General features: G+C 52.2%; 107 protein-coding genes, 1 rRNA gene and 1 pseudogene (1 of these 109 running past the window's edge). 70 read left to right on the plus strand and 39 right to left on the minus strand.

The window, feature by feature from the left end; all coding sequences use genetic code 11:
• Positions 1 to 79, minus strand: a 16S ribosomal RNA gene (locus ACQE32_RS10635); the annotation flags it as partial.
• Positions 80 to 602: 523 nt separating this feature from the next.
• Here ACQE32_RS10635 and mdtD point away from each other — a divergent pair.
• A complete protein-coding gene (gene mdtD / locus ACQE32_RS10640) occupies positions 603 to 2,006 on the plus strand; it encodes a multidrug transporter subunit MdtD (protein ID WP_426973752.1) in 1,404 nt (467 codons plus the stop codon).
• Here mdtD and rbsR read toward each other — a convergent pair.
• The 9 genes from rbsR to budA all read right to left on the minus strand — a co-directional run bounded on the left by rbsR (position 2,003) and on the right by budA (position 11,265).
• The gene (gene rbsR / locus ACQE32_RS10645) at positions 2,003 to 3,004 is read right to left on the minus strand and encodes a ribose operon transcriptional repressor RbsR (protein WP_237172462.1); all 1,002 of its coding nucleotides are present in this window, start codon (positions 3,002 to 3,004) and stop codon (positions 2,003 to 2,005) included. The two genes, mdtD and rbsR, sit on opposite strands and share 4 nt — an antisense overlap.
• A 5-nt stretch (positions 3,005 to 3,009) precedes the next feature.
• Positions 3,010 to 3,939, minus strand: coding sequence for a ribokinase (gene rbsK, locus ACQE32_RS10650; RefSeq protein ID WP_427021767.1), 930 nt, complete (start codon positions 3,937 to 3,939; stop codon positions 3,010 to 3,012).
• Positions 3,940 to 4,000: 61 nt separating this feature from the next.
• Positions 4,001 to 4,882, minus strand: a complete 882-nt coding sequence (gene rbsB / locus ACQE32_RS10655; protein WP_426973754.1) for a ribose ABC transporter substrate-binding protein RbsB — start codon at positions 4,880 to 4,882, stop codon at positions 4,001 to 4,003.
• 23 nt (positions 4,883 to 4,905) lie between these two features.
• Positions 4,906 to 5,877: a ribose ABC transporter permease gene (gene rbsC / locus ACQE32_RS10660; protein WP_085069212.1), complete on the minus strand. Its 972-nt coding sequence runs from the start codon at positions 5,875 to 5,877 to the stop codon at positions 4,906 to 4,908.
• Positions 5,874 to 7,385 (minus strand): ribose ABC transporter ATP-binding protein RbsA, encoded by a 1,512-nt coding sequence (rbsA, locus tag ACQE32_RS10665; RefSeq protein WP_426973755.1) that lies wholly within the window; start codon positions 7,383 to 7,385, stop codon positions 5,874 to 5,876. The genes rbsC and rbsA overlap by 4 nt, the downstream gene beginning before the upstream one ends.
• A gap of 7 nt (positions 7,386 to 7,392) precedes the next feature.
• The gene (rbsD, locus tag ACQE32_RS10670; RefSeq protein ID WP_426973756.1) at positions 7,393 to 7,812 is read right to left on the minus strand and encodes a D-ribose pyranase; all 420 of its coding nucleotides are present in this window, start codon (positions 7,810 to 7,812) and stop codon (positions 7,393 to 7,395) included.
• A 168-nt stretch (positions 7,813 to 7,980) separates the two neighbouring features.
• On the minus strand, positions 7,981 to 8,754 hold the full coding sequence (locus ACQE32_RS10675) for a (S)-acetoin forming diacetyl reductase (RefSeq protein WP_427021768.1): 774 nt from the start codon (positions 8,752 to 8,754) through the stop codon (positions 7,981 to 7,983).
• Positions 8,755 to 8,785: 31 nt separating this feature from the next.
• Entirely contained in the window at positions 8,786 to 10,462 is a 1,677-nt protein-coding gene (gene alsS, locus ACQE32_RS10680) for an acetolactate synthase AlsS (protein ID WP_426973757.1), read from the minus strand.
• 20 nt (positions 10,463 to 10,482) lie between these two features.
• Positions 10,483 to 11,265: an acetolactate decarboxylase gene (gene budA / locus ACQE32_RS10685; protein WP_427021769.1), complete on the minus strand. Its 783-nt coding sequence runs from the start codon at positions 11,263 to 11,265 to the stop codon at positions 10,483 to 10,485.
• Between the two features lie 105 nt (positions 11,266 to 11,370).
• On the opposite strand from budA, the gene ACQE32_RS10690 reads away from it, so the two are divergent.
• Positions 11,371 to 12,267, plus strand: a complete 897-nt coding sequence (locus ACQE32_RS10690; RefSeq protein ID WP_426973759.1) for a LysR family transcriptional regulator — start codon at positions 11,371 to 11,373, stop codon at positions 12,265 to 12,267.
• Here the strand turns inward: ACQE32_RS10690 and ACQE32_RS10695 are convergent.
• Entirely contained in the window at positions 12,264 to 12,665 is a 402-nt protein-coding gene (locus ACQE32_RS10695) for a YgiW/YdeI family stress tolerance OB fold protein (protein ID WP_426981462.1), read from the minus strand. The two genes, ACQE32_RS10690 and ACQE32_RS10695, sit on opposite strands and share 4 nt — an antisense overlap.
• Positions 12,666 to 12,855: 190 nt before the next feature.
• Here ACQE32_RS10695 and qseB point away from each other — a divergent pair, with 190 nt between their 5' ends.
• Together qseB and qseC are read left to right on the plus strand one after the other, a co-directional pair.
• Positions 12,856 to 13,518, plus strand: a complete 663-nt coding sequence (gene qseB / locus ACQE32_RS10700) for a quorum sensing response regulator transcription factor QseB (protein WP_426973761.1) — start codon at positions 12,856 to 12,858, stop codon at positions 13,516 to 13,518.
• Positions 13,515 to 14,864 (plus strand): quorum sensing histidine kinase QseC, encoded by a 1,350-nt coding sequence (qseC, locus tag ACQE32_RS10705; RefSeq protein ID WP_427021770.1) that lies wholly within the window; start codon positions 13,515 to 13,517, stop codon positions 14,862 to 14,864. Before qseB ends, qseC begins: the two co-directional genes overlap by 4 nt.
• A 260-nt stretch (positions 14,865 to 15,124) precedes the next feature.
• Here the strand turns inward: qseC and kup are convergent, their stop codons facing one another.
• On the minus strand, positions 15,125 to 16,993 hold the full coding sequence (kup, locus tag ACQE32_RS10710; RefSeq protein ID WP_250651258.1) for a low affinity potassium transporter Kup: 1,869 nt from the start codon (positions 16,991 to 16,993) through the stop codon (positions 15,125 to 15,127).
• Positions 16,994 to 17,258: 265 nt separating this feature from the next.
• On the opposite strand from kup, the gene ravA reads away from it, so the two are divergent.
• The 19 genes from ravA (at position 17,259) to ACQE32_RS10805 (ending at position 37,297) form a co-directional block, all read left to right on the plus strand.
• Positions 17,259 to 18,755: an ATPase RavA gene (gene ravA, locus ACQE32_RS10715; RefSeq protein ID WP_426973763.1), complete on the plus strand. Its 1,497-nt coding sequence runs from the start codon at positions 17,259 to 17,261 to the stop codon at positions 18,753 to 18,755.
• Positions 18,752 to 20,212 (plus strand): ATPase RavA stimulator ViaA, encoded by a 1,461-nt coding sequence (viaA, locus tag ACQE32_RS10720; RefSeq protein ID WP_426973764.1) that lies wholly within the window; start codon positions 18,752 to 18,754, stop codon positions 20,210 to 20,212. The genes ravA and viaA overlap by 4 nt, the downstream gene beginning before the upstream one ends.
• Before the next feature lie 130 nt (positions 20,213 to 20,342).
• Positions 20,343 to 20,804, plus strand: coding sequence for a transcriptional regulator AsnC (asnC, locus tag ACQE32_RS10725; protein WP_085069191.1), 462 nt, complete (start codon positions 20,343 to 20,345; stop codon positions 20,802 to 20,804).
• Between the two features lie 155 nt (positions 20,805 to 20,959).
• Positions 20,960 to 21,400 carry an FMN-binding protein MioC gene (gene mioC, locus ACQE32_RS10730; protein ID WP_426973765.1) on the plus strand — a complete coding sequence of 147 codons (441 nt, stop codon included), beginning with the start codon at positions 20,960 to 20,962 and terminating at the stop codon, positions 21,398 to 21,400.
• Between the two features lie 443 nt (positions 21,401 to 21,843).
• Complete coding sequence (mnmG, locus tag ACQE32_RS10735) at positions 21,844 to 23,733, plus strand: tRNA uridine-5-carboxymethylaminomethyl(34) synthesis enzyme MnmG (RefSeq protein ID WP_250651262.1); 1,890 nt, start codon at positions 21,844 to 21,846, stop codon at positions 23,731 to 23,733.
• Positions 23,734 to 23,842: 109 nt separating this feature from the next.
• Positions 23,843 to 24,460, plus strand: coding sequence for a 16S rRNA (guanine(527)-N(7))-methyltransferase RsmG (gene rsmG / locus ACQE32_RS10740; RefSeq protein ID WP_426973766.1), 618 nt, complete (start codon positions 23,843 to 23,845; stop codon positions 24,458 to 24,460).
• A 710-nt stretch (positions 24,461 to 25,170) separates the two neighbouring features.
• Positions 25,171 to 25,554, plus strand: coding sequence for a F0F1 ATP synthase subunit I (gene atpI, locus ACQE32_RS10745; protein WP_085069186.1), 384 nt, complete (start codon positions 25,171 to 25,173; stop codon positions 25,552 to 25,554).
• A gap of 8 nt (positions 25,555 to 25,562) precedes the next feature.
• Positions 25,563 to 26,381 (plus strand): F0F1 ATP synthase subunit A, encoded by an 819-nt coding sequence (gene atpB, locus ACQE32_RS10750; RefSeq protein WP_085069185.1) that lies wholly within the window; start codon positions 25,563 to 25,565, stop codon positions 26,379 to 26,381.
• A gap of 49 nt (positions 26,382 to 26,430) precedes the next feature.
• Complete coding sequence (gene atpE / locus ACQE32_RS10755; RefSeq protein WP_038629267.1) at positions 26,431 to 26,673, plus strand: F0F1 ATP synthase subunit C; 243 nt, start codon at positions 26,431 to 26,433, stop codon at positions 26,671 to 26,673.
• Positions 26,674 to 26,792: 119 nt separating this feature from the next.
• A complete protein-coding gene (gene atpF / locus ACQE32_RS10760; RefSeq protein WP_085069183.1) occupies positions 26,793 to 27,263 on the plus strand; it encodes a F0F1 ATP synthase subunit B in 471 nt (156 codons plus the stop codon).
• Positions 27,264 to 27,277: 14 nt separating this feature from the next.
• Complete coding sequence (atpH, locus tag ACQE32_RS10765; protein WP_085069181.1) at positions 27,278 to 27,811, plus strand: F0F1 ATP synthase subunit delta; 534 nt, start codon at positions 27,278 to 27,280, stop codon at positions 27,809 to 27,811.
• 14 nt (positions 27,812 to 27,825) lie between these two features.
• Positions 27,826 to 29,367: a F0F1 ATP synthase subunit alpha gene (atpA, locus tag ACQE32_RS10770; protein WP_085069180.1), complete on the plus strand. Its 1,542-nt coding sequence runs from the start codon at positions 27,826 to 27,828 to the stop codon at positions 29,365 to 29,367.
• Between the two features lie 52 nt (positions 29,368 to 29,419).
• Entirely contained in the window at positions 29,420 to 30,286 is an 867-nt protein-coding gene (gene atpG / locus ACQE32_RS10775; protein WP_085069179.1) for a F0F1 ATP synthase subunit gamma, read from the plus strand.
• Between the two features lie 122 nt (positions 30,287 to 30,408).
• Positions 30,409 to 31,806 (plus strand): F0F1 ATP synthase subunit beta, encoded by a 1,398-nt coding sequence (gene atpD, locus ACQE32_RS10780; RefSeq protein ID WP_426973767.1) that lies wholly within the window; start codon positions 30,409 to 30,411, stop codon positions 31,804 to 31,806.
• Between the two features lie 132 nt (positions 31,807 to 31,938).
• Positions 31,939 to 32,358, plus strand: coding sequence for a F0F1 ATP synthase subunit epsilon (locus ACQE32_RS10785; protein WP_085069175.1), 420 nt, complete (start codon positions 31,939 to 31,941; stop codon positions 32,356 to 32,358).
• Between the two features lie 261 nt (positions 32,359 to 32,619).
• Complete coding sequence (glmU, locus tag ACQE32_RS10790) at positions 32,620 to 33,993, plus strand: bifunctional UDP-N-acetylglucosamine diphosphorylase/glucosamine-1-phosphate N-acetyltransferase GlmU (protein WP_427021771.1); 1,374 nt, start codon at positions 32,620 to 32,622, stop codon at positions 33,991 to 33,993.
• A 106-nt stretch (positions 33,994 to 34,099) separates the two neighbouring features.
• Positions 34,100 to 35,929, plus strand: a complete 1,830-nt coding sequence (gene glmS, locus ACQE32_RS10795) for a glutamine--fructose-6-phosphate transaminase (isomerizing) (protein ID WP_426973769.1) — start codon at positions 34,100 to 34,102, stop codon at positions 35,927 to 35,929.
• Between the two features lie 298 nt (positions 35,930 to 36,227).
• Positions 36,228 to 36,473 (plus strand): DUF1471 domain-containing protein, encoded by a 246-nt coding sequence (locus tag ACQE32_RS10800; RefSeq protein WP_427021772.1) that lies wholly within the window; start codon positions 36,228 to 36,230, stop codon positions 36,471 to 36,473.
• A 203-nt stretch (positions 36,474 to 36,676) separates the two neighbouring features.
• The gene (locus ACQE32_RS10805) at positions 36,677 to 37,297 is read left to right on the plus strand and encodes a nitroreductase family protein (RefSeq protein ID WP_427021891.1); all 621 of its coding nucleotides are present in this window, start codon (positions 36,677 to 36,679) and stop codon (positions 37,295 to 37,297) included.
• 94 nt (positions 37,298 to 37,391) lie between these two features.
• On the opposite strand, the gene ACQE32_RS10810 is transcribed toward ACQE32_RS10805, so the two are convergent.
• On the minus strand, positions 37,392 to 37,901 hold the full coding sequence (locus ACQE32_RS10810; protein ID WP_426973771.1) for a YgjV family protein: 510 nt from the start codon (positions 37,899 to 37,901) through the stop codon (positions 37,392 to 37,394).
• Between the two features lie 57 nt (positions 37,902 to 37,958).
• Positions 37,959 to 38,468, minus strand: a complete 510-nt coding sequence (locus ACQE32_RS10815; protein WP_426973772.1) for a Crp/Fnr family transcriptional regulator — start codon at positions 38,466 to 38,468, stop codon at positions 37,959 to 37,961.
• Between the two features lie 229 nt (positions 38,469 to 38,697).
• On the opposite strand from ACQE32_RS10815, the gene ACQE32_RS10820 reads away from it, so the two are divergent.
• Positions 38,698 to 39,621 carry an NADP-dependent oxidoreductase gene (locus tag ACQE32_RS10820; RefSeq protein ID WP_426981457.1) on the plus strand — a complete coding sequence of 308 codons (924 nt, stop codon included), beginning with the start codon at positions 38,698 to 38,700 and terminating at the stop codon, positions 39,619 to 39,621.
• Between the two features lie 9 nt (positions 39,622 to 39,630).
• On the opposite strand, the gene ACQE32_RS10825 is transcribed toward ACQE32_RS10820, so the two are convergent.
• Positions 39,631 to 40,533 carry a LysR family transcriptional regulator gene (locus tag ACQE32_RS10825; RefSeq protein ID WP_426973774.1) on the minus strand — a complete coding sequence of 301 codons (903 nt, stop codon included), beginning with the start codon at positions 40,531 to 40,533 and terminating at the stop codon, positions 39,631 to 39,633.
• Positions 40,534 to 41,001: 468 nt separating this feature from the next.
• Here ACQE32_RS10825 and cspG point away from each other — a divergent pair, with 468 nt between their 5' ends.
• The 6 genes from cspG to phoU all read left to right on the plus strand — a co-directional run bounded on the left by cspG (position 41,002) and on the right by phoU (position 46,189).
• Positions 41,002 to 41,214: a cold shock protein CspG gene (cspG, locus tag ACQE32_RS10830; protein WP_085069158.1), complete on the plus strand. Its 213-nt coding sequence runs from the start codon at positions 41,002 to 41,004 to the stop codon at positions 41,212 to 41,214.
• A gap of 416 nt (positions 41,215 to 41,630) precedes the next feature.
• The gene (gene pstS / locus ACQE32_RS10835) at positions 41,631 to 42,674 is read left to right on the plus strand and encodes a phosphate ABC transporter substrate-binding protein PstS (protein WP_426973775.1); all 1,044 of its coding nucleotides are present in this window, start codon (positions 41,631 to 41,633) and stop codon (positions 42,672 to 42,674) included.
• Positions 42,675 to 42,781: 107 nt separating this feature from the next.
• On the plus strand, positions 42,782 to 43,744 hold the full coding sequence (gene pstC, locus ACQE32_RS10840) for a phosphate ABC transporter permease PstC (RefSeq protein WP_085069155.1): 963 nt from the start codon (positions 42,782 to 42,784) through the stop codon (positions 43,742 to 43,744).
• Positions 43,741 to 44,628, plus strand: coding sequence for a phosphate ABC transporter permease PstA (gene pstA, locus ACQE32_RS10845; protein WP_426973776.1), 888 nt, complete (start codon positions 43,741 to 43,743; stop codon positions 44,626 to 44,628). Before pstC ends, pstA begins: the two co-directional genes overlap by 4 nt.
• Positions 44,629 to 44,674: 46 nt before the next feature.
• Positions 44,675 to 45,442, plus strand: coding sequence for a phosphate ABC transporter ATP-binding protein PstB (gene pstB, locus ACQE32_RS10850; RefSeq protein ID WP_250651272.1), 768 nt, complete (start codon positions 44,675 to 44,677; stop codon positions 45,440 to 45,442).
• Between the two features lie 12 nt (positions 45,443 to 45,454).
• Entirely contained in the window at positions 45,455 to 46,189 is a 735-nt protein-coding gene (gene phoU, locus ACQE32_RS10855; RefSeq protein WP_085069149.1) for a phosphate signaling complex protein PhoU, read from the plus strand.
• Between the two features lie 346 nt (positions 46,190 to 46,535).
• On the opposite strand, the gene yieH is transcribed toward phoU, so the two are convergent.
• Entirely contained in the window at positions 46,536 to 47,198 is a 663-nt protein-coding gene (gene yieH, locus ACQE32_RS10860) for a 6-phosphogluconate phosphatase (protein ID WP_426973777.1), read from the minus strand.
• 164 nt (positions 47,199 to 47,362) lie between these two features.
• Between yieH and ACQE32_RS10865 the strand changes: the two genes are divergently transcribed.
• Entirely contained in the window at positions 47,363 to 48,676 is a 1,314-nt protein-coding gene (locus ACQE32_RS10865) for an NCS2 family permease (protein ID WP_426973778.1), read from the plus strand.
• A gap of 17 nt (positions 48,677 to 48,693) precedes the next feature.
• On the opposite strand, the gene ACQE32_RS10870 is transcribed toward ACQE32_RS10865, so the two are convergent.
• Positions 48,694 to 49,434: a 4'-phosphopantetheinyl transferase family protein gene (locus ACQE32_RS10870; protein WP_426973779.1), complete on the minus strand. Its 741-nt coding sequence runs from the start codon at positions 49,432 to 49,434 to the stop codon at positions 48,694 to 48,696.
• Between the two features lie 162 nt (positions 49,435 to 49,596).
• Entirely contained in the window at positions 49,597 to 50,187 is a 591-nt protein-coding gene (locus ACQE32_RS10875; protein WP_426973780.1) for a malonic semialdehyde reductase, read from the minus strand.
• Between the two features lie 568 nt (positions 50,188 to 50,755).
• Between ACQE32_RS10875 and ACQE32_RS10880 the strand changes: the two genes are divergently transcribed.
• The 10 genes from ACQE32_RS10880 (at position 50,756) to ACQE32_RS10925 (ending at position 65,426) form a co-directional block, all read left to right on the plus strand.
• Positions 50,756 to 51,397: a LuxR C-terminal-related transcriptional regulator gene (locus ACQE32_RS10880; RefSeq protein WP_426973781.1), complete on the plus strand. Its 642-nt coding sequence runs from the start codon at positions 50,756 to 50,758 to the stop codon at positions 51,395 to 51,397.
• An 86-nt stretch (positions 51,398 to 51,483) separates the two neighbouring features.
• Positions 51,484 to 52,800: a TolC family outer membrane protein gene (locus tag ACQE32_RS10885; protein WP_426974070.1), complete on the plus strand. Its 1,317-nt coding sequence runs from the start codon at positions 51,484 to 51,486 to the stop codon at positions 52,798 to 52,800.
• Between the two features lie 17 nt (positions 52,801 to 52,817).
• A complete protein-coding gene (locus ACQE32_RS10890; protein WP_426973782.1) occupies positions 52,818 to 54,077 on the plus strand; it encodes an HlyD family secretion protein in 1,260 nt (419 codons plus the stop codon).
• A gap of 41 nt (positions 54,078 to 54,118) precedes the next feature.
• Positions 54,119 to 56,272 carry a peptidase domain-containing ABC transporter gene (locus ACQE32_RS10895; protein WP_427021773.1) on the plus strand — a complete coding sequence of 718 codons (2,154 nt, stop codon included), beginning with the start codon at positions 54,119 to 54,121 and terminating at the stop codon, positions 56,270 to 56,272.
• Positions 56,273 to 56,477: 205 nt separating this feature from the next.
• Positions 56,478 to 56,792, plus strand: a complete 315-nt coding sequence (locus ACQE32_RS10900) for a hypothetical protein (RefSeq protein ID WP_426973784.1) — start codon at positions 56,478 to 56,480, stop codon at positions 56,790 to 56,792.
• A gap of 373 nt (positions 56,793 to 57,165) precedes the next feature.
• Complete coding sequence (locus tag ACQE32_RS10905) at positions 57,166 to 57,705, plus strand: fimbrial protein (RefSeq protein ID WP_426973785.1); 540 nt, start codon at positions 57,166 to 57,168, stop codon at positions 57,703 to 57,705.
• A gap of 89 nt (positions 57,706 to 57,794) precedes the next feature.
• The gene (locus ACQE32_RS10910) at positions 57,795 to 58,520 is read left to right on the plus strand and encodes a fimbria/pilus periplasmic chaperone (RefSeq protein ID WP_427021774.1); all 726 of its coding nucleotides are present in this window, start codon (positions 57,795 to 57,797) and stop codon (positions 58,518 to 58,520) included.
• Positions 58,521 to 58,552: 32 nt separating this feature from the next.
• Entirely contained in the window at positions 58,553 to 61,120 is a 2,568-nt protein-coding gene (locus ACQE32_RS10915; protein WP_426981452.1) for a fimbria/pilus outer membrane usher protein, read from the plus strand.
• A gap of 27 nt (positions 61,121 to 61,147) precedes the next feature.
• A complete protein-coding gene (locus tag ACQE32_RS10920; protein WP_427021775.1) occupies positions 61,148 to 62,200 on the plus strand; it encodes a fimbrial protein in 1,053 nt (350 codons plus the stop codon).
• Between the two features lie 115 nt (positions 62,201 to 62,315).
• Positions 62,316 to 65,426, plus strand: coding sequence for an autotransporter outer membrane beta-barrel domain-containing protein (locus ACQE32_RS10925; RefSeq protein WP_426973789.1), 3,111 nt, complete (start codon positions 62,316 to 62,318; stop codon positions 65,424 to 65,426).
• Positions 65,427 to 65,511: 85 nt separating this feature from the next.
• On the opposite strand, the gene mnmE is transcribed toward ACQE32_RS10925, so the two are convergent.
• From mnmE to rpmH, 5 genes are all read right to left on the minus strand, one after another.
• Entirely contained in the window at positions 65,512 to 66,876 is a 1,365-nt protein-coding gene (gene mnmE, locus ACQE32_RS10930) for a tRNA uridine-5-carboxymethylaminomethyl(34) synthesis GTPase MnmE (RefSeq protein ID WP_426973790.1), read from the minus strand.
• Positions 66,877 to 66,994: 118 nt separating this feature from the next.
• Positions 66,995 to 68,638, minus strand: coding sequence for a membrane protein insertase YidC (gene yidC, locus ACQE32_RS10935; protein ID WP_426973791.1), 1,644 nt, complete (start codon positions 68,636 to 68,638; stop codon positions 66,995 to 66,997).
• Positions 68,639 to 68,640: 2 nt separating this feature from the next.
• Positions 68,641 to 68,898 (minus strand): membrane protein insertion efficiency factor YidD, encoded by a 258-nt coding sequence (yidD, locus tag ACQE32_RS10940; RefSeq protein WP_085069137.1) that lies wholly within the window; start codon positions 68,896 to 68,898, stop codon positions 68,641 to 68,643.
• Complete coding sequence (gene rnpA / locus ACQE32_RS10945) at positions 68,862 to 69,221, minus strand: ribonuclease P protein component (RefSeq protein WP_038629327.1); 360 nt, start codon at positions 69,219 to 69,221, stop codon at positions 68,862 to 68,864. The genes yidD and rnpA overlap by 37 nt, the downstream gene beginning before the upstream one ends.
• Before the next feature lie 16 nt (positions 69,222 to 69,237).
• Positions 69,238 to 69,378, minus strand: a complete 141-nt coding sequence (gene rpmH / locus ACQE32_RS10950) for a 50S ribosomal protein L34 (RefSeq protein ID WP_003849659.1) — start codon at positions 69,376 to 69,378, stop codon at positions 69,238 to 69,240.
• Positions 69,379 to 69,974: 596 nt separating this feature from the next.
• On the opposite strand from rpmH, the gene dnaA reads away from it, so the two are divergent.
• The 6 genes from dnaA (at position 69,975) to ACQE32_RS10980 (ending at position 78,464) form a co-directional block, all read left to right on the plus strand.
• Positions 69,975 to 71,375, plus strand: coding sequence for a chromosomal replication initiator protein DnaA (gene dnaA / locus ACQE32_RS10955; RefSeq protein WP_249892761.1), 1,401 nt, complete (start codon positions 69,975 to 69,977; stop codon positions 71,373 to 71,375).
• Positions 71,376 to 71,379: 4 nt separating this feature from the next.
• Positions 71,380 to 72,480, plus strand: coding sequence for a DNA polymerase III subunit beta (gene dnaN / locus ACQE32_RS10960; protein WP_085069133.1), 1,101 nt, complete (start codon positions 71,380 to 71,382; stop codon positions 72,478 to 72,480).
• Positions 72,481 to 72,728: 248 nt separating this feature from the next.
• Positions 72,729 to 73,814: a DNA replication/repair protein RecF gene (recF, locus tag ACQE32_RS10965; protein ID WP_085069131.1), complete on the plus strand. Its 1,086-nt coding sequence runs from the start codon at positions 72,729 to 72,731 to the stop codon at positions 73,812 to 73,814.
• A 17-nt stretch (positions 73,815 to 73,831) separates the two neighbouring features.
• On the plus strand, positions 73,832 to 76,240 hold the full coding sequence (gyrB, locus tag ACQE32_RS10970) for a DNA topoisomerase (ATP-hydrolyzing) subunit B (protein ID WP_426973793.1): 2,409 nt from the start codon (positions 73,832 to 73,834) through the stop codon (positions 76,238 to 76,240).
• A 145-nt stretch (positions 76,241 to 76,385) separates the two neighbouring features.
• Entirely contained in the window at positions 76,386 to 77,195 is an 810-nt protein-coding gene (yidA, locus tag ACQE32_RS10975; RefSeq protein ID WP_426973794.1) for a sugar-phosphatase, read from the plus strand.
• A gap of 3 nt (positions 77,196 to 77,198) precedes the next feature.
• Positions 77,199 to 78,464 carry a DUF3748 domain-containing protein gene (locus tag ACQE32_RS10980; RefSeq protein ID WP_427021776.1) on the plus strand — a complete coding sequence of 422 codons (1,266 nt, stop codon included), beginning with the start codon at positions 77,199 to 77,201 and terminating at the stop codon, positions 78,462 to 78,464.
• Here ACQE32_RS10980 and ACQE32_RS10985 read toward each other — a convergent pair.
• Entirely contained in the window at positions 78,445 to 78,813 is a 369-nt protein-coding gene (locus ACQE32_RS10985) for a YceK/YidQ family lipoprotein (protein ID WP_427021777.1), read from the minus strand. The genes ACQE32_RS10980 and ACQE32_RS10985 overlap by 20 nt on opposite strands.
• Before the next feature lie 308 nt (positions 78,814 to 79,121).
• Here ACQE32_RS10985 and ibpA point away from each other — a divergent pair, with 308 nt between their 5' ends.
• Entirely contained in the window at positions 79,122 to 79,538 is a 417-nt protein-coding gene (gene ibpA / locus ACQE32_RS10990) for a small heat shock chaperone IbpA (RefSeq protein ID WP_085069121.1), read from the plus strand.
• Positions 79,539 to 79,595: 57 nt separating this feature from the next.
• Here ibpA and ACQE32_RS10995 read toward each other — a convergent pair whose 3' ends face one another.
• Positions 79,596 to 80,510 carry an EamA family transporter gene (locus tag ACQE32_RS10995; RefSeq protein ID WP_426973797.1) on the minus strand — a complete coding sequence of 305 codons (915 nt, stop codon included), beginning with the start codon at positions 80,508 to 80,510 and terminating at the stop codon, positions 79,596 to 79,598.
• Between the two features lie 128 nt (positions 80,511 to 80,638).
• On the minus strand, positions 80,639 to 81,895 hold the full coding sequence (locus ACQE32_RS11000) for a valine--pyruvate transaminase (RefSeq protein WP_426973798.1): 1,257 nt from the start codon (positions 81,893 to 81,895) through the stop codon (positions 80,639 to 80,641).
• Between the two features lie 314 nt (positions 81,896 to 82,209).
• Between ACQE32_RS11000 and ACQE32_RS11005 the strand changes: the two genes are divergently transcribed.
• Positions 82,210 to 83,418: an aldose 1-epimerase family protein gene (locus ACQE32_RS11005; protein WP_426981447.1), complete on the plus strand. Its 1,209-nt coding sequence runs from the start codon at positions 82,210 to 82,212 to the stop codon at positions 83,416 to 83,418.
• Between the two features lie 51 nt (positions 83,419 to 83,469).
• Here the strand turns inward: ACQE32_RS11005 and ghrB are convergent, their stop codons facing one another.
• The 7 genes from ghrB to ACQE32_RS11040 all read right to left on the minus strand — a co-directional run bounded on the left by ghrB (position 83,470) and on the right by ACQE32_RS11040 (position 90,287).
• Positions 83,470 to 84,444, minus strand: coding sequence for a glyoxylate/hydroxypyruvate reductase GhrB (gene ghrB, locus ACQE32_RS11010; RefSeq protein WP_426981446.1), 975 nt, complete (start codon positions 84,442 to 84,444; stop codon positions 83,470 to 83,472).
• A 91-nt stretch (positions 84,445 to 84,535) separates the two neighbouring features.
• Positions 84,536 to 85,822 carry an MFS transporter gene (locus tag ACQE32_RS11015; RefSeq protein WP_427021778.1) on the minus strand — a complete coding sequence of 429 codons (1,287 nt, stop codon included), beginning with the start codon at positions 85,820 to 85,822 and terminating at the stop codon, positions 84,536 to 84,538.
• 82 nt (positions 85,823 to 85,904) lie between these two features.
• The gene (locus tag ACQE32_RS11020; RefSeq protein ID WP_426981445.1) at positions 85,905 to 86,864 is read right to left on the minus strand and encodes a sugar kinase; all 960 of its coding nucleotides are present in this window, start codon (positions 86,862 to 86,864) and stop codon (positions 85,905 to 85,907) included.
• A gap of 3 nt (positions 86,865 to 86,867) precedes the next feature.
• Positions 86,868 to 87,593, minus strand: a complete 726-nt coding sequence (locus ACQE32_RS11025; RefSeq protein WP_426973803.1) for a sugar phosphate isomerase/epimerase family protein — start codon at positions 87,591 to 87,593, stop codon at positions 86,868 to 86,870.
• Positions 87,594 to 87,787: 194 nt separating this feature from the next.
• Positions 87,788 to 88,813 carry a LacI family DNA-binding transcriptional regulator gene (locus tag ACQE32_RS11030; protein WP_426981444.1) on the minus strand — a complete coding sequence of 342 codons (1,026 nt, stop codon included), beginning with the start codon at positions 88,811 to 88,813 and terminating at the stop codon, positions 87,788 to 87,790.
• 138 nt (positions 88,814 to 88,951) lie between these two features.
• Positions 88,952 to 89,614, minus strand: coding sequence for an OmpA family lipoprotein (locus ACQE32_RS11035; protein WP_427021779.1), 663 nt, complete (start codon positions 89,612 to 89,614; stop codon positions 88,952 to 88,954).
• Positions 89,615 to 89,720: 106 nt separating this feature from the next.
• On the minus strand, positions 89,721 to 90,287 hold the full coding sequence (locus ACQE32_RS11040) for a DNA-3-methyladenine glycosylase I (RefSeq protein WP_426973806.1): 567 nt from the start codon (positions 90,285 to 90,287) through the stop codon (positions 89,721 to 89,723).
• A gap of 140 nt (positions 90,288 to 90,427) precedes the next feature.
• On the opposite strand from ACQE32_RS11040, the gene ACQE32_RS11045 reads away from it, so the two are divergent.
• The 5 genes and pseudogenes from ACQE32_RS11045 to ACQE32_RS11065 all read left to right on the plus strand — a co-directional run bounded on the left by ACQE32_RS11045 (position 90,428) and on the right by ACQE32_RS11065 (position 95,032).
• A complete protein-coding gene (locus tag ACQE32_RS11045) occupies positions 90,428 to 91,075 on the plus strand; it encodes a hypothetical protein (RefSeq protein ID WP_427021780.1) in 648 nt (215 codons plus the stop codon).
• A gap of 101 nt (positions 91,076 to 91,176) precedes the next feature.
• Positions 91,177 to 91,719 (plus strand): primosomal protein DnaT, encoded by a 543-nt coding sequence (gene dnaT / locus ACQE32_RS11050; protein WP_426973808.1) that lies wholly within the window; start codon positions 91,177 to 91,179, stop codon positions 91,717 to 91,719.
• The gene (gene dnaC / locus ACQE32_RS11055) at positions 91,719 to 92,459 is read left to right on the plus strand and encodes a DNA replication protein DnaC (RefSeq protein ID WP_085069096.1); all 741 of its coding nucleotides are present in this window, start codon (positions 91,719 to 91,721) and stop codon (positions 92,457 to 92,459) included. The genes dnaT and dnaC overlap by 1 nt, the downstream gene beginning before the upstream one ends.
• A gap of 113 nt (positions 92,460 to 92,572) precedes the next feature.
• Positions 92,573 to 92,787 (plus strand): annotated as a pseudogene (locus ACQE32_RS11060) (bestrophin family ion channel); the annotation flags it as partial.
• Between the two features lie 301 nt (positions 92,788 to 93,088).
• Positions 93,089 to 95,032 (plus strand): methyl-accepting chemotaxis protein, encoded by a 1,944-nt coding sequence (locus tag ACQE32_RS11065; protein ID WP_427021781.1) that lies wholly within the window; start codon positions 93,089 to 93,091, stop codon positions 95,030 to 95,032.
• A 63-nt stretch (positions 95,033 to 95,095) separates the two neighbouring features.
• Here the strand turns inward: ACQE32_RS11065 and lldD are convergent, their stop codons facing one another.
• The 6 genes from lldD to flgA form a co-directional block, all read right to left on the minus strand.
• A complete protein-coding gene (gene lldD, locus ACQE32_RS11070) occupies positions 95,096 to 96,280 on the minus strand; it encodes an FMN-dependent L-lactate dehydrogenase LldD (protein WP_250651304.1) in 1,185 nt (394 codons plus the stop codon).
• The gene (lldR, locus tag ACQE32_RS11075) at positions 96,277 to 97,047 is read right to left on the minus strand and encodes a transcriptional regulator LldR (RefSeq protein WP_426973810.1); all 771 of its coding nucleotides are present in this window, start codon (positions 97,045 to 97,047) and stop codon (positions 96,277 to 96,279) included. Before lldR ends, lldD begins: the two co-directional genes overlap by 4 nt.
• Complete coding sequence (lldP, locus tag ACQE32_RS11080) at positions 97,037 to 98,698, minus strand: L-lactate permease (RefSeq protein WP_427021782.1); 1,662 nt, start codon at positions 98,696 to 98,698, stop codon at positions 97,037 to 97,039. The genes lldR and lldP overlap by 11 nt, the downstream gene beginning before the upstream one ends.
• A 342-nt stretch (positions 98,699 to 99,040) precedes the next feature.
• Positions 99,041 to 99,484 (minus strand): flagella synthesis protein FlgN, encoded by a 444-nt coding sequence (locus ACQE32_RS11085; protein WP_426973812.1) that lies wholly within the window; start codon positions 99,482 to 99,484, stop codon positions 99,041 to 99,043.
• An 11-nt stretch (positions 99,485 to 99,495) separates the two neighbouring features.
• Complete coding sequence (flgM, locus tag ACQE32_RS11090) at positions 99,496 to 99,792, minus strand: flagellar biosynthesis anti-sigma factor FlgM (RefSeq protein ID WP_426981441.1); 297 nt, start codon at positions 99,790 to 99,792, stop codon at positions 99,496 to 99,498.
• 79 nt (positions 99,793 to 99,871) lie between these two features.
• Entirely contained in the window at positions 99,872 to 100,561 is a 690-nt protein-coding gene (gene flgA, locus ACQE32_RS11095; protein ID WP_427021783.1) for a flagellar basal body P-ring formation chaperone FlgA, read from the minus strand.
• Between the two features lie 254 nt (positions 100,562 to 100,815).
• Here flgA and flgB point away from each other — a divergent pair, with 254 nt between their 5' ends.
• From flgB to motA, 16 genes are all read left to right on the plus strand, one after another.
• Complete coding sequence (gene flgB, locus ACQE32_RS11100) at positions 100,816 to 101,229, plus strand: flagellar basal body rod protein FlgB (RefSeq protein WP_426973815.1); 414 nt, start codon at positions 100,816 to 100,818, stop codon at positions 101,227 to 101,229.
• A gap of 5 nt (positions 101,230 to 101,234) precedes the next feature.
• Positions 101,235 to 101,639, plus strand: a complete 405-nt coding sequence (gene flgC, locus ACQE32_RS11105; protein ID WP_250651311.1) for a flagellar basal body rod protein FlgC — start codon at positions 101,235 to 101,237, stop codon at positions 101,637 to 101,639.
• Positions 101,640 to 101,650: 11 nt separating this feature from the next.
• Positions 101,651 to 102,310 carry a flagellar hook assembly protein FlgD gene (locus tag ACQE32_RS11110; RefSeq protein ID WP_427021784.1) on the plus strand — a complete coding sequence of 220 codons (660 nt, stop codon included), beginning with the start codon at positions 101,651 to 101,653 and terminating at the stop codon, positions 102,308 to 102,310.
• Positions 102,311 to 102,353: 43 nt separating this feature from the next.
• Positions 102,354 to 103,577 carry a flagellar hook protein FlgE gene (gene flgE, locus ACQE32_RS11115; protein WP_426973817.1) on the plus strand — a complete coding sequence of 408 codons (1,224 nt, stop codon included), beginning with the start codon at positions 102,354 to 102,356 and terminating at the stop codon, positions 103,575 to 103,577.
• Between the two features lie 12 nt (positions 103,578 to 103,589).
• The gene (locus ACQE32_RS11120; protein ID WP_426981439.1) at positions 103,590 to 104,339 is read left to right on the plus strand and encodes a flagellar basal body rod protein FlgF; all 750 of its coding nucleotides are present in this window, start codon (positions 103,590 to 103,592) and stop codon (positions 104,337 to 104,339) included.
• 22 nt (positions 104,340 to 104,361) lie between these two features.
• Positions 104,362 to 105,144 carry a flagellar basal-body rod protein FlgG gene (gene flgG / locus ACQE32_RS11125; RefSeq protein WP_426973819.1) on the plus strand — a complete coding sequence of 261 codons (783 nt, stop codon included), beginning with the start codon at positions 104,362 to 104,364 and terminating at the stop codon, positions 105,142 to 105,144.
• A gap of 69 nt (positions 105,145 to 105,213) precedes the next feature.
• Positions 105,214 to 105,969, plus strand: coding sequence for a flagellar basal body L-ring protein FlgH (locus ACQE32_RS11130; RefSeq protein WP_426973820.1), 756 nt, complete (start codon positions 105,214 to 105,216; stop codon positions 105,967 to 105,969).
• A 10-nt stretch (positions 105,970 to 105,979) separates the two neighbouring features.
• Positions 105,980 to 107,101, plus strand: a complete 1,122-nt coding sequence (locus tag ACQE32_RS11135) for a flagellar basal body P-ring protein FlgI (protein WP_426973821.1) — start codon at positions 105,980 to 105,982, stop codon at positions 107,099 to 107,101.
• Positions 107,101 to 108,027, plus strand: coding sequence for a flagellar assembly peptidoglycan hydrolase FlgJ (flgJ, locus tag ACQE32_RS11140; RefSeq protein WP_427021785.1), 927 nt, complete (start codon positions 107,101 to 107,103; stop codon positions 108,025 to 108,027). Before ACQE32_RS11135 ends, flgJ begins: the two co-directional genes overlap by 1 nt.
• A 102-nt stretch (positions 108,028 to 108,129) precedes the next feature.
• Positions 108,130 to 109,773 (plus strand): flagellar hook-associated protein FlgK, encoded by a 1,644-nt coding sequence (gene flgK / locus ACQE32_RS11145; protein ID WP_426973823.1) that lies wholly within the window; start codon positions 108,130 to 108,132, stop codon positions 109,771 to 109,773.
• A gap of 45 nt (positions 109,774 to 109,818) precedes the next feature.
• Positions 109,819 to 110,742, plus strand: coding sequence for a flagellar hook-associated protein FlgL (flgL, locus tag ACQE32_RS11150; protein WP_426973824.1), 924 nt, complete (start codon positions 109,819 to 109,821; stop codon positions 110,740 to 110,742).
• An 80-nt stretch (positions 110,743 to 110,822) separates the two neighbouring features.
• Positions 110,823 to 112,484, plus strand: a complete 1,662-nt coding sequence (locus tag ACQE32_RS11155; RefSeq protein WP_426981437.1) for a methyl-accepting chemotaxis protein — start codon at positions 110,823 to 110,825, stop codon at positions 112,482 to 112,484.
• A gap of 166 nt (positions 112,485 to 112,650) precedes the next feature.
• Positions 112,651 to 113,364, plus strand: coding sequence for an RNA polymerase sigma factor FliA (locus ACQE32_RS11160; protein WP_426974071.1), 714 nt, complete (start codon positions 112,651 to 112,653; stop codon positions 113,362 to 113,364).
• Between the two features lie 487 nt (positions 113,365 to 113,851).
• The gene (gene flhD, locus ACQE32_RS11165) at positions 113,852 to 114,199 is read left to right on the plus strand and encodes a flagellar transcriptional regulator FlhD (protein WP_426973826.1); all 348 of its coding nucleotides are present in this window, start codon (positions 113,852 to 113,854) and stop codon (positions 114,197 to 114,199) included.
• Positions 114,200 to 114,213: 14 nt separating this feature from the next.
• Positions 114,214 to 114,750 (plus strand): flagellar transcriptional regulator FlhC, encoded by a 537-nt coding sequence (flhC, locus tag ACQE32_RS11170; RefSeq protein ID WP_426973827.1) that lies wholly within the window; start codon positions 114,214 to 114,216, stop codon positions 114,748 to 114,750.
• Positions 114,751 to 114,892: 142 nt separating this feature from the next.
• A protein-coding gene (motA, locus tag ACQE32_RS11175; RefSeq protein WP_427021786.1) for a flagellar motor stator protein MotA crosses the window boundary here: on the plus strand, positions 114,893 to 115,343 show its 5' portion. 437 nt of this gene lie beyond the right edge of the window; the window shows 451 of its 888 coding nt (coding positions 1–451); its start codon is at positions 114,893 to 114,895; the stop codon falls past the right edge of the window.

Consider the following 115,343-nt stretch of genomic DNA (forward strand, 5'->3'; position numbering starts at 1 on the left):
CTCCCTGTTACCGTTCGACTTGCATGTGTTAGGCCTGCCGCCAGCGTTCAATCTGAGCCATGATCAAACTCTTCAATTTAAAAGTCTGATGCTCAAAGAAAAACGTCGTAATGAATTACGTGTTCACTCTGAGACTTGATACTGCAATAGTTTTTGCGATATCCCGTCCGTGAGTGCCCACACAGATTGTCTGATAAATTGTTAAAGAGCGGTGCGACCGGTACCTGATACCGTTGTCGCGAGGTGGCGTATATTACGCTTTCCTCTTTCAGAGTCAACTTCTTTTTCAGAAGTTTTTCTCCGGCGATTCATCTTGCTGAATCGCCTGACTCGACGCTGCGTAAGCCGCTGTGCCGTGTCAGTGGAGGCGCATTATAGGGAGTTCTCTGAAGCTCGCAAGTGCTAATTTAAAAAAAAATAGCCAAGCGTTTCTTTTTTCGCCAATAGCCTGAATAAACACCGCTAATTGTATATCTCGCAACCAGAACCCCGCGTTGTTTTGCCCGTTTTTGGCGAAGTGCCCGGCTTCGGCTGATGCTATTCTCTATTTCTCTGCCGATTTTGTTGTTGGCCACGTAAACAATAAAGAAGAAGGATGCTTAATGATCAAATCTGCGCGCAGTATGGCCGGGCTTCCCTGGATTGCTGCGATGGCTTTTTTCATGCAGTCACTGGACGCAACAATATTGAATACCGCTCTCCCGGCTATCGCCAACAGTCTCCAGCGTTCTCCACTTGCTATGCAGTCTGCGGTTATCAGCTATACCCTGACGGTGGCGATGTTGATTCCAGTCAGCGGCTGGCTGGCCGATCGCTACGGTACCCGTAAGGTTTTTATCGTTGCTGTCTCTCTTTTTACCTTTGGCTCTTTGATCTGCGCGCTTTCCGGCTCGCTCATGGTGCTGGTCATCTCGCGTATTATCCAGGGCGTTGGCGGAGCAATGATGATGCCAGTGGCACGCCTTGCTTTATTACGGGCCTATCCGCGCAGCGAGCTATTGCCGGTGCTGAACTTTGTTACCTTGCCCGGTCTGGTCGGTCCCGTGGTCGGCCCTATGCTTGGCGGCATTTTAGTTACCTATGCCTCCTGGCACTGGATCTTCCTGATAAACATCCCTATCGGCATTCTTGGTATTGTCTACGCACGCAAATATATGCCGGACTTTACAACGCCGCGTCGTCGCTTCGATTCGCTGGGCTTTATCCTGTTCGGTTTCGGCCTGGTGCTGCTTTCATGCGGCATTGAGTTATTCGGAGAGAAAATTGTCGCCAGTACCATTGCTGTTGCCGTTCTGCTGAGTGGTATCCTTTTACTGCTGCTTTATATAGCGCACGCGCGACGTCATCCCACCCCGCTAATTAGTCTGCCAATGTTTAAGACCCGCACGTTTTCAATCGGCATCCTGGGAAATGTCGCTTCCCGACTGGGCACCGGATGCGTTCCTTTTCTTATGCCGCTAATGCTGCAGGTGGGCTTTGGTTACTCAGCGATTATCGCAGGCTGTATGATGGCACCGACGGCGATTGGCTCTATGCTGGCGAAATCGACGGTAACCAGCGTGTTACGCAGGCTGGGCTATCGCACTACGCTGGTTGCCATTACCGCAATTATCGGCCTGTTTATTGCCAGCTTTGCATTGCAGTCACCGGGCGAACAGATTTACGTGTTGCTGTTGCCGCTGTTTCTGTTGGGGATGGCGATGTCAACGCAGTTTACCGCCATGAACACCATTACGCTGGCCGATCTTACCGATGAGAATGCCAGCAGCGGCAACAGTATGTTAGCGGTAACGCAGCAGCTGGCGATCGGTTTCGGCGTCGCGGTGAGCGCTGCGGTACTGCGCTTCTATGAGAACTTTGGCGGCACTACGGTTGAACAGTTTCACTCGACGTTTCTGACCATGGGCGTGGTCACCGTTCTGTCGGCGCTGGTATTTATGCTGTTAAAACCAGGTGATGGCCGTCACCTGATTAGCGATCGTGAAAAGCGCCGTAAAAAGGCTTAACGTTGCGCGACTGACTGACGTTCAATCAACTCCGGCGTCAGCACCAGCCTTTGCTGGCTGCCGCCGGGCGATTTGAGCCGATGAATTAACGTATCGATGGCCAGCTCGCCCAGTTCATCTTTTGGCTGATGAATTGTCGTTAACGGCGGCGTCATATAACGCGCCAGTTCAATATCGTCATATCCCATCACCGCCATATCTTCAGGGACGCGTAACCCCGCCTGATAGAGCGCATGATACGCGCCAACGGCCATCGCATCATTGCTGGTGAATACCGCCTGCGGGCGTGATTTACAGGCCAGCAATGCGTTCATGCCGTTGAAACCGCCCTGGAATTCAAAATCACCATTAATGACATACTCTGGCGGTAAAGGCAGGCCGGCTGCTGTCATCGCCTGTTTAAACCCTTCCAGCCGCAGCCGCGCCGGGGTTTTATCCAGCGGCCCGGCAATACAGGCGATACGCGTATAGCCGCGCGCAATAAGATAGTTGGCCGCCAGCTCACCGCCGAGCAGTGAATTATCCTGAATAATATCGCTGCCGCCGTCGAAGGGCGCCCAGTCCATCATTACCGAAGGAATGCCAGGGTAACGCGTCAGGATATCGGCAGAAGGCAGATGACTTTCGGTACACATGATGAGCAAACCATCAACACGCTTTTGCAGCAACGTTTCAAGGCTGCGATTCATGCGTTCTTCATCACCTTCGGTATTACATAACACCAAACTGTAGCCGCGTTCATAGCAGCTGTTTTCCACGCCACGCACCACTTCAGCATAAAAAGGGTTACTGCTGGCGGTAAGCAGCATACCAATGGTGTGGGTTTGGTTGATCTTCAGGCTGCGCGCCAGGGCCGAGGGCGCATAGTTTAGCTCGAGAATGGCCGCTTCAATTTTTTCTTTGATCGCTTCACTTACAAAGCGGCTGTTATTAATAACGTGCGAGACCGTTGAGGTCGAGACGCCCGCTAAACGGGCGACATCTTTCATGGTAGCCAATCCGCTTACCCCTGCTGCTGTAAAAAGCGGTCAATCTCTTCGCGCCAGGGCACGGATGGCTGCGCGCCGGAACGCGTTACGGCAATCGCTGCCGCCGCATGGGCAAAGCGCACCGCTTGCGGCATCGGCTGCTGTTCCAGCAGTGCGGTAATCAACGCGCCGTTAAAGGTATCTCCGGCGGCAATGGTATCCACAGCCTGAACGCGAAAGCCAGGAATGCGCTGCCCTGCACCTTCTTCGCTAAGCCAGACGCCACGACTACCGAGCGTGATCAGCACTTGTGCGATGCCTTTTTCATGCAGCACGGCGGCGGCGCGGGCCGCATCCTCATCGCTTTTTATCGCAATGCCGGTCAGCATTTCCGCTTCGGTTTCATTTGGGGTGATCATATTCACCAGCCCCAACAGCTCATCCGGCAAAACAGTCGCCGGCGCGGGATTAAGGATCACGCGCGTCCCATGCTGCCGGGCAATTTTCGCCGCCGCCAGCACGCTTTCCAGCGGTGACTCCAGCTGCATCAGTAATGCGGCAGCATCGGCAATTACCTGTTGATGTTGCGCCACAACCTCTGGCGTCAACGCAGCGTTCGCCCCGGCATGAATAGCAATGCTGTTTTCGCCCTCGCTGTTAACAAAGATAAGCGCTACGCCAGTCGTAGCGGCGTCAATCACAGAAACAGGAGAGGTATCGATGCGGTCAGCAGCTAACTGTTGACGAATACGTTCGCCAATATCATCAGCACCCACGCAGGCGATAAAAACGATATCTGCGCCGCTGCGGCCAGCGGCCACCGCCTGATTTGCGCCTTTACCGCCAAAAGCAACCTGGTACTGTTTCCCGATCACCGTTTCACCGGGCCGCGGAAACTGTGACAAATTAAGAATATGATCGGCATTAATACTGCCAAGTACAGCGAGTTTAGCGGATTGCGTCATTCGGGGTTCATCCAGAAAAGTGCGCCACCTGAACGGTGGCGCGTTGCCATGCTTTTCTTTGTTATTTGGTGACCAGCTTCAGATCGACCGGATTGATAGCCTGTACTTTCTCGCCTTTTAACGCTTTATCAGCGATCTGTACGCCTACCTGACCAATTTTCTCCGGCATCTGCGCCACGGTCGCGGCCAGTTTGCCGCCTTCTACGGCTTTAACCCCATCATCGGTACCGTCGAAGCCCACGACCACCACATCAGATTTACCGGCAGTTTGCAATGCTCGTAACGCACCCAGCGCCATTTCATCGTTTTGCGCGAACACTGCCTGCACTTGCGGATGCGCCGTCAGCAGGTTCTGCATAACGTTCAGGCCCTTGGTACGATCGAAGTCGGCAGGCTGGCTGGCCAGGATCTGGAATTTATGCGCATCGGCAGCCTGTTTGAAACCTTCACCACGTTCACGCGCGGCGGAAGTCCCGGCAATACCCTGCAGCTCTATAATTTTTGCGCCCTCACCCAGTTTCTTCGCGATAAAGTCACCGGCCATTTTCCCACCGAAGCGGTTATCTGACGCCACGTGACTAATCACTTTGCCCTGCGCCGCTACGCGGTCCAGGGTAATCACCGGAATATTGGCCTGGTTTGCCATTTTAACTGCATTTCCCACCGCATCTGAGTCGGTTGGGTTGATCAGCAGCAACCTGGTGCCGCGAACGGTCAGATCCTGAACGTTTGCCAGCTCTTTCGCCGGATTATTTTGCGAATCCAGAACCACCAGATTGTAACCCAGCTTATCGGCTTCTTTCTGCGCGCCATCTTTCAGCGAGACAAAGAAGGGGTTATTCAGGGTTGAAACCACCAGCGCGATGGTATCTTTAGCCAGTGCATTGGCGCTAAGCGTAGCGCCAAGCAGTACTGCAATTGCCGTGAGTTTTTTCATTTTCATCTTTATATCCTTAGAGGTAAGCGCTATTTACTGCTTTTGTTATCCACCAGCACCGCCAGCAAAATCACCGCCGCTTTGACGATCATCTGATAGTAGGAAGAGACGCCCAACAGGTTAAGACCATTATTCAGGAAGCCAAGGATCAGCGCACCGATCAGCGTGCCCATAATGCGTCCTTTGCCGCCAGCCAGACTGGTTCCACCCAGCACAACCGCTGCGATGGCGTCCAGCTCATAGCCGGTGCCTGCGGTTGGCTGCGCCGAGGAGAGGCGAGCCACTTCAATGGTGCCCGCCAGCGCTGCCAGCATGCCGCTTAGCGCATAGACGATCACTTTTACGCGATTAACATTGATCCCGGAGAGACGGGTTGCCGCTTCATTGCCGCCCAATGCATAGATGTAACGCCCCAGACGCGTATGGTGCAGCATGTACCAGGCTGCCAAAAACACCACCGCCATCAGCCATACCGGCGTAGGGATCCCCAGCGGACGACCAATACCGAACCAGCCAAACAGATCGGCATTCTCATTAAAGCCGGTATTCACCGGGCTGCCGTCGGTATAAACCATGGTCACGCCGCGCAGCAGCAACATCATTACCAGCGTGGCGATAAAGGCCTGCACTTTGCCCTTCGCCACTATGGTGCCGGTAACCGCGCCAATCGCTGCCCCCAGCCCCAGTGCAGCGGCCACGGCCAGCAGCGCATTAACTTCCAGCCCGACAAGTGATGCCGCTACCGCGCCGGTTAGCGCCAGCAGCGAGCCAACGGAAAGGTCGATGCCGGAGGTCAGAATAACCAGCGTCATACCCACCGCCATAATGGCGTTTACCGAGGTCTGCTGCAGAATATTGAACAGGTTATTAACGGTAAAAAAGTTCGGGCTCTGGCTGGCAACGACGGCAATCAGCACAATCAGAGCAATTAGCGACTTTTGTTCCAGCAGCCAGGCCTTGCTGAACCAGCGGCGGCGGGCTGGTAAGGTTTGGGTACTCATAAATGTGCTAACTCCTCGCTGTGTTGCTTGCCTACGGCGGCAGCCATCAGGACTTCCTGCGTGGCCTGTTCAGTGGAAAACTCGCCGCTCAGGCGGCCTTCATGCATAACCAGAATGCGATCGCTCATTCCCAGCACTTCCGGCATTTCAGAAGAGATGAGAATGATGCTCAGCCCTTCCTCTTTAAACTGGTTGATCAGCTGATAAATCTCTTTCTTGGCGCCGACATCCACGCCGCGCGTGGGCTCATCAAGGATCAGTACGTTGGGTCGCGTCATCAAACCGCGGGCAATGGCGACTTTCTGCTGATTACCGCCGGAAAGCAGGCCGATGGTCTGCTCCATACCCGGCGTTTTGATATTAAACAGACGAATAAAATCGCTGACTGCCAGCTGTTCGGCGCTGTGCTTTAGCGCGCCGGCGCCGTTACTGAAATAGCTCAGCGCGGTTAGTGACATGTTCTCTTTCACCGACATACCCAGCACCAGGCCGTCGCGTTTACGATCTTCCGAAATATAAACGATGCCGTTAGCCAGGCCGTCCTGCGGCGTACGAACGTTAATTTCGCGCCCGTTTAACACCACTTTGCCGGCGCTACGCGGCAGCGCGCCGTACAGCATTTTCATCAGCTCGGTACGGCCAGCGCCCATGAGTCCGGACACCCCTAAGATTTCGCCTTTGCGCAGCGTAAAGCTGACATTATCAATACCCGGCCCGCTGAGGTTTTCTACCTGCAGGCGAATTTCACCTGGCGCTTTATCCAGCCGTGGATATTGATCTTCCAGCTTGCGTCCCACCATCATTTCAATCAGCGAGGCTTCTGTTAGCGTATCGACGCTGCGCTCGGCAATAAACTGACCGTCGCGGAAAACCGTGACGTCATCGCAAATTTCAAAAATTTCTTTCATGCGATGAGAGATATAAACAATGCCACAGCCCTGCGCTTTGAGTTCATTGATCACCCGAAACAGCGATACTGTTTCGGTATCGGTTAGCGCATCGGTGGGTTCATCCATCACGATCACTTTTGACTCGAAGCTGAGAACTTTAGCAATCTCAACCATTTGCTGGTCGCCGATAGAGAGGTCGCCCACCAGACGATGACTGTTAAAGCGCAGATTAAGGCGTTTAAGCAACGCATCCGCTTCGGCGTGCATCTTTTTCCAGTCGATACGGCCAAAACCATTAACAAACTCGCGGCCCAGGAAAATGTTCTCGGCGATAGAGAGCTGTGGGATCAGGTTCAGCTCCTGATGGATAATGCCGATGCCTGCTTCCTGTGACGCTTTCGGCCCGCTGAAGTGCGTCTCTTCACCCAGCCACTGCAACGATCCGGCATCACGTTTATAGATACCGGTCAGCACTTTCATCATGGTGGATTTGCCCGCGCCGTTTTCGCCTACCAGCGCCATCACCCGGCCTGGATAAACGGAAAGCGCAGCGCCATTTAACGCCTTTACGCCCGGGAATGATTTTTCGATGCCTTTTAGTTGCAGTAGCGGTTGCATAGCAGCCTCAGAAGGTCACGCCGGCGGTCAGGATAATATTCGCGTAGGGCGTACATTCCCCACTGCGAATGACCGCCTGGCTCCGTTGCGTTAAAGTTTTGAATTGTTCATGAGGAACATAGGCGATAGTGATGTCATTGCCCTGCTGACGTTGCAGCACTTCCAGCAGCGCGATCAGTTCGTCGTGCAGCCTGGCGTTATGCGTACGGATCTCTTCAGCAATAATGGCGCTTTCCACCTGCATTTCGTGCGTAACAGCCTGCGCGACCTGTAAAAAGCTGGGAATGCCATGCGTTACCGCGAGATCGATCCGTTGCGGGCCAGCGGGAATGGGCAGTCCGGCATCGCCAATTGTCAGGCTGTCGGTGTGCCCAAGACGAGCGATAACCGTAGAAATTTCCGCGTTAAGTAAGGTGCCTTTTTTCATGATGCGCTCCTGAGCGAAACGTTTCGCCAAACCGGAGTTTCAGAAAAATCGGGGGTGTTGACAACAGAAAGGTAACAGAATTGTGATCGCTATCGAAACGTTTCGCTGGCGGGTGAGGAAATTTGATTTAGGTAAAGAAACGGGCCGGTTAAGGCCCGTATCAGCGGATTAACTGAAGACCATACCGCCATCAATAAGCAACGCCTGGCCGGTCATATAATCGGAATCCGGGCCTGCCAGGAACGCGACGCAGGCAGCAACATCTTCCGGTTCGGAAAGACGGCCCAGCGTGATGCGTTTAGCAAACTCAGCGGTGCCGTATCCCGGAGCCTGGCCTGCAGCAGCTGAAACCTGACGGTCGATTTCATCCCACATCGGCGTTTTTACAATGCCGGGACAATAGGCGTTTACGGTAATGCCCAGCGGCGCAAGATCGCGTGCGGCTGTCTGGGTCAGACCGCGTACGGCAAACTTGCTGGAGCTGTAAACGGCCAGCTCCGGGTTCCCTACGTGGCCCGCCTGCGAAGAAGCATTGATAATTTTGCCGCCGTGCCCCAGCGCTTTAAAGGCTTTGACCGCCGCCTGAATGCCCCAAATAACCCCTTTCACGTTGATGTTGTAAACCTTATCGACAATTTCCGGCGTAATATCTTCAATCAGCGTGGTAGGCGCAACGCCCGCGTTATTGACGATTACATCAAATCCACCCAGCTGCTGCCGGGCCTGCTCAACTGCCGCAAATACCTGATCGCGATCGGAGACATCCGCCTGCAGCGCAATGGCTTTACCGCCCTGCCGCGTAATCTCCTCGGTAGCCTGACGTGCGGTTTCCGCATTGTAATCCACTACCGCGACGGCAAATCCATCTTTCGCCAGCCGCAGGGCAATGGCTTTACCGATGCCCTGACCGGAACCGGTCACTAATGCAACTTTGCTTTCCATAACTGCTCCTTGCTGAGTTGATAAAGGGGTATTACAGGATCTGGCTCAGATGCAGCTGCCCCATCAGTTTGGGGTTGTCGGCATAATCTACCGGCACCGCAACCACAGCAGGTCCCTGTACATCCATCGCCTGGCGCAATATTGGCTCCAGCTGATCGGCGCTTTCCACCGCGAATCCTGCTGCGCCAAAGGCTTCTGCGTAGGTTTTGAAATCGATCGGGCCGAACGTCACGCCGGAAAGACGCTGGTATTTTTGCTCTTCCTGAATCGCCACCATGTTGTAACCGTTATCGACCCAGATGATGTGCAACACGTTGGCGCCAAGGCGCACCGCCGTTTCCAGTTCCATGCTCGACTGCATAAAACCGCCATCGCCGGAGACCGATACCACTTTACGGCTCGGATCCACCAGCCACGCGCCAATCGCCCACGGCAGCGCAACGCCCATGGTCTGCTGACCGTTGGAGATCATGATCTGGCGGGCACGGAAGCTGTAAAGGTAACGGGCAATCCAGATATGGAAGCTGCCCATATCCACAGTCAACGTCACGTCGCTGTTAATGATGTCCTGCATCGCGCGCACTATACGCAGCGGATGCAGGGCAAACTGGTTCAGCTGGTGACCGCGCATCGCCAGCAGCTCACGCTGCTGCTGACGATCTTTCAGGATATCTGCGGATTCAGGGCTAAGATGCAGCGGCGCCTCAATACGTGCGGCCAGCTTATCCAGCGTGGCGGCGATATCACCAATCAGTTCGGCATCTGGCTGATAACAGTTGTCGGTTTCCGCAGGCAGTACATCTATATGCACCAGCTCGGCGTTACCGCTGTTCCATTTCGCAGGTTCATACTCCACCGGGCTGTAGCCGATAGTGATAATCAGATCTGCCTGCAGCAGCAGGCGATCCCCCGCCTGGTTATTAAACAGTCCCACACGACCGGCAAAGCGTGAGAAATGCGATTGCGATACGGCACCGGCTGCCTGATAGGTGCTGGTGACCGGAATATGGCTGCGTTCCAGCAGACGATGCAGCGCTTTGGCATTTTTCGGCTGGCTGGCCATCAGGCCGAGCAGGATAATTGGGTTTTTCGCTTTCGCGATTTTATCAGCGACGTGGTTAATGGCGCAGTCTGGCGCAGAGCCAAGCAGCAGCTCGCCTGCTGGCGTCAGCACGTTACCGCGTACCGGTCCATCCACGATATCCTGCGGCAGGCTGATAAACGCGCCGCCAGGGCGACCCAGCTCTGCATAGCGAAAGGCGTTGGCAAGGATTTCACCCAGCGCATCCGGCGCGCCCACTTCTACCGCATATTTGGTGATCGGACGGAACATACCAACGGTATCCATGCTTTGATGCACCAGCTTGGCGCTATCCGCACGTTTTACCGCGCCGCCCAGCGCCACCACCGGATCGCCTTCAGAGGTTGCCGTCGCCATGCCGGTGATCAGGTTAGAGCAACCGGGGCCGGAAGTAACCAGCGCCACGCCCGCTTTACCAGTTAAACGCCCTACCGCTGCGGCCATAAAAGCGGCGTTGGCTTCATGGCGAACCGGAATGGTTTGAATAGAGGAGTCCACCAGCGAGTCGAAAACTTTATCAACCTTAGCGCCGGGAATACCAAACACCTGTTTAACACTCTGCGCCTCCAGCTGGGCGACAACCAAATCGGCGCCGTGCGCCCATTCTTTCTGCATATCGCTTTTCATTTTTTCTCCTGTGGCGGGATTTAGCTTTCTACGGCGCGAATGGCGCTGTCGAGATCGTCCGGGTTGAGATTGGCCTGTAAGAAATCACGATCGTCCGGCAGATCGACTACCAGCTTGCTAATGGCACCGAAGGTCAGTACGCCAGACTCCAGGCTATAATCGAGTACGTGACCGCCGCCCTGACGGTCATCAGTAATGAAGTGTTCGTGATAGCCTGCTACGTTAATGCCTTGCATATACTGCGGCGTGCGAAAGCCGATCAATACGCCATCGCGCTGGTTAAAATGGAAGGTTGGCTGTTGTTCAATAGCTTCCATCATCGGTTTATAAGGACGATGTTGACAGGGCACGGTACGCGTCTGAACCTGGTGAAAACAACCATCAATGCGCAACGCACAGAACTGGTTATCGGATGCGATCTGCTGATTAATGATTTCATGCACCGCATCGCGATCGGCAACGCCACTAAAACGATGCTGATACTGCGGACGGAAAAAGGTCATTACGGCAAACGGCGTACGCTGATCAGGGTGGGCCGCATTGGCGCTGCCGTCGGCGCGGAGTTGATATACGTTGCTGTTAAAAGCGATCATCTCACCATCAAGGTGATTAAAGGTTCCCAGGCCGAAATCTCCTTTCTTCAGCAGATCGGCAATGGTTTTCGAACCTTCATAAACGCCGCTCAGCAGAGCGCTCATCAGCGAGGTCTGATAGATTACGCTTTCTGGTTGTTCTTCGCGCAGCGCACTGATGGTTTCAGCAAGCTGTTTCTCGCACGAACAATCAGTTACAGAATGTGACATGATTCTCCCCTCCGCACAAAAGGTTAACACTGTTTAACTATATGTTCGCGCGATTCAGTGGGAGAATCCAATACAGAAAGCCCTTCACTTTGAGACGTTTTAGATATGGAACTACGGTATCTTCGTTATTTCGTCGCCGTTGCGCAGACGCGTAACTTCACTCGCGCGGCTGAGATGCTGGGGATTTCTCAGCCGCCGTTAAGCCAGCAAATATTGCGTCTGGAGCGAGAGATAGGGACGCCGCTGCTAAAGCGGCTGACGCGAGGCGTGGAACTCACCGAGGCCGGGGAGGCGTTTTATCAGGATGCCTGTCAGATCCTTGATTTAACCGGACATGCGCTGGAAAAAGCGAAAGGCATTGCGCGGGGCGTTACGGGTAAGCTGTCGCTGGGTTTTGCCAGCTCGGTGGCCTTTCATCAGGATATTTTCCGCCTGCTACAGACTTTTCAACAACAGTTTCCCTCGGTAACGCTGTTGCCACGTGAGGCCAGTATGTCTTCACTGATGCAGGATCTTCAGGAGGGATTACTGGATGCCGCTTTTGTTCGCCTGCCCTGTGAAACCAGCAAGGCCTTTAACCTCAAGCTGATCGCCAGCGAAAAGATGCAAATTGTCCTGCATAACGCTCATCCGCTCAGCACAAAGCAGGAAATTTCGCTAAGTCAGCTCAGCGATACGCCAATAGTAATGTTTCCACGGGAGATAGCGCCCAGTCTGTATGAGTCGATTATCAGCGCCTGTGTACGGGCGGGCTTTCAGCCGCAAACCGGGCCGTATGCGCCGCAGCTCTCCTCGATTATCGGCATGGTTTCAGCCGGGTTTGGCTTTGCGCTGGTGCCGCAATCGCTCAGCTGCGTCGCAATGCCTGATATCAGCTTCCATCCCTGTCAGGAAGCGTCGCTGACCACCGATATTGCGCTGGCCTGGCGACGCTGGGATCGTTCGCCAACGTTGCAGCATTTGTTGGATACGCTAACGCAGCAGCTGAACGCTAATGCTTAACCCTGGATTTTACGTACCTGTTTAACTTCCAGCTGCGCATCGTTAAAGGCTTTATCCAGTTCGCCCTGTAGCTCAACTTTATCTCCAGGACTTACGCTCTGGCCTTTCCAGTCTGCTTCATCGATCTCCACTGAAAGTGTGCCGGTTGCATCCTGGAACAGATAGTCATCGTCGCTGAGGCGCTTAACAATATTGCCGCGTACGGTAATCCAGCTGTCATCCTTCATCTCTTTGGCTTCTTTTACCGTGACCACATTTTGTGGACCTTTAAAGCCGCCTTTCTGAGTCTGAGTCTGAGTTTTCGGTGCGTTCGGATCGACAAAACCACCGGTCTGCGCCGCCAGTGCCGGCATTGTGAACAGAGCGACAATCGCAACCATTGCAACATGCTGCTTCATTGAATTTCCCTCGTTTGTTAATGGCTCGGATAGATGCTTCTAAGTACAGCACAGGGTTCTTAACAGGATCTTAAGTGGCACCATTTTTTTATGCGTTTGTTGTCTGGTCGCAACATTTGCCCCCTTCTTCTGTACAAGCGAAGCGTTTTTTCCGTATAACGGCGACAGTGAGAGAGATCGGGGAAACCCCATGCGTATTCTGTTAATTGAAGACGATCGTTTAATTGGTGATGGCATCAAAGCCGGGCTGGGCAAGCTGGGTTTTAGCGTTGACTGGATAATAGATGGCGAGCAGGGAATGGCGGCGCTGAAGTCAGCCACCTATGATGCCGTTGTGCTGGATCTCAGCCTGCCACAGCGCGACGGTATGGATATTTTGCGCAGCTGGCGTAGCCGCGGCGAAGATATTCCGGTACTGATTTTAACCGCGCGCGATGCGGTGGCGCAGCGAGTAGAAGGATTGCAGCAGGGCGCGGATGATTATCTCTGCAAACCTTTTGCGCTGAGTGAGGTGGCGGCACGCCTGCAGGCGCTGATCCGTCGACGCCACGGCCAGCTACAGCCTACCTTAACCCACGGCGCGCTGACGCTGGATCCCGCTGCGCGTACCGTCACGCTGGATAATGTGCTGATCGAACTGAAACCGCGCGAGCTGGCGCTGCTGGAGCTGTTTATGCTCAATGCGGGACGGGTGCTGACGCGGGCGCAGCTGGAGGAGAAGCTTTACAGTTGGGATCAGGATGTTTCCAGTAACGCGGTAGAAGTACATATTCACCATCTGCGTAAAAAGCTGGGCAGCGCTGCTATTCGTACGGTGCATGGCGTGGGCTATACGCTGGGGGCAACGCCATGAAACAGATGAGCCTGCGTGCCCGGCTGATGAGCGGCTTTTTGCTGCTAACAGCGATCTGCTGGGGAGCGGCGAGCGTCAGCGCCTGGTTCCAGGCACGTCATACCATTAACGAGCTGTTTGATACGCAACAGATGCTGTTTGCTAAGCGGCTAATTACGCTTCATCCCACAGATCTGAGCCGTTCCGCCCTGCCGGATACAAAAAAGGTCTTGTCCGATCATCGTGGCCAACAGGAGGACGATGCATTGGCTTTCGCCATTTTTAATCGTGTGGGAAAGCGGGTGTTTGACGACGGCGACAAGGGTAAATATTTTCTTTTTGAGCCCAATTATCGCGGTTTTCGCGACGGTAAGCTGCGCGACGATAACGACCTCTGGCGCATGGTGTGGCTGAATACGCCCGATGGGCAGTATGTGGTGGTGGTGGGTCAGGAGTGGGAATATCGTGATGAAATGGCCGGCGCGGTGGTACGCAGCACGCTGCTGCCATGGCTGTTTGCGTTGCCGCTGATGCTTATCCTGCTGCTATGGCTGCTGCAACGCGAGCTGGCACCGTTAAAACAGATTGCCCACCAGCTTCAGCGCCGCTCACCGGATGATGCCGCCGCCCTTAGCGCAACCAGGCTGCCGTCTGAAGTGAAGCCCATGGTCGATGCGCTGAACGATCTGTTTTCACGGATTCATCAGATGCTGCAACGCGAACGGCGTTTTACCTCTGATGCTGCCCATGAGCTACGCAGCCCGCTGGCGGCGCTGAAGGTACAAAGCGAAGTGGTACAGCTGGCGCATGACGATGCTGAAATGCGTCAACATGCGCTGATTAATCTGGATGCCGGGATCGATCGCGCAACGCGGCTGGTGGATCAGCTGCTAACGCTCTCTCGCCTGGATGCGCAGCGGTCGCTGGTGGAAAGTGAAACCGTTGATCTGGCGCAGCTAATGCAGCGAGCGATTGTAGAGCAGGATGCCGTCGCGCAGCGAGCCGGCATTACCCTGCGGCTGGAAAACCAGGCGGGCGACGCGATCCATTGTCAGGGTCATGCGCTGCTGCTCTCGCTGCTGCTGCGTAATCTACTGGATAATGCCATCCGTTACGGACGTCGCGGCGGCACGGTGACGCTGACGCTGCGTCAACAACAGCTGGAGATTAGCGACGACGGGCCTGGCGTCAGTGAAGAGGCGCTACAGCGCATCGGCGAACGTTTTTACCGTCCGCCAGGGCAGGAGAAATCAGGCAGCGGGCTGGGGTTATCGATCGTGCAGCATATCGCCGCGATACATGGCATGCAGATGCGGCTGGCGAGTCGACCACAAGGCGGCTTCAGCGTGACGTTCGATCTGCCGTAAGAAAAATATGGATGTCTTTATGGATGATATTAAATAGCCATAAAAAATCGATGTACCACATTTTCAGACCACGCGGAAATGCAAAGCGCGGGGAGTTCAGGCAGAAGAGTAAAGCGTCCCGCGCCATGGACGGCGCGGGCCGAGCTGTCAGGGATGACGCTTTTTACGTCTTTACGATCGGCCTGAACTCCTTCGCGCAGGCACGTTTTTCACCTATTTATTTACCCAAAAGCCGTCGTAACCGCCCTCAGATTATCGCGCTAGATTTCTACCTGCGTGCCCAGCTCAATCACCCGATTCGGCGGGATCTCAAACTGATCGGGCGCGCGCAGCGCGTTACGCTGCAGCGCCAGGAACAGCTTGCCGCGCAGATGCAGATACCAGGGACGTTTGCCGATGATCAGCGATTCGTGTGACATAAAGAAGGAGGTTTCTGTCATACGACAGTTAAGTCCTTCCAGACCACAGCGATGGAAAATCTCTTCCATATTGGGCGTTTCCCGCCAGCCATAGCTGCCTACGACGCGCCAGAAGGTCGGCGAAAGCTGCTCAATGGTCACACGGCGAATATTATGTACGTAAGGCGCATCTTCGGTACGCAGCGTCAGCAGCACCACGCGTTCATGCAGCACCTTGTTATGTTTCAGGTTATGCAGCAGTGCAAAGGGAATAACATTCAGCGCGCGCGACATATAAACCGCAGTGCCCGGCACACGCACTGGCGGCGATTTCTCCAGCGAGGCAATCATCGCTTCAAGGGAGTTGCCGTGCTCATGCATGCGGCGCAGCAACCGGAAACGTTCGCTTTTCCAGGTGGTCATGATGACAAACATCGCCAGCCCCAGACAGAGCGGCAGCCAGCCGCCGGAAAAAACTTTAATCAGGTTGGCCGAGAAAAGCGGAATATCAATACACAACAGCCCTAACAGGATTGCTCCCACCAACAGACGGTTCCAGTGCCAGTTTTTAACCGCCACCGTACAGACCAGAATCGACGTCAGGATCATGGTTCCGGTCACGGCGATACCGTAAGCCGCCGCCAGATTGCTGGAGTGTTCGAAGCTGATAATCACAATCAGCACCGCATAGTAGAGCAGCCAGTTAATCACCGGGATATAGATCTGGCCGGACTCCTCTTCTGAAGTATGAATAATGCGCATCGGCGGCAGATAACCCAGACGTACCGCCTGACGCGTCAGAGAAAACACGCCAGAGATCACCGCCTGTGAGGCGATAACCGTGGCTAATGTAGCGAGAATCAACATGGGAATCAGCGCCCAGTCCGGCGCCAGCAGGAAAAAGGGGTTTTTAATCGCTTCCGGATGCTCCAGCAGCAGCGCGCCCTGACCAAAATAGTTCAGCACCAGTGAAGGAAGAACAACGCTAAACCAGGCCAGACGAATCGGTATTTTACCGAAGTGTCCCATATCCGCATACAGAGCTTCCACGCCGGTTATCGACAGCACCACCGCGCCCAGCGCAAAGAAAGAGACCTGTTTATATTCAAGAAAGAAATGCACCGCCCAGCTGGGGTTCAGCGCCTGCAGCACTTCCGGGTTATGAAAAATGCTGCGCGCGCCCAGCACCGCCAGTACGCCAAACCACAGCAGCATTACCGGAGCAAACAGCTTGCCGACCATGCCGGTGCCATGCTTCTGAATAATAAACAGCAGCGTCAGCACGGTAATCGACAGCGGCACAATATAGGCATCCAGCGAAGGCGCTGCGATTTCAAGACCCTCAATGGCCGACATCACTGAAATAGCAGGCGTAATTACGACTTCGCCATAAAAAAAACTGCCGCCAATCAGCCCCATAATGACCAGCACGGCGGTCGCGCGTCCGCCGGTATTGCGGCCTGCCAGCGACATCAGCGTGAGTATTCCCCCCTCTCCGGCATTGTCGGCACGCATGACATAGCTAATATATTTCAGCGACACCACCAGAATCAGCAACCAGAAAATCAGCGATAAAAAGCCAAATACGGCTCCTCGCTCTACGCCAAAGCCAAACTGCCCGGACAGGCACTCGCGTAGGGTGTAAAGCGGACTGGTGCCAATATCCCCGTAAACCACACCTATTGCCGCCAGCGTTACTGCGGCGAGAGGCTGCTTCTTATCAGAGCTCATAATGTCATCTTTTGTTGGAGCGAAGTAACGCATCTCTGCGCACGGCTCAAGCCATCAAAAAGCGCACAGTATGCCTAATTTTCTGCAAAAACCCACCCCTGAGTCTGGGCAGCTTTTGACATCTTTAAGCACTAAAAGCGCCGCTTCACCGTTTCACGATAAAAAAGCTGACGACTATCAACGCATTCAAGCATGATAGTCAGTAGTGTTTGCGCTCGCTAATCGGGTATTGCGTGTGCAGTAGTAACAGGATAATTGACTGATTATGGCTCAACCACATTTACTGGCCGAAAGAATTTCTCGTCTCAGCAATGCGTTAGAAAAAGGCTTATATGAACGTCATCATGCTATTCGCCTTTGTTTGCTGGCGGCACTTAGCGGAGAAAGCGTTTTTTTACTTGGTCCGCCTGGCATTGCCAAAAGTTTGATTGCCCGCCGCCTGAAATTCGCTTTCCAACATGCGCGCGCGTTTGAATATTTGATGACGCGTTTCTCCACGCCGGAAGAGGTGTTCGGCCCGCTTTCCATTCAGGCGCTGAAAGATGAAGGCCGTTATCAACGGCTTACCAAAGGTTACCTTCCCGATGCGGAAATCGTTTTTCTGGATGAGATTTGGAAAGCGGGCCCTGCAATCCTCAACACGCTGCTGACCGCTATCAATGAACGACGCTTCCGTAACGGCGATGGCGAAGAAACGATACCCATGCGGCTGTTGGTCACCGCCTCCAACGAACTGCCTGAAGCAAACAGCGGGCTGGAAGCGCTCTATGACCGAATGCTGATACGTCTGTGGCTGGATAACGTCCATGAAAAGCAAAATTTCCGGAATATGTTAATCCACCAGCAGGATGAAAACGCGAATCCTGTAGACAGCACGCTGTGCATTAGTGATGAAGAGTATCAGCAGTGGCAGGCCAGTATCATGCAGATGGCACTGCCGGAGCCGGTATTCGAACTGATTTATCAACTGCGTCAGCGGCTGGAAGCGTTACCGGATGCGCCTTATATCTCTGACAGACGCTGGAAAAAAGCGATCCATTTGCTGCAGGCCAGCGCCTTTTTCAGCGGCCGCCAGGCTATCGCGCCGGTGGATCTGATCCTGTTAAAAGATTGCCTGTGGCACGATCTCTCCTCAATGACGCTATTGGATCGCGAAATCGACACGTTAATGACGCAGCAGGCCTGGCAGCAGCAGTCGATGCTTATTCAGCTACAGCGCATTAAAGCGCGTCATCTGACGCTGGCGCAGCAGCAAAGCCTTGATCGGGCAATTCAACTCAAGAAGCATGGCGGGAGATTTAGCCGCAAAGCGCACTATGAACTCCCTGCTTCGCTTACCGCAGAGATACTGACGTTAATGCTGCAGCAGCCGCTGGTCCTGCATGAGATGCAGGTTACTCATGTGACCATTGCCCACGATGCCCTGCAACAGTGGCTGCAAAAAGGGGGCGAGGTGCGCGGTAAACTGAACGGCATCGGTTTCGCCCAGACGCTGGATTTGCAGGTAGACAGCAGCGATTGCCTGGTGCTGCGCGACGTCAGCCTGCAATCGTCCCGGCTGGCGTTGCCCGGCGACCTCGATCATGCGGCGCTACCGGCGGAAATCAGCGAGGCGCTGGACGCGCTGGAAGAGCAGCTGCGTAACCAACGCGCTCTCTTTACTCAGCATCAGCGCTGTCTGTTTATCAGCGACGACTGGCTGGCCCGTATTGAAAATAGCCTGCAGGATGTGGCTGAACAGCTAAAACAAGCCAGACGATGATCTCTCTGGATACGCTCAACGCGCTGCTGTCGATTAGCGAAGGAGACCTGATCGAAGATCTGGTGATTGTGCTAATGGCTTCGCCGCAGCTGGTACTGTTTTTTGAAAGCTTTCCCGGCATGAAGCAGGCGCTGATGCGTGAAATGCCAGGCCGCAGAGCGGAAATCATCGCGCATTTAAAGGCAGCGCCGGTGCCTGCTACACTGAATCAGGAGTTTAAACTGTTTCAGCACTATCAAACACTTGACCCACCGCATTTTACTGCCGCATTGCCTACTTTGCTCAACGACCTCGAAAAACTGGCTTCGCCTTTTGCGGAACAGGCCCGAATGCTGGCGGACAACAGCGATCGCCAGCGGTTAAGCCCGGCGCAGCACATGCTGTTTCTTCAGCGCTGGCGACTCAGTCTGACGCTGCAAACCATGACGCTGAATGAGCAGCTGTTAGAGGAACAGCGGGAAGCGCTGCTGGCTGAACTGCAGCAACGTATGGCCCTTAGCGGGCAGCTGGCGCCGTTACTGTCAGAAAACCAGGAGTCCTGCGCAGGCCGTCTGTGGGATATGAGCGCCGCGCCGTTACAGCACCACGATTATCAGCGGCTGGTGGAATATGGCGAGTTCCTGGCCGGGCAGCCAGAGCTGATGAAGCTGGCGCAGCAACTGGGCCGCAGTCGCGCCGCAAAAGCGGTTCCGGCACAAGAGGCACCGCCGGAAGCGCTGCGTCAGCAGATGCGCGAGCCTGCCAGCGTGCCGGAGGAGGTTAACGGGCTGCATCAGAGCGAAGATGTGCTGCGGCTGCTGCCTGCCGAACTGGCAACGCTGGGGATCAGCGAGCTGGAGCTGGAATTTTACCGGCGCCTGGTTGAGAAACGTCTGCTGACCTATCGCCTGCAGGGTGAAAGCTGGCATGAAAAAGTAACCCAGCGCCCGGTTAAACATCAGCAACAGGAAATATGTCCGCGCGGTCCCTTTATTGTCTGCGTAGATACCTCCGGCTCAATGGGCGGCTTTAATGAACGCTGCGCAAAAGCGTTCTGTCTGGCCCTGCTCAAAGTGGCGCTGGCTGACAAACGTCGCTGCTATATCATGCTGTTTGCGCATGAGGTGGTGGGCTATGAACTAACGGCGGAAGATGGTATCGCTCAGGCGATTCGCTTCCTTAACCAGCGCTTTCGCGGCGGTACCGATCTCGCCGCCTGTCTGGAGGCGGTGCTGCAACGTTTGCAGGGAGAAGCGTGGCGGGAAGCGGATGCGGTGATCCTGTCTGATTTTATTGCCCAGCGGCTGCCGGATGGGCTGATCAAAACGATCAAACATCACCAACAGCAGCATCAGCAGCGCTTTCATGCCGTCGCCCTGTCGGCACATGGTAAGCCAGGCATTCTGCGTATTTTCGATTATATCTGGCGCTTCGATACCGGTCTGAAGCAGCGCCTGCTGCGTCGCTGGAAGCGTTAGCGTCACCGGTAGATTGCCTTTGCTTTCCTCGTCGGCAACGGTAGGATGCCTCATGTCAGTCGGGCAACTTTTTGTTCGGCTCAGCGAATTATTCTTCTCTTTAATACTTAACCAACCGTGGAGCCTAACCGTGGCAGAAACGCTACAACTCGACAATTTAGATCGCGGTATCCTTAATGCGCTGCTGGACAATGCCCGTACCGCTTATGCCGAACTGGCCAAACAGTTCAATGTCAGTCCCGGCACGATTCATGTACGGGTGGAGAAAATGCGTCAGGCCGGCATTATCAAAGGCACACGGGTAGAGATCGACCCCAAACGGCTGGGCTATGACGTCTGCTGCTTTATCGGCATCATTTTAAAAAGCGCCCGCGATTATCCGGCGGCGCTGGCCAAACTGGAAGCGCTGGATGAAGTGGTGGAGGCCTGGTATACCACGGGTCACTACAGCATCTTTATTAAAGTGATGTGCCGATCTATCGATGCCCTGCAGTTAGTGCTTATCAACAAGATCCAGACCATTGACGAAATCCAGTCTACCGAGACGCTGATCTCCTTACAGAACCCGATCATGCGCACCATCAAGCCCTGATCTGTGCATAAACTTATCCCGATCGTGGAACCGCGCCGGACAGGCGGATCCACGCATTAACCCACATTAATCTTCCTGTTTTCCACAGGTAGATCCCAACCTGATCACAGCGTACAATGCTCGCTCTCGATGACAGCGCGTTGCAGGATCGCACCATGGCAGATATCACTCTTATTAGCGGCAGCACTCTTGGCAGTGCGGAATATGTTGCTGAACATCTGGCTGACAAGCTGGAAGAAGCGGGCTTTTCAACCGAGACGCTGCACGGCCCGGCGCTGGACGAACTTTCATTGCAGGGGCTGTGGCTGATTGTCAGTTCCACTCATGGCGCAGGCGAATTACCCGATAATTTGCAGCCTTTATATGAAGCGCTGGAACAGCAGCGCCCGGATCTCTCCGGCTTGCGCTTTGGCGCAGTGGGCATTGGCAACCGCGAATACGATCTTTTTTGCGGTGCGATCAAGCAGTTTGAGCAGTTGATCGTTAGCCTGGGGGCAAAACGCATCGGCGAACGACTGGAAATTAATGTCCTGGAACATGAGATCCCGGAAGATCCGGCAGAGGTTTGGTTAGAGAACTGGCGCTCACTCCTGTAAAAGGTACGATCAAAGCTGGGATCTCCGCCCTTTTTTCGGTCGATCCCCAGTTTTTTCCACTCTTTTTATCCCAGGATCCTTCAGTAAACTGTGGATAACTAGGCTTGAAAGGGTCTGATAACCGGTAGTTATCCAAGGTATAACCAGTGTTGCTTTTTTGCTCTGTGCATAACTCGCCATTTAGATCCCAGCTTATACGGATCAGGATCACCGATCATTCACAGCAAACGATCCTTATCAACTGATTGATCTGACTCTCAAAGCAGACCTTATCCACAGAAAACGGCGATCCTAATAAGAGATCTAACAAAGAGATCCTTTAAAGAATAAAGATCTTCTATTAAATACCCTGCGATCCCGACGCTTTCGTCACGCTATGAATTTGAGTAGAATCCACGGCCCAGGGCAATGATCCCTGATCGAACACTAACGAGGTATTTCCCATGTTTTATCCCGATCCTTTTGACGTCATCGTCATTGGCGGTGGTCATGCAGGCACTGAAGCCGCTATGGCTGCGGCCCGGATGGGTCAACAAACGCTGCTGTTAACCCATAACATCGATACGCTGGGGCAAATGTCCTGTAATCCGGCGATCGGCGGCATCGGAAAGGGACATCTGGTGAAAGAAGTGGATGCGATGGGCGGCCTGATGGCCAGCGCGATCGATCGTGCCGGCATCCAGTTTAGGATACTAAACGCCAGCAAAGGACCCGCTGTCCGCGCCACTCGCGCTCAGGCTGACCGGGTACTTTATCGTCAGGCAGTACGCACTGCGCTGGAGAATCAGCCCAATCTGATGATCTTCCAGCAGGCGGTAGAGGATCTGATCGTAGAAAACGATCGGGTGGTTGGCGCCGTTACCCAGATGGGACTTAAATTCCGCGCTCGTGCCGTTGTATTGACGGTCGGAACTTTTCTCGACGGAAAAATCCATATCGGCCTTGATAACTACAGCGGCGGTCGTGCAGGCGATCCACCGTCTATTCCGCTGGCGCGACGCCTGCGTGAATTGCCGCTACGCGTCAGCCGTCTGAAAACCGGTACGCCGCCGCGCATTGACGCCCGCACTATCGATTTCAGCGTACTGGCTCCGCAGTATGGCGACGATCCAATGCCGGTTTTCTCGTTTATGGGCGATGCTTCGCAGCATCCGCAGCAGGTTCCCTGCTACATCACCCATACCAATGAGCAAACGCATGAGGTGATCCGCAATAACCTCGATCGTAGCCCAATGTATGCTGGCGTAATCGAAGGGATCGGTCCGCGATACTGCCCGTCGATCGAAGATAAAGTGATGCGCTTTGCCGATCGCAACGCTCATCAGATCTTCCTTGAGCCGGAAGGATTGACCAGCAACGAAATTTATCCGAACGGAATTTCCACCAGCCTGCCGTTTGACGTACAGATGCAAATCGTGCGCTCAATGAAGGGCATGGAAAATGCGAAGATTGTGCGTCCGGGCTATGCGATTGAGTACGACTTCTTCGATCCGCGCGACTTAAAACCGACGCTGGAAAGCAAATTCATTCAGGGCCTGTTTTTTGCCGGTCAGATCAACGGCACCACCGGTTACGAAGAAGCTGCTGCACAGGGCATGCTGGCAGGTTTGAACGCCGGTCGCCTTTCTGCCGAGAAAGAGACCTGGGCTCCGCGTCGCGATCAGGCCTACCTTGGCGTACTGGTTGACGATCTGTGCACCCTGGGCACCAAAGAGCCGTACCGTATGTTTACGTCACGTGCCGAGTATCGTTTGATGCTGCGCGAAGACAACGCCGATCTGCGTCTCACGGAAACCGCTCGTGAATTGGGACTGGTTGATGACGCCCGCTGGGCACGCTTCAATCAAAAGCTGGAAAGCATTGAACTGGAACGCCAGCGTCTGCGTGATATTCATGTTCATCCTAAATCTGCTGATGTTGAGCAGGTAAATGCAGCACTGAATACGCCGCTGACCAAAGAGGCGAGCGGAGAAGATCTGCTGCGTCGCCCTGAGATGACCTATCAGCGCCTGATGGAGCTGGAAGGCTTTGGCCCGGCGCTGGCCGATCCGCAGGCGGCCGAACAGGTTGAGATCCAGGTTAAGTATGAAGGTTATATTGCCCGCCAGCAGGAAGAGATAGATCGCCAGCAGCGCAATGAAAACACGCTGTTGCCGGTGGATCTGGATTATCGCAACGTCAACGGACTGTCGAATGAAGTGATCGCCAAACTAAACGATCATAAACCCGGCTCGATTGGACAGGCGTCACGTATCTCCGGTATCACCCCGGCAGCCATCTCTATTTTGCTTATTTATCTGAAAAAACAGGGCTTGCTGCGTAAAAGCGCCTGATAATAAGGCGGGAAACCGCCTTATTTTTTCATCGGCGACCGCTCGCGGCTGGCAGAGCAAGATCGCGGTGACTTCTCCGCCTGCCCGCTTTTAGCAACTGGAATATCTTGTGATTAATAAACTGACTCAGCTGCTCAGCGCAGCCAACATTTCTCTGTCCGATCAGCAAAAACAGCAGCTGATTGGCTATGTTGAACTGCTGCATAAGTGGAATAAGGCCTATAACCTCACTTCGGTTCGCGATCCGCAAGAGATGCTGGTGCGCCATATTCTCGACAGCATTGTGGTTAACCCTTCTCTTATCGGGAACCGCTTTATCGATGTTGGCACCGGTCCGGGATTACCCGGCGTTCCCCTGGCGATTGTACGTCCCGATGCTCATTTCACGCTGCTGGATAGCCTTGGCAAGCGCATAAGGTTTTTGCGCCAGGTTCAATTCTCGCTCGGCTTACAGAACATCGAGCCAGTACAGAGTCGTGTGGAAGACTTCAGCGGCGAGCCCGCTTTTGACGGCGTCATCAGCCGGGCATTTGCTTCACTGAGCGACATGGTGAACTGGTGTCACCACCTCCCTGGCAGGGAAGGGCGCTTCTATGCGCTAAAAGGGCAGCATCCAGCGGAAGAAATCGCAGCTTTGCCGCCTCAGTTTAAGGTTATGGATGTGGTGGCGCTGAAGGTTCCACAGCTGGAAGGTGAGCGTCATCTGGTCATTATTGAGACGCTTTAGCTCTTCGTGCCATCCGGTGGTCACCTGATGGCGCTTTTATCGCGGTTGTCCTGATTAAAAAATGGCCGTTTGATTCTGTTTATTTTTACGATTCCCCGGCCACTTTTGTTGCATTCACGTTAAATGACCCAGTAGTCATTATCTGAAACTTTTTGTAATATTTAACGTTAAATTTACAAATGTTTATCAAGGTGATCACCTTATCTTTGAGCAAAACCGCGATAAATAGTCACTGTTGAAAATATATCGACTTTATCACTCAACCAAAGTAACGATATATTGTTGTCGAAATTTTTAATCGCGATGTCAAATTAGGCGTTTTATTGTTCTTCAGGGCATAATATCATTTTGCTTTTATTATGTTGTTGAATGATAACGTTTTTAGTATTTAGTTATGCAGGTTTTCTAAGATTAATCCTGCATATTTCGTCAGCAATATATTAATGAATTGTGATCTAACGCACGCTTTGTGAGCGGAAATTTGACGGAATTGTTGTAATACACAGTTGGTTTTCGCAGAAAGCGACTTTTCAAAAATAGGGCTGTGGAAAGAAATTTAAATAATTGTTCACCTTTTCGCTACTTATCGATTGAAATCGCAGGTGCGGCCCGTATAATTTGCTCGTTTTTTGCTGCTTGACTCAAAAGAGCAAAGGCAGTTTTATACGACACGCGACATACCCCGATCGGGGCAGGAGAATTTCAGCGTCATGTCAGTGTCTCTTTACAGTGTGAAATTAGCCCGGACCGTGCTGCTATGGCAGCTGGCGACTTTGCTCGTTATCGGCGCGCTCTGTTTTGCCCTTAAAGATTTCACGTGGGGCGCATCTGCCATCGCAGGTGGACTGGCAGCCTGGCTGCCAAACGTGTTGTTTGTGATTTTGGCCTGGCGCCTGGGCGCGCAAGCCCCTGCAAAAGGGCGTATAGCCTGGAGCTTCGCGCTCGGTGAAGCGGTGAAAGTGTTTGTCACCATTTTATTGCTCATTCTGGCGCTGGGCGTGCTTGACGCGGTATTTGTGCCGGTTGGGTTAACCTGGTTATCGGTGCTGGTGGTTCAGATTGTGGCACCGGCTGTAATTAACAACAAAGGGTAAGAGGCATCATGGCTGCAGGAGAAATCTCTACTCCGCAAGAATACATAGGTCACCATCTGAATAACCTTCAGTTGGACCTGCGTACTTTCGAGCTGGTGAATCCGCACGACGCTCCGGCGACGTTTTGGGTATTAAATATTGATTCCATGTTTTTCTCCGTGGTGCTGGGTCTGATTTTCCTGGTACTGTTCCGCAAAGTGGCCAATAGTGTCACCAGCGGCGTTCCGGGGAAATTACAGGCGGCTATTGAGCTGGTGGTGGGTTTCGTTGACGGTAACGTCCGCGATATGTACCACGGTAAAAGCAAACTTATCGCCCCGCTGGCGCTGACCATTTTCGTCTGGGTTTTCCTGATGAACTTTATGGATCTGCTACCCATCGATTTCCTGCCATATATTGGTGAGCATGTATTTGGTCTGCCTGCGCTACGCGTGGTGCCGTCCGCTGACGTAAACGTCACGCTCTCTATGGCACTGGGCGTCTTTATTTTGATCCTGTTCTACAGCGTCAAAATGAAAGGTGTTGGTGGTTTTGCTAAAGAGCTGACCTTGCAACCCTTTAATCATCCGCTTTTCATTCCCATCAACCTGATTCTGGAAGGGGTAAGCCTGCTGTCTAAACCGGTCTCTCTCGGTCTGCGACTGTTCGGCAACATGTATGCGGGTGAACTGATCTTTATCCTGATTGCGGGTCTGTTGCCGTGGTGGTCACAGTGGGTTCTGAGTGTGCCTTGGGCCATTTTCCACATCCTGATCATTTCGCTGCAGGCTTTCATTTTCATGGTCTTGACGATTGTCTATCTGTCGATGGCATCCGAAGAACATTGATTTTTTATTAACACTACTGCGTTTTAACTGAAACAAACTGGAGACTGTCATGGAAAACCTGAATATGGATCTGCTGTACATGGCTGCCGCTGTGATGATGGGCCTGGCGGCAATCGGTGCTGCGATCGGTATCGGCATCCTCGGAGGTAAATTCCTGGAAGGCGCTGCGCGTCAACCGGATCTGATCCCTCTGCTGCGTACGCAGTTCTTTGTTGTTATGGGTCTGGTGGATGCAATCCCGATGATCGCTGTAGGTCTGGGTCTGTACGTGATGTTTGCTGTCGCGGGTTAAGCGACAGGGCCAAACGAGAGTTCATCGGCCTGGAGCGATAAGCCTCAGACGATGAGCAGATTCTGCAGGTTGTCTTTGATAACGGCAGAGTAAGTTAACTTAACAAGAGGCATTGTGCTGTGAACCTTAACGCAACAATCCTCGGCCAGGCCATCGCGTTCGTCCTGTTTGTCCTGTTCTGCATGAAGTACGTATGGCCGCCGATTATGGCTGCCATCGAAAAGCGCCAGAAAGAAGTCGCTGAAGGCCTTGCTTCTGCAGAACGCGCCAAAAAAGATTTGGATCTCGCACAGGCAACTGCGACCGACCAGCTGAAAAAAGCCAAAGAAGAAGCTCAGGTTATCATCGAGCAGGCGAACAAACGCCGCGCTCAGATCCTGGACGAAGTGAAAGCTGAAGCTGAGCAGGAACGTAACAGGATCGTGGCACAGGCGCAGGCGGAAATTGACGCCGAGCGTAAACGTGCTCGTGAAGAGTTGCGTAAGCAAGTCGCGATGCTGGCTGTGGCCGGCGCCGAGAAAATCATCGAACGTTCCGTGGATGAAGCTGCTAACAGCGACATCGTAGATAAACTGGTCGCTGAACTGTAAGGAGGGAGGGGCTGATGTCTGAACTAATTACTGTAGCTCGCCCCTACGCCAAAGCAGCTTTTGACTTTGCCGTTGAGCATCAAAGCATTGAACGTTGGCAGCAAATGCTGACGTTCACTGCAGAAGTCGCTCGCAACGAACAGATGGCCGAATTGCTTTCCGGTGCTTTGGCACCGGAAACCTTATCTGCCTCGTTCATCGCAGTCTGTGGTGACCAACTCGACGAAGCAGGTCAGAACCTTATCAAGGTTATGGCAGAGAACGGACGTTTGTCCGCGCTGCCAGCAGTACTGGAGCAGTACATCCACCTGCGTGACGCCTGGGAGGCGACCGCGGAAGTGGATGTCATCTCTGCCAGTGCGCTGAGCGACGAGCAGCTGACTAAAATCAGCGCCGCAATGGAAAAGCGTCTGTCACGCAAAGTTAAGCTGAATTGCAAAATCGATAAGTCTGTAATGGCAGGCGTTATCATCCAGGCGGGTGATATGGTCATTGACGGTAGCGTACGCGGCCGTCTTGAGCGTCTGGCAGACGTCTTGCAGTCTTAAGGGGACTGGAGCATATGCAACTGAATTCCACCGAAATCAGCGAACTGATCAAGCAGCGCATTGCTCAGTTCAATGTCGTGAGTGAAGCTCACAACGAAGGTACTATTGTTTCCGTCAGCGACGGCATCATCCGCGTACACGGCCTGGCCGATGTGATGCAGGGTGAAATGATCGCGCTGCCGGGCAACCGCTACGCTATCGCCCTGAACCTGGAGCGCGACTCCGTAGGTGCAGTGGTTATGGGTCCGTATGCTGACCTCGCCGAAGGCATGAAAGTTAAATGCACCGGCCGTATCCTGGAAGTTCCGGTTGGCCGTGGCCTGCTGGGCCGCGTGGTTAACACCCTGGGCGAACCTATCGACGGCAAAGGCCCGATTGAAAACGATGGTTTCTCTCCGGTTGAAGTTATCGCGCCGGGCGTTATCGATCGTCAATCCGTTGATCAGCCGGTTCAGACTGGCTACAAATCTGTGGATGCGATGATTCCAATCGGCCGTGGCCAGCGTGAGCTGATCATCGGCGACCGTCAGACCGGTAAAACCGCTCTGGCTATCGACGCCATCATCAACCAGCGCGACTCCGGCATCAAATGCGTGTACGTGGCTATCGGCCAGAAAGCGTCCACCATTGCTAACGTGGTGCGTAAACTGGAACAGCACGGTGCGCTGGCTAACACTATCGTAGTGGTTGCCTCCGCTTCTGAATCCGCTGCGCTGCAATACCTGTCTCCGTATGCAGGCTGCGCAATGGGTGAATACTTCCGTGACCGTGGCGAAGATGCACTGATCGTTTACGATGACCTGTCTAAACAGGCCGTTGCTTACCGTCAGATTTCTCTGCTGCTGCGTCGTCCGCCGGGTCGTGAAGCGTTCCCTGGTGACGTGTTCTATCTCCACTCTCGCCTGCTGGAGCGTGCCTCCCGCGTAAACGCCGAATATGTTGAAGCGTTTACCAAAGGTGAAGTTAAAGGTAAAACCGGTTCACTGACCGCTCTGCCGATTATCGAAACGCAGGCGGGTGACGTTTCCGCGTTCGTTCCGACCAACGTAATCTCTATTACCGATGGTCAGATCTTCCTGGAATCTAACCTGTTCAACTCCGGTATTCGTCCGGCTGTTAACCCGGGTATCTCCGTATCCCGTGTTGGTGGTGCTGCACAGACCAAGATCGTGAAGAAACTGTCCGGTGGTATTCGTACCGCGCTGGCACAGTATCGTGAACTGGCAGCCTTCTCCCAGTTCGCTTCCGATCTGGACGATGCGACGCGTAAACAGCTGAGCCACGGTCAGAAAGTGACCGAGCTGCTGAAGCAGAAACAGTATGCGCCGATGTCCGTTGCCCAACAGGGTCTGGTGCTGTTCGCCGCTGAGCGTGGTTACCTGAATGACGTCGAACTGGCGAAAATCGGTAGCTTTGAAGCTGCGCTGCTGGCGTATGCCGATCGCGAACACGCCGAGCTGATGCAGGAAATCAACCAAACTGGTAACTACAACAACGAAATCGAAGAGAAGCTGAAAGGCCTCCTCGAAACGTTTAAAGCAACCCAGTCCTGGTAATGTCTGGCGGCTTGTCTGAAAAGGCAGGCCGCAAGGCTTTGAGGAGAAGCTAATGGCCGGCGCAAAAGAGATACGTACCAAGATCGGAAGCGTGAAAAACACGCAGAAGATCACCAAAGCGATGGAAATGGTCGCCGCCTCCAAAATGCGTAAAACGCAGGAACGCATGGCGGCCAGCCGTCCGTATGCAGAAACCATGCGCAAAGTGATTGGTCACATTGCGTTAGGTAATCTGGAATACAAGCACCCTTACCTGGAAGAGCGCGACGTTAAGCGCGTCGGCTATTTGGTCGTTTCTACCGACCGCGGGCTTTGTGGTGGTTTGAACATTAACCTGTTCAAAAAATTGCTGGCAGAGATGAAAGCCTGGTCTGATAAAGGCGTTCAGAGCGATCTGGCGATTATCGGTTCTAAGGGGCTGGCTTTCTTTGGTTCCGTAGGTGGCAATGTCGTGGCGCAGGTGACCGGCATGGGTGACAACCCTTCCCTGTCAGAACTGATTGGCCCGGTAAAAGTCATGCTGCAGGCCTATGACGAAGGTCGTCTCGACAAGCTGTATGTGGTCAGCAACAAATTTAACAACACCATGTCCCAGACTCCAACCGTTACCCAGCTGCTGCCGTTACCGCCAGCGGAAGGGGAAGAAGAGTTAGAGAAAAAAACCTGGGATTACCTGTACGAACCGGATCCGAAATCGCTGCTGGACACCCTGCTGCGTCGTTATGTCGAATCTCAGGTTTATCAGGGCGTTGTGGAAAACCTGGCCAGCGAACAGGCCGCACGTATGGTGGCGATGAAAGCGGCGACCGACAACGGCGGCAACCTGATCAAAGAGCTGCAGTTGGTATACAACAAGGCTCGTCAGGCCAGCATCACCCAGGAACTTACCGAGATCGTCTCGGGGGCCTCCGCGGTTTAACCAGGTATACCCCGTCACTGGCGCGGCTGTCGACAGGTTGACCGATCAGCTGAGCGTAACGCGCGATCGACGCTGCGACGACCATGACGATGGGTAGAAACGAATTAGGTAGAGGATTCAAGATGGCAACTGGAAAGATTGTCCAGATCATCGGCGCCGTAGTTGACGTCGAGTTCCCTCAGGACGCTGTACCGCAGGTGTACAACGCCCTTGAGGTTAAAAATGGTGATGCGCGTCTGGTGCTGGAAGTTCAACAGCAGCTGGGCGGCGGCGTGGTTCGTACCATCGCTATGGGTACTTCTGACGGCCTGAAACGTGGCCTGGAAGTCACTGATCTTAAAAAGCCGATTCAGGTACCGGTGGGTAAAGCTACCCTGGGCCGTATCATGAACGTGCTTGGCGAGCCGATCGATATGAAAGGCGAGCTGAAAGATGAAGACGGTGGTGCCGTAGAGATCGCCTCTATTCACCGCGCAGCGCCTTCATACGAAGATCAGTCAAACTCGCAGGAACTGCTGGAAACCGGCATCAAGGTTATCGACCTGATGTGTCCGTTCGCTAAGGGCGGTAAAGTGGGTCTGTTCGGTGGTGCGGGCGTAGGTAAAACCGTAAACATGATGGAGCTGATCCGTAACATCGCGGCTGAGCACTCAGGTTACTCGGTATTTGCCGGTGTGGGTGAGCGTACTCGTGAGGGTAACGACTTCTACCACGAAATGACCGACTCTAACGTTATCGATAAAGTTGCGCTGGTTTATGGCCAGATGAACGAGCCGCCGGGCAACCGTCTGCGCGTTGCGCTGACCGGTCTGACCATGGCGGAGAAATTCCGTGATGAAGGCCGTGACGTTCTGCTGTTTATCGATAACATCTACCGTTACACCCTGGCCGGTACTGAAGTATCCGCGCTGCTGGGTCGTATGCCGTCTGCAGTAGGTTATCAGCCGACGCTGGCGGAAGAGATGGGTGTATTGCAGGAGCGTATTACCTCCACCAAGACGGGTTCAATCACCTCTGTACAGGCCGTTTACGTACCTGCGGATGACTTGACTGACCCGTCTCCGGCGACCACCTTCGCCCACCTTGACTCTACCGTTACTCTGAGCCGTCAGATCGCGTCTCTGGGTATCTACCCGGCCGTTGACCCGCTGGATTCCACCAGCCGTCAGCTGGATCCGCTGGTTGTAGGTCAGGAGCACTACGATACGGCGCGTGGCGTGCAGTCTATTCTGCAGCGTTACCAGGAACTGAAAGACATCATCGCCATCCTTGGTATGGACGAACTGTCTGAAGAAGACAAACTGCTGGTGGCTCGCGCACGTAAAATTCAGCGCTTCCTGTCTCAGCCGTTCTTCGTGGCAGAAGTATTCACCGGTTCTCCGGGCAAATACGTTTCGCTGAAAGACACTATCCGTGGCTTTAAAGGCATTATGGACGGTGAGTTCGATCACCTGCCAGAGCAGGCCTTCTACATGGTTGGTGCCATCGAAGAAGCCGTGGAAAAAGCGAAGAAACTGTAATAACTTCCCCAGCCTGATTAAGGCGCAGGGTGGCAAGCAGATATCCCGGATCGCTGGCTTAAGACGGCGATCCGGATCAAGCAAAGCCGCTCAGCCTGAAACGGCGCGGGGTCGTTTTCCGGGAGGTTGAAAATGGCTATGACTTATCACCTGGATGTTGTCAGCGCAGAACAGCAGATGTTCAGCGGACTGGTACAGAAAATTCAGGTGTCAGGTAGCGAAGGTGAGTTGGGTATTTTCCCTGGCCATACGCCGCTGCTGACCGCCATTAAGCCTGGCATGGTGCGCATCGTTAAACAGCACGGTGAAGAAGAGTATATCTATCTCTCCGGCGGCGTGCTGGAAGTACAGGCAGGTACGGTTACCGTGCTGGCTGATACGGCGATTCGCGGCACCGATCTTGATGAAGCGCGTGCGTTGGAAGCAAAACGCAAAGCGGAAGAGCATATTCACAAAGCACATGGCGACGTGGATTATGCTCAGGCTTCGGCAGAGCTGGCGAAAGCCATTGCCAAGCTGCGCGTCATCGAACTCACTAAAAAAGCGATGTAATCAGGCTTAACAGCAGCTAATCATGCCAGCCCAAACGGGCTGGCATTTTTTTATCATCCCCCTGCCCCTTTCCTCTCTTGCTACACAGCTAAAATTAAGCGGCTAAAAATCGCCTTTTTTCGTTGTATTTATCATCAACGGCGGTGCATTCTTTGCCGTGGTAATAATCGGAAAGCCGGTTAATTTCGCCAGGAGAAAAATGTAGTAATCTCAGGGCGAAACCGTTTAACTTTCCTCTGTAAAAATTCTATCAGGATGGCTATGTCTAACAGCGCAATGAGTGTGGTGATCCTTGCTGCCGGCAAGGGAACACGCATGTATTCCGATCTTCCTAAAGTCCTGCATACTCTGGCAGGAAAACCCATGGTTCAACACGTTATCGATGCGGCAAAAGGTGTCGGTGCGCGCGCAATTAATCTGGTTTACGGTCATGGCGGCGATCGGCTGAAAGCCACGCTGGGTGATGATGCGCTGAATTGGGTGCTGCAGGCTGAGCAATTAGGAACCGGGCATGCGATGCAGCAGGCCGCCCCTTTCTTTGCCGATGACGAAGATATCCTGATGCTGTACGGCGACGTACCGTTAATCACCGTGGATACGCTGGCGCGCCTGTGTGCAGCAAAGCCTGCGGGCGGAATCGGCCTGTTAACCGTGACGCTGGATAACCCCACCGGCTATGGACGCATTGTGCGTGAAAACGGTGAGGTAACCGGCATCGTTGAGCAGAAAGATGCCTCGCCGGAGCAGCTGACGATTTCTGAGATCAACACCGGCATTCTGGTTGCTAACGGCGGCGATCTGAAACGTTGGCTAAGCCAGCTCACCAATAACAACGCTCAGGGCGAATACTACATTACCGATATTATTGCGCTGGCTTCGGCGGAAGGACGTCATATCGCTACCGTTCAGCCGTCTCGCATTAGCGAAACCGAAGGCGTTAATAATCGTCTGCAGCTGGCGACGCTGGAGCGGATTTATCAGGCTGAGCAGGCGGAAAAACTGCTGCTGGCAGGCGTGATGCTGCGTGATCCGGCGCGCTTTGATCTGCGCGGCGAGCTGCAGCATGGCCGCGATGTGGAAATCGACACGAACGTTATCCTTGAAGGTAAAGTCACGCTGGGCAACAACGTGAAAATCGGTGCTGGCTGCGTGATCAAAAACAGCGTGATCGGCGACGGTTGTGAAATCAGCCCGTACAGCGTTATTGAAGATGCTGTACTGGATGTCTCCTGTACCGTTGGGCCGTTTGCGCGCCTGCGGCCGGGCAGCCAACTGGGTGAAGCCGCACACGTCGGCAACTTTGTTGAAATGAAAAAAGCGAGGCTGGGTAAAGGCTCGAAGGCTGGCCATCTTAGCTACCTGGGCGATGCTGAAATCGGATCTGGCGTGAACATTGGCGCCGGCACCATTACCTGCAACTACGACGGCGCTAATAAATCAAAAACCCTTATCGGCGACGATGTGTTTGTAGGGTCAGATACGCAGCTGGTGGCACCGGTAACGGTCGCCAGCGGCGCTACCATCGCAGCGGGCACGACCATTATGCAGGATGTAACCGCCGGTGGGCTGGTTTACAACCGCAAAGAACAGATTCAGAAATCGGGCTGGCAACGCCCGGTTAAAAAGAAAATATAAAACAATAACCCCCACTCTCTACAAGGCTCGGGGAACCAGCAAAGCTGGTATATCAGGTCAGATGACAACGCTGGGCGCATGAGCGCCATGAGTCAGGAATACAACTATGTGTGGAATTGTTGGCGCGGTTGCGCAACGTGATATCGCAGAGATACTGCTGGAAGGCTTGCGCCGCCTGGAGTATCGCGGCTATGACTCCGCAGGTTTAGCGGTGGTGGATCGACAAGGGCACGTTACGCGCCTGCGTCGCGTTGGTAAGGTACAGAAACTGGCTGAGGCGGCTGAGCAGCATCCGCTGATTGGCGGCACTGGGATCGCGCATACCCGTTGGGCAACCCACGGCGAGCCGTCTGAGGTAAATGCGCACCCGCACGTTTCTGAACATATCGTGATTGTGCATAACGGCATCATCGAAAACCATGAGCCGCTGCGTGAGCTGATGATCGAACGCGGCTATCACTTCGCTTCGGAAACTGATACGGAAGTGGTGGCGCATTTAGTGCACTGGGAGCAGAAACAGGGCGGCAGCCTGCGCGAAGTAGTACAGCGCGTTATTCCTCAACTGCGCGGTGCGTATGGCATGGTGATTATGGACAGCCGCGATCCTTCACTGCTGGTAGCGGCTCGTTCAGGTAGCCCGCTGGTCATCGGCTGCGGCGTTGGCGAAAACTTTATTGCCTCCGATCAGCTGGCGCTACTGCCGGTAACCCGTCGCTTTATCTACCTTGAAGAGGGCGATATTGCCGAAGTTACGCGTCGTGAAATCACCGTCATCGACCGTGCAGGCGCGCCGGTCAAGCGTAGCGAGATTGAATCCACCGTGCAGTATGACGCTGGCGACAAAGGCGGCTACCGTCATTACATGCAGAAAGAAATTTACGAACAGCCTAACGCGATCAAAAACACCCTGAGTGGGCGCTTTAGTCATGGCGAGGTTGATCTTTCTGAGCTGGGTGCCAACGCCAACGATCTATTGAGTCAGGTAGAGCATATCCAGATTATCGCCTGCGGTACCTCCTATAACTCGGGCATGGTGGCGCGTTACTGGTTCGAGTCACTGGCTAGCCTGCCCTGCGATGTGGAGATCGCCTCTGAGTTTCGCTATCGCAAATCCGCCGTTCGTAAAAACAGCCTGTTGATTACGCTGTCGCAATCGGGCGAAACGGCGGATACGCTGGCGGCGCTGCGTTTGTCGAAAGAGCTGGGTTATCTGGGCTCGCTGGCTATCTGCAACGTTGCCGGCTCTTCACTGGTACGTGAATCTGACCTGGCGCTGATGACCAAAGCCGGAACGGAGATCGGCGTGGCCTCTACCAAGGCATTTACCACTCAGTTGACGGTATTGCTGATGCTGGTGGCGAAAATTGGTCGCCTGAAAGGCGTCGATGCACAGGTAGAGCATGATATTGTCCATGCTTTGCAGGCGCTGCCGAGCCGTATCGAGCAGATGCTGGCGCAGGATAAGCTGATTGAAGCGCTGGCGGAAGATTTCTCTGATAAACATCATGCGCTGTTCCTTGGCCGTGGCGATCAGTATCCCATCGCCATGGAAGGGGCACTGAAGCTAAAAGAGATCTCTTATATTCATGCGGAAGCCTACGCCGCTGGCGAGCTGAAACATGGCCCGCTGGCGCTGATTGATGCCGATATGCCGGTGATTGTCGTTGCGCCGAACAACGAACTGCTGGAGAAGCTGAAGTCCAACATTGAAGAAGTACGCGCACGCGGCGGCCTGCTGTATGTGTTTGCCGATCGGGATGCGGGCTTTAACGACAGTGAAGGCATGAAAATTATCTCCCTGCCGCATGTAGAAGAGGTTATCGCACCGATCTTCTATACCGTGCCACTACAGCTGCTCTCCTATCACGTTGCGCTGATCAAAGGCACCGACGTTGACCAGCCGCGTAACCTGGCGAAATCGGTTACCGTGGAATAAGGCGTATCTTATATAAAGCGGCCACGGACGAGGCCGCTTTAACGTTACGTTGACCTGAAACGGTAAAATGAAAAATCCGGTAATGCTGTTAACAGCATGCCGGATTTTTTTATGCGTTACGTAAACGCAGCGCCAGCTGCGACCGCGTTCGGGAGATAAAATACCCTGCGATCTCTTTCATAATTTTTGATTGATTTGAGCAAATAGCTCAGCTTTTAATCGCCTCTGTACATGAGTATCCTTTCTCTTATCGAGGCTGATTGCCTCATAGCGTATAAAACATGTTGAGGAAATTATCATGAAAGCCATCAAAAATTTCGTTGCAGATTCAACAGTATCACTGGTTAAAAACGCCGTTGCTGTTTCAGTTTTGTCTCTTATCTCCTTTGGCGGTTTTGCTCAAAGCATTAGCGCCACCGCCGCTACCCTGGATAGTGCTGAAGCAAAGATCGCCGCTCAGGCAGTTCAGGCTGGTGCCTCCTATAAAATTACCGGCGCGCGCGTTAACAATGGCGCTTACGTAACGGCAGTACTCCGCAAATAAAAATGAGCTGGAGAGAGTGCCTTGTAAGGGCACCCTTTTCAGCGCCGGACGGTCTTTCTCTCTTCTGCCGCCATTTACTGAATTGTCAGCACGGCCGAAAAGATCATAAAAAAGCAGGTGTAAACATGAACATCATCAAGAGTGCTTTTTCATCTTTTTTTACCGAAACGAAACATTCAGCTCCGCAGGCGCGTTCTAATCCGATGACCGGGAGTGTGCAAGAGCATGCTGAGGGCTTTTTAGCGCTGGCTAAAAACCGCCGGACAGTTTACGCCCTCGGTAACAGATTGACGCTGGCAGAAGATGAGATTATCGAGACGATTAAAGAAGCAGTAAGGCAGGCGCCTTCGGCATTTAATTCCCAAAGCTCCCGGATATTGATCCTGCTGGGGCAGGAACACCATCGGTTCTGGGAATTAACCCGCGAACAATTAAGAAAAATTGTTCCGCCAGAAAATTTTCAGGGCACTTCAGATAAAATAGATGGCTTTGCGGCGGCGGCTGGCTCGGTGCTGTTCTTTGAGGATCAGCAAGTTATAAAAGGCCTGCAGGAACAGTTTGCTTCCTATGCGGATAACTTTCCAGTCTGGTCTGAACACAGCACCGGTATCACCCAGTATGCGGTCTGGCTGGCGCTGACGGAAAAAGGAATTGGCGCTAATCTACAGCACTATAACCCCCTGGTTGATGCTGATGTGCAGCGCACCTGGAATATCCCGGAGAGCTGGCTGCTGCGAGGGCATATGAACTTTGGTTCCATCAACGCGCCAGCTGGTGAGAAAACTTATATGGATGATAACGCACGTTTTATTATTGCCAGATAATCCTGTCAGGCCGCCGCTGGCGGCCTTTTCCGCATTGACTCTTATTCCACGCCCCTGACGCCAGTCAAAACCGCCCTTCCCGGTGATATCAATCTTACCGCTGCTGAATGCTGAGCCGCGTACGATAAATGCGGTAAAGCGAAACCAGCGTACTGCTGATAAAAGTGAGTTCCATCATTGCGGCTACCGGAGAATGGCATAGCAGATTATTGGTCAGCCAGAACAGACTGCCCGCCAGAGTATAAAGCCTGAGCTTTACCCGATCCTGTTTAAAGGCGGCCAGCGTCATTAACAGGCTGCCCGCTAGCGGAAGCAGATCGATGGCATCACGCCATGTCAGAATCGTGCAGATTATCGCGGTCAGGCAGAAGGACCCGGCGATGGCTGGGTTTGTCGTCCTGCTCGCAATAACATATCTGAAACTGGCTAACAGCATCATCGCGGCTGCGCTTTTCTGCTCCAGCAAAGCAAAATGCGCCGCAAGCAGTGCGGTAGAAAGCGCCAACAGGCGCAGCACCGCCACGCGTCCGGGCAGAAAAAAAGCCACCAAATCGCAAACAAATGAGCCGCCAGCGATAAGCTGCGAAAGCATAAAGACAGACACGGTTTTTCCTCTTCTTCATTCAAAAGAAGAGGATGAAAGAAGCGCCAGGAAGGCGCATTAACCTTTGTTAATGCGTTGTCGTATGCGCGAAAGGCTGACAGGCGTAATACCAATATAGTTGGCCAGTTCACGCTGAGTCAGGCGCTTACTCCATTCAGGGAAATGCTCAAGCACATAGGCGTAGCGTTTTTCCGGCGCATGCAAAAGCATCATTTCTTCTTTACGCTCTTTATAAATAAGCTGCTGGCGTAACAGAGCATCAGCCAGCTCTGCGCCTTCCGAGGTATCAAGGTAAGCCAGCGGCAGTCGCTGGTACGAGCAGGGCGCGATCGCCTGTAAGCTGTAGCGGGACGGCACTCTGGCCAGCCAGCTAAGGTAGAGAAAACAGTATTCTCCGGCAAAATAAAACTCTTTTACCCGTTCGGTGCCATCTGGCAAGACATGCACCGCGCGAACGATCCCTTGCAGCAGGAAAAAAATATTTCCCTGCTGCTCTCCCTGGCGCAGAAGAACGTCGCCTTGCCGGGCATGCATCACTGTTTGTTTAAGGTAGCGCTCAGGAAACATAATGCTTCTCCGTAAAAGAACCTGTGTTCTTCTCTGACCAGCAAGTAACGGCTCACTATACCCGGATAACCTACTGCATTTCGCTACGCTCTGATCTTTCATTGTTCTATTTTGTAGAACCTAAACATCGAAATTAGGTGGGTTTTTAGTTAAGCAGATTGCGCGCATGATGATCTTACCGCGGCTTACCAAAGGGGTAAGTCTATGACTAACGACAAGGCAGAACATCATGAAAGCGATACGCGCAATGCATTACGGTAAAACCGATGAGCTTTTTTTACAGGAGCTTCCGGCGCTGGTTCCTGGCCAGAACGAGGTTCTGATTGAGGTAGCGGGCAGCGGCGTTAATCCCATTGACGGGAAGCTTCTCTCTGGCGCCATGAAAGCCTTTGTTCCGCTTGAGCCGCCCTACACGCCTGGCGTAGAAGTTGCCGGACGCGTTATTGCAACCGGTGAAGCGGTGCAGCAATTTAAGGCAGGCGATGAGGTCTTTGGGTTTATCGGTATCACAGGCGGCTATGCCACTCAGGCTCTCGCGATGGCCGATCGATTAGCGCATCGCCCGGTACGTTTGTCTGCGCTACAGGCCAGCGGTGTACCGGCCGCAGCCCTGACGGCCTGGCAGGCGCTGCATGAGCACGCAAAGATTAAGCCTGGTCAGACATTACTTATCCATGGTGCCGCTGGTGGCGTCGGAAGCATGGCAGTGCAGATGGCACGCATTGCTGGTGTCAGGGTGATCGCTACCGCATCGGCACATAATGAAAACTACCTTAAAACGCTTGGGGTTGAACAAGTGATTGACTATACCCAGGCCTCTTTCGAAAAAGTGAGTGAGAAGGTCGATGTTGTACTGGATCTGGTGGGGGACGAGACGCAGACTCGCTCATGGTCATTAATTAAAGCGGGCGGCGTGCTGGTCTCAACCGTCACACCACCGGATCAGGCGATAGCGGAAGCGGCGGGCGTAGTGGGCAAACACTTCGCCACGCGTTCGGACGGAAGCCAACTGGCGCAGATTGCTGCCCTGTTTGCTAACGGCGCATTGACCATTGATGTTGAGGTTGTGCCTTTAAGCCAGGCTAAGGTTGCATTGAGTCGGGTTATGGATGGTCATACTCGCGGCAAACGGGTGCTTGATGCCAGCCTGTGAATAGCATGGTCATTCTGCGACCTGTTCGCAGAAGCGGGAGACCAGCCAGGTTGCCGCCGGGCCTGGCGGCGAGTCGTTACGGTAAATGACATCAAATCCGTAATCGCCGCCCGGGCAGTCAGGAAGCGTTAGAGGAACCAGGCGGCCATTGGCCAGATCGTCACGCACCATAGGTTCAGGCATATTGCCCCAGCCGATACCTTCACGCAGAAGAATATGTTTGGCACCTAAATCCGCCAGCCGCCAGGTATGTGTACCTACTACTGCGAACTCCTGGCCCTGCGTGAGCGTGGATCGATCCGTCAGGACCAGTTGCACATGCTCCCGACCTGCGCCAGGCCTCTGCGGATGTTTTGCTGCCAACGGATGAGTAGGCGCCGCCACCGGGATCAACGTCACCTTTCCGGCGCTAATACGCTCAAGACCATCGACGCGCTTAGCGAGCTGGCCGCTAACCCCCAGCGTTGCGCTGCGTTCAAGAACCCGCTGCATTACCCCGCCCAGCGCTTCAATTTGCAAATGCAAAGAGACGGTTGGGAAGCGCTCGCGGAAAGCCTTAAGCGCATCCACCACTCGTTCGCCAGGCAACATTACATCTAATACCAGATGAACCTCAGCTTCCAAACCTTGCAACAGGCCGCGAACTTTGGCGCGTAGCCCGTCGACACCGTTATAAATCGTTCTGGCTTCAGCCAGTACCGCATGACCCGCCTCAGTTAGCTGTGGTTTACGGGTACTTTTGCGATCGAACAGAGTAACCCCCAGCTGCATTTCCAGATTAGCGATTGAATAACTCACTACGGATGTGGCGCGATACAGCTTGCGGGCCGCGCCAGCAAAACTGCCCGTTTCGACTACCGTAAGAAAAACCCGCAGCTGATCCAGCGTGGGGGTACCTGGTTCTGAGATCATTTCTAATTTCCTGGATGTACCGACGCGCAACGATCGGCGTTTATGAAAGGAACCATGCCTTTAAAGAATCAGGTTGCCTGGCGGATGAGCCAGCCAGTGCCGCCGCGTTCAGCGCGCATGGTTTTACAGGCGCAACATCAATCACGGCTGCGGTTAAACGTTGTTACTTTTGTTAAGCCACTCTTTTACTTTTGAGCGATGGCAGGCTGATAAGGCCGTTACTCTGTGCCTGTTTAATATTAGTGAAGTTAAAGCTTGCAATGTGGATCGGACCCAGGATAGTATAGCGTCATCGGTTTGAAACACAGACCTTATGTAAGCAGTTTTAGTAAAGCAGTCCTCAGTTCAAGCGTTATCTATTGATATCCTTCCTCGTGAGCTCCTCCTAAGTGCCCCATAAGTAAAAATCTGCAAAGCAGACCATATTCGTCACCAAGAGTGGCTCAAAAAACAAGTAAGGAAATATCAATGTCTAATAAAATGACTGGTTTAGTAAAATGGTTCAACGCTGAGAAAGGTTTTGGCTTTATCACTCCTCAGGACGGCAGCAAAGATGTATTCGTACACTTCTCTGCTATCCAGAGCAATGATTTCAAAACCTTAGATGAAGGCCAGAAAGTAGAGTTCTCTATCGAGAACGGCGCTAAAGGCCCTTCAGCGACCAACGTTGTCGCGCTGTAAGCGTTGATGACCTCGCTAACCCTTACGATAGCGATGACGGCAACAGCCTGAGCAGTTAAGCGTTAGTGATAAAAACCCGCCCTGAGCGGGTTTTTTTGTTTCCAGTGATTGATAAATGAATAGCAACTATTTCCTGCCGTACATTTTTCAGTGATTGTTAAAGCTCGCTTTTTTATCTGAGCGACTTTCATCCATCCGATCGGCATCCGCTTCGTTATTTTGCTTGCCTGCCTGTTTTCTTTCGCAGCCCTGAGCAAAGTTGTGAACAAATCCACGCTGTACGTTTTGCCTTCGTCACAAAACTGTCATATTACGTACATCTCGCTGTCACTAAACTGTCCTATTTTCCCTCCTGCAGCAATACTAATCCTTACTACAACGGCATACACCCTGACCTTTACTCCCCTGGAGGGAATATGACACTGATGCGTAGCACCGTAGCCAAACTTGTTGCCGCCACCCTCTCGCTGAGCGCGGTTTCTGCTTTTGCAGCGACCGATCTTACTGGCGCAGGCGGTACCTTCCCGGCTCCGGTTTATGCCAAGTGGGCAGCGGATTATCAACAAGCGACCGGCAGTAAAATTAACTACCAGGGCATTGGCTCCTCTGGCGGCGTTAAACAGATAATCGCGAAAACAGTTGATTTTGGTGCGTCCGATGCGCCAATGAAAGATGAAGATCTGCAAAAACATGGCCTGTTCCAGTTTCCTACCGTGATTGGCGGCGTGGTACTGGCGGTAAACCTGCCGGGTATCCAGTCTGGTCAGCTGACGCTGGATGGTCAGACCGTGGGTGATATTTACCTCGGCAAAATCAAAAAATGGAACGACCCGGCTATCGCTAAGCTGAACCCGGGCGTGAAATTGCCTGAAACCAATATCGCCGTGGTACGTCGCGCTGACGGCTCCGGTACAACCTTCGTATTCACCAGCTACCTCGCTAAAGTAAATCAGGAGTGGAGTGAGAAGGTAGGTAAAGGCAACACCGTTAACTGGCCAACAGGTCTTGGCGGTAAGGGCAACGATGGCATCGCGGCATTTGTTCAGCGTCTGCCTGGCTCTATTGGCTACGTTGAGTACGCCTATGCCAAACAGAACAAGCTGGCCTACACTAAGCTGGTAGATGCCGATGGTCAGCCCGTTAGCCCGACCGAAGAGAGTTTCAGTAATGCCGCTAAAGGGGCAGACTGGAGTAAAACCTTCGCTCAGGATCTGACTTTCCAGAAAGGTAAAGACGCCTGGCCTATTACTTCCACAACATTCATTCTGATGTATAAAAATCAGGCTAATGCAGAAAAAGGCGCTGAAGTGCTGAAATTCTTCGACTGGGCTTATAAAGACGGCGATAAAACAGCAAACAGCCTGGATTACGCAACGCTGCCTGACTCGGTGGTCGAGCAGATCCGCGCCGCCTGGAAAGCAGAAATCAAAGATAGTTCTGGCAAAGCGCTGTACCAGTAACATGTTCCAACAGTGCTCTGCACTGTCGCAGGGGTCGGCTGAAAGCCGACCTGCAGTATCCGGGCGGCTGAATGCCGCCCCTGTGAATTTTATCTGTCGAGAAATCTATGGCTGAATCCAGGCCGTCATTCAAGGCCCCAGGAAAACAAGGCGACATTCTGTTCGGCGCGCTGGTAAAGCTGGCAGCGCTGGTTGTGCTTTTGTTATTGGGCGGCATCATTATCTCCCTGATTATCTCTTCCTGGCCCAGCATTGAGAAATTTGGTTTCTCTTTCCTGTGGAATAAAGAGTGGGATGCCCCTGCAGAGAATTTTGGCGCACTGGTGCCGATTTATGGCACGGTTGTCACCTCGCTGATTGCGCTGCTGATCGCGGTGCCGGTGAGTTTCGGTATTGCGCTGTTTTTGACCGAGCTGGCGCCCGGCTGGCTGCGTCGTCCGCTGGGCGTGGCCATTGAACTGCTGGCTGCAATCCCCAGTATCGTTTACGGCATGTGGGGATTGTTTGTATTCGCGCCGCTGTTTGCTGAATACTTCCAGACGCCAGTTGGTAATGTCCTCTCCACCATTCCGTTTGTTGGCGCGCTGTTCGAAGGGCCAGCCTTTGGCATCGGTATTCTGGCCGCTGGCGTGATCCTTGCCATCATGATCATTCCTTATATCGCTTCAGTAATGCGTGATGTCTTTGAGCAGACGCCGGTTTTGATGAAAGAGTCAGCTTACGGCATTGGGTGTACAACCTGGGAAGTGATCTGGCGTATCGTGCTGCCGTTTACCAAAAACGGGGTGATTGGCGGGATTATGCTGGGGCTGGGACGTGCACTGGGGGAAACCATGGCGGTAACCTTTATCATCGGTAATACCTACCAGCTCGACAGCGTATCCCTTTATATGCCGGGCAACAGTATCACGTCAGCGCTGGCTAATGAGTTCGCAGAAGCGGAGTCAGGTGTGCACGTCGCGGCTCTGATGGAACTGGGCCTGATCCTGTTTGTGATTACCTTTATCGTACTGGCTATTTCAAAATTGATGATTTTACGGCTGACGAAAAATGAAGGGGCGCGTTCATGACGACAATGGATATGCACGCCCGAACAGAGCTGGCGGCTTCACGCCGTAAAATGCAGGCGCGCCGTAGCCTGCGGAATAAAGTTGCTCTGACGCTGTCATTATTAACCATGGCGTTTGGCTTGTTCTGGCTGGTGTGGATCCTCTTCACCACCATTACGCGCGGCTTCGATGGCTTTTCGCTGGCGCTGTTTACTGAAATGACGCCGCCGCCCAATACGGCTGGCGGCGGGCTGGCTAACGCCATCGCCGGTAGTGGCCTGCTGATCCTGTGGGCGACCCTGTTTGGCACGCCTTTGGGCATTCTGGCGGGGATTTATCTGGCGGAATATGGTCGTAAATCCTGGCTGGCGGAAGTGATCCGCTTTATTAATGATATTTTGCTGTCCGCCCCATCTATCGTAGTTGGCCTGTTTGTTTACACCATCGTGGTGGCGCAGATGCAGCATTTCTCCGGCTGGGCTGGGGTGATAGCGCTGGCGCTGCTGCAAATTCCGATTGTTATCCGCACCACGGAAAACATGATGAAACTGGTGCCCGATAGCCTGCGTGAAGCGGCATATGCGCTGGGTACGCCAAAATGGAAGATGATCTCCTCCATTACGCTGAAGGCTTCAGTTTCCGGCATCATTACCGGTGTGCTGCTGGCCATTGCACGTATTGCCGGGGAGACCGCTCCGTTGCTGTTTACTTCATTGTCGAACCAGTTCTGGAGCACCGACATGATGCAGCCGCTGGCCAACTTGCCGGTTACCATCTTTAAGTTCGCCATGAGTCCGTTTGCCGAGTGGCAAAGCCTGGCCTGGGCTGGCGTTCTGCTGATCACGCTGTGCGTTCTGCTGCTGAATATCCTGGCGCGCGTGATTTTTGCCAAATCAAAACATTAATTACCGCGTTGTGACAACGGCGCGGCGTTAAGAGAAAGAGAAGACTATGGTTAATCAGACATCCGGCAAAATTCAGGTTCGCGATCTGAACTTCTATTATGGAAAATTCCATGCATTGAAAAACATCAATCTGGATATTGCCCGTAATCAGGTCACCGCGTTTATCGGTCCTTCCGGCTGCGGCAAATCGACTCTGTTGCGCACCTTTAATAAAATGTTTGCGCTTTATCCCGAGCAGCGCGCCGAAGGCGAAATTCTGCTGGACGGTGAAAACATTCTGGCCGACGCGCAGGATATCGCGCTGTTGCGCGCACGGGTTGGTATGGTGTTTCAAAAGCCAACGCCCTTCCCGATGTCGATTTATGACAACATCGCCTTTGGCGTCCGCCTGTTTGAAAAGCTGCCGCGTGCCGATATGGATGAACGTGTTCAGTGGGCGCTGAGTAAAGCGGCGCTGTGGAATGAAACCAAAGACAAGCTGCATCAGAGTGGCTATAGCCTCTCCGGTGGTCAACAGCAGCGTCTGTGCATTGCGCGCGGTATCGCTATTCGTCCGGAAGTGCTATTGCTGGATGAGCCTTGCTCGGCGTTGGATCCTATCTCAACGGGTCGTATCGAAGAGCTGATTACTGAGCTGAAGCAGGATTACACCGTGGTGATCGTTACGCATAATATGCAGCAGGCAGCACGCTGTTCCGACCACACCGCATTTATGTATCTGGGCGAATTGATTGAGTTCAGCGATACCGACACGCTGTTTACCAAACCGCATCAGAAACAAACTGAAGACTACATTACTGGCCGTTATGGTTAACTGGAGATCGATGTGGACAATTTAAACCTGAACAAGCATATCTCCGGCCAGTTTAACGCTGAGCTTGAGCATATCCGCACCCAAGTCATGATAATGGGCGGCATGGTTGAGCAGCAGCTCACCGATGCAATCACCGCGATGCATAACCAGGACGCAGAGCTGGCGAAGCAGGTTATTGATGGTGACCAGAAGGTCAACATGATGGAAGTGGATATTGATGAGGCCTGCGTGCGGATTATTGCCAAGCGGCAGCCTACGGCCAGCGATTTGCGTCTGGTAATGGCGATAATCAAAACCATTTCTGAGCTGGAGCGTATTGGTGACGTAGCGGAAAAAATCAGCCGCACGGCGCTGGAAAAGTTTAGCCAGCAGCATCAGCCGTTACTGGTCAGCCTGGAGTCACTGGGACGGCATACTATTCAGATGCTGCACGATGTGCTGGATGCTTTCGCGCGTATGGATCTGAGTGCGGCTGTGGAAATCTATCGTGAAGATAAAAAAGTCGACCAGGAATATGAAGGCATTGTGCGTCAGCTGATGACCTACATGATGGAAGACCCACGTACGATCCCCAGCGTACTGACCGCTCTGTTCTGCGCCCGCGCGATCGAGCGCATTGGCGATCGCTGTCAGAATATTTGCGAAATTATTTTCTATTTTGTGAAGGGACAGGATTTCCGCCACGTCGGCGGCGACCGTCTCGACAAGCTGTTAGCTGGAGATGATAACGGCAGCAGCCCCGCCTGATTGAGATTACCCGCAGTGCGCGTCTGGCATGCGGGTAAACTTTTCTTCATACCAGCGTGTAAAACCGTTCGGCGATATTTAAGATATAAAGCGCAGACTTAAGAGTGTAAATAAAAAAATCACGCCTCAAACGCTGCCATCTCTTCTTCTGGTAATTACTTCCCAGCCTTGTATTGAAAATCTATTAACGATGCTTTTGCCACCACGCTGACCATTACTGACGAGCTTACCGATAAAAACCGCTGGTCAAAGGCGTTAGCAACGGCAATTAATACAAAGGCCACGGCTGATAAATAAAGCCTCAGCCCTGGGTATAGGGTTGAGGCTTTTTTTATGGACGGAGAAATCAACGCGTAAGATGCCAGCCCCGCGCGTTCCACAGCGCTGGCAGCCGCGTCAGATCGTCAAACGGGGTAACCAGTGGGTGATCGAGCGGTGCGTTATGCGCATCGGCGCAATAATAGAAAACCGGGATGCCCGCCGCGATACCGGCACGCGTCCCTGCCTCTGAATCATCAATCAGCAGGCAGCGTTCAATCGGCACCTGCATTTGCTCAGCAGCATGAAACATCAGCTGTGGATCCGGCTTCCAGTGGCCGATATCGTAGCCGCTGTACAGGCGATCGCCAAAAAAAGGAAGCAGGCCGGTCAGCCCAAGAGAGTGCTGCATCTTTTTTACCGTGCCGTTAGAGACCACGCACGCCGGTACGTTAATCTGCTCCATTAAAGCTCTGGCGCCAGGGATCGGCTGCAGCTGTGCGTCGAAAAGGCGAGCCACCTCCGCACGATATTCTTGTTCAAAGGTTTCTACTGCAACATCAAGCGGATGCTGCTGGTTAACGTCAGCGATAATATCGTAGAGTTTGACGCCCTTATATTTTTCAAACATCTGCTGTAATGGCAGATGCACGCCGTAGCGGGAAAAGGTGGAAACATACGCCTGGGTACAGAGCAATTCGCTGTCCACCAGCGTTCCGTCACAGTCGAAAAACAGACATTCAATCGTCATTCTGCCTCATCCTTACCAGGGGAAAAGACCACTTTACCCGACTGAGCGTAAAATGCGACCCAGCCGCCCGCCGGAAACCGCAACCGTTTGCGAAAAATCAGTGTACTGTTGCGTCAAAATCGCTAGCATACGCGGCGACCTCTTTTCCCGTTCGGATGTAACAAATGACTAAACAAGGCTTACTACAGCGTCTGTTCCGGCTGCAGGAACATGGCACTACGGTGCGTACCGAGTTGATTGCCGGTTTTACAACTTTTCTGACGATGGTCTATATCGTCTTTGTAAACCCGCAAATTCTCGGCACGGCAGGCATGGATACCCAGGCGGTATTCGTCACTACCTGTTTGATCGCCGCGCTGGGCAGCATACTCATGGGGATTATTGCTAACCTGCCCGTCGCGCTGGCGCCAGCGATGGGTCTGAACGCCTTTTTTGCTTTTGTGGTAGTGGGCGCAATGGGTTATTCGTGGCAGGTAGGCATGGGCGCGATCTTCTGGGGCGCGACGGGGCTGCTGCTGCTGACGCTCTTCCGCGTGCGGTACTGGATGATTGCCAATATTCCCCTTGCTTTGCGCACCGGCATTACCGCAGGTATCGGTCTGTTTATTGCCATGATGGGGCTGAAAAACGCCGGTATTATCGTGGGGAATGAAGCCACGCTGGTAACGGTAGGCGACTTATCCTCGCACAGTGTTCTGCTGGGCGCGCTGGGCTTCTTTATTATCGCCGTGCTGGCATCACGTAATATCCACGCAGCGGTGCTTATTTCCATTGTTATTACCACGCTGGCTGGCCTGCTGCTGGGCGACGTTAAATACAACGGGATTTTTTCTGCACCCCCAGCGATTAGCTCAGTTATCGGACAGGTGGATCTGAGCGGTGCCTTTACGCTCAATATGGCCGGCGTGATTTTTTCTTTTATGCTGGTTAACCTATTTGATTCATCCGGCACTCTGATTGGCGTAACGGATAAAGCGGGGCTGGCCGATAAAGATGGTAAATTCCCGCGCATGAAGCAGGCGCTGCTGGTGGATAGCGTTAGCTCAGTTGCCGGTGCGGCAATCGGCACCTCTTCCGTAACGGCCTATATTGAAAGCTCGTCAGGCGTCTCCGTTGGTGGGCGTACCGGGCTGATGGCGGTGGTTACCGGCATTTTATTTCTACTGGTAATGTTCTTGTCGCCGCTGGCATCAATGGTGCCGGGCTACGCTGCCGCAGGTGCGTTGATTTACGTTGGGGTATTAATGACCTCAAGCCTGGCGCGCGTAAAGTGGGACGACCTGACCGAGGCGGTCCCGGCTTTTGTAACTGCAGCCATGATGCCGTTCAGCTTTTCAATCACCGAAGGCATCGCGCTGGGTTTCATTTCCTGGTGTGTGATGAAAGCAGGAACCGGACGCTGGCGTGAAATCAATCCCTGTGTTGTGGTAGTCGCGCTGTTGTTCGTGCTGAAAATCGCTTTTATTGATTCACATTAATCAGATGGCGCTGCGGCTTAAGGCTGCAGCTGCCTTTCTGTTGGCATACTGGTCAGTCTTAAAGTCTGCGGTCCCATATTCGCTTTATTCATCTCAATATCCCTTAACGCGTTCCAGTTCTGCTGTTCATCAATTTCCCACAATCGTAAACGGCTGGTTGCAGGAGACAGGGCGCAGGACCAAATAAGCAGCGGCTCGACATCACATACCGCCTGTATGTCGGGAAATGTATGCGAGCGCAAACGGCCTGAAGCGGGATGCAGACGCAAAGTACTATCACAGGCGTTGTTCTCCCCGGTTAGCTTGAGCACGCTTTGTCGCAGCGTCCAGATTTGCGTAATGGCTTCCAGCGGATCCTGCTGGGCATTAATCCAGGCTTTTTCACCGGAAGAGAGATACTGCAGATGATGTTCCAGCGTCTGACGGCTATGTGCCCGCACAATTTCCATATCCAGTCCGGCACGACTCTGTTCTTCCGCCAGCAGCACACCAACCATATTACCAGCGTAGGCAATGCTAAAATCGGGCAGGTCGGGATCGGTAAAACAAGGACGGCCGCTGCTGGTGGTGGTAAGGGCGGGAAGCTGGGACATACCATAAATACGCAACATAAGTTCGGCCAGCAGCATACGCGCTGCAAGATAACGGCTGCGGCGTTTATCGTTCAGAAATCGCGCTTGTTCCACTATATCTGCCGGGATACGCTGTACGTCTGCCCGATTTTGGGCAAGCGTCCAGCGTACAAAATGACTTGCCATCTGTCGCTCCGTGAAAATGGTCGGATAATCATCAATTGCATTGTAAGAATTTTCCGATGCTTTTGCACCCGGCTTTACTTTGTACAGGGTGCTTTTCGGAATAGGTTTAAATAAGTGCGGTAAAAAAGCACGGAGACGCGTTAAAACGTGCCGGATAAGGCTTCAGGCGAAACGGCAGGCTTCAGTAAACGGCAGACGAGGCAGACGCGGGTGCAGCTTACTCGCTTCGCCATAACCCAGATTGATTAGCATATTGGCTTTCCAGTGGGTCTGTGCAAAAAACAATGCGTTAACCTTCTCCGCATCGAATCCCGACATGGGACCGGCATCCAGGCCCAGCGCGCGAGCCGCCAAAATCAAATAGCCTGCCTGTAGACTGCTGTTGCGAAAAGCGGTCTCAGTAGCCAGCTCCGGGCTGCTGGTAAACCAGCTGCGGGCATCAGCCCAGGGAAAGAGTTCTGGCAACCGATCATAAAATTTACCGTCGGAAGCCACAATTACTGTGACTGGCGCTGACAGCGTTTTCTCCACATTGCCGCTCGAGAGCGTAGGCTTCAGTTTCTCCTTACCCGATGCGCTGGTAATAAAAACAAAGCGTCCCGGAGAAGCATTAGCTGAGGTAGGGGCCAGACTAACCAGTTCATAAAGCCGATGCAATAATGCTGAATCGACCGCTTTATCCTGCCAGTGGCTATGGGTTCTGGCCTCCGTAAACAGGGTGCTTAACGCCTGAAGATCAAGAGAAACGGCCATGCTGGCTTCCTTACTGTGAGTTAACGGTACAGAAAACGTTAGCGACTGGCTCACTCATTGACCAAGATGATTTTTGTATGGCAGAAATGCACCCTCATGTTACGGCGTTAGCCCCGAGCGCAACCAGGAAGATGGAACCGCCTTCGGGAGTTACGCCTGTAAATAAGTAAGCGTCGCAAAAAGCGAATTAAAATGCATTGATTGAGAATGGTCTTTAAAGATAATTGAGAATTGTCTTGTAATCGCATTTAATCTGTTTTCATTATTAAAGATTAAACAAGACTGCAACAGTAATAAGCCGGATTATATTTGTCCGAATATTGATTTTTCTAAATATTTTATAATATCAATCATCATCAATCGATTCTGAATATGCCATTTACTTATTTTCACTTTTATCTTTACCTTAAGTGCGCCTTGTGAATAACCAGGAAAGTTATTAGAATCCCTCAAATAATTAAGCAAAAAGACATTAATAAATCCATATGGTGCCAGTGCTTACACTATGTATTAGAGTAAACGCATGGAGCCCGCTGTTGCCGGGTAAACAGATACGGGATATATCACTATGTTGAAAATTAACTTGGCTATATCAGATAAGTACCCTGCTGTTCAGTATTTTCTTTGTAATTACCTTAAGCAAGAATTAGGTTGTAATATATTGCCGGGCATCTCTTTAAACGAAGATCATGCGATTAAACATACAGAACAGCATAGAGTAGATGCTATTATCACCGACCTCTCTTACGATAGCGATGGCCGCCAGTTCTATGGTGTTTCAAAAATCAGAGCGATAAAAAAACGTTTTCCAGCGGCTAAAATTATTCTCTATACGGAGTTTAATAACCTATCAATTCTGAAAAAAACGCTTAACTATGGTGTTGATGCAATTGTCAGTAAATATGATGCGGTTAGCGAAATAAAAAAAGCGCTATGCGAGGTGTTTACCAAAAAACACAGCACAGCCTGGGTTTCGAAAAATATAAAATCGATTATTGAAAGCGATATTGAAAAATCGAGCCGGTTAACGGCAAAAGAATGGGAGATCATTCAGCTTTATTCTATGGGGCTGTCATTATCCAATATCGCTAAAAAACAAAACCGTGCGGTAAGCACCGTTGCTACGCAAAAGTATAACGCCATGAAAAAACTTAATGTGCATACTAATAGCGAGCTTATTCAATACGCCTGCATAAATAATATTATTTAGCCTTTTGTTTTTTCTGTTTATTGAAAAGGATTTTGATAATGCACATCAGAAGAGTTAACGTCTTAATAGCTTTGTTTTTTTCGGCGTTGATTATCCTGCCTGGGAGCGGGCATAGCCTGACACTGCAGGAAGCCGTGTTGTCAGCCAGCATTTATGACAGTGAAATCAGTGCGGCGCGCAACGCACAGCGGGCGGATAGCCAAAAAAGGCTGCAGGGTTTTGCCAGTCTGTTGCCGGTCATCAGTTTGAATGGCTCTTATGCCAAACAGGATCAGCCTAAAGCCACCTATGCTGCAGGCGTCACACGTCATAGTTACAGCTTTAGCCTTACGCAGCCGCTGTTTGATATCGCAAAATATGCGGCATGGAAACGCGGCGACGCCATAGCTAACTATGCCGATGTTGTGCTGATGCTGGCAGAGCAAAAACTTATTACCGGCGTTGCAGAGGCTTACTTTCGGGTTATTTATCAGAGGGATGTACTAAAGAGCGCCATCAATGCAAAAGCTGCCTATGGTAAACAGCTGAGTCAAACTGAGGTTGCGTTAAAGGTGGGTGAAGGCACACGTCTTGAACGAGACGAGGCGCAGGCCAACTATGACCGGGCGATAGCGGATGAGATCGCTGCTAAAAACGATCTGCAGGAGGCCGGAATAATTTTTTCCCGCCTGACCGGGCGTAATCCTGATGAAATTCAGCCGGTTGTTCTGTCATGCGTGATGCGCTTTCCGGTTTCTGATGATTTTAAAGCCCTGGAGCAGCAGGCCGGACAAAATAATCTTCAGGTCCGCGCCGCGCTTTTTCAACTGGAACAAACCAAAGCCGATCTGATCGCCGCGCATGGCGCGCATCTGCCGGTAGTGACATTACAGGCGGGCTATGGCACCAACTGGAGTAAGAGTAAGGCGGAGGATTTTAATTTTTTTGATTATGTTTTCGGCACCACGTCAAAAACACATTCCAGTAACATCGGCATCAATGTTTCTATTCCTTTATTTGCTGGCGGGTCACAAATTTCTCAGTCTGTAGAAGCGGTCAGACGTCGCGAACAGGGAAAGGATCTCCTGGAGAATGCGCGTCGTAAGGCGCGTCAGGAAACGCAATCCGCCTGGCTTAAATTAAAAAATGGACAAAATCAGTATCTGGCGGAAAAGAAAGCGTTAGCTTCGGCAAAAAACAAAGTGAACTCTACGGCATATGGCAGAAAAGTAGGTTTGCGAACTATCATCGACGAGTTAAACGCAGAGCAGGAATATTATAAATCACTACAGGCACTGGCAAAACTGCGATATGAATATTTAAACGCCAGACTGAAACTATCTGTGGAGTTAGGCGAGCTGGATTATTCAACGTTGGATCAATACCGTTGCGCTGCGGATAATAAAAAAACCTCCGTTAATTAAACAAGGACGTTAATTGAATGAGTGAATCGTTATTTCGTCAGGAAGCATTAGAGGCGAATAAAACCACCATGATCGGCACCGTGGCTTTATATTGTCCGCCATATCGCTGGCTAATTGTTTCTTTAGTAGGAGCGATAACTCTGGCGATAGCCGTGCTGTTTGTTTTTGGCAGTTATACCAAGCGGGAAACCGCATCGGGGCAGCTACTGCCCGCCAAAGGCATTATGAATATTGCGGCAATTACCACCGGCACCGTGGTCGATATTACCGTAGAAGAAGGTCAGCGGGTAAAAAAGGGCGACGCCATCGCCACCATTTCTTCAGAAGTCTACACCGCGCTGGGTCTTACACGTGAAAAAGTCGCGCAGCAGCTGAATATTCAGCGGACCCGTTTGAAAGCAGATTTAGACAATCAGGAAAAGCTGGCCGCTGAAGAGATGAAAGGGCTTAAAGAGCGCGAGCGGCTGTTAAGCGCCCAGATGGAGCAGCTTAGCGTTCAGCAACGTCAACGTTCCCGTCAGGTCAGGCTGGCGCGCAGGCAACAGGAAAAAATCAATCTGATGCGCAAACAGGGTTACGCCTCAAACAGCCAGGTTGAACAGCAGGAAGCTGTGGTGATCGATGCCGAAACGCGCTTACAGGATATTGCTCGTCAGCAGCTTGATATTCAGCAGCAGCTTGCCCAAACGCGCCAGCAGCTGCGCGAGCTGCCGATGAATGTGCGTAATAAACAAAACGAGATTGAACGACGCCTGTCAGAAATCGATCAGTCGTTAGCGGAAAATGAATCCCGGCGATCGGTGGTGCTACGTGCGCCAGCGCAGGGCATTGTGGGATCGGTCATGGTTAAAACCGGCCAAATGGTGAATGCCGGTCAAACACTGTTTGCACTGCTGCCGGACGAGGGTGAGCTTCAGGCGCGCATTATGGTCAGCAGCCGGGCGATCGGTTTCATTCAACCCGGTCAGAAAGTGGTGCTGCGTTATCAGGCGTTTCCTTTCCAGAAATTTGGTCAGCAGTACGGCAAAGTGATTGATGTTTCCCGCGTTGCGCTGTCGCCTCAGGAGGTTGCCACGCTTACCGGCCATAACAATGTGCAGGAACAACATTATCGTGTGGTGGTACAGCTGGATAAGCAAGACATCAATGTTTATGGACGCAAGGAAAAGCTTCGCCCTGGCAGTGCGCTTGAGGCGGATTTCCTGATTGATAAACGACGCCTCTATGAATGGGTGCTGGAGCCGCTTTTTGCGCTTGGTCGTCGTTCAGGAAATTAATTTAACCCGCCGTGGGACTACAACAGGGAGTTGTATTATTCATGAAGTTTTTAGAAGCACTTAACTTTGGCTGGCGCCGTAAATTACCGGTTATGCAGCAAACACAGGCAACGGAATGCGGCCTGACCTGTGTTGGGATGATTGCCAACTATTTTGGTCACGGCATTGATATGGTCACGTTACGTAAGCGGTTTCCCACTTCGCTTAAGGGCGCAACGCTGGCCGATGTCATGTTGATTGCGCATCAGCTGGGAATGGCTGGCCGGGCATTAAGGCTTGAGCTGGATGAGCTGGTGAAGCTGCGGCGTCCCTGCATCCTGCACTGGGAAATGAACCATTTCGTGGTGTTGAAAAGCGTCTCGAAAGATAAAATAACCATTCACGATCCCGCCATCGGCCGACGGGATGTCCCAATGGAAGACGTTTCCCGCTGCTTCACCGGCATTGCGCTGGAGCTGTTGCCGGGTGCCACCTTTACCCGCGTACAGGAAAAACAATCCATCTCCATGCTAAAGCTGATCGGTGATGTAACCGGTATTCGCTCGGCTTTTGCGCAGATTTTGATTCTGTCGGTAGCGCTGGAACTCTTTGGCATTCTGATGCCTTTTTATATGCAATGGGTCATGGATCAGGTTTTAGTCTCGGCGGACTATGATCTGCTTACCCTGTTGGGCTGCGGCTTTATTGCCGTTACGCTGTTAAGCGTCTCTGTTTCTGCGCTGCGATCCTGGGTCACTACCTGGTTTTCAAGCCTGCTTAGCGTGCAATGGACCGCGAACGTTTGTGCGCATTTGCTCGGCCTGCCGATGACCTATTTTGAATCACGGCATGTGGGCGATGTGCTGTCACGATTCGGCTCTATTGGCACCATACAAAGCACGCTAACCGGACGTTTTATCAGTTCGATCCTTGATGGCGTAATGGCGATTGTCACGTTAGGCATGCTGTTTATTTACAATATCAAGCTGGCGTGGCTGGTTATCGCGCTGTTAGTGGCGTATACGCTTATTCGCTGGGTTTCATTTCGTCCTTTCCGTCAGGCCAATGAAGATCAAATTACCGCTTCGGCGCGGGCACAATCCCAGCTGCTTGAATCTATTCGCGGCGTAAAGGCGGTTAAGCTTAATAACAAACAGGAAATTCGCGTCGCGGCGTATGCTAATGCGCTGGTTGAAAGCACGAATAAAGGCGTGGCGATACAGCGCTTGTCGATCGGTTTTAGTACCTTGCAAAGCTTGATTTCAGGCGTCGGGCGGATTGTCCTGATATGGATGGCGGCTTTACAGGTACTGGAAGGCAATTTTACCAGCGGGATGCTGGTCGCTTTTATCAGCTTTTCCGACCAGTTTATTGGGCGTGCTTCAGGGCTGGTTGATGCTGTTATCGATTTCACTATGTTGCGTCTGCATGGCGAACGTCTGGCAGATATCGTGTTAACCGAGCCGGAGGCTGATATGGAAACACGGTTACCAGCCATCACTAAAGCGGATGGTGCGCCACCTTCGTTAACCATTAACGATCTCTGTTTTCGTTATGCGATAACAGAGCCATACGTTATCCATCATTGCTCTATTTCCGTAGCGGCTGGCGAATCAGTAGCGATTATCGGCCCATCCGGACAGGGCAAAACCACTCTGGCCAAGCTGATTATGGGACTGTTGAAACCGGAGTCAGGCAGCATAGAAATAGATGGCATCGACATTAAAAAACTGGGTATGCGTAACTACCGCGATCGTCTTGGCTGCGTCATGCAGGACGATATCCTGTTCGCCGGTTCCATTGCCGACAATATCAGCTTTTTTGATGCTTCTCCCGCACAGGAAAACATAGAGGCTGCCGCAAAACTGGCACAAATACATGAAGATATCGCGGCCATGCCGATGGGCTATCATAGTCTGGTAGGGGATATGGGCTCCTCCCTGTCCGGTGGTCAGATTCAACGCGTGTTATTGGCAAGGGCGCTTTATCGTCAACCTTCTCTGCTTATTCTTGATGAAGCCTCCAGTCATCTTGATGTTGATCGTGAACGCAGCATTAATGAGGCAATAAAAAATATGCCTGTTACCCGAATTATCATCGCCCACCGGCCTGAAACTATCTGTAGCGCGGATAGAATTATTCTTTTAAATCAGGGTAGCGTAGTCGAAGTTGATAAAAGCCAGTATGCGCTGTTACATAAAAACAATAGTCAGTAGATAAGTGGTGGAAATGATTTAATTATTTATCGTTCATGGAAATAATAGGTTTTCCCGCGTAAAAATCATCAATATAGGGCGCTGTCAATAATAGATTGTTTACTATTGTTGCATGCCCTTACAGTAAATAGCATATAAATGCTATTAATGCGTTGTCATTGAGATTTTATAATTCAGTAATTGAAACAGCTAATAAGGAGCGATTGTGCGATATTTAGAATTAAATGAAATTAGCCAGGTGTCAGGCGGTGAATTCTTCGAAACGATAGGCTCTATGGTGATTGGCAGTTTTACCGGCGCGTCTTCCGGCCTGTTAAAAGCGGCTACGGTGGGCGGTAATAGTGGAGGCATTTTGGGCATAGGAATCATAGGCAATCTTGGCGGCGTGATTGTCGGCAGCGTCGCTGGCAGTATGCTCGGTACCATGTACGGTATGGTAAATGGCTGGGATAAAACGTGCGAATGGTTTAACGCCACCGCAGAGCAATGGTTTAATCTTATTTTGCCGCTTCCAAAATAACATGAAACTATCCTCTCGGGGTGTTAATTGTTTATTTATACTCTTTCTGAAAGTGAAATAATAAATGCGTTAATGGTTCGGATGCTGGTTTACCTCACACGTTAGCATGGAAAAAAGTTAGTGAAATAAATTTTAATGTGAAAATGAACGTTTTCATTTAATGTTTAGTCGTCGTTGCTGTACTGGGCATTCTTAATGCGATTATTCATTAGTTGTTAATGCCCTCTGCAGTAAAGATATAAATATTTATAAGTCATTAAATAAAATTTCATGGGATGGCTTTTATTTTTTCGGCTTAATTGATCACGCGAGTAACTTGTACGGTTTTTTACTCGGCATTCATTTTTCATTAAAAAATAAAATGGAGTTTAAGATGCAAAAAACAATATTAGGTACAGCGATTGCGTTAACAGTTTCTGTCATGGTGCTTCCGGCCGGTGCGGCGGATGGAACAATCACTATCAATGGCAAACTGACACAGCAGACCTGTACTGTAAAAGTTAATGGCGGCGCTGCTGACGCCGTTATTAACCTGCCTTCACTCTCCACTTCTGCTCTGAATGAAGCTGGCAAGATGGCAGGTCGCACGGCTTTTACCATGAACCTGACCGGTTGTACGCCCGCCACCGGCAGCGTACGTGCCTATTTTGAACACGGCCCAACGGTTGATGCTGCAACAGGACGTCTGAATAACACCATCAGTTCTGGTGCTCAGCAGGTTCAGGTTCAGCTGCGAGACAACGATGAAAATGATGTGTATGTCGGTAACACCAGCCAGCGTAATAATCCCGCGACTGCGTTGTCGGCAGCCGGTACAGCCAATCTGCTTTACAGCGCTTACTACTATGCGACCGGCAAGGCGACCGCTGGTGAACTGGCAACGTCAGTGACCTATTCTATCGACTACCAGTAACGCCTATTCCTGCCCTTTGATAAAAATGCAGGAGTTATGCTCTTGCATTTATTCATTTTGGATATTTACCCTCAGGAATGGCATCAGGAATGAATATAAAATCTCTCTTACTGCTTTTTTGCGGTCTGTTGTTAAATATAACCTCTGCTTTAGCCGGTATTGTAATTAATAGTACGCGCGTCATTTACCCTGAAGAAAAAAGTGAGGTTACCGTACGTCTGGAGAGTCAGAACGATTATTCTTCTTTGATTCAGTCATGGATTGATAGCGGGGATAAGAATCAAGCGATAAAAAACATTAAGGTGCCCTTTATTCTTCTTCCTCCTGTAACTCGCATCGAGCCACACCAGGGGCAAACGCTGCGAATTAATTATCTTGGCGAAGGTTTTGATGTGCCTGCAGACAGAGAATCTGTTTTTTGGTTAAACGTGCTGGATATTCCACCTAAACCGTCGGGTAAGATGGAAAATTTATTGCAAATGGCAATCCGTACTCGTATTAAACTGTTTTTCAGGCCGAAATCGCTTCAGGATATCTCTCCGGCTGAGGCTGCAGAAAAGGTTATCTGGCGAGTAGTGAAGGATAATAAAAAAGCCGTACTTGAGGCAGAAAATCGTTCCCCTTTCCATGTTTCAATTACTTCAGTTGAGGCTAAGTCAGGGAATAAAACGTTTAATGCTGAGGGGAAGATGATCGCCCCTTTCTCCAGGGTGACTTATGCCTTCAAAGGTAATAAGTTTGCTTTGAGTAAGTTTAAATACATTTATATTAACGATTACGGGGCCAGCGTTACGATAGAAAGAGAGATTTATTAACTTAAATAACTCACATAATGAAGGGTATGTTTATGTCATTTTTTTCTTTCTTTCACCATTATTGCCATCACCAAAGAAATTACGTCATTTCATGGCATTTTACCGCGCTTATTTTCTGTATGCTTTCGACATCAACCCGCGCGGAGGTTTCTTTTGATCCTATCTTTCTTGATCAGACTGCCGGGGACTATATCGATATTTCCCGGTTTAACGGCAAGTTCAGGATCCCGCCAGGCATCTATGCCAGCGATATCTATTTAAATGATCAACTGTTGGGACGCGAAAACGTGACCGTCCGTGAGAAAAGGGGTGAGTCTGTGATTTGCTTTAGCCCGGCGCTGGCTAACCTGACCGGTTTTCGCACAGGCCAGCTCTCATCAGAGCTGCAGAATGCCCTGCGTCAGGAAAGTAACTGTACGGCGCTGGAATCGCTCCAGCCTTCCTCTAAAGCGCAGATGGTGCTTGCCGATATGCGCCTTAATCTTCAAATCCCACAGGCATGGCTTAACCGAACCGCACGCGGCTATGTTGATCCTGAGCTATGGGAAGAGGGCAGCAATGCGCTCTATGCCAGTTATGATAACAGCTACTTTAAACAGGATTCGGGCAGGTTTGGCTCGGAATCTTTTTACAGCAAGCTGGGTGGTAGCCTTAATATTCATGGCTGGATGTTTCGGCATTCTGGCGCGTGGAGGTGGAGTAAAAATAACGGCAACAGCTACTCTGTTCTGAGCAATAACCTGCAGCGGGATATTACATCACTACGTGCGCGGATTTTAATCGGCGATGCAAACAGCTCGGGCGCCCTGTTTAACTCTTTTATGTTCCGGGGAGTCAGGCTTGCAACCTCTGAACAGATGTTGCCTGACTCACAACGTGGCTATGCTCCCGTGGTACGCGGTATTGCTCAAACCAACGCACGCGTACAGATTCGGCAAAATAATGCCCTGATTTATGAAACTACGGTGCCGCCGGGCGAGTTTGCTATCAATGATATCTATCCCTCTGGCTATGGCGGCGATCTTCGCGTGACGGTAACGGAATCTGATGGCCGGGAAGCGGAGTTTGTCGTGCCTTATGCGGCCGTTTCGGAAATGATCCGCCCTGGCAGCTATCGTTACAGCCTGCTGATGGGAACCCTGCGCAATCAAAATCTCAGCTATACGCCTAAAGTATTTCAGGCAACCTTTCAGTACGGGATAAACAACTGGCTTACTGGTTACAGCGGCCTGTTGGGCTCCGGTGACTACCTTGCCGGTTTGGTCGGCGGAGCCATCAGCACGCCTGCGGGCGCTTTTGCTCTGGATGCTACCGGGGCCAGCTTTGATGATGGCACCAGCGCGCAAAACGGCATTAGCGTTCGTGCCAGCTATAGCAAGTTCATTTCGACCACTAACAGCACGATTTCCGTGGCTGCCTACCGGTTTTCTTCTTCAGGTTATCTGGACTTGAATAACGCTACGCAGCTTGTGGATTTCCACCAGAAAGAGAATCAGGCGCAAGGGCTGCAATTAAACCGTCCTCAGAATCGTTTATCTCTTACGTTAAATCAGCAATTGGGCGAGAACGGCGGCAATATTTACACCAGCGGTTATGTAGAAAATTACTGGGGCAGGCAGGGCAGCGATGTGCAGTACCAGCTGGGTTATACCAATCGTTTTAAGTTAGTTAATTATGGCATCAGCCTTAATCGCGCCAGAAACGCTTCCTACAGCGAAACGCAATATCTTCTCTCTTTCTCGCTGCCGCTGGGGCGGGGATCCCATATACCATATGTTAACAGCTATACCACGCGTAGTGATGACGGTATCACTACGCAGCTGGCGTTAAGCGGCGTCCTGGGTGAAAAAGATCAGTTAGATTATAATGTTGGCGTAGCGCGTGAAAATAATGGCGACAGCTCAGGAAATATATCGGGTTCTTATCGTTTCAGAAATACACAGCTGAAAGCCAGCTACGCGAAAGGCAAAAGCTATCGCTCTTATACGGCCGGAATGAATGGCAGTTTCGTGCTGTTACCGGATGCGCTGGTCGCCAGCCCTTACACCGGTGATACGCAGGCTGTGGTTCAGGCCAAAGGCGCGGCGGGCGCATCAATTGAAGGTTATCCGGGCGTCATCGTTAACGATGCCGGCTATGCGCTGGTTCCCTGGCTCACCCCTTATCGCATCAATAAAATCGCTATTAATCCCACTGGCATGCCGCTGGATGTTGAACTGGAATCCACTGTTAAGCAGGTGGTGCCGCGCGCCGGGGCGATAGTAAAAGTTAATTATCCAACCAAACAGGGCAATGCAGTATTGATCCAGGCGCAGTTGCCAAACGGCGAAGCCCTGCCTTTTGGTGCCAGCGTAAAAACCGAAGATGGACGCGATGTGGGTGTCGTGGCCCAGGGGGGCCAAATGTATATCCGCCTTGAGGAGACCATGAATCGTTTACAGGTTAGCTGGGGGCCGCACAGCCGCTATACCTGTTTATTCGATGTTAACCTGCCGGAAAAAACAGATAAAAGACAACGTCAATTCCAGCGGTTCAATACAACATGTCGTTACCCTACACCGGTTGCCAGACAAGAAGCGTTAGCCAAAGCGGTACGATAAATCTGGCGCTGAAATTGGGAGAAAATCATGAATGACCTGATAAAAAAAGGCTCGCGCAATACTGGATATGTAATTTTACTGGCGGCCTCCGGTTTTATTTGCCATACAAGCTATGCCACAACCGTGCGCTGCGCGCCTGACTCTAATACCTCTAATAATGTTTTCGCCTTTGATTTTAATAAGCTCCCCAACCAGATACCTAACAAGGTGCCCATAGGGACAACGATTTATGATGTCACTATGAACCTGGATTTGTGGTGTGCCAAAGAGCTTAATACGGGCACCATAATCGCAGGGCCAGAAAAAGCAAAAATATATATCAATCGGGGAAATACCACAAATGCGTTAGGAAACAAAAGCGGATTAACATTCTTTGTCACGATTAATGGCGAAAGGGATGCCGTCAGTAAAAGTTATGACAGTGGCTACTCTACCGATAAAGTTTTTGTGCCGGGCATTTCCACCTCAAACTATACAAAAATCAGCGTTCCGGTGCGTGTTGAGCTGGTAAAAACAGGTGAGAGCATGGCTATCTCTCCGTTTCGCAATGATGTAAGCCTGTTTTCTATTGGCGATGCGGGTTATGGTTATATACATTATTGGGCCACCAATGTCAGAAAGCTCTCTTTCTCTGAATATACCTGCAATACAACCACACCAAATATCTATCAAACGTTGCCGGGTCTGAATGTTGCTGAGCTACCGCAAAGTGGCCGGGCAGATAATCATGTCACCGATTTTTCAGTTTCACTGCAATGTAACGGAAATATATGGAGTACGCTTTCCATTAATATGGCTTTCAGCGGTACGCCGGTGGCAGGGTTAGAAAGAAATGGCGTTTATCCCTTTTTTAATCGTGCCGGAAGCATGGCGGAAGGTATTGGATTTCAGATCCTGCATCAGGATAGTACAGGCGCTTTTGTTGAAAGTGAAAATAATGCGTGGTTTAAAATAGGCAGCTTTTCATCAAGCTCTCATGTATTAACAGTTCCTTTAAGAGCTGCCTATTACCGAACAAAGGAAAAAGTGACGCCGGGAGAATTAACAGGAACGGTAACTTACACTATCAATTATATGTAATGGTAAGAAATAGTGGCTTGACTTTTATTATTGCCAGGCGCGAAGATCGCTATCGTTTGAAAAAGACGCATTTTTAATTGCTTTTTAATATATGGAAAAACACAAAGGAATGACTATGAGCAGAAATTATTTGCGTTGCTTTCCTTTTATCGGTGATGGCACTGGCAATGTTTGCCTGCTGCTCACACTACTGCCTTTTTCAGCCAGTAGCGTTTCACCCTGGCATGAAAACAGCGGGCACCGCACAGATGTCACCTCAGGTTACGCCACGTATGAGCCGGGAACATATCCGCTGCATGTCTCTGGTGCCGGCAGCGAACTGGTCGTTAACCCTGCTTTGCGCTTTTATAGCGAAGCCACCTCAGCGGCTCTGGTGGAAAACAAGGGCACGCTGACCATCAACGGGGCCAGCTTTGAAAATAACGCCGCAGCTTATCCCGCGCTTAATGTCTCATCAGGTTATCTTGATATGGCTAACAGCAGTATTCGCACCTGGCAAAGCGGCTCCCATGGTGTGGTTGCCAATGGTCGCTCGGTAGTGAATATCAGGAATACCGATATTACGCTGTCCGGAACCAACGGTTACGGCGTCGAGGTACGTGATAACTCCTCTCTGATCGCCGATGGATTAAATGTCAATGTGAAGGGCAAATCCGTTTCGGCAGGCGTGACGTTAAACGGCGCGGACGCGACGGCCAGAATTACCAATAGTCAGTTTAATCTTGACGGTGGTTCGGTGAGCTATGGCATCCAACAAAATCTTGGCGAATTGATTGCCGACGGGGTAACCATCATCGCCAAAGGCCAAAGCGGCGGCGTACGTATTGGCGACTGGGGGCCTTTGACCCGCACAACACTGGCAAACAGTTATATCCAGGTTGAAAATGAGTACGCTCTGCTGATTCGTAATTCTCTGTCGACGCTGAATAACGTTGATGTGATTGCCACCGGCGATAATGTTCGGGCATTAGATATTAATCAGAACGCCAGCGTGATTGCTGACGGCGGCAGCTATACCACTTTTGGTAAATACGCTGATGCCGTCTGGCTACCGAATCAGGACACGCAGTTAACGATCAGTAATGCTTCGCTGAAAACTTCTGGCGATGCCTCTATTGCGTTGAATGCGCTGGCGGGAACAGCGAAGGCGAAGAACGTGACGTTAACCACCTCCGGCGTCGGAAGCTACGCTATCTATACAACAAACCAGGTGGCCGGTAAAAATCTCTCTATTAAAACCAGCGGCGAACGTGGCTGGGGCGCTATCAGCGCCAGGGGCGGTCAGCTTGATATCGCCAACAGTACAATTACTACTCAGGGCGCTTCCGCTTCCGGTATTGGGGCTTTTAGCCAGGCGAGGGTACAGGGCAGCAGAATAAAGGTGATGACGCACGGCAAGGATGCCAGCGCTTTGTTCACGCAGGCAGCCAGCCTTAACATTGATAATAGTACCCTAATCAGCGCAGGAAATGCGCCAGTGCTGACAGTGAAAAGCGAGGCTACCGCCAGCAGTGGTTCTTCAACGCAGCTTAGTCAGGTTCGGCTGGATAACGTCAGGCTGATCGGCGTGAAGCAGGAAGCGATCAACGTCAAGGCGGCCCGTCTTCACATGCAGGCCAGCAATGGCGCTTATTTGCAGGGCGGCAACCAACAGTTGTTAAAGGTGGTTACGGTTAACGACGCCAAAAAAGGCACCGTTACCGCTTCCCATGTTGAACTGGAAGCAAGCAACAGAACCCTGCTGAATGGTGATGTAAAGGTCGATCCCGGCAGCACCGCCTCGCTGATATTACGGGATCAATCACAGCTTACCGGCGCGGTTAATAATGCGGATATCGCCGTTTATTCTCAGAGCCTCTGGCGCATACCGCGCGCCTCTTCAGTACAGAATATTATCAATCAGGGCACCGTGGCCTTTAAACAGGGCGTTGTTAACCATGATCTGGTTGTCGCCGGTAACTATGCTGGTAATAACGGCGCGCTGATTTTTAATACGCGTCTGGGGAACGATAGCTCAGCGACCAACAGGCTGATCGTCCAGGGTAATACCTCGGGATCAACCCAGGTCAGGGTGCTTAACGCGGGCGGCGTCGGCGCTAAAACACTTCATGGAATTAAGCTGATTGAGGTTAACGGTTTGTCTGCCGGTGAGTTTGTACAACAGGGAAGAGTTGTTGCCGGTGCTTACGAGTATCAGCTGGGGCGGGGCACAGGTGCCAGTGCCGGTAACTGGTATCTCATGAACCATGCTGCTGATAAAGCGCCGGTGTTTCGCCCTGAAGTAGGCGGTTATATCGCTAACAGCGCAGCCGCCGCCACCTTATTTAATCTTAGTCTTTACGATCGTCTGGGTAACCGCAGCCTGAGCGAGAGCGACCAGCAACGCGGCAGCAGCCTGTGGCTACGTCAGACCGCAGGCCACAATCGTGCTTACAGCGCGGATACGCTGGAAGCGCAGGGCAATCGCTATAGCGTACAGTTAGGCGGCGATCTCTGGCAGATGACGGCAGATACGGGACGACTGCATATTGGGCCGATGCTGGGCTATGGCCGTCAGGCGACCAATATCCGTTCAACCCTGAGCGGCTACACCGCGAATAGCGCTATTTCCGGCTACAGTCTGGGCGCATATGCCACCTGGTTTGCTGACCAGAACAGCGATAGCGGACTGTGGCTGGATAGCTGGCTGCAATATAACTGGTTTACCGGCAATGTGGCGGGAGAAGGGCTGCGAACTGAAAACTACCATATGCAGGGTATTAGCGCTTCGCTGGAAGGTGGGTATGCATGGAAGGCGCTGGAGCGGCAGGGCGATAACCAACGTCGCTACGCTTTTTACTTGCAACCGCATGCGCAGCTTATTTTCAACGGCCTGAAATCCGTACGTTTAACGGAGCAGAACGGTACCCGCATCACCAATAAAAATAATAATTTTATCAGCCGCATTGGGATGCGTGGCTGGATAACGGAATCAAAACAGCCCGGCGAAAGCGATCTGAGGCCCTATGTTGAGCTTAACTGGCTGCGTAACAGCGATCCTTATCAGGTGAGGCTGAATCAGCTCAAGGTACAGCAAAACAGCGGGCGCAATGTGGCGGAGCTTAAAACCGGCGTAGAAGGGAAAGTGAGTGATAACTTACAGCTTAACGGCAGCATTGCCTTGCAGCAGGGGCGTTATCACTATCAGGACGCCAGCCTGATGCTGGGCGCAAAGTATAGCTTCTGATGATGTTGCCATAACAAGAGGCCGGGCAGGTTACTGCGTCGGCCTCTTTTTGGTTACTGAGTTCTGGCTACCTTCAGCGGCGCGCTTATTTACCTATACAGAAGCTGGAGAAGATGCGGCCCAGCAGATCGTCAGAGGTAAACTCGCCGGTGATTTCACTCAGCGCCTGTTGTGCCAGACGCAGCTCCTCCGCCAGCAGCTCGCCCGCCCAGGCACCCAGCAGCTGTGCTTTGCCCTGCTGTAAGTGAGTATCCGCTATCTCCAGAGCCTGGAGATGACGGCGGCGTGCCAGGAAACCACCTTCCATATTATCGTTAAAGCCCATGCTCTGTTTCAGGTGATCGCGCAGCACATCAACCCCTTCACCAGTACGGGCGGAAAGGCGAATAAGTGAGTGACCATTTACTTCTGTCAGGCCCAGGATTTCGCCGGTTACATCAGCCTTATTGCGTACTATGGTAATCGGTAGCGACGATGGCAGACGGGCAATAAAATCGGGCCAGATCGCCGCAGGCTCGGTAGCCTCGGTGGTTGTGCCATCTACCATAAACAAAACGCGATCCGCCTGTTCAATCTCCTGCCATGCCCGCTCAATACCGATACGTTCCACTTCATCGCTGGCATCGCGTAAACCGGCGGTATCAATGATGTGCAGCGGCATCCCATCGATATGGATATGTTCGCGCAGCACGTCACGCGTGGTGCCGGCAATATCGGTCACGATAGCGGCTTCGCGTCCGGCCAGCGCATTTAACAGGCTCGATTTACCGGCATTAGGACGCCCGGCAATCACCACCTTCATCCCTTCACGCAGCAGGCTGCCCTGGCGCGCTTCCGCACGTACCGCGTTCAGGTCCTGCATCACGGCGTTTAGCTGCGCTTCAATTTTTCCATCGGAAAGGAAATCAATCTCTTCGTCCGGGAAGTCGATAGCCGCTTCTACATAGATTCGCAGGTGAGTAAGTGCTTCCACAAGATGATTAACACGCGTGGAAAAAGCGCCCTGTAAGGAATTCAACGCCGAGCGGGCAGCCTGTTCTGAACTGGCATCAATCAGGTCGGCTATTGCCTCGGCCTGCGCCAGGTCCAGCTTGTCGTTCAGAAACGCGCGTTCAGAGAATTCGCCAGGATTGGCGATGCGCACGCCGGGCAACGCAGCAATGCGTTTTAACAGCAGATCGAGGATAACCGGGCCGCCATGCCCCTGTAGCTCCAGTACATCTTCACCGGTAAAGGAGTGGGGGCCGGGGAACCAGAGCGCAATGCCCTGATCGAGCGTGCTGCCATCTGCGGCCTTAAACGGCAGATAATCAGCGTAGCGCGGTTTCGGCAGTTTACCCAACAGCTGTTGGGCAACCTCTGCCGCTTTGCTGCCGGAAATACGCAGAATACCCACGCCGCCACGTCCTGGCGGTGTGGCCTGGGCGACAATGGTATCGCTGTGGCTCATGGAAACTCTCTCAATACGGTAATAACATTCATTATGATGACCGGACGGCAACAAATAAACAGGGGCGGTAAAATCCGCCCCTGTTAGGTACTGCCTGAAACTGAATTAATTCAGGCCGTTACGCTTTCGTCTTGTCGCGGCTGTGCAGACCACGTTTTTCCAGTCCGCGGTAAATCACCTGCTGCTGGATAATGGTTACCAGGTTGCTGACGATGTAGTACAGCACCAGACCTGACGGGAACCACAGGAAGAACACCGTAAAGATGACCGGCATAAAGGTCATGATCTTCTGCTGCATCGGATCGGTGACGGTGGTCGGCGACATCTTCTGAATGAAGAACATCGTTACGCCCATCAGGATCGGCAGAATATAGTACGGGTCCTGTGCAGAGAGGTCATGGATCCACAATGCGAACGGCGCATGACGCAGCTCTACCGAGCCCATCAGCATGTAATAAAGCGCAAGGAAGATCGGCATCTGGATAACCAGAGGCAGACAGCCGCCCAGCGGGTTAACCTTCTCTGACTTATACAGCGCCATCATTTCCTGACTCATACGCTGCTTGTCGTCACCTAAACGCTCACGCATCGCCTGAATTTTCGGCTGCAGCATGCGCATCTTCGCCATCGAGGTGTACTGCGCTTTGGTCAGCGGGTACATGATGCCGCGTACGATAAAGGTGATAACGATAATCGAGAAGCCCCAGTTACCGATAAAGCTGTGCAGGAACTTCAGCAGCTTAAACAGCGGCTGAGAGATAAACCACAGCCAGCCGTAGTCAACGGTCAGGTCAAGATGGGGAGCAATCGCCGCCATTTTGTCCTGAATTTCCGGGCCAACCCACAGCGTAGCGGCCAGCGTCTGCTGGCTGCCTGGCGCAACCGCTACTGGCGCGGATTTATAGCCTACTGCCGCCAGGCCATTGCCCAGGTTGCTGGTATAGAGCGTATTCGCACCGGCGGTACGCGGTACCCATGCGGTCGCAAAATATTGCTGCAGCATGGCAACCCAGCCGTTGGTGGTAGTAGCGCTCAGGTTTTCGTTGTCCGCGATAGTGTCGAAATTGTACTTCTCATATTTACTGTCGCTGGTGGAGTACGCCGCGCCACGGAAAGTATGCAAAGCAAAGTTATTGCTGCCGGTATCACGATGCTTCGGCAGTTCAATCGTCTGCTTCAGCTGACCAAACATCGCCACTTCCAGCGGCTGCTGTGAGGTGTTGTTGATCTGATACTCAACGTTGATGGCATACTCGCCGCGCTTCAGCACAAACGTCTTGGTATAAACAACGCCGTTCTCTGCGGTGAAGGTCATCGGGATACGCAGTTCGCTCTGACCGTCAGTGAGCTGGAAGCTATCCTGAGTGGTGTTATACAGCGGACGCGCGCCGTTATTTGGATTATCCGGCCCGTTTCTGCCGGTCAGGCCACTCTGCGCCTGGTACAGGAAGGCAGGAGTGGTTTCCAGCAGTTGGAAAGGCTGAGAAGAGCCCAGTTTATCCGGGTAAGTCAGCAGCTGCGCCTGTTCCACATCGCCACCACGGGTGTTGATGTGCAAAGACAGGACATCAGTCTTAACGGTGATCGTTTTGCCCTGACCGCTGGCAGGCACACCCTGGTTAGCGGCATCACCGGCTACTGTCGTGTTTTGCGTGGTCTGAGTCTGCTGCGGCTGCGGAGCGTGGTCCGTTTGCCAGGCTTGCCAGATCATGAAAGACACGAACAGAAAAGCGATGAGAAAAAGATTGCGTTGCGAATCCATCGTTAATGTTCTCTGTTATCGTCGGTTTTTGGCGGCACCGGATCGTCACCACCCGGGTTTAAAGGGTGGCATTTTAATACGCGTTTAACCGTCAACCAACTGCCTTTTATCATTCCGAACCTGCGCAATGCTTCAACTCCATATTGCGAGCAGGTCGGGTTAAAACGGCAGTGTGGTCCCAAAAGAGGGCTAATGACGCGTTGATAAACGCGGATCAGCCCAATCAGGAGCCGCGCGCCAGGCGACAGTGACGACGCCATAATTTCTCCAACGCTTCCATTAGCGCACGGTTATCGAGGTCAGCGACCCCTTTCTTGGCCACGACCACAAAATCCATTGCAGGGAGTTCGTGTTGGCGTAGGCGAAAGCTTTCGCGGGTCAATCGCTTGATCCGGTTACGCTCATGCGCACGCTTAACATTTTTTTTCGCGACGGTAAGACCGATACGGGGATGCCCCAGCGAATTAAGGCGGCCGAGTATGGTAATTTGCGGCGTGCCAGCCCGTTGTGGCTGCTGGAAGACGAAAGTGAAATGAGTGGGAGTTAGCAAACGTAACTCCCTGGGAAATGCGAGCTTAACCACTTATGGGTTAGCTTTATTACTTGGAAACGGTCAGACGAGAACGGCCTTTAGCACGACGACGTGCCAGAACCTGACGACCATTTTTAGTTGCCATACGAGCACGGAAGCCGTGAGAACGGTTGCGCTTCAGTACGGACGGTTGAAAAGTGCGTTTCATGGCGATTTCTACCTAAACTTGAAAAATTTCACGTGGTGACGCGTACCCGTTTCAGTAAAACGACCGACGCCTCAGTGTATCTTTAATAAAGAGGCGGGATTGTAATAATTGTACAGTCCCGAGTCAATTTACTTCGCTTATTGCGCGCGCCTGCTGCCCGAATCGACCTGCAAATCCTGTCGAAATCGACAAGGCGCATCACGCCGGGACGAGAATTATACGGAGTCCATAATAAAGCGCAAGGATCGCACGGGATCTTCTGCCGATCGTTTGCAGTAACGTTGCGATAATAACGTGACGGTTGCCAGAAATTTGCATCAAGGAGCGCGATCCCGGCATGTGTTTCACTCAGCCTGGAGTAAACTTAGCCTCGTTTAATGCCTGTGGATAAAATGGATCAAAACTGTGTAGAAAGTGAAGATCTCTGTCTCGCTTTGCGCTATGATCCGCCCTTCCGCTAACGATCCTCTCTGCGATCGGGATCGGAGCAACCGCGGACAGCGGTTCGTATGTCTGTCACTGGCATACGTCAACAATGATGATTGATCTGTTTCAGCGCCTATTTTCTTATCGATTTTGTTCGAGTGGAGTCCGCCGTGTCACTTTCGCTTTGGCAACAGTGTCTTGCCCGTTTGCAGGATGAGCTACCTGCCACTGAATTCAGCATGTGGATCCGTCCGCTACAGGCTGAACTGAACGACAATACGCTGGCCTTATATGCCCCGAATCGGTTCGTACTCGACTGGGTAAGAGATAAATATCTCCATAATATCAATGCCCTGCTTAATGACTTCTGCGGCACCGAAGCGCCGCAGCTGCGTTTTGAGGTGGGCAGCAAGCCGGTGGTACAGACGATGCCGCAGGCGAGCATGACCAGCGCCAGCGTGGCGGCGCCAGTGATGGCAAGCATACCGCCAACGGCGCCAGCGGCACGTCCCAGTTGGGACAGCGTGCCTGCGCCCGCTGAGCGCTCCTGGCGCTCAAACGTTAACGCCAAACATAACTTTGATAACTTCGTCGAAGGTAAGTCGAACCAGTTGGCGCGCGCGGCGGCGCGTCAGGTTGCCGATAACCCCGGCGGCGCCTATAACCCGCTCTTTCTGTATGGCGGCACCGGCCTTGGTAAAACCCACCTGTTACATGCGGTCGGCAACGGCATCATTGCCCGTAAACCCAATGCAAAAGTGGTTTACATGCATTCAGAGCGTTTTGTGCAGGACATGGTAAAAGCGTTGCAGAATAACGCGATCGAAGAGTTCAAACGCTATTACCGTTCGGTGGATGCGCTGCTTATCGATGATATTCAGTTCTTTGCCAATAAAGAGCGTTCGCAGGAAGAGTTTTTTCATACCTTCAATGCGCTGCTGGAAGGCAATCAGCAAATTATTTTAACCTCAGACCGCTATCCCAAAGAGATCAATGGTGTGGAAGATCGCCTGAAATCACGCTTTGGCTGGGGCCTGACGGTTGCCATCGAACCGCCGGAACTGGAAACGCGCGTCGCGATCCTGATGAAAAAGGCGGATGAAAACGATATTCGTCTGCCGGGCGAGGTCGCCTTCTTTATTGCCAAGCGCCTGCGCTCTAACGTGCGTGAGCTGGAAGGGGCGCTGAACCGTGTGATTGCCAACGCCAACTTTACCGGCCGCGCCATTACCATTGATTTTGTGCGCGAAGCGCTGCGCGATCTGCTGGCGCTGCAGGAAAAGCTGGTCACCATCGACAATATCCAAAAAACGGTGGCGGAATATTACAAAATCAAAGTGGCCGATCTGCTCTCTAAACGTCGTTCGCGCTCGGTTGCGCGTCCGCGTCAGATGGCGATGGCGATGGCAAAAGAGCTTACCAACCACAGCCTGCCGGAAATCGGTGATGCTTTCGGGGGTCGCGACCATACTACCGTGCTGCATGCCTGCCGTAAAATCGAGCAGCTACGTGAAGAAAGTCACGACATTAAAGAAGATTTTTCAAATTTAATCAGAACATTATCTTCCTGACGCTATGAAATTTATTGTAGAACGCGAGCAATTACTTAAACCGCTACAGCAGGTGAGCGGTCCGTTAGGTGGCCGTCCGACGCTGCCCATCCTTGGCAACCTGCTGCTGCAGGTGAATGATGGCAGTCTGTTGCTGACCGGTACTGATTTAGAAATGGAAATGGTGGCGCGCGTAGCATTAACGCAGCCGCACGAACCGGGCGCTACTACCGTACCGGCGCGTAAATTTTTAGATATTTGCCGTGGCCTGCCGGAAGGCGCGGAGATCAGCGTAGTGCTGGAAGGCGACAGAATGCTGGTGCGCTCCGGGCGCAGCCGCTTTTCGCTCTCTACGCTGCCTGCCAGCGACTTCCCGAATCTTGATGACTGGCAGAGCGATGTTGAATTTACCCTGCCGCAGGCGACGCTGAAACGTCTGATTGAGGCGACGCAGTTCTCCATGGCGCATCAGGATGTGCGTTATTACCTTAACGGCATGCTGTTTGAAACCGAAGGGGAAGAGCTGCGCACCGTGGCGACTGATGGCCATCGCCTGGCGGTCTGCTCTATGCCGGTCGGCCAGTCGCTGCCGAATCATTCGGTGATTGTGCCGCGTAAAGGGGTTTCCGAGCTGGTACGCCTGCTGGACGGTGGCGATACGCCGCTGCAAATCCAGATCGGCAGTAGCAATATTCGCGCGCACGTCGGCGATTTTATCTTTACCTCCAAGCTGGTTGATGGCCGTTTCCCGGACTATCGTCGCGTGTTGCCGAAAAACCCGGATAAAACGCTGGAAGCGGGCTGCGATCTGCTGAAGCAGGCGTTTGCGCGCGCCGCTATCTTATCCAATGAAAAATTCCGCGGTGTGCGACTCTATATCAGCCAGAACCAGCTGAAAATTACGGCGAACAATCCGGAGCAGGAAGAAGCGGAAGAGATTCTGGACGTTACCTACGGCGGCAGCGATCTGGAAATCGGTTTTAACGTTAGCTATGTGCTGGACGTGCTTAACGCGTTGAAATGCGAAAATGTGCGTCTGCTGCTGACAGACTCCGTCTCCAGCGTACAGATTGAGGATGAGGCCAGCCAGAGCGCTGCGTATGTTGTGATGCCGATGCGTCTCTAGTTAACCCGGCGCGCTGGAGCAGGTTATCCAGCGGCCAGATTAACCGTTCAGGCACAAGGAAACAGAGGCTGGAATAATTCGCTCAGAGCGTGTTTTTCCCGCTGCCAAAGCGGCTCCAGCCCTTGTAAAATGCCGGATCATCCCCATATTCTGTAGATAAGTAAGCCTTTGCTTATTGCCTGTGCGCTAAGCAAAGTCAGCCTTGAGATAAGGCTGCCTGCTGTCACTCCATCTCTTTGGATTATTTCATGGCTTTAACCCGCCTGCTGATTAAAGACTTCCGTAATATCGAGCAAGCCGACCTGGCGCTGGCGCCGGGCTTCAATTTTTTGATTGGCGCAAACGGCAGCGGTAAAACCAGCGTGCTGGAGGCCATCTACACGCTGGGGCACGGGCGCGCGTTTCGCAGCCTGCAGGCGGGCCGCATTATTCGCCATGAGCAGGACGCGTTTGTCCTGCATGGTCGGATTGACGGCACCGAGCGGGAAACGGCGGTGGGCCTGACAAAAAACCGTGCCGGCGACAGCAAGGTGCGTATTGACGGCAGCGATGGTCATAAAGTTGCCGAGCTGGCGCAGCTGCTGCCGATGCAGTTGATTACGCCGGAGGGCTTTACGCTGCTGAACGGCGGGCCGAAATACCGTCGCGCCTACGTTGACTGGGGCTGTTTTCACAACACGCCCGGCTTTTTTCTGGCGTGGAGCAATCTGAAGCGCTTGCTCAAGCAGCGTAATGCCGCGCTGCGTCAGGTGTCGCGCTACCAGCAAATTGAACCCTGGGATCGTGAACTGGCGCCGCTGGCGGAACAGATTAGCCGCTGGCGCGCGGAGTACAGCACGGCGATAGCGGCGGATATTACCGCCACCTGCAGCCAGTTTTTACCGGAGTTTGCGCTGGATTTCTCTTTTCAGCGCGGCTGGGACAAAGAGAGCGACTACGCCGAACTGCTGGAGCGGCAGTTTGAGCGCGACCGGGCGCTGACCTATACCGCCAGCGGTCCCCATAAGGCCGATTTTCGTATTCGCGCCGAGGGGACGCCGGTTGAAGATTTACTGTCTCGCGGACAGCTGAAATTACTGATGTGCGCGCTGCGTCTGGCCCAGGGTGAGTTTCTTACCCGGCAAAACGGACGCCGCTGCCTCTACCTGATCGATGATTTTGCCTCCGAGCTGGATGAGAGCCGTCGCCGCCTGCTGGCGGACCGGCTTAAAGCCACGCATGCCCAGGTTTTTGTTAGTGCTATTGGTGCCGATCATGTCATCGATATGACTGACGAAAAGGGCAAGATGTTCCGCGTAGAACAGGGTAAAATAGCGGTTCAACCTGAAGATTAAATGAGCGAGAAACGTTGATGTCGAATTCTTATGACTCCTCAAGTATCAAAGTCCTGAAAGGACTTGATGCGGTACGCAAACGCCCGGGAATGTATATCGGCGATACGGATGACGGCACCGGTCTGCATCACATGGTATTCGAGGTCGTGGATAACGCCATCGACGAAGCGCTCGCAGGCCACTGTAAAGAGATCACCGTTACCATCCATGCTGATAATTCCGTTTCGGTGCAGGATGATGGCCGTGGCATTCCTACCGGGATCCACCCGGAGGAAGGCGTTTCGGCAGCGGAAGTGATCATGACCGTCCTGCACGCGGGCGGTAAGTTTGATGACAACTCCTACAAAGTCTCCGGCGGCCTGCATGGCGTGGGCGTTTCGGTAGTTAACGCGCTTTCTGAAAAGCTGGAACTGACCATTCGTCGCGAAGGTAAAGTGCATCAGCAGACCTATGTGCACGGCGTGCCGCAGGCACCGCTGGCGGTCACAGGCGAAACCGATTTGACCGGTACGCGCGTGCGTTTCTGGCCAAGCCATCAGACCTTTACCAACGTTGTGGAATTCGAATATGAAATCCTGGCCAAGCGTCTGCGCGAGCTGTCGTTCCTGAACTCCGGCGTGTCTATCCGTCTGGAAGACAAACGCACGGATAAAAGCGATCACTATCATTACGAAGGCGGTATCAAGGCCTTTGTTGAATACCTGAACAAAAACAAAACGCCTATCCATCCCAACGTGTTCTACTTCTCTACCGAGAAGGATGGCATCGGCGTGGAAGTGGCGCTGCAGTGGAACGACGGTTTCCAGGAAAACATCTACTGCTTCACCAACAACATTCCGCAGCGCGACGGCGGTACGCACCTGGCGGGCTTTCGTGCGGCGATGACGCGTACGCTGAATGCCTATATGGATAAAGAAGGCTACAGCAAGAAAGCGAAAGTTAGCGCCACCGGCGACGATGCGCGTGAAGGCCTGATTGCGGTAGTCTCCGTGAAGGTGCCGGATCCGAAATTCTCCTCTCAGACCAAAGATAAACTGGTCTCTTCCGAGGTGAAATCGGCAGTTGAATCGCAGATGAACGAGCTGCTGGCGGAATACCTGCTGGAAAACCCCTCCGATGCGAAAATCGTCGTTGGCAAAATTATCGATGCGGCGCGCGCGCGCGAAGCGGCACGTCGTGCACGTGAAATGACCCGTCGTAAAGGCGCACTGGATCTGGCCGGTCTGCCGGGCAAACTGGCCGACTGTCAGGAGCGCGATCCGGCGCACTCAGAAATTTACCTGGTGGAGGGTGACTCCGCAGGCGGTTCAGCCAAGCAGGGTCGTAACCGTAAGAACCAGGCGATTCTGCCGCTGAAGGGTAAAATCCTGAACGTAGAGAAAGCGCGCTTCGATAAGATGCTCGCTTCGCAGGAAGTGGCAACGCTGATCACTGCGCTGGGCTGCGGCATTGGCCGTGACGAATATAACCCGGACAAGCTGCGTTATCACAGCATCATTATCATGACCGATGCGGACGTCGACGGCTCGCACATTCGTACGCTGCTGTTGACCTTCTTCTATCGTCAGATGCCGGAAATCATTGAGCGCGGCCACGTTTATATTGCGCAGCCGCCGCTGTACAAGGTGAAAAAAGGCAAGCAGGAGCAGTACATCAAAGATGATGAGGCGATGGATCAGTATCAGATCGCCATTGCGCTGGATGGCGCAACGCTTCATACCAATGCCAGCGCCCCTGCGCTGGGTGGCGAGCCGCTGGAAAGTCTGGTTTCCGAGTACAACAGCACGCAGCGCATGATCAAGCGTATGGAGCGTCGTTTCCCGATGGCGCTGCTTAAATCGCTGGTTTACCATCCGACGCTGGAAAGCCTGGATAACCAACAGACGGTCACCGAGTGGATCGATACGCTGGTTGCCCGGCTGAATGAAACAGAGACGCACGGCAGCACCTATGTTGCCAGCGTACGCGAAAACCGCGAACTGAATATTTTTGAGCCGGTACTGCGTGTGCGTACGCATGGCGTGGATACTGACTATCCGCTGGATAGCGAATTTATTCAGGGCCCGGAATATCGCAAAATCTGTACGCTGGGCATGAAACTGCGCGGTCTGTTGGAAGAAGATGCCTATATCGAACGCGGCGAACGTCGTCAGCCGGTAGAGAGCTTCGAACAGGCGCTGGAGTGGCTGGTAAAAGAGTCGCGTCGCGGCCTGTCAGTACAGCGTTATAAAGGTCTGGGCGAGATGAACCCGGAGCAGCTGTGGGAAACCACTATGGATCCGGATAGCCGTCGCATGCTGCGCGTAACCATTAAAGACGCGATTGCCGCCGATCAGCTGTTTACCACGCTGATGGGCGATGCGGTTGAGCCGCGCCGCGCCTTTATTGAAGAAAACGCCTTGAAAGCGGCCAATATCGATATTTAACCGGCTTAGCGTTTTCAGCAGCCTGACGCCAGTCCTTGTGACTGGCGTTTTTTTTATCTGGCGCGTCCTAAGTTTGCGTCATACTGGTCATTGTGAACTGGATCGCGCTAGCATTAAACCAAACCGAAAAACGAACGAGGACGTTATGGCGATAAAACTGATTGCAATTGATATGGACGGCACGCTGCTTAATCCCCAACACCAGATTACGCCGCGCGTTAAGCAGGCTATCGGGCAGGCGCGTGATAAAGGCGTGCATATCGTGCTGACCACCGGACGTCCTTATATCGGCGTGGAACGCTACCTGATGGAGCTGGATTTGCAGCAGGAAGGCCAGTATTGCATCACCAATAACGGCGCGCTGGTCCAGCGGGCGGTAAATGGCGATTGCGTCGCAGAAACCACCCTCTCGTTTGACGATTATCTGAAGTTTGAACAGCTGGCGCGTGAGCTGGGCGTGCATTTTCAGGCGCTGGATAAATCCTCGCTGTATACCCCGAACAAAGACATCAGCGAATACACCATTCATGAAGCGTATTTAACCGGAATTCCGGTGCGCTATCGCGCGGTAGAGGAGATGGCGCGTTCGCTCACCTTCCCGAAACTGATGATGATCGATCATCCCGAACTGTTGGATGCGGCGATTGCCCGCCTGCCGCAAGAAGCGCAGCAGAATTACACCATCATGAAAAGCGCGCCTTATTATCTTGAAATCCTCCATCCGAAGGTCAATAAAGGCACCGGCGTGCATGCGCTGGCGCAGCAGCTACATCTGGCGCAGCATGAAGTAATGGCTATCGGCGATCAGGAAAACGACCTGGCAATGATTGAATATGCAGGTACCGGCGTGGCGATGGGCAATGCGATCGACTCGGTGATCGCTATTAGCCAGTTTGTCACTAAAACCAATGCGGAAGATGGCGTGGCGCACGCTATCGAAAAATTTGTGCTGTAAGCCATGGAAAAACAGATAACTCATGCGGCGCGCAATCATCAGTTGACCAATACCAACGTCTGGACCGCCGACAGTCAATGGCTGGCTTATGATGTGCGCCCTTCCGGTGCCTCTTTTACCGGCTTAACCATTGAGCGCGTGAATGTAGCCAGCGGGGCGACGGAAATCCTCTATCAGGCTCGGGACGGCGCTCACGTTGGCGTGGTTACCGTTAGCCCCGATATGCCGCCGCGCTATGCCTGCATTCATGGGCCGGAGCATCCGGACGCAGGCTGGCGCTATGATTTTCATCACCGCCGTGGCGTGATTATTCAAAACGGCAAGGCGGAAAATCTGGACGCCTGTGATATTACGCCGCCCTTCACGCCCGGCGCGCTGCGCGGCGGCTCGCATGTTCACGTTTTTAGCCCGGACGGCAGCCGGATCAGCTTTACCTATAACGATCATGTGATGCACGAATGGGACAGCAAAGAGGATTTGCGTAACGTCGGGATTGCCGTACCGCTGCATGCGGTTTGTCCTGTGAAACAGCATCCGCGTGAGTATGATGGCAGCCACTTTTGCGTGCTGGTCAGCAAAACCACCTCCACGCCAAAGCCCGGCAGCGATGAGATCAATCGCGCTTATGAAGAAGGCTGGATCGGCCAGCAGGGCTATCTGCGGGCGGATGGCTGTCGTCAGCGCTGGGCGCTTGCTTTTATTGGCGATACGCGGGCCATCGATGGCAGCACGGTGCCGGAAGTATTTATTGTCGATCTGCCGGAGAAGCTGAATGATTACGCTCAGCCGGGCGATGCACCGCTGGAAGGCACCGAAACCAGCTTGCCTGCGCCGCCACGCGGTGTCGTTCAACGCCGCTTAACCTTTACGCATCAGCGCCGTTTCCCTGGGCTGGCGATAACCCCGCGTCACTGGCTACGTAGCGCGCCGGATGGCAGTGAAATTGCCTGTTTAATGCGTGATGACCAGGGCGTGGTACAGCTATGGGGCATCCCGACCAGCCACGGCGAACCGCGCCAGATCACGCACGGCGAGTATGATATTCAGTCAGCGTTTAGCTGGCATCCCGATGGCGATCGGCTGGCTTTTATCTGCGATAACAGCGTAATGGTGTGCGAGCGCAACAGCGGAAAGATGCGGCGTCTGACGCCACGAAGTGAAACGCCGCCTTCAGGCGATGCGGTGGTGTTTTCGCCCGATGGCCGCCAGGTCGCCTTTATGCGTGACCTGGACGGCTACCGGCAAATTTTTACGGTTGCGTTGAGTTAATTGCCAACGGCGCGGCTGCTGCCAGATGTTCCTGGGTATGCGCCAGCTTCTCTGCTTCTATAACGCGCGCGCGCGGTGAATCGATGGATGGACTATCGTCAGCGTGCATATAGTCCCAGGGCAGCAGGAGGGTATCCAGCACGGCTGAGAAAGGGAGATCCACCAGTGCCAGCGGCTTCAGCGCCCAGCTGCTTTGATCGTCGGTCAACATTTCCGCGCTGGCGCGGGTGCCGGGATAATAGCCCTGACTGGCGCCGGTGTGTGACATCATGCTGGAGCAGCCGGAGGTGCCGACCGATAGGCTACAGGCCAGAAGCCCTGCTAAACGGTATTTCATTATCGCTTTCATCTTTTTATCCCTTCAGCCATAGCAGATTGCCTGACTGAGTTTCATTATCTGCGACGAGGAAAATCCCGGTCACTCTGTGGTGACTCTCGTCTGGATGTATGACGACATTTTCCCCTGAGTGTATGACATTCTCTGGTGTTTGCTTAAAAAAATCGCAAAACCCCCCTTGAAAGATAGTTAGCTATCCCCATTTTTTTATTACGGTCAGCGCGGCATTCGCCGAATGGGTTTGCCAGCGTGACCAGATAGCCTGTCCATCGTGGAAGGCTACGTTTAACCTACTCGCTGAAAATCAGGAGCTTTGTATTATGCGTAACTTTGACCTTTCTCCGCTCTATCGTTCATCTATTGGTTTTGATCGCCTGTTCAATCTGCTGGAGTCTAACCAGAACCAAAGCAACGGCGGTTACCCTCCGTACAACGTAGAGCTGGTGGCGGAAAACCATTACCGCATCACGATTGCCGTAGCGGGTTTCGCACAGAACGAACTGGATATTACCGCACATGACAATATGTTGATTGTGCGTGGCGCACATCCTGAAGATCAAAACGAGCGTAAATATCTCTATCAGGGGATTGCTGAACGTAATTTCGAACGTAAATTCCAGCTGGCTGATCACATTGTGGTACGCGACGCCCGCCTGGAAAACGGCTTGTTGTACATCGATCTGGAACGCATCGTGCCGGAAGAGATGAAACCACGCCGTATCGAAATCCTGAGCTAATAAGCAAACCTGACGCCGCGGAAACGCGGCGTTGTTGTATTTGCACACTGCAAAACATTAATCACGCTGCGCATGCACCGTACGCAGCGGCGTTAAGCGCCCGCCGAAAATATTAACCACCAGACCGACCACAATGATCATGGCTCCAGCAATCTGACGCATAGAGAGCGTCTCTCCCAGCAGCAGCGCCGCGCTAAGAATGCCTACCACCGGCACCAGTAGCGAGAGCGGCGCTACGCGCCAGGTTTCATAACGGCTCAGCAGCGTGCCCCAAATGCCGTAGCCTATAATAGTGGCGATAAATGCCAGATAAACCAACGCCAGCACCGTTTGTAGCTGGATATGCACCAGGCTGTGCATAATCGCAGCCTGACCTTCGAACAGCCATGAGCAAAGCAGAAAAGGCCCCACGGGGATCAGGGCGCTCCAGACCACCAGTGACATAATGGGTACGTTACCGTTACGCATAATGACCTTATTGGTGATATTGCCCATGCCCCAACAGAGCGCGGCGGCCAGCGTCAGTAACATCGTGGTTACCGTCACGCCGGTGGCGGCCTGAACGCCATGCGCGGTCGTGGCTAACAAAAATATGCCGCCTGAAGCGATAACCATGCCGGCAATATGATGCCAGCGCAGTTTATCCGCCAGCAGCAGCGCGCCAAGCAGTAGAGTGAAAAAGGCCTGAGCCTGAAGCACCAGTGAAGCCAGTCCGGCAGGCATGCCAAGCTTGATAGCTAAAAACAGAAAGGCGAACTGTCCGAAGCTGATGGTAATTCCGTAGAGTGCCAGCCAGCGCAGCGGAACTTTAGGGGGACGCACAAAAAAGATAGCGGGCAGCGCGACCAGCGCGAAGCGCAGGGCTGCCAGCAGAAACGGCGGCATATCATGCAGCCCGACTTTGATGACTACAAAGTTAACGCCCCAGGCGACAACAACACAAAGTGCCAGCAACAGATCTTTTACGGACATTGCCTCTCCCACTATCCATAGTTAATGAATTGTTAATTAACTTACTCGTATAGCTGACTGTTTGCTATACAGAGTTTGTAGCCATAAGGGAGAGGTATGGCTGATAAGGTAGAGCGCGGTGGCCGCTATTACAGCGCCCGCTCACTCCAGGCGCGATCCATCTCTTCAGCAAGAATTTTTACGGCCCGCTCAATTTTCTCACCATCCGGAACATAGTTCATGCGCATACACTGGTGCATATGCGGCCAGTCATGCGCCAGGCCAGGGAAAAAGAAGTGGCCGGGCACCATTAGCACGCCCCGCTGTTTCAGGCGCTGATAGAGCAGCTCGGTGGTGATGGGCAGGTCCTTAAACCACAGCCAGAGGAAGATAGCGCCTTCCGGCTTATGGATCAGGCAGCGATCTTCCGGCAGATAGCGACGAATGATGCTGATGGTTTCCCGCACCCGTTGCTGGTAGAAGGGTTTGATAACCGTTTCCGACAGCCGCAGCAGATCGCCGCGCTGGATCATTTCTGTGGCGATGGCGGGGCCAACGCTGCCCGGTGCCAGGCTGATAATGCCGTTCATATTACTGATGGCGTCAATTACCTTTTCATCCGCCACGATAATCCCGCAGCGTGCGCCCGGCAGGCCCAGTTTCGACAGGCTCATGCAGAGAATAATATTGGGGTTCCACAGCGGACGCGCCTCGCTGAAAATAATGCCGGGAAAAGGCAGACCGTAGGCGTTATCAATCAACAGGGGAATATCATGCTGCTGCGCCAGCATATCCAGATGCAGCAACTCCTCATCGGTAATGACATTGCCGGTAGGGTTGGTAGGGCGCGAAACGCAAATCAGACCCACTTCATCGGTAATTGACAAATGGTCGAAATCGACGTGATATTTAAACTGGCCTTCCGGAAGCAGTTCAATATTAGGCCGGGCGGCCATAAACAGATCTTCATCCAGTCCCGCGTCGGCATAACCCAGGTATTCTGGCGTCAGCGGAAACAGAACGCGCTTTTTGATGCCGTCAGCACGGCGTCCGGCGTACAGATTAAACAGATAGAAGAAGGCGCTCTGGCTGCCGTTAGTCAGGGCGATATTTTTGGGTGAAATTTGCCAGCCCAGCTCTTCGCGCAGCAACGCTGCCAGCGCCTCCAGCAGCAGCGTTTTGCCGCGCGGGCCATCATAATTGCATAGCGCCTCGGTGAGTTTTCCCTCCTGGTGCATCTGCAGCAGCAGCTGATGAAAATAATCATCCATTGCCGGGATCTGCGCCGGATTACCGCCGCCAAGCATTACCGCGCCAGGCGTGCGCAACCCTTCATCCATGTCTTCCATTAAACGTGCAATGCCGGTATGGCGGGTAAATTTGTCACCGAAGAGAGAGAAGCTCATAGCTGTAAATCAATTGTGATAGGCAGTGTGGGTCTACCTTACCGTCAGGTGAATGCCGATGCAAACGGCTTACCTGACCGATACAGCAACGAAGCCGATGGTGTTAGCTGAAACGTATCAGGTTGCTTCATGCACAGATCACATTTTTTATTCTCTTAACTGCAACAAAATCACTAAACATGCGTTAACAATCTCATTTTTTGACTGATACAGCGGATAAAACGCTGTCGGTGACTGTCATCACTGTTTTTCATATCTTCCGTTTGTAACCTGCTGGCTGTTTGGCTAAATCAATTCAGCTAAAGGATGAAGAAATGAAAAAAACTCTGGCGGCAATGACGGTATCAATGCTGTTTTCCACACCTGTTCTGGCCCAGTCATGGTTGCTGACGGATGCTGAAAGCGGCATGGATAAAGGCAACTGGTCTATCAGCAGTCAACAGCTGAAGCTGGAAGGGCAACCCTTCAGCATTGAGCAAAAAGTTCTGCATGGCGGCAAGCAGGAGGGTACAAAAGTGATTACCCTGCGCAGCGATAATGGGCTGACTATCGCCCTTAGCCCCAGCCGCGGGATGGATCTGCTACATGTTAATGGACACGGCGTGCGTATGGGCTGGGATTCGCCGGTAGATGAGGTGGTCAATCCCGCTTATATTAACCTGGAAAGCCGCAATGGCCTGGGCTGGCTTGATGGCTTTAACGAAATGATGGTGCGCTGCGGCTTTGAATGGACCGGTCATCCGGTAAGCAAGGACGGCATGCTCTATACGCTGCACGGCAAAGCGGGAAATACGCCTGCATCACGAGTTGAGATCGTTGTTGATGATCATGCGCCACATGAAATCCGTATTCGCGGCCTGCTAAAAGAGCACACCTTTAAAAAAGCGAACTTCAGCACCTGGACAGAGCTGCGCTATATCCCTGGCAGCGACAGCTTTACCATTCATGATGAGCTGACCAATCAAAGCGACTATCCGCAGGATTACCAAATCATCTATCACAGCAACTTCGGCACGCCAATTCTGGAAAAAGATGCCCGCTTTATTGCGCCAGTGAAAAGTGTCTCTCCCTTTAATGATTATGCGAAGCAGGGGCTGAAAAACTGGAACACCTACGACGCGCCGACCAGGGGATTTGATGAGATGGTATTCAACCTGATGCCGCTGGCAGATGCGCAAGGCAAAACGGTGGCGGCGGTTATCAACAGTAAAGGCGATAAGGGCGCGGCCATTGAGTTTGATACCCATCAACTGCCGTTGCTGACGTTGTGGAAAAACACCGATACCCTGAAACAGGGTTACGTTACCGGTATTGAACCCGGCACCAACTATGCCTATCCGGTCACCATTGAGAAAGAGCAGGGACGGGTAAAACAGCTTCAGCCGGGGCAAACTCAGGCCTTCACCCTGACCTATACGCTGCTGAAAGATGCGCAGGCGGTGCAAAAAGTAGAGCAGCGGGTTAAAACGTTACAGGGCGATAACGCACCGCAGCTGGAAGAGAAACCGCTGGCAGTGGAATAAATATGTTGCAAGCGATCGCATGGGGCGATCGCTTTTACTGGAGCGGCTCGCTTAGCGCAGCACCTGCGGATTAACGCAGTTCTTTTCCACCTTGCCCGCCAGCGCGGCGATCAGGTTTTCTACCGCATCACGTGCCATGCCGTAGCGGGTTTCATGCGTTGCAGAGCCAATATGTGGTAGCGCCACGACGTTGGGCAGTTTCAGCAGTTCTGAATCGGCTGGCAGCGGTTCCTGTTCAAACACATCCAGTCCGGCAGCATGAATGGTTTTATCTTTCAGGGCCGCAATCAACGCCTGCTCATCCACTACCGGTCCACGGCCCGCATTAATTAAAATGGCGCTCGGCTTCATTTTTGCCAACTGTTCCCGGCCAATCATATGGTGCGTTTGTTCGGTCAACGGCAGGCTAATACACAGAAAATCGCACTCCTGCAGCAGTGTATCAAGATCGCAATATTGCGCGTTAAAGCGTGTTTCAGCGTCTTCATGATGTCTGCGGGCGTTATACAGAATCGGCATGCCGAAGCCATGATGCGCGCGCTGCGCCAGCGCCAGGCCAATGCGGCCCATGCCCAGAATACCCATCTTTTTGTGGTGCACATCGATGCCAAACCAGTCCGGCCCGATGCTGCGTTGCCACTCACCGGCCTTAACCCGCCCGGCGACTTCCACCACACGACGGGCGCTGCTTAACACTAATGCCATTATGGTGTCGGCGACGGTCTCCGTCAGCACGGTTGGCGTATGCATCAGCACAATGCCGCGCTGGTTCAACGCATCAACGTCGAAATTGTCATAGCCTACGGAAATCGTCGAGGCGGCGCGCAGCTTCGGCATTTTCTGCAGCAGCGCGTCATCCACTTTACAACTGGAACCGATAATGCCCTCCGCACGGGCAAACAGATCCGCATGTTCATCTACGATTTCCGGCGTCAGGCCTTTAATGGTGGTTACGGTAAAGTGCGCATCAAGACGGGCACGTAAATCATCAGGCAACGTTTTGTACAACACCACTTCAGGCTTCATATCAGACTCCATCCGCCGGTCAGGCGGTAAAACGAAAAGGATTGATTGGTGGTTTGAGGCCGGGCGAGCCCGGCCTTTACGCACGGGCTAATCAGGCGTGCCTGGCCGTGCGCCCGGACGAGGGGGAGCGTTTGTTCTCCGCCGGTTTAACGATCAACGTCAGGAATACCGCCACCAGCAGCGCCACGCCCATGAAGATATAGGATGCCGCCGGGCTACCGGTTGCACCGTTAAGGTAGCCGACGATCCATGAACCCAAAAACGAACCGAGCGCGCCCATGCTGTTGATTAGCGCCATCGCGCCGCCCGCCACGTTACGCGGCAGCATTTCAGGAATAATGGCGAAGAAGGGGCCGTAAGGCGCATACATTGCCGCACCGGCAATCACCAGCAGGCTGTAAGAGAGCCAGAAGTTACTGGAGCCGACCAGCCATGAGCCAAGGAATGCCAGCGCGCCGATCAGCAGCAAAGGCCAAACGAACAGTTTACGGTTTTGCATCCGGTCAGAAGCCCACGACACCACAATCATCGCAATCGTCGCCGCCAGGTATGGCACGGCAGAGAGCCAGCCCGCTTCAACCATGCCCATTTCGGTACCGTTGCGTAAAATTGACGGCAGCCACAGCACAAAGCCATACACGCCGATGCTCCAGGCGAAATATTGCATACAAAGGATAATCACATTGCGCGATTTAAACGCTTCACGATAGTTGCGTACCGCTTTGATCCCTTCCTGCTCTTTACGCAGTTGCTCCTGTAGCGCAGCTTTTTCCTCTTCGCTCAGCCAGCTTGCCTGAGAGGGTTTATCCTGCACCAAAAACCACCAGCACACCGCCCACAGCACCGCCGGCAGCCCTTCAATAATAAACATCTCGCGCCAGCCGAAGGCGTTGATCAGATAGCCAGAGACCACCGACATCCACAGCACGGTCACCGGATTACCCAGGATCAAAAAGGTGTTAGCACGCGAGCGCTCCGACTTGGTAAACCAGTTGCTGATATAAATCAGCATTGCTGGCATTACTGCTGCTTCCACCACGCCCAGCGTAAAGCGGATTGCCGCCAGCATCGGGATATTGCTCACCACACCGGTCAGCGAGGCACAAAGCCCCCACAGAATCAGGCACCAGAACACCAGCTTTTTCACGCTGCGACGTTCAGCGTACACGGCGCCGGGGATCTGGAAGAAAAAGTAGCCCAGGAAGAACAGCGCGCCCAACAGGGAGGACATCCCCTTGGTAATGCCTAAATCTTCATTAATACCGGCTGCCGAGGCGAAGCTAAAGTTTGCACGATCGAGGTACGCCAGGCTGTAGGTGATAAAAATGATGGGGATGATATACCACCAGCGTTTCGGCGCGATTGTATGCTTGGTCATGAGCTTATCCTCTGTTGAGGCGCATATTCTGATGACGGCGTCATCGACATGCATCGTTATAACGAGTCGTAGGGTTTGTCGCTCAGTAGTCGCCCAGCTCGGCACGCGTCGGTAAACCTTCGCTATCGCCGATCGCCTGGATAGCCAGCGAGCCAATCTTGTTGCCGCGACGGATAGCCTGCGGCAGCGGCTTGCCTTCCAGCAGCGCGCTGATCACGCCAACGGCAAACCCGTCGCCTGCGCCCACCGTATCCACTACTTTCTCGACGCGAATGGCTGCAACCTGTGCTTTATCACCCGAGGCGGTTTTATACCAGGCGCCGTCGCCGCCGGTTTTAATAATCACCGCTTTGACGCCTTTATCGAGATAAAAGTCAGCGATCGCCTCTGGCTGGCGGTAACCAGTGAGGATCAGGCCCTCTTTTTCGCCCGGCAATACCCAGTCGGCATAGCTGGCCAGCTGATTAAGCTGTTTCACCATCTCCTGTTCGCTCGGCCACAGCACCGGACGCAGGTTAGGATCGAAAGAAAGGGTTTTACCCATGGCGCGCATCTCCTGCGCCGTATGGTTTAACAGCGCCAGCGAGCTGGCGGAAAGGGCTGCCGCCACGCCGCTTAAATGCAGATGACGAGCTGCGCCAAAATAGTCGCGGTCGAAATCGTCTACAGAGAGATGGCTGGCGGCGGAGCCTTTACGGAAATATTCCACCATTGGGTCGGAGCCATCCTCAACTTTCGATTTCAGTTGAAAGCCGGTGGGATAGCGCTTATCCGTGGTAACGCGCTGATGGTCAATGCCCTCTTTTTCCAGCTGCTGATGAACAAAGCGGCCAAAGGCATCATCGCCAACCCGGCTTACCCAGCCCACTTTCAGACCGAGACGCGCCAGGCCGATAGCGACGTTAAGCTCCGCGCCGGCAATGCGTTTGGTAAAGGTTTCTGCTGCAGCCAGATCGCCTGCCTCTCTGGCCACGAACATCGCCATCGCTTCACCGATGGTCACCACATCCAGCGCGCCCTGCGGTTGGTTTTGGTTAATCATGATTTACTCCCCACGCAGCAGGTCAACATAATGGCGCGTCACGGCCACCAGATCGTCACCCTGGAGCGGAAACTCGATACCGCGCGGCACGTTACCGGGCAGCAGATTTAACAACTCTCGCCAGCTGTTATCGGCATCGTCGAGTGCAATAGCACGCCAGCTGCAGTTATGAGGTACAGCCGCTTTCACATGAATATAGCTGACGTAATGTGCCAGCCGACGCGCTGCGGCCATGGCATCATCACCGGTCCACTGCCAGTTGGCCATATCAAAAGTCATCTCAAAATGGGTATGCGGCTGCTCAAAGAAAGGCGCGATGGCCGCAAGCGTACCGTATTCAGTCTGATCGTTTTCCACCACCAGGCTGACATTGCTGACAGGCAACGTAATCTCTGTGCCCGGCTGATAAGGGCCCAGCGACACTTTCAGCCGCTGCGCGCGCAGTTGCTCTGCCTCATGCAGATAGCGTTCCAGCAGTGGATTCACCTTGCCACCTTCGACAAATAGCGCATCGGGAACAGAATAAGAGGCTTTCAGCCGATGTTCAGCAACGGCTTCAGCCAGCTGTGGCAGGCTTTGCAGCTCAGATTCCGCCAAAAGTTCACGCCGGATCTCTACGCCGTCAGCACCCGCTTCAGCGATGATGGATAATAACGCCAGTTGTCCACCCAGCGCGGTAACTTTTTGATGACCGTACGCAGCGGTCACGACAATAATTTCTGGTTTCATCTTTTCCTCCGGGGCTACAGCATGTGAACCCGCCTAAAGAAAAGCTAATTGGAACCGGTTCCAAAGCAAAGTTGGAAAGTATGGAATTATGATCGCGCTCACGATGTAAGCTATTTTGTTCCACGAATCATCTGGTTTGTCACAGAAGGGGGCTCCCGACGCAACAAGCTGTGCTGGCCGGGGTAAAAAATGAATTAACCTAAAGCACGGCTGGAGCCGCGAATCACTAACTCGCCGCTGAATGTCTTCTCTTCAATAGTTGTGGCTTCGCCTTCAATACGCTGGATCACCCGCTCCAGCGCCGCATAGCCGATCTGCCAGGTTGGCTGTTTCAATGTGGTGATGCCGTCGCCTGCCAGCTCAGCCCACTCCAGTTCGTCAAAGCCCAGCAAGCCGATTTGCTGGCCCCAGTTCAGGCCCAGCCGTCGCAATGAGCGCGCTACCTGCAGCGTCAACGCGCCGTTAGCCACCAGCAATGCCGCAGGCTGTTGAGCATGGCGCTGGTAAAAGTCATTGATAATACGATCCATGGCGCTGGCGTCGCTGAGCGCTGCCTCTGCATTTTCACTGATGATGGTTGTATGACGCGCACAAACCTGGCGGAACGCCTGCAGGCGCTCCAGACGGGTATTCACCAGACCAAGCGGCTCACTGAGAAACAGCAACGCCCGGTAGCCGTTCTTCACTAAATGCTCGGTTGCAACGGTCGCCGCCTGGGCATTATCCAGCCCGACCACGTCACAGGAAAAATCAGGGATTTTGCGATCGATCAGCACCATCGGCAGCAGCGACTGCTGTAGGCGATTCAGCGCATCTTCGCGCATCCCGACGGCGTTCACCACAATACCTTCCACCTGATAGCTGCTGAGCAGCTGCAAATAGTGTTGTTCCTGATCGATTTCGTTATTGGTATTACAAACCAGCAGCGTAAAGCCATGAGCGCGGCAGGCCGCCTCAATACCGCACAGCACATCCACTGAATAGGGATTGGTAATATCGGCGATAATCAGCCCGATAAGACGGGTGCGCCCTCGTTTCAGGCCGCGCGCCATTTGATTAGGGCGATAATTAAGCGCGGCGATCGCCTGCTCAATCCGTTGTTTCAGATCTGGCGAAAGCGCATGCTGCTCGCCGTTGAGGTAACGGGAAACGCTGGTTTTGCCGGTTTTTGCCACCCGGGCAACATCACTAATGGTGGCGCGTATAGCCTTTTGCTTCATCTCTTTCTTCACTCCGCGAATTCGATGAGAGACTAACACAGCTTACTGTTGGGAGTTAGCATCAGGACAGGAACGGTAAAAAGGGAAAAAGCGTACGGATAAAAGGGGGCTGCGGCCTGCCTGCCCCCTGAAGCTGTGTTATGACAGCGGGCTAAGCGTAATTTCAACGCGACGGTTTTGCGCTTTGCCTTCTTCCGTGCTGTTGGACGCGATTGGGTTATCCGGGCCCATGCCGCCGGTGCGTAGACGATTGCTGGAAACGCCCTGCAGGATCAGCGCGCTGGCAACGCTATCGGCACGCTGCTGCGACAGACGCATATTCAGCGCGCGCGTACCGGTGCTATCGGTATAGCCAACCACGTTAACGGCGGTTTTCGGATACTCTTTCAGTACCATCGCAACACCGGTCAGCGTCTCCGCGCCCGCAGGTTTCAGCGTGCTGCTGCTGCTGTCGAAGGTGACATTATTCGGCATATTCAGAATAATGGTATCTCCGCTGCGCGTTACGCTAACGCCGGTGCCGCGCATTTTGTCACGCAGCTTGGCTTCCTGCACATCCATATAGTAACCCAGGCCGCCACCCAGCGCTGCGCCGGAAGCTGCGCCAATCAGCGCGCCTTTGCCGCGATCTTTTTTCGACGAAGAGAGCACGCCAACGCCTGCGCCAACCAGCGCCCCCATACTTGCGCCGATACCCGATTTCCCTGCCTGCGACTCCCCGGTGTATGGGTTAGTGGTACAGCCGGAAAGGGCAACGGCCCCGCTCAATAACAGTGACAAGGCAATAATATTTTTTTTCATCTTCTATCCTGTAAAAACCAACTAACAAGCGCACCCGCTTAAAGCGGTCATTATGCCGCGTAGTGCTTCAGGAAATATCCAGGAATTTCCTCAGATTTGTAAAGATTCAGCGCGGCTGGTTATCAGGATGGCGGAAACAGGTCGTTATATGGTCATTAACCAGTCCGCAGGCCTGCATAAAGGCGTAACAGATGGTGGAGCCGACAAATTTAAAGCCGCGCTTTTTCAGCGCTTTCGACAGGGCGAGCGAAACCGGCGTCTGGGCGGGAACGGCGGCGCCATCGGCAAAATGGTTGATTTGCGGTTGCCCATCAACAAACGACCAGATAAAACGCGAGAAATCATCGCCGTTTTCCTGCATTGCCAGATAAGCGCGCGCGTTGGTGACGATGGCATTGAGCTTGGCGCGATGGCGAATCAGCCCGCTGTTTTGCATCAGGCGATCGATATCGCTTTCGTTCATTAACGCCACGGCATGCGGATCGAACTGATAAAAGGCGGCGCGGTAGTTTTCTCGTTTTTTCAGCACCGTAATCCATGACAGCCCCGCCTGCTGACCCTCCAGACAGAGCATTTCAAACAGTATTCTGCTTTGGGTTTGCGCAATGCCCCATTCGCGGTCGTGATAGGTTTGATAAAGCGGATCGGTTGAAACCCAGCCACATCGTTGCATCTGTCCCTTCCTGTCTGGTCAGTCTGATCGAGACTGGCAGCTTATCATGCTGCCGCCCGGCGATTTTAACGCATGAAATGAGAAATATGGTTATTTAGCACGCATATAATCAGCGCGCTAATCTTTACCAGGGAGATTTCATGTCCGACGATATAAAAATTATTGCTGTAAAATTTGCTGGCTTTTTTGGCTGTGCGATCTTTCTTGCGTTGATGATGGGGTTGGTTTTTATTGATGTGAACTGGATGAACGACGCGCTGCATGAGACGTCGTTTACCGAAATTTTTCAGGAAATTCAGCTGGCGGTGATTGCCCTGATGTTCTTTGGTCAGGTATTCAGGCAGAAAAATCTGCGCTACAGCCTGTTGCTGATTGGCGGCTTCTTTACCTGTATGCTGATCCGCGAAATGGATTTCCTGTTTGATCGCATCCACCACGGTACCTGGATCTGGCCGGCGCTATCCGTGGCGCTTATCTGCATCTGGCGAGCGGTGCTGCATCCCTCCGCTACGCTCTCAGGGCTGGTTCATTTTCTCCACCATCCCAGCTGGAATATGATGGCTGCGGGCCTGCTGACAATTTTAATTTTTTCACGTTTGTTTGGCATGCATGAACTGTGGGAAACGCTGATGCTCGACGGCTATAACCGCACGGTAAAAAATATGGCGGAGGAGGGTACGGAACTGCTGGGATACAGTTTTTGTCTGCTTGCCAGCCTGCGTTACCTTTGGGATTTACGCTACGTGAAACAGGAAAAAATCGGCATCGCCTGGCAGTCTCAGTATTAAGCAACAGGCGATTCCAGGCGCTAAACTTGATAGAATAGCGCCTGTTTTGGCGGCTACGGCAGCCAGTTACGTTTTGCCTGCAACAGAATCCGGAAATCACCATGTCTGTCAAGATTTTAACCTCAACTGTCATTGGCCTCGACGCGTTTCGCCAGGATCCGATCGGCGCGCTTTCTGCTGCAGGTGCGGGAGCGGTTGCCGTGTTCGATAATAATGCGCCGGTGCTGTATGCGGTAACTCCTGACCGGCTGGCACAGCTTCTGGAGCTGGAAGCGGCGGTACGCCAGCCGCAAAGTGATGTGACGCTGGATGAACAGCTCTATAATGATACGCTGACGCACCCGGTTTCAGTGCCGGTCGGCAAGTTTATGATGTACCCGGGCTGGCGACCGGACGCCGATTTTCAGCGCCAGGCCGCCATCTGGGGCATTGCGCTAAGCGAGCCGGTTACGCCCGCCGAGCTGGCCGCCTTTATCACCTGGTGGCAGGCTGACGGACGTCCTTTCCATCATATGCAGTGGCAGCAAAAACTGGCGCGTAGCGTCCAGCAGAGCCGGGCAGTTAACGGTAGCAGAGCGCAGCGCGATGTTAATCAGCTGCCTGAACCCGATCACACAATCCCTGATGGTTTCCGAGGTGAATAATGAAAACGCCCGCTGAGTTATTTAACCGTCTGCAACGGATGATGCCGGCCCATATCAAGCCTAAATTCCAGAACGGCGAAGAGCTGTTGGCCTGGAATCAGGAGCAGGGTCGCCAGCGTTCGGAGGCGATTGCGCGTGAAAATCGGGCGATGAAAATGCAGCGTATTCTGGGTCGATCCGGCATCCGCGAGTTGCATATGAACTGCTCGTTCGATAACTATCGGGTAGAAAACGAAGGGCAACGTAAAGCGCTGGAACAGGCACGCCGTTATGCTGATGAGTTTGATCACAGTATCGCCAGCTTTGTGTTTTCTGGCCGTCCCGGCACCGGGAAAAACCATCTGGCCGCGGCGATTGGCAACCACCTGATTTTGCGCGGTAAAAGCGTGCTGATCGTGACGGTCGCCGACCTGATGTCGATCATTAAAGGCACCTTCAACGGCGACAGCGACCGCACCGAAGAACATCTGCTGCACGATTTCAGCACCGTGGATCTGCTGGTGATTGATGAAATCGGGATGCAGACGGAATCACGCTATGAAAAGGTCATTATCAACCAGATCGTTGATCGTCGCTCCTCTTCCAAACGGCCGACCGGCATGCTGACCAACCTCGATCACAGCAATATGGTTAAGCTGCTGGGCGAGCGCGTGATGGACCGCATGCGTCTGGGGCAAAGCCTGTGGGTGAACTTCAACTGGGATAGTCATCGCGGGCGTATTACCGGCAACGAATATTAAGCTTTACGTCTGCGCGCACCGGCGCGGGCGTTTTTCCTCTTCTGCGCTGCCCCAACTTCGTCAATTATTGTAAACCGGACGCTCACCTGTCAGGCGACCGCTCGTTTGTGCTGGTGCATTATCTGACGCCGCTGATATCGGTATTTATCTCCTCTACCTTTTTGTCGCTGGAGTCCCTGGCGGAGGAGCTGGAGGATCCCTTTGGCACTTCGGCTAATGATTTGCCGCTTAGCGCGCTGTGTAACGGCATTGAAATTATTCTGTGTGAAATGCTCGATCGGCCTGGACCAGAAAGATACGCCCGGATGCAAACTGTGTACTGACATAACTTTATCTGGCTGTCCGCCTTCTCTGCTGGCAGCCCGACGACCACCATTACAGCTAGGTCAGTGGGATGCCAGAAGATATTTATTTATAAAATTTATTATTTATATTTAACAATTCAGTGACTTTACTTCTTTATCCTGACGGCCCTTTTCTGGCGGCAATAAGTGAAATTAAACGCTTCATCTCCTGTTGATGGCCTCTCTTTGCTCAAAACCTCACTTTATATTGGTAAATTTCCTAAAGCGTGGCTTAACCAAGTCGATAACCCTACATCGTCCCAGTTTTTAACATAAAGGTGAGCTATGAGCGGTTTGGCGGCGTTGGTGGCAGGTTTTAATAATGTGAGCGTGGGTAAGAAACTCACATCTGGTTTTATTCTGGTGCTATTGATCATGGTTGGGATTGCGGGAGCCGGTATTAAAGGCTTTGACAATATCCAGACGGATGCGCAAAAACAGCAAATTATCGTAAACATGGTGCAGCAGCTTAATGTGGCTCGCCTTAACCGCACGCTTTATCAATATACCGGCGAAAGCCGCTACAGTACTGAGAATACTCAGGCTTTACAGCAGGTAAAACAGCTGGGGCAGTCGCTTTACCAGTTTAGCTGGCACCCTGAAGGGAAAGCGAAGCTGGATATGATGAAACAGGTAATAGAAAACTACCTTACGCAGCGTGACAGTTTTGTCAGCGCCGTTAATCAGCGTAGCGCGCTGTTAAAAGAGATGAACATTCATACGCTGGCTGATTATGGTCGCAGCAGTGAAGCGCTATCTGGCCAGGTGGCTACCGATGCGGGCATCGTACTGGCGGCTTCTCGTCTGGAAAGTGCTATTCAGCATGCGTTAAAAGCCTGGCCTGACTTCATTGCTAAGCCTGATGAGGCGCAAAAGGCCAATATCGTGAATAAGCTCAGTGCGGTAACCCAGCGTGCCGAGCTGCTGAAAAGCCATCTCACCAGCGGTGAAACCAGCTGGGTTGCCGGGTTAATACTGGATACGGCGCGCCTGAGCGCAACGCTGGATAGTTATCAGACTGCTTTTTCTCATCAGGAGAGTGAGTCCGCAGGGTTGACCGCCACGGCAGGAAAACTGAATGCTGCGGTCAACGATCTCTACGAGGGACAGATGGCGAATGTGACGAACACCATTACGCAAGCCAATGCCATTATGTATGGCGCGGCGATACTGGGCGTGCTCGCAGGGTTAATTATCGCCTGGCGAATTACGCGCAATATTACCCAGCCGTTACGTGAAACCTTGCAGGTAGCCAACCAAATTGCCGCAGGCGATCTGACTGCCCATATCGATACGCAGCGAGGCGATGAGCCAGGCCAGTTAATGCAGGCGGTAGGCCGCATGAACCAGAACCTGAAAGAGATTATCGTTCAGGTGCGTCAGGGTGTAGATAACGTGGCGCGCGCCTCGGCGGAAATCGCCGCCGGGAATATCGATCTCTCTTCACGTACCGAGCAGCAGTCGGCGGCGGTGGTAGAAACGGCTGCCAGTATGGAACAGCTTACTTCTACCGTGAAACAGAACGCGGAAAATGCGCATCAGGCCAGCAGTCTGGCGCAGGAAGCTACGCTGAATGCCGGACGTGGCGGTAAAATCGTGCAGGATGTGGTGATCACGATGGATGAGATCAGCACCAGCTCGCGCAAAATTGCCGACATCATCAATGTGATTAATGGAATCGCTTTCCAGACCAACATCCTGGCGCTGAACGCAGCGGTAGAAGCCGCGCGCGCCGGTGAACAGGGACGCGGCTTTGCCGTGGTGGCGGGCGAAGTACGCAGCCTGGCTCAGCGCAGTGCAACGGCGGCTCGTGAAATCGAAGCGTTGATTAACCAGGCGGGTGAAAAGGTGAATAACGGTTCACGTCTGGTGAGCAGCGCTGGTCAGGCAATGGAAGATATTGTCCGTTCGGTCTCACAGGTGAGCAGCATCATGCATGAAATCGCCCACGCTTCTGAAGAACAGAACCGGGGGATTACGCAGATCGGTCAGGCGATGACGGAAATGGATACCACAACGCAGCAGAACGCCGCACTGGTGGAAGAGTCTTCCGCTGCGGCCTCTTCGCTGGAAGAACAGGCGAGGCAGCTGGAACAGACGGTGGCCGTGTTCAAAACGGCCCCGCAGAGTGTTGCCGCACGTAGTGCTGTAGTCCAGGAATCACGCTACGTTGTCGCTGCGAAAAAGCAGACCGCGCCCGCTGCCGCAGGCGGTTGGGAGCAGTTCTGATTGCAGGCTCCGCCCGAGGGCGGAGCTTTTACGTTTGTGGCTGGCGGCTCCGGCATCACGCCTTTAGCCGTTGGCCACCGCTTTTGCCAGCGCATCCGGCTGCATCGGCGAGACTGCCTGCACCAGCGATTCGCGCGTGATTTCTGCAATTGAGCGCGCGCCGGTTAAGGTCATTGCCACACGCATCTCTTTTTCAACCAGATTCAGCAGGTTAGTCACGCCTGCTTCGCCCGCTGCCGCCAGCGCATAGAGAAAGGCTCTGCCCAGCAGAACCGTATCCGCGCCCAGCGCGATCATGCGTACCACATCCAGTCCGCTGCGCACGCCGCCATCGGCCAGAATCGCCAGCTCGCCCTTCACCGCATCCGCTATGGCTGGCAACGCTCGTGCGGAAGAGAGCACCCCGTCCAGCTGGCGTCCGCCGTGGTTAGAAACCACAATGCCATCCGCGCCGAAGCGCACCGCATCACGCGCATCTTCCGGATCGAGAATGCCTTTAATCACCATTGGGCCTTTCCAGAAATCACGGATCCATTCCAGGTCGCGCCAGGAGATCGACGGGTCAAAATTGTTGCCCAGCCAGCCAATATAATCTTCCAGTTTGGTCGGTTCGCCGCGATAGGCGGAGATATTGCCCAGATCGTGCGGGCGACCATGCAGCCCGACATCCCATGCCCATTGCGGATAGAGCGCCGACTGAATATAGCGACGTATGGCCGCATTTGGACCGCTCATGCCGGAATGAGCATCGCGATAGCGTGCGCCTGGCACCGGCATATCCACGGTAAATACCAGCGTCGAGCAGCCCGCCGCCTGCGCCCGTTCCAGCGCATTGCGCATAAAACCGCGATCGCGCAGCACATAAAGCTGGAACCACATCGGACGCTGGATAGCCGGGGCAACCTCCTCTATCGGGCAGAGAGATACGGTGGAAAGCGTAAAGGGAATGCCTTTTTTATCGGCTGCCCTGGCGGCCTGTACTTCACCTCGTCGCGCATACATGCCGCACAACCCTACCGGTGCCAGCGCCACCGGCATCGACAGGGTTTCGCCAAAAAGCTGGGTCTCCAGGCTCAGCGAAGACATATTGCGTAAAATCCGCTGGCGCAGCGCAATTTGCGCCAGATCTTCGCTGTTGCGGCGCATGGTATATTCGTCATAGGCGCCGCCGTCAGCGTAATGAAACAGAAAGGGCGGTACTTTAGCCCTGGCGGCGGCACGGTAATCTTTTGCTGATGAGATAATCACGGTTGTCCTCGCTTACTGTCCGGAATGCGCATACTGCGCGCCCGTCGCGCCTCTTCTTCATGCAGGTTACGCATGGTGGCGTCGACAAATTCAAGATGGTGGATAGTGACGCTGCGCGCGCGGTCGGCGTCGCCTGTCACGATGGCCTGACAGATCGCTTCATGCTGCACTGCCAGCTGACGGAAAATCTCCGGCGCGGTATACATCCGCTGGCGGCTCTGCATGACTGATGACTGCAGCAGATCAAACAGGCCGCGCATCGCCTGCAACAGCACCAGGTTATGCGATGCTTCAGCGATCGCCAGATGAAAACGTACGTCGGAATGGGCAGCCAGGTCAGGATCGTCACGGTCGCTGACCTGCAGCATCATTTGGCAGCAGCGCTGAATATGCGCCTTATCTTCCGGTGTGGCGCGCCGTGCCGCATGCCAGGCGGTGCTGGACTCAATCGCAATCCGCGCTTCCAGTACGTCGTAGCGATAACCTGGATCGTCAGCCAACAACGTACTGAGCGGCATCACCAGCCGGACAGAGGGCCAGTCGTCGCGCTGAGCCGCCACAAAATTGCCGCCGCCGCGTCGGCTCATCAGCACACCTTCGCTGATCAACTTTTGTAGCCCTTCACGCAGCGAAGAGCGCGAAACCGCCAGCTGCTGCGCCAGCTGCCGCTCTGCAGGCAGTCTCGCACCGGGCTGTAAACCCTGCTCGGCGATAAACTGACGCAGCTGCTCTGCCAGCCGATCGGCCAGTCTTATTTCATCCGGCATCGGGGATCATCCACGGGAAAACCCAGGCCTGTAGCGAAGTTATCACCCCGATAATACAGGTGAAAATCAGGCTGTGTTTGACGGTAAAGCGGAAGAGATCGGCCTCCTTACCAACCAGCCCAACCGCCGCGCAGGCGATAGCGATCGACTGCGGCGAAATCATTTTGCCGGTAACGCCGCCGGTGGTATTGGCAGCGACCAGCAGCACTTCAGGCACGCCAATTTGTTGGGCGGTCGTGGCCTGTAGCGCGGCAAACAGTGCATTGGAAGAGGTATCAGAACCGGTAAGAAAAACCCCCAGCCAGCCAAGGAAAGGTGAAAAAAAGGTAAACGCGTTGCCGGTATGCGCCAGCGCCAGCGCCAGGGTGGTGGAGAGGCCCGAATAGTTGGAGACAAAAGCAAAGGCCAGCACCGCGCCGATAGAATAAATTGGCAATGCCAGCTCGCGCAGCGTCTCGGTAAAGGCGCTCACCGCCTGAGCGGGACGCATTTTTAACCAGATAATCGACAGCAGCGCAGCGATAAAGATTGCGGTGCCGGTAGCGGAGAACCAGTCGAATTTGTAGATGGCGGCATAAGGCGTGGCGGCGTCGACCACCGGCGGCACCTTAATTACCAGTTGATCCAGGAACGGCACGGCGAAGGTAAAAACCCAGTGGTAAAACGCACCGCCGGAGGCAAACAATGCCTTAAACGGCGGGATACTCCACAACGTGACGGTAATGGTTAAAAACAGGAACGGCATCCAGGCACGGGTAATCTGCGCCGCGCTGTATCGGGTAGCGCTGCGTGCGGAAGCGGCCGCGTTTTCCTGATTATCGAAGCGGAAAATGCGTACCGGCTTCCAGACGCGCAAAAACAGCGTCAAACAGAGCAGGGAGACCAGAGCGGAAATCACATCCGGCAGCTCCGGCCCCAGAAAGTTAGAGGTCAGATACTGGGCGATAGCAAAAGAACCGCCGGAGACCATTACCGCAGGCCAGGTCTCTTTTACGCCGCGCCAGCCATCCATAATTGCCATCACCCAAAACAGCACAATCATCGTCAGGAGCGGCAGCTGGCGTCCGGCCATTTGGCTGATGGCCATCGCATCTATGCCAGTGACCTGCCCGGCGACAATAATCGGAATACCCATCGCGCCAAAGGCAACCGGTGCCGTATTGACAATCAGGCACAGCCCGGCGGCATAAACCGGTTTAAAACCCAGCCCGACCAGCAGCGCGGCGGTAATCGCCACCGGCGCGCCGAAGCCTGCGGCCCCTTCCAGAAAAGATCCAAAAGCAAAGCCGACGATCAGCATCTGCAACCGTTGATCTTCGGTAATAGAAAGAATGGAGTTACGAATAACTTCAAATTGGCCGGTTTTCACCGTGATTTTATAAACAAAAACGGCAGCAACAATAATCCAGGCGATAGGCCAGAGACCGTAGAGAAAGCCGTAAACGGCGGAAGCCAGCGCCCGATCGAGCGGCATACGATAAAACAGCAGGGCAACAGCCAGCGCGATCAATACGGTAATGGTGCCGGCGATATAGCCTTTTAGCCGCAGCCGCGTTAGGGCGAAAAAGAAAAACAGAATGGGAAGCGCGGCAATCAGGCTTGATAGCCAAATATTATCCAGCGGATCGTAAAGTTGCTGCCATGTTTGCATGCTTACGGTTCTCCTGAGCGTTACGCCTTGTTATCCGATACGGCGGAAAGCGATACCGCAGTCAGACAGGGCATAACCCGCTGCTGGTCGGACCAAAAGGGATAAAGATGTTAAATTATTGTTTATCTCGCGGTGAACAGAATGCAATCTTTGCTTAACGCTTTAATTTAATGATGGAAGAAAAGTCACAAACAGCTGGTTTTGGTAGGACCAATTTGCAGGCATAAAAAAGCGGCAAGGAAAGTTTTCCTGCCGCCGTTAGGATCTGCTGAATTTTTGATAGCAAAAAAAAAGCTTTCTGGTCAGAAAGCTGGCAAGTCACACAAGAGAGTCATATTGTTTTTATATAGTGATATTGTAAGCGCGCGCTTTTCCGTTATTTTCGGACTGTCCACCTGCGGTATACAGCCCGGGCGACGCGGCGGATTTATTCAAAATTTTGCTGACGCTTTGCACTTTCTTCATGTGAATATCAAGCAAATGGCTGGCTTGCAGATTCATGTCTCGTGCTTTTTGGGTTGACTGCAATATCCTGTTCCAGTGGCCCATCAGCGTCGGCTGTTGCTCATAGGGCGCCTGCAGCTGTAGATCTTTTTCTGTCTGCTTTCTTTGTTCATCATGCCACGCCAGCGTAGCCAACAGGCTGCTTTTGATATCAGAGAGCTGTTGCAGCGCAACAGCATTAACCTGAGCGTGGCTTAACTGCTTAATTTCCTCGGTCAGCACTGCGTCCAGTTCATTAAGCGTATCCTGCAGTTTAATCAGCGTCGTCTGTAAGGTTTGCATCGTTGTTTCTTTTATCGATCGTCGAGAATATTTTGCATCAGCGCCTGAGCAATTTTTTCGTAATCCATTTTTAGTTCGCCGTTACGAATCGCATCTTTAATTTTTTCGACGCGATCCAGATTGATATCGCGCGAGTCATCGACTTTGATCTGCTGTGTTAAGGCGCTGAGTTTGACATCAGTGCCTTTTTCAGACGGGACATTTTCTTTTGGTGCGCTGTTAGCCGGATTCCGTTGAGCGAGCTTTACTTCCTGCTGAACATGGGTTGGCGTAACAGGTTGCGTTTTCAGCGTATGGTTAATGCTCATATTTTTTCTCCGAAACCTGGATGTTTACCTTTTGCGTTACTAATAATATCGGTGTTTTTACGGATACCTAAAGATGAAATTACAAATTTATCCGTACGCTACCGTCGTGATTAACGCTACCCGTTACCAGTTGACCACTTTTCATACGCACCCGCACAGGATCGTTAACTGCGGCATTATCCAGCGCTTTTCCTCTGGCCATAATATGAAAGCCGTTGCCATAAGCGATCACGTCTGTTTCTTCGCCGCGATTGATACGCCAGCTTTTACGCAGCTGATTTTTCGTTAACGGCTGGCCGGTACGCACAGGGCGGGTTAAGACCGCGCCCTGAAGAGCGCTGGGCTGCATAACGAGATCTGCGGGTAAATTCGTCAACGATCCGCTGCGCTGAATGATATCTTCAGGGCTAAGCATACTGCCTTTTTTTAAATCCCTTGCCGCAACCCACCAGCTGCCTTCTGCTTCTATCCGCACCTGAAGAAAATGCTTTTTATTGCCGCAGCGGGCAATGACCGTTCTCTGGCCGGTCAGACGCTGATTACCGCTCAAAGAAAGATATGGATCGGCACACAGCGCAGCTAATTTTTCAGAAGAGGTTAATAAAATTACATGGCGCGTGACATTGGCTGCTATATTTTTTGATGCGTCATTCACTAATGCATTAATTTTCTCTGTTAGCGTATTATTATCAGCCTGTGCTGCAAACGTAAATAATATACAAAATAAAGTTAATACTATGCTTCGCCAAATATGACGTGTTTTTTTCATACGCAACCAGCAGGGAAAGAAATCAGATTAAAGTGATTTACTTTTTTTACGGAAAGGCAGTGTAACGCTATCCTGAAGTAAGTTAATGCGCTAAATAATGTCGCTTTTGTCGCTTATTAAAAATATTGAGGCGATATTTATATCATTTCATAAAATGGATAGAGATTTGTCTTGTTTTCGCAGTATAGATTATTTCTGATTCACCTTATAGTCTCTGCGTTAATCCCTATGTAGCAAATAAGGGCACTCTTTCCATGATGGATAAACTCGATAAGGCATTATATTTTCAGCAGGAAGCATTGAATTTACTGACCCGCAGGCAGGATATTTTAGCATCAAATATCGCTAACGCCGATACGCCGGGTTATTTAGCCAGGGATATCGATTTTTCTCAGCAGCTTAAAAAGGCTGTGGTACAAGAACGCCATCAGGCGCACGCTTTAACCCTTAGCCTGACGGAAAAAGGACATATTCCAGCAGCTGCGCCTGTGCATAATCGGAACGAATTATTATATCGCATTCCCGATCAGCCTGGCGCCGATGGCAATACCGTTGATATGGATCGTGAACGCGTTAACTTCGTGGATAACAACATCAAATATCAAACCAGTTTAACCCTTCTCGGATCTCAAATTAAAGGGATGATGAGTGTTATCTCACAGGGGTAATTGTTATGTCTTTATTCAGCATATTTGATATTTCAGGTTCTGCAATGACGGCGCAGTCAAAAAGGCTAAATGTCAGTGCCAGTAATATGGCGAATGCCGATAGTCTGGCCGGCCCGGATGGTCAGCCTTATCGCGCGCGTCAGGTTGTTTTTCACGTTAATCAGGCGCCTGGCCAGGAAATTGGCGGTGTAAAGGTGAGCGACGTGATTGAAAGCGATGCGCCGGATCGTCTGGTCTATGAGCCGGGCAATCCGCTGGCAGATGCCAAAGGCTATGTGCATATGCCGAACGTCAACGTAGTGGGCGAAATGGTGAATACCATTTCTGCTTCGCGCAGTTATCAGGCCAACGTGGAAGTCATGAATACGGCCAAGGCGATGATGCTTAAAACGCTGACGTTAGGTCAATAAGGAGAGTTGAAATGGCCGTTTCGCCGGTAACCAGTACCTATGACGCCCCCAGCAGTAGCAATGGTTCAAGCATCGAGGATATTACTAATAATTTTATGAATCTTCTCGTTGCGCAGATGCAGAACCAGGATCCTACCAATCCGATGGATAACAATCAGCTTACTTCGCTGATGGCGCAGTTTAATACCGCTGCAGGCGTTCAACAGTTGAACAGTACGCTCGGTAATGTCGGTACGCTGGTAAACAGTATGCAGCAGATGAACGCGGCTCAGTGGGTAGGACGCGGCATCTATGTTGAAGGGGACAGTAGCGTTGCCTCTAAGGACGATACTTTTGCTTTTTCCGTCAACAATGATGTCGATAAAGTTAGCGTGGTCTTAACCGACCAGTCCGGCAACGTCTACACCGCCGACTTAAAAGATGTCGAAGCGGGTGTGCATAAATTTACCCTTGAAGATTTAAGCGGTTTCCAGCCGTCTGAGCCGGGATTTGATGGCAAAGAGATCTATAAAGTCTCCTATACCGCTGCCAATCAGGAGGGTTCTACTCCAAAAATTATCTCATTAAAACACGCCAAAGTAGAAAGCGTCTCCTTTACCTTGTCCGGTGCGGTATTGCAGCTGGGACTGGGCGGCAGCGCCACTTTGGGCGAAGTTTATTTGATTGAGTAATGACTATTTCAGCGTTGAATGTTAGCGACCAGGAAGGTTAAGTATGAGTTTTTCACAGGGTCTTAGCGGACTGAATGCGGCTTCACAAGCTTTAGATGTTGTTGGTAATAATATTGCCAACTCCCAGACCATCGGCTTTAAATCGGGTTCTATCTCATTTGCCGATGTTTTTGCCGGTTCGCAAATCGGTATGGGCGTGCAGGTTTCCGGCGTCAGGCAGAATTTTAGCGACGGTGTGCTGGGACAGGGCACCGGCAGTCTGGATATGGGTATTCAGGGAAACGGTTTCTTTCGTTTGGTGAGCGAGGCCGGTCAGGTGTTTTATAGCCGCAACGGCCAGTTCAAAACCAATGAAAATGGTTACATCGTCAATGATACGGGCATGCAGTTAACCGGTTATCAGGCCAGCGGAACGCCGCCGACCATCCAGCCGGGCGCGGCGATTGGCCCGATCCAGATCCCAACCGGTCAGATGCCAGCGCGCGCCTCTGACAGCGGCGCGATGAAAGGGAATCTTGATTCTGGCGCGAAAATTATCGACCCGGAAATCGCGTTCGATCCAAAAGACAGCAACAGTTACAACTCAGTCAGTCAGGTTGACGCCTACGACAGCCTGGGTAACCGCCATACCATTAACGTTTACTTCGTTAAAACAGCTAATAATCAATGGAAAATTTATACCAGTGATACCACCGCGCCGGTGGTTGATGAAGCGGGCAAAGCACAGTATCAGCAGATGGATATCGCCTTTGACAGTGCCGGCCAGCTGACGACCAATCCGGCGAGGGTACCGATTGCCGGTGCAGCCTATAACGGTGCGGAAGCCCTGGAATTCGAGCTGGATATGACCGGCATGACCCAGCAGGCCACCGAGACGGCCATGGAAAGTCCGAGCACCACCGGCTATGCGCCGGGCATGATGAATGGCTTTATCGTGGGCGACAGCGGTCAAATCATCGCCTCTTACAGCAATGGTCAACAGCAGCTGTTAGGACAGGTAGTGCTGGCGAACTTTACCAATGCTGGAGGCCTGGCCTCAAGCGGCAATAACGCCTGGACCGAAACGCCGGCCTCAGGCCAGCCGGTTGTGGGCATCGCCGGAAGCGGCAACCTGGGCAACCTGTATGGCAATAAGGTCGAGGCATCCAATGTCGATCTGAGCCAGGAGATGGTCAATATGATCATTTTCCAGCGCAACTATCAGTCTAACTCGCAGACGATTAAAACGCAGTCTGAATTGTTACAGACGTTGGTTAATCTTGGCTAATGGCGGACTGACATGGATCGTGCAATTTACACCGCAATGGGCGCGGCGAACGCCGCGTTAAATCGTCAGGCGGTAACGGCCAATAACCTGGCGAATGTCTCTACTAACGGCTTTCGTGCTCAGCTAACGGCTTATCGTGCGGTACCGGTTAACGGTCCTGGGGATGCGACGCGCGTACTCTCCACTGAATCCACGCCCTATAACGACTACACCATGGGATCGATTAATCAGACCGGTCGCAGCCTGGACGTAGCGATGCCGCAAAACGGCTGGCTGGCGGTTCAGCTTCCGGACGGCAGCGAAGCCTATACGCGCGACGGTAATATTGAAGTCGACAGCGAAGGGCAGCTGCGCGTTAAAGGCTACCCGTTGATGGGCGACGGCGGGCCGCTCGAAATTCCGCCGCAGGCACAGGTCACTATTGCGCCGGACGGTTCTGTCACCGCCTTAGGGGCAGGTGATGAGCCAACCGCACTGGCCCAGATTGGGCGTCTGAAAATGGTTACGGCGCAGCCTTATCTGCTACGCCACGGCGATGACAGCCTGTTTCATGTCGATCCCACCGTGGATGAAAACCCGATATTGCCTGCCGACCCGGCGCTGAGGCTGATGCCCGGCGCGCTTGAGAGCAGCAATGTCAGCCCGGTAAAAGCGATGGTGGATATGATCGCCACGGCACGCGGTTTTGATATGCAGATGAAAGTGATCTCAGCCGTCGACGATAACGAAAAAAATGCCAACCAACTGCTTAGTGTAAGTTAATAAAGGCAAGGAGAAGCCCGTCATGATGCACGCCTTATGGATTGCCAAAACCGGTCTGGAAGCGCAGCAGACCAATATGGATGTGATTACCAACAACCTGGCCAACGTGAGCACCAACGGCTTTAAACGCCAGCGTGCGGTATTTGAAGATTTACTTTATCAGACCCTGCGTCAGCCGGGTGCTCAGTCTTCAGAGCAGACTACCATCCCTTCTGGTTTGCAAATTGGCACCGGCGTACGCCCGGTGGCGACGGAACGAATTCATAGCCAGGGCGGAATGACGCAAACCAGTAATGCGAAAGATGTCGCTATCAGCGGACAGGGTTTCTTTCAGGTGTTGATGCCAGATGGCACCACGGCTTATACCCGCGACGGTGCGTTTCAGATCGATCAGAACGGGCAACTGGTCACCTCAAATGGTTACCCCATTCAGCCAGCGATTACCTTGCCGCAGGATGCAGGCACGCTAACCATAGGCAGTGATGGCCTGGTCAGCGTAACCCAGGCAGGACAAACGGCGCCGCAGCAGGTAGGTCAGCTGACGCTGGCAACTTTTATCAATGATTCCGGACTGGAGAGCATTGGTGAAAATCTGTATCGCGAAACCCAGTCTTCCGGCGCGCCGAATGAAACCACACCGGGCATGAACGGTGCGGGCGCACTGAAACAGGGCTATGTGGAAACCTCAAACGTCAACGTAGCGGAAGAGCTGGTCAATATGATCCAGACGCAGCGCGCGTATGAAATCAACAGCAAGGCGGTGACCACTTCCGATCAAATGCTACAGCGCCTGGCGCAGCTCTGACGATAAAGGACCAGGGCTGCAGCCATTACCGCCGCTGCCCTTTTTATCTGCTCTTACGTAGTGAATATCATGATAAATCCGCCTGACTTTTCGCCGTCCGGGGCGCAGCAAGATGCCGCTCACCGTGCTGCCTTTCTCTGCTTAGCTCGCTTGCCAACGCTGTTTATCGCCGGCGCGTTGCTGGCAGGCTGCGCGGATATAACACATAAACCTTTGGTTGATGGGATAACCAGCGCCAGCCCGATGCAGACGATGCCGGGACCGGTCAATGGATCGATATTTCAGGCTGGGCAGGCGATGAATTACGGCTACCAGCCCCTGTTTGAAGATCGTCGACCGCGTAACATCGGCGATACCCTAACCATCTTGCTGAAAGAAAACGTGAGTGCCAGCAAAAGCTCTTCTGCTAATGCCTCAAAAGATGGCTCTACCGGACTGGGCTTTAGCGCCATGCCGCGCTTTATGAGCGGCCTGTTTGGCGGCGACCGTGCAGAAACGGCTATTAAAGGCAGCAACGAATTCAAAGGCAAAGGCGGAGCCGCCGCCAGAAACACCTTTAGCGGCACCATTACCGTTACCGTGCAGCAGGTGCTGGAAAACGGCAACCTGAGAGTGGTGGGCGAAAAACAGATCGCCATTAATCAGGGTACTGAATTCATTCGTTTTTCAGGCGTAGTGAACCCCCGCACTATCAGCGGCAGCAATACGGTGGTCTCTTCGCAGGTTGCTGATGCGCGGATTGAATATGTCGGCAGCGGCTACATCAACGAGGCTCAACAAATGGGCTGGTTGCAGCGCCTGTTCCTTAACTTCTCTCCTTTTTAGCAGGCTGACTATGAGAATTTCATTTTCCCTCTTTTGTCTGCATGGGCTCTGTCTTAGCCTGGCCCTGCTGCTGATACCGCCAGGCTACGCCGAGCGAATTCAGGATTTGACGACGCTACAGGGCGTACGCAGTAACTCACTGCTCGGCTATGGGCTGGTGGTAGGGCTGGATGGCACCGGCGATCAGACCATGCAAACGCCGTTTACCACGCAAAGTTTGAACAATATGTTGTCGCAGCTGGGGATTACCGTGCCGAGCGGCACCAATATGCAGCTAAAAAACGTGGCGGCGGTGATGGTAACCGCCGATCTGCCACCATTTGCCCGCGCCGGTGAAAAAATCGACGTGGTGGTTTCCTCGATGGGTAATGCGAAAAGTCTACGCGGCGGCACGCTGTTAATGACGCCGCTTAAGGGCGTGGATAACCAGATTTATGCACTTGCTCAGGGCAATCTGTTAGTTTCCGGCGCAGGCGCGCAAAGCGGCGGCAGTCGGGTGCAGGTTAACCAGCTCAACGGCGCGCGCATTAGCGGCGGCGCTACCGTTGAGCGCGAAGTGCCGACGCAGTTTGGTCTGGAAAATGTGCTGAGGCTGCAGCTAAAAGAAGAGGACTTTGCGCTGGCCCAGCGCATCAGTGATGAAATCAACCATCGCTACGGCGCAGGCACCGCAATGGCGGAAAACGCCCGCGTCATCAAGTTATTCGCTCCCAGCGACAATACGGAAAAAGTGCGCTTTATCGCGCGTATTCAGAACCTTTCCGTCAAAACCGGCCCCCGGGAAGCGCGCGTGGTGGTTAACTCACGCACCGGTTCTGTGGTGATCAACCGCCACGTTACGCTGGAAGCATGCGCTGTAGCGCAGGGCGATCTTACGGTAGAGATTTCCCGCAGCAATCAGGTCAGCCAGCCGGATACGCCGCTGGCCGGAGGCGAAACGGCTGTGGTACCGGATACGCAAATCTCATTACGTGAGCAGAATGGCGCTTTGCAGAAAGTGAATACCAGTGCCGATTTGAACGCGGTTATCAGGGCGCTGAACGGCCTGGGCGCCACGCCAAACGACCTGATGTCGATCCTGCAATCAATGAAAAGCGCGGGTTGCTTGCGTGCGCAGCTGGAGATGAACTAATGAAAAGTACCGCTTTCATGCAGGGTGCCGCTTTTGACACCGCATCTCTGGATTCACTAAAGCAACTGGCCAAACAGGATGCGCAACGCGGCTTACAGGCCGCAGCGCAGCAAATGGAAGGACTGTTTGTTCAGATGATGCTGAAGAGCATGCGGGCGGCCAGCTTCAAAGATGGCTTGTTTAACTCGCAGCAGTCAGAAATGTTTACCGCTATGTACGATCAGCAGCTGTCCCAGGATATGGCGGCTCACGGGAAAATTGGACTGGCTGAGGTCATGGTGCAACAGCTTGGCGGCGTTCCAACGGCAACCACAGGCGGTACGCCAGCTGAATTTTCCTCACGCCAGCTTCCTGCCGGGCGGATATTCTTCCCACCGCCTGCCGCCAGCATGGCAGTTCCTGTCGGGCAAGCGAAGCTGACCGCGCCAGGCGGCGGATTTATTTCACGCCTGTTAGCGCCTGCGGTAGAAGTTTCTCGTCAGACGGGTATTCCGCATCAATTAATCCTTGCGCAGGCTGCGCTTGAATCGGGCTGGGGAAATAAGGAAATACCCCGGGAGAATGGTCAGCCAAGCTATAACTTGTTTGGGATAAAAGCGACACCGGGCTGGAAAGGTGAAACCACGGAAATAACCACAACAGAATATATCAATGGCGTGGCGAAAAAAGTGAAGGCGGCATTTCGTGTTTACCATTCTTATACCGATGCGTTGCACGATTATAGCAAATTGCTCATCAATAATTCCCGCTACCAAAATGTTACGCTGGCTAAAACGCCGGAACAGGCAGCGCAAGCGCTACAGGATGGCGGATATGCAACCGACCCACAATATGCGAAAAAATTGATCGACATCATTCAACAAATTAAAAGTAACCTAACGCAGGCGGCAAATGCTTATAAAGTCGATCTGACCTCAATATTTTAGTAGTAGAAATTTTAGAGATTTTAATTTACGCCGATAAATATAATAGGCTCTATTTATTCTGATTTTCTCAGAAATTTCGCACACATGGAATGCGGGTAATTTATGAATCTCTTATATCTGGCACAAAGCGGCCTGAGTGCCGCCCAGGCAGCATTAAACGTTGTGGGTAGTAACATGAATAATGTTGCTACAGAGGGATATAGCCGTCGGAATATCATTCTGGGCGAGGCAGGGGGGAAAACAACAGCAAACGGCTTCTTTGGCTATGGCGTTCAGGTTAACGGTGTGAAACGTGCTTATGATGGTTTTATTAATAATCAGTTGCGCGGCGCGCAAACATCGTATAGCACTTTATCCAGTCGTTATGAACAGCTTAGTCAAATAGATAATATGCTGGGCGACAAAAGCAACAATGTTTCCGTTTCTCTTAATAATATCTTTGGCGCACTGGAAAAAATAAGTAGCGACCCGGTAAGTATGGCCGCGCGTCAGGAAGCCATGTCGCAATTCAAATCAACTGCCTATCAGTTTCAAAGCAACTCGCGCACGCTTAACGGGCTGGAAAAAAGTACTAACACCCAAATTAACCAGACCGTGACCGATATTAACTCCTGTGCCAAAGCACTGGCGACGGTTAATGAGGCGCTCTATAAATCTCATGCTCAAACCGGCGGACAGCCCGCAGACCTGCTTGATAAGCGCGATGTGCTGCTGAGTGAGTTAAGCAAACTGGTCGGCGTCAAAGTAGATGAAAATCAGCTGACCGGCGAAGTCAATGTTGCGCTTTCCAATGGGCTGCCATTGGTAAGCGGCGATCGTACCTGCCTGTTTGAAGCTGCGCCTTCCGCAGCCAATCCTGCGCAGCTGGAAGTGTCTTATATCGACGCGTCGGGCAATACTATCAAGCTGGATGAAGAGAAGATCAGCAGCGGAAAGCTGGGCGGCCTGTTCAAATTCCGCAACGAGGATCTGGTTGATGCTCGCGATCAGCTTAATCAGCTGGCGTTGCAGATGGCGAATCGTTTTAACGAAGTGAATAAAGCCGGTTTTGACAGTAATGGCGAAGCTGGTACAGATATTTTCACTATTGTCGATCCAACAGCCCTGGTAAATCGTAATAACCAGGGTGATGCCACGCTTGATATCAGCTTCAACGAAATTTCACAGGTTAAGGTACAGGATTACACTCTGGTATATGAAGGGCCGGGTGCCAGCGACTGGTTAATCACCGACAGCAGCGGCATGAAAATTACACCAGAAATCGGCGAGCAGGGCGAACTCTCTTTTGATGGCATGACTATTCAGCCACAGGGCTCGCCTGAGGCAGGCGACAGCTTTATTTTTAATTCCGCAGGCGGCGTAGCTGGAAATATTGCGGTAGCGATCGGTGCTGGCGATAAAATTGCTGCCTCCAGCTCCGATGAAACTGAAGCAGAGAGCAATAACGAAAATATCAAAGATATGATCGCTATTAAAAATGAGGCGCTGATTGGCAAGGCAACGTTAATTGAAGCGTATGCCAGCCTGGTGAGTTCAGTGGGTTCTTCAGTTAATTCCCTGAAAGGCGATCAGCAAGTTGCGGGATATGTTCAAGATCAGCTTGCTCTGCAGCGTCAGGACATATCGGGCGTTAATTCCACAGACGAAGTTATTTATATGCAGATGTATACCCAGTATTACCAGGCCAATGCTCAGGTGTTACAAACTGCAACCACTATCTTTGATACGATTTTAAATATCCGATAAAACATTTTTCTGGCCACCAGAAGCCGCGAGAAAAAAGGGAAAAAGATGCGAATTAGCTCACTCTATATGTTTCAACAACAGATAAATAATATGTCTACAAGCAATACGAAATTTAATAATATTGCTACCAGGCTGGCATATGGACAAACCTTACTCAAACCTTCGGACGATCCTGCCGGCGCATCACAGGCGGTGATTTATCAAAACACACTGGCAAAAATCGAACACTATGAAACCGCGCGTCAGTACGCACAGGATACGCTGGGGCAACAGGACACAGTACTGAATTCGATTGGCTCGCTGTTGACGAAAAATTTGTCAGAGAAAATCGTTGCTGGTGGTAACGGAACGTATTCAGCGGAAGATCGGGCCGCGCTGGCAAAAGAACTGGAAGGTATTCGTAATAACCTGATGGGCCTGGCCAATAGCCGCAGCAGCAACGGGCGTTATATCTTCGCGGGTTATAACACCGGTAGTGAACCCTTCGCAAAAGATGGCACCTATGTTGGCGGCACAACGCCGATTGTACAGGTTGTGGCCGACAGTACGGAAATGCAGGTTAGCCATACCGGTAAGGATCTTTTTCTCTCCGGCACGTCGGATGACCTTTTCGTCGCCCTGGACAGCGCGATCGAAGCGTTAAAAGCCCCGATAACAGATGATACAGGACGTGAAACATTACAGCTTACGCTGGATAAGGTTAACGTTTCGATTAAAAAGAACATCGATAACCTGGGTAAAATACAGGCTACGGTCGGCACTAATCTTCAGCAGTTAGATATACTGGGATCCAGCGCTGACACGCATAAAATAGAAGTTGAAAGCACTCTGCAGGAAACGTTAGGCGCAGATGTCGATACTTTTACCACTCTGATTGGTCAATCAAAAATGGCCGAATTCGCCTTAAACTCCTCATATATGGTATTTCAGACGATGCAACAAATGTCGATATTCAACATGATAAGGTGATCTCTTAACAGAAAAATTAATGGAATAATGGCTTTTTTCTGTAAAACGACAAATTCAGGCAGAATGGTTAAGGATAATCAATGCTAAATAATTTAAAAATCGCCACCGGAATTCATATTGCTATCTTTAGCCTGATATTTTTATTATTAGGCATAGTGGGCTTAGGTTATTACAGCGCCAATACATCAGGCCAACAATTTTCACATTTTATGGAGGTCAGTGAAAACGCATCGGTTCTGAATGATGCGGATGAGGCAATAAATAGACTGCTAGAGAAAATTTACGCGTTAAGTCTGACCACCAGCAAAGGAGAAAAGGCAACGACACAGCAGCTTAGTGAAGCCCGACGGTCGCTTGCTTTGGCTCAGGAGCAATTAAAGCGTTTCTATTCACAGCCGTATCAACAAGATGCTCTTGTAATTGTTGATAAAATTAAACTGCAGGCAGATACGTTAATGGCGCTGCTTATATCGCGACTGGAAAATATCAACCAGGCCGATAATGCTGTTCGCGAAATGAATAAAATTTCCGCCGCTCGCAACCTTTTTGAAAACGAAGTGAAGCAGTACAGGGCCCGCTTCGAAGCATTAATCACTACGATAGAAGTGGAAGCGAACGCCAACAACAGCCGCTTCAATACGCTGGCGATTAGCGCCGGGATTATTGCGTTGGGGTTGGTGATTGGCATGCGCCTGTGGCTTAAACGCGAGCTGTTTCGACGTCTGGATGAGACAGTAAAAACCTTTCAGTCTATGGCGACCGGTAAGCTGGACGAAGAGATCCCTGCGGGTAAGATGAATGAAATCGGCTTGATGTTTATTGAACTGGAGAAATTGCGTCAGTGGGTGACGATGACCGTCTCGTCTATTCGAAATGGTGTAAGCCGCATTAACGCTTCAGCGCAGGAAATTGTTAGCGGCAATAACGAGCTCTCCTCGCGAACGGAACAACAGGCATCTTCTTTGCAGCAGACCGCAGCCAGTATGGAAGAGCTGAAAATTACGGTGCGACAGAATGCGGATAATGCGCATACGGCGCGTCAATTAGCTGAAAGTGCCAGCGGCAGTGCACGTAACGGCGGTGAGGTCATGGAGAGCCTTGATGCCATTATGCATCGGATCATTATCAGCTCACGTCAAATTGACGATATCAATAGCGTGATTGACAGCATCGCCAATCAAACGAATATCCTGGCGCTGAATGCGGCGGTGGAAGCGGCACGAGCTGGCGAGCAGGGGCGTGGATTTGCTGTAGTGGCAGGGGAAGTACGTAACCTGGCGAAGCGCAGCGCCGATGCGGCGAAGGAGATTCGCTCGCTGATTAATACCTGTGTGGCGGATATGCATTCCGGGTCGCAGGAAGTTGAGCAGGCGGGAAAGGCAATACAGCATATTATTCAGTCAGTTTCGCAGGTGGCGGATATTATGGCGGAGATTGCTTCCGCTTCCGACGAACAGAGTTCTGGCATTAATCAAATTGCTCAGGCGGTGAACGAACTCGATTCGGTTACCCAACAAAATGCCACGATGGTCGAGCAGGCGGCAGCGGCGGCAATCAGTATGGAAGAGCATGCGGGGCAGTTGGGCAGTATGGTTGCGCATATCAAGTTAAAAGATGAAACAAGTTATACGGCTATAGACTATCAGCCATTATTAACACCCACTGTGCTTTTACCTGAAACACAGCGCAAAAAAAACGAGCTGGATCACATTAATCCCGTAGAGGAATGGGAAAGCTTTTGAATTAATTACTTTTAACGTTAAGGGTAATATAATTTTCCAATAAGCCGTGCGGAAATCGTTTTTATGTAGGGAATTAGTGGAATTTGTGCGGCCTTATTGAACTATATATACCCTGGCCAATGAAAGATAATTAAACTATACCCGTGGCAGGATGGACAATGTCATTGTGAATGAATTATATACCCCTGAAGGTATGGTAGACAAAAATGCATTATGGAAAAAGTATGCTTTCCTGGTGCGCCATGAAGCGCTAAGGTTGCAGGTGCGTTTACCTACCTCCGTGGAACTGGATGATTTGATTCAGGTGGGCGCAATCGCTCTTCTCAACGCCATCGATCATTTTGATCCTAAAAAAGGCATTGTTTTTAGCACTTACATTACACAGCGTATACGTTGGGCTTTAATAGATGAACTGCGCGAACGTGATTGGGTACCGCGCCGTATTCGCACTAACGCCAGAGAAATTGCCGGGGTGATTCATCGCATTGAGCAAGCCACTGGCAAAGCCGCTAAAGAAGCGGATATTGCGGCTGAGATGAATATAACCCTTAGTGATTACAGGCAGATGCTGGCAGATACTAATGTCAGCCAAATCTGTTCACTTGATGAGCTGCAAGAAGAGCTGGCGGACAGGTTCGAACAACCTGATATACAACATGAAAAGTTTAATCCGCTCAATAAAATCACTCAGCAAAAACTACTTAAAAAGATTGCTGATGAGATTAAGAAACTACCCGAAAGGGAGCAGGTATTGTTGAATCTCTACTACCAACAAGAGTTAAATATGAAAGAAATCGGGAAAATACTTGAAATAACGGAAACACGGGTAAGCCAGTTGCACAGCCAGGCAATAAAAAGAATACGTGCACGCTTGCAATGATGGCTTTGATTGTTAAATTAGATAAGTATTTTAGTGATTTTAATTATCTTCTTTAAGCGAGTGATAACATTCAAATCTCTCATTGTTGCTGATTGGTTTAGACTGATTCGTTAATACGAGAGGCAGATATCTTTATCGCATTGATTGCGTTTAACATTGTCACTATAAATAAATATACATTAAAAAGTTCTTGAAAAAGGTTGATTTATTATATGATAATCGGGATCCAAATAGGAATTGTCTTGAAAGTGCTAATATCAGGGAAATAGCCTGCCGGATGCTAAAGAAGCAGTGACGCTTTTATAGTTATAATTTTAATTTTATTAGTGATATTGGTTTGACTTAGCCTGCTGCGTAGACCATTTATTTACACTGAGATTTGCGCAAAATAGTAAGTGGACATTCCATATTGTTTGGCCTTCCTCTAATGCCGATATTTGAAATATTGGCAGGATTATTTAACACGAAACCAATGTGGAATATAAATATGCATAGCTCCGATACTAACGATCTGCTTCAATCTATACATGATTTGAACCTTACTTATTTAGTCTTGGCGCAAAGGCTTATACGCGAAGATAAGTTCGCTGCAGGATTTCGTCTGGGATTAGACAGTACCATTCTTGATACGCTAAGCGAACTTACCCTGCCGCAACTTATCAAGATGGCTTCAACCAGCCAACTGATATGCCGTTTGCGCGTGGATGATAAAGAGATGATTGACTGCCTGACGAAAGCATCGCGTATTGATGCGCTACAACAAATTCATACTGGAATTATTTTATCAACGGAGTTGCTCAACTCACTTCCCGAGCAAAACCATTCTACTTGCTGACGGAGCTAGCAATCATGAGTGAAAAAAGTATCCTGGACGAAATTAAAGAAGTTCAGATGGCAATGGAGCTTATTACTTTCGGTGCCAGAATGCAGGTGCTGGAAAGTGAGATCAGCCTAAGCCGCAGAAGGCTTTTAAGGCTTTACAAGGAACTGCGCGGATGTCCTCCGCCGAAAGGCATGTTGCCTTTTTCTGCGGAGTGGTTCATGTCGTGGGAGCAGAATATCCACTCATCGATGTTTTATAATATTTACCTCTTTATAAAAAAAATTGAAAATTGTCGCCCTATTGAAGCATTAATCAAAGCATACCGTTTATATCTGGAACAGTGTCCGGTTAAAGCCCCGGAAAAACCGGTACTGGGATTAACCCGGGCATGGACATTATTACGTTTTATTGAGTGTGGCATGATAGGACGTACGGAATGTATTGCCTGTCACGGCGCTTTTGTGATTACCCATGAGCATGCAAAAGATCCTTTTACCTGTAGCTTATGCAGTCCGCCTTCACGTGCGGCGAAAAAATGTGAAGCTTATGATATTGCCGGTTAACCAGCGCGCTGCACTATAACGTTGATGGTAAGAAACCAGGATCGTGAATAACGTATCTGTATATCCAGGTACGTTAACGCCTGAAACGTTAGTCACCATTAATAAATATAAAAAACAGGCGTGTTTATAATAAGGAGACAGCATGCTGGTTATTATTGGTTATGTAGTTGTTTTTGCCACTGTTTTTGGTGGCTTTGTTTTATCTGGCGGACATCTTGGTGCGCTTTATCAACCCACTGAACTGCTCATTATCGGTGGAGCAGGCGTCGGTGCCTTTATTGTGGGTAACAATGGTAAAGCCATTTCTGCCACCATGAGGTCCTTTCCTCTGTTGTTTAAAGGATCTCAATATAATAAAGCCATTTATATGGAATTAATGGCGCTGATGTTTTTATTGCTGTCAAAAGCAAGGCAAAACGGAATGATGGCGCTGGAAAATGATATAGAAGATCCGCAGAACAGCACGCTTTTTTCCAACTATCCGCGTCTTATCGCCGATAAATTACTAATGAATTTTCTGGTGGATTATTTGCGTTTGATGATCAGCGGCAATATGAGTCCGCATGAAGTTGAAGCATTGATGGATGAAGAAA

The organism is Pantoea sp. FN0302, from assembly GCF_050113775.1.
GTDB lineage: Bacteria > Pseudomonadota > Gammaproteobacteria > Enterobacterales > Enterobacteriaceae > Mixta > Mixta alhagi.

What these genes read in the sequence shown, in the direction of transcription:
- ACQE32_RS10825 (WP_426973774.1), bottom strand. Translation starts at nt 40,533, where the DNA reads ATGATCTCAGAACCAGGTACCCCCACGCTGGATCAGCTGCGGGTTTTT.
- ACQE32_RS10815 (WP_426973772.1), bottom strand. Translation starts at nt 38,468, where the DNA reads ATGTTTCCTGAGCGCTACCTTAAACAAACAGTGATGCATGCCCGGCAA.
- ghrB (WP_426981446.1), bottom strand. Translation starts at nt 84,444, where the DNA reads ATGAAGCCTGAAGTGGTGTTGTACAAAACGTTGCCTGATGATTTACGT.
- ACQE32_RS11135 (WP_426973821.1), top strand. Translation starts at nt 105,980, where the DNA reads ATGAGAATTTCATTTTCCCTCTTTTGTCTGCATGGGCTCTGTCTTAGC.
- flhC (WP_426973827.1), top strand. Translation starts at nt 114,214, where the DNA reads ATGAGTGAAAAAAGTATCCTGGACGAAATTAAAGAAGTTCAGATGGCA.
- ACQE32_RS11155 (WP_426981437.1), top strand. Translation starts at nt 110,823, where the DNA reads ATGCTAAATAATTTAAAAATCGCCACCGGAATTCATATTGCTATCTTT.
- glmS (WP_426973769.1), top strand. Translation starts at nt 34,100, where the DNA reads ATGTGTGGAATTGTTGGCGCGGTTGCGCAACGTGATATCGCAGAGATA.
- lldP (WP_427021782.1), bottom strand. Translation starts at nt 98,698, where the DNA reads ATGCAAACATGGCAGCAACTTTACGATCCGCTGGATAATATTTGGCTA.
- mdtD (WP_426973752.1), top strand. Translation starts at nt 603, where the DNA reads ATGATCAAATCTGCGCGCAGTATGGCCGGGCTTCCCTGGATTGCTGCG.
- mioC (WP_426973765.1), top strand. Translation starts at nt 20,960, where the DNA reads ATGGCAGATATCACTCTTATTAGCGGCAGCACTCTTGGCAGTGCGGAA.
- atpH (WP_085069181.1), top strand. Translation starts at nt 27,278, where the DNA reads ATGTCTGAACTAATTACTGTAGCTCGCCCCTACGCCAAAGCAGCTTTT.
- ACQE32_RS10915 (WP_426981452.1), top strand. Translation starts at nt 58,553, where the DNA reads ATGTCATTTTTTTCTTTCTTTCACCATTATTGCCATCACCAAAGAAAT.
- ACQE32_RS10890 (WP_426973782.1), top strand. Translation starts at nt 52,818, where the DNA reads ATGAGTGAATCGTTATTTCGTCAGGAAGCATTAGAGGCGAATAAAACC.
- ACQE32_RS11015 (WP_427021778.1), bottom strand. Translation starts at nt 85,822, where the DNA reads ATGACCAAGCATACAATCGCGCCGAAACGCTGGTGGTATATCATCCCC.
- rbsA (WP_426973755.1), bottom strand. Translation starts at nt 7,385, where the DNA reads ATGCAACCGCTACTGCAACTAAAAGGCATCGAAAAATCATTCCCGGGC.
- ACQE32_RS11085 (WP_426973812.1), bottom strand. Translation starts at nt 99,484, where the DNA reads ATGCAAACCTTACAGACGACGCTGATTAAACTGCAGGATACGCTTAAT.
- alsS (WP_426973757.1), bottom strand. Translation starts at nt 10,462, where the DNA reads ATGAAAAGCGATATGCAGAAAGAATGGGCGCACGGCGCCGATTTGGTT.
- ACQE32_RS10920 (WP_427021775.1), top strand. Translation starts at nt 61,148, where the DNA reads ATGAATGACCTGATAAAAAAAGGCTCGCGCAATACTGGATATGTAATT.
- cspG (WP_085069158.1), top strand. Translation starts at nt 41,002, where the DNA reads ATGTCTAATAAAATGACTGGTTTAGTAAAATGGTTCAACGCTGAGAAA.
- ACQE32_RS10870 (WP_426973779.1), bottom strand. Translation starts at nt 49,434, where the DNA reads ATGGCAAGTCATTTTGTACGCTGGACGCTTGCCCAAAATCGGGCAGAC.
- flgB (WP_426973815.1), top strand. Translation starts at nt 100,816, where the DNA reads ATGATGGATAAACTCGATAAGGCATTATATTTTCAGCAGGAAGCATTG.
- qseC (WP_427021770.1), top strand. Translation starts at nt 13,515, where the DNA reads ATGAAACAGATGAGCCTGCGTGCCCGGCTGATGAGCGGCTTTTTGCTG.
- atpI (WP_085069186.1), top strand. Translation starts at nt 25,171, where the DNA reads ATGTCAGTGTCTCTTTACAGTGTGAAATTAGCCCGGACCGTGCTGCTA.
- flgA (WP_427021783.1), bottom strand. Translation starts at nt 100,561, where the DNA reads ATGAAAAAAACACGTCATATTTGGCGAAGCATAGTATTAACTTTATTT.
- ACQE32_RS10695 (WP_426981462.1), bottom strand. Translation starts at nt 12,665, where the DNA reads ATGAAGCAGCATGTTGCAATGGTTGCGATTGTCGCTCTGTTCACAATG.
- flgK (WP_426973823.1), top strand. Translation starts at nt 108,130, where the DNA reads ATGAATCTCTTATATCTGGCACAAAGCGGCCTGAGTGCCGCCCAGGCA.
- mnmG (WP_250651262.1), top strand. Translation starts at nt 21,844, where the DNA reads ATGTTTTATCCCGATCCTTTTGACGTCATCGTCATTGGCGGTGGTCAT.
- yidC (WP_426973791.1), bottom strand. Translation starts at nt 68,638, where the DNA reads ATGGATTCGCAACGCAATCTTTTTCTCATCGCTTTTCTGTTCGTGTCT.
- ACQE32_RS10895 (WP_427021773.1), top strand. Translation starts at nt 54,119, where the DNA reads ATGAAGTTTTTAGAAGCACTTAACTTTGGCTGGCGCCGTAAATTACCG.
- ACQE32_RS11065 (WP_427021781.1), top strand. Translation starts at nt 93,089, where the DNA reads ATGAGCGGTTTGGCGGCGTTGGTGGCAGGTTTTAATAATGTGAGCGTG.
- ACQE32_RS10985 (WP_427021777.1), bottom strand. Translation starts at nt 78,813, where the DNA reads ATGAAAGCGATAATGAAATACCGTTTAGCAGGGCTTCTGGCCTGTAGC.
- qseB (WP_426973761.1), top strand. Translation starts at nt 12,856, where the DNA reads ATGCGTATTCTGTTAATTGAAGACGATCGTTTAATTGGTGATGGCATC.
- ACQE32_RS11005 (WP_426981447.1), top strand. Translation starts at nt 82,210, where the DNA reads ATGAAAAAAACTCTGGCGGCAATGACGGTATCAATGCTGTTTTCCACA.
- ACQE32_RS11025 (WP_426973803.1), bottom strand. Translation starts at nt 87,593, where the DNA reads ATGAAACCAGAAATTATTGTCGTGACCGCTGCGTACGGTCATCAAAAA.
- ACQE32_RS10805 (WP_427021891.1), top strand. Translation starts at nt 36,677, where the DNA reads ATGACCGGGAGTGTGCAAGAGCATGCTGAGGGCTTTTTAGCGCTGGCT.
- gyrB (WP_426973793.1), top strand. Translation starts at nt 73,832, where the DNA reads ATGTCGAATTCTTATGACTCCTCAAGTATCAAAGTCCTGAAAGGACTT.
- atpB (WP_085069185.1), top strand. Translation starts at nt 25,563, where the DNA reads ATGGCTGCAGGAGAAATCTCTACTCCGCAAGAATACATAGGTCACCAT.
- dnaN (WP_085069133.1), top strand. Translation starts at nt 71,380, where the DNA reads ATGAAATTTATTGTAGAACGCGAGCAATTACTTAAACCGCTACAGCAG.
- yidD (WP_085069137.1), bottom strand. Translation starts at nt 68,898, where the DNA reads ATGGCGTCGTCACTGTCGCCTGGCGCGCGGCTCCTGATTGGGCTGATC.
- viaA (WP_426973764.1), top strand. Translation starts at nt 18,752, where the DNA reads ATGATCTCTCTGGATACGCTCAACGCGCTGCTGTCGATTAGCGAAGGA.
- ACQE32_RS11130 (WP_426973820.1), top strand. Translation starts at nt 105,214, where the DNA reads ATGATAAATCCGCCTGACTTTTCGCCGTCCGGGGCGCAGCAAGATGCC.
- ACQE32_RS10865 (WP_426973778.1), top strand. Translation starts at nt 47,363, where the DNA reads ATGACTAAACAAGGCTTACTACAGCGTCTGTTCCGGCTGCAGGAACAT.
- flgL (WP_426973824.1), top strand. Translation starts at nt 109,819, where the DNA reads ATGCGAATTAGCTCACTCTATATGTTTCAACAACAGATAAATAATATG.
- pstA (WP_426973776.1), top strand. Translation starts at nt 43,741, where the DNA reads ATGACGACAATGGATATGCACGCCCGAACAGAGCTGGCGGCTTCACGC.
- rpmH (WP_003849659.1), bottom strand. Translation starts at nt 69,378, where the DNA reads ATGAAACGCACTTTTCAACCGTCCGTACTGAAGCGCAACCGTTCTCAC.
- ACQE32_RS11030 (WP_426981444.1), bottom strand. Translation starts at nt 88,813, where the DNA reads ATGAAGCAAAAGGCTATACGCGCCACCATTAGTGATGTTGCCCGGGTG.
- budA (WP_427021769.1), bottom strand. Translation starts at nt 11,265, where the DNA reads ATGTCACATTCTGTAACTGATTGTTCGTGCGAGAAACAGCTTGCTGAA.
- flgG (WP_426973819.1), top strand. Translation starts at nt 104,362, where the DNA reads ATGATGCACGCCTTATGGATTGCCAAAACCGGTCTGGAAGCGCAGCAG.
- ACQE32_RS10880 (WP_426973781.1), top strand. Translation starts at nt 50,756, where the DNA reads ATGTTGAAAATTAACTTGGCTATATCAGATAAGTACCCTGCTGTTCAG.
- flgE (WP_426973817.1), top strand. Translation starts at nt 102,354, where the DNA reads ATGAGTTTTTCACAGGGTCTTAGCGGACTGAATGCGGCTTCACAAGCT.
- ACQE32_RS11045 (WP_427021780.1), top strand. Translation starts at nt 90,428, where the DNA reads ATGTCCGACGATATAAAAATTATTGCTGTAAAATTTGCTGGCTTTTTT.
- flhD (WP_426973826.1), top strand. Translation starts at nt 113,852, where the DNA reads ATGCATAGCTCCGATACTAACGATCTGCTTCAATCTATACATGATTTG.
- pstB (WP_250651272.1), top strand. Translation starts at nt 44,675, where the DNA reads ATGGTTAATCAGACATCCGGCAAAATTCAGGTTCGCGATCTGAACTTC.
- rbsD (WP_426973756.1), bottom strand. Translation starts at nt 7,812, where the DNA reads ATGAAAAAAGGCACCTTACTTAACGCGGAAATTTCTACGGTTATCGCT.
- ACQE32_RS10785 (WP_085069175.1), top strand. Translation starts at nt 31,939, where the DNA reads ATGGCTATGACTTATCACCTGGATGTTGTCAGCGCAGAACAGCAGATG.
- mnmE (WP_426973790.1), bottom strand. Translation starts at nt 66,876, where the DNA reads ATGAGCCACAGCGATACCATTGTCGCCCAGGCCACACCGCCAGGACGT.
- ACQE32_RS10925 (WP_426973789.1), top strand. Translation starts at nt 62,316, where the DNA reads ATGAGCAGAAATTATTTGCGTTGCTTTCCTTTTATCGGTGATGGCACT.
- pstC (WP_085069155.1), top strand. Translation starts at nt 42,782, where the DNA reads ATGGCTGAATCCAGGCCGTCATTCAAGGCCCCAGGAAAACAAGGCGAC.
- yieH (WP_426973777.1), bottom strand. Translation starts at nt 47,198, where the DNA reads ATGACGATTGAATGTCTGTTTTTCGACTGTGACGGAACGCTGGTGGAC.
- ACQE32_RS10800 (WP_427021772.1), top strand. Translation starts at nt 36,228, where the DNA reads ATGAAAGCCATCAAAAATTTCGTTGCAGATTCAACAGTATCACTGGTT.
- ACQE32_RS10675 (WP_427021768.1), bottom strand. Translation starts at nt 8,754, where the DNA reads ATGGAAAGCAAAGTTGCATTAGTGACCGGTTCCGGTCAGGGCATCGGT.
- flgC (WP_250651311.1), top strand. Translation starts at nt 101,235, where the DNA reads ATGTCTTTATTCAGCATATTTGATATTTCAGGTTCTGCAATGACGGCG.
- rbsB (WP_426973754.1), bottom strand. Translation starts at nt 4,882, where the DNA reads ATGAAAATGAAAAAACTCACGGCAATTGCAGTACTGCTTGGCGCTACG.
- atpD (WP_426973767.1), top strand. Translation starts at nt 30,409, where the DNA reads ATGGCAACTGGAAAGATTGTCCAGATCATCGGCGCCGTAGTTGACGTC.
- flgJ (WP_427021785.1), top strand. Translation starts at nt 107,101, where the DNA reads ATGAAAAGTACCGCTTTCATGCAGGGTGCCGCTTTTGACACCGCATCT.
- dnaC (WP_085069096.1), top strand. Translation starts at nt 91,719, where the DNA reads ATGAAAACGCCCGCTGAGTTATTTAACCGTCTGCAACGGATGATGCCG.
- atpG (WP_085069179.1), top strand. Translation starts at nt 29,420, where the DNA reads ATGGCCGGCGCAAAAGAGATACGTACCAAGATCGGAAGCGTGAAAAAC.
- dnaT (WP_426973808.1), top strand. Translation starts at nt 91,177, where the DNA reads ATGTCTGTCAAGATTTTAACCTCAACTGTCATTGGCCTCGACGCGTTT.
- rbsC (WP_085069212.1), bottom strand. Translation starts at nt 5,877, where the DNA reads ATGAGTACCCAAACCTTACCAGCCCGCCGCCGCTGGTTCAGCAAGGCC.
- yidA (WP_426973794.1), top strand. Translation starts at nt 76,386, where the DNA reads ATGGCGATAAAACTGATTGCAATTGATATGGACGGCACGCTGCTTAAT.
- ACQE32_RS10905 (WP_426973785.1), top strand. Translation starts at nt 57,166, where the DNA reads ATGCAAAAAACAATATTAGGTACAGCGATTGCGTTAACAGTTTCTGTC.
- pstS (WP_426973775.1), top strand. Translation starts at nt 41,631, where the DNA reads ATGACACTGATGCGTAGCACCGTAGCCAAACTTGTTGCCGCCACCCTC.
- atpA (WP_085069180.1), top strand. Translation starts at nt 27,826, where the DNA reads ATGCAACTGAATTCCACCGAAATCAGCGAACTGATCAAGCAGCGCATT.
- lldR (WP_426973810.1), bottom strand. Translation starts at nt 97,047, where the DNA reads ATGCCGGATGAAATAAGACTGGCCGATCGGCTGGCAGAGCAGCTGCGT.
- ACQE32_RS11035 (WP_427021779.1), bottom strand. Translation starts at nt 89,614, where the DNA reads ATGAAAAAAAATATTATTGCCTTGTCACTGTTATTGAGCGGGGCCGTT.
- ACQE32_RS11110 (WP_427021784.1), top strand. Translation starts at nt 101,651, where the DNA reads ATGGCCGTTTCGCCGGTAACCAGTACCTATGACGCCCCCAGCAGTAGC.
- ACQE32_RS10690 (WP_426973759.1), top strand. Translation starts at nt 11,371, where the DNA reads ATGGAACTACGGTATCTTCGTTATTTCGTCGCCGTTGCGCAGACGCGT.
- ACQE32_RS11040 (WP_426973806.1), bottom strand. Translation starts at nt 90,287, where the DNA reads ATGCAACGATGTGGCTGGGTTTCAACCGATCCGCTTTATCAAACCTAT.
- ACQE32_RS10910 (WP_427021774.1), top strand. Translation starts at nt 57,795, where the DNA reads ATGAATATAAAATCTCTCTTACTGCTTTTTTGCGGTCTGTTGTTAAAT.
- ACQE32_RS11120 (WP_426981439.1), top strand. Translation starts at nt 103,590, where the DNA reads ATGGATCGTGCAATTTACACCGCAATGGGCGCGGCGAACGCCGCGTTA.
- kup (WP_250651258.1), bottom strand. Translation starts at nt 16,993, where the DNA reads ATGAGCTCTGATAAGAAGCAGCCTCTCGCCGCAGTAACGCTGGCGGCA.
- glmU (WP_427021771.1), top strand. Translation starts at nt 32,620, where the DNA reads ATGTCTAACAGCGCAATGAGTGTGGTGATCCTTGCTGCCGGCAAGGGA.
- ACQE32_RS10995 (WP_426973797.1), bottom strand. Translation starts at nt 80,510, where the DNA reads ATGTCCGTAAAAGATCTGTTGCTGGCACTTTGTGTTGTTGTCGCCTGG.
- ACQE32_RS11020 (WP_426981445.1), bottom strand. Translation starts at nt 86,864, where the DNA reads ATGATTAACCAAAACCAACCGCAGGGCGCGCTGGATGTGGTGACCATC.
- rbsK (WP_427021767.1), bottom strand. Translation starts at nt 3,939, where the DNA reads ATGACGCAATCCGCTAAACTCGCTGTACTTGGCAGTATTAATGCCGAT.
- ACQE32_RS10980 (WP_427021776.1), top strand. Translation starts at nt 77,199, where the DNA reads ATGGAAAAACAGATAACTCATGCGGCGCGCAATCATCAGTTGACCAAT.
- atpE (WP_038629267.1), top strand. Translation starts at nt 26,431, where the DNA reads ATGGAAAACCTGAATATGGATCTGCTGTACATGGCTGCCGCTGTGATG.
- ibpA (WP_085069121.1), top strand. Translation starts at nt 79,122, where the DNA reads ATGCGTAACTTTGACCTTTCTCCGCTCTATCGTTCATCTATTGGTTTT.
- recF (WP_085069131.1), top strand. Translation starts at nt 72,729, where the DNA reads ATGGCTTTAACCCGCCTGCTGATTAAAGACTTCCGTAATATCGAGCAA.
- flgM (WP_426981441.1), bottom strand. Translation starts at nt 99,792, where the DNA reads ATGAGCATTAACCATACGCTGAAAACGCAACCTGTTACGCCAACCCAT.
- ravA (WP_426973763.1), top strand. Translation starts at nt 17,259, where the DNA reads ATGGCTCAACCACATTTACTGGCCGAAAGAATTTCTCGTCTCAGCAAT.
- ACQE32_RS10875 (WP_426973780.1), bottom strand. Translation starts at nt 50,187, where the DNA reads ATGGCCGTTTCTCTTGATCTTCAGGCGTTAAGCACCCTGTTTACGGAG.
- ACQE32_RS11000 (WP_426973798.1), bottom strand. Translation starts at nt 81,895, where the DNA reads ATGAGCTTCTCTCTCTTCGGTGACAAATTTACCCGCCATACCGGCATT.
- ACQE32_RS10820 (WP_426981457.1), top strand. Translation starts at nt 38,698, where the DNA reads ATGAAAGCGATACGCGCAATGCATTACGGTAAAACCGATGAGCTTTTT.